The organism is Exiguobacterium sp. TDN 0502 (genome assembly GCF_050846835.1).
Taxonomy (GTDB): Bacteria; Bacillota; Bacilli; order Exiguobacteriales; family Exiguobacteriaceae; genus Exiguobacterium_A.
The window spans coordinates 230,053-343,670 of the sequence record NZ_JBOZGJ010000001.1; the positions used below are offsets into that span (position 1 = coordinate 230,053).

At 49.1% G+C, this 113,618-nt stretch carries 120 protein-coding genes, 1 pseudogene, 3 riboswitches and 1 other annotated feature (2 of these 125 only partly in view); of the genes and pseudogenes, 27 read left to right on the forward strand and 94 right to left on the reverse strand.

Annotated features, from left to right (window positions below; translation table 11 throughout):
• The 3 genes in view from ytpR to ACRPK8_RS01105 are tightly spaced (at most 53 nt apart) and all read right to left on the reverse strand, a layout consistent with a single transcriptional unit that may run on beyond the window.
• Nucleotides 1-43, reverse strand: the 5' portion of a protein-coding gene (gene ytpR, locus ACRPK8_RS01095) for a YtpR family tRNA-binding protein (protein ID WP_432236539.1). The gene continues 566 nt to the left of window position 1, outside the view; only the first 43 of its 609 coding nucleotides appear in the window; the start codon lies at nt 41-43; its stop codon lies beyond the left edge, outside the window.
• Between the two features lie 53 nt (nt 44-96).
• Nucleotides 97-894: a DUF1444 domain-containing protein gene (locus ACRPK8_RS01100; RefSeq protein ID WP_432236540.1), complete on the reverse strand. Its 798-nt coding sequence runs from the start codon at nt 892-894 to the stop codon at nt 97-99.
• 53 nt (nt 895-947) lie between these two features.
• Nucleotides 948-1,256, reverse strand: coding sequence for a thioredoxin family protein (locus ACRPK8_RS01105; protein WP_432236541.1), 309 nt, complete (start codon nt 1,254-1,256; stop codon nt 948-950).
• 126 nt (nt 1,257-1,382) lie between these two features.
• On the opposite strand from ACRPK8_RS01105, the gene ACRPK8_RS01110 reads away from it, so the two are divergent.
• Nucleotides 1,383-1,673, forward strand: coding sequence for a hypothetical protein (locus ACRPK8_RS01110; protein ID WP_432236542.1), 291 nt, complete (start codon nt 1,383-1,385; stop codon nt 1,671-1,673).
• Nucleotides 1,674-1,746: 73 nt separating this feature from the next.
• On the opposite strand, the gene ACRPK8_RS01115 is transcribed toward ACRPK8_RS01110, so the two are convergent.
• Complete coding sequence (locus ACRPK8_RS01115) at nt 1,747-2,760, reverse strand: PTS transporter subunit IIC (protein WP_432236543.1); 1,014 nt, start codon at nt 2,758-2,760, stop codon at nt 1,747-1,749.
• Between the two features lie 179 nt (nt 2,761-2,939).
• Nucleotides 2,940-4,010, reverse strand: coding sequence for a M42 family metallopeptidase (locus ACRPK8_RS01120; RefSeq protein ID WP_432236544.1), 1,071 nt, complete (start codon nt 4,008-4,010; stop codon nt 2,940-2,942).
• A 119-nt stretch (nt 4,011-4,129) separates the two neighbouring features.
• Between ACRPK8_RS01120 and ACRPK8_RS01125 the strand changes: the two genes are divergently transcribed.
• Together ACRPK8_RS01125 and ACRPK8_RS01130 are read left to right on the forward strand one after the other, a co-directional pair.
• Complete coding sequence (locus ACRPK8_RS01125; RefSeq protein WP_012371126.1) at nt 4,130-4,432, forward strand: PepSY domain-containing protein; 303 nt, start codon at nt 4,130-4,132, stop codon at nt 4,430-4,432.
• A 69-nt stretch (nt 4,433-4,501) separates the two neighbouring features.
• Nucleotides 4,502-4,858 carry a DUF1304 domain-containing protein gene (locus ACRPK8_RS01130; RefSeq protein ID WP_432236545.1) on the forward strand — a complete coding sequence of 119 codons (357 nt, stop codon included), beginning with the start codon at nt 4,502-4,504 and terminating at the stop codon, nt 4,856-4,858.
• 254 nt (nt 4,859-5,112) lie between these two features.
• Here ACRPK8_RS01130 and ACRPK8_RS01135 read toward each other — a convergent pair whose 3' ends face one another.
• Both ACRPK8_RS01135 and trmB read right to left on the reverse strand, forming a co-directional pair.
• The gene (locus tag ACRPK8_RS01135; protein ID WP_432236546.1) at nt 5,113-5,628 is read right to left on the reverse strand and encodes a hypothetical protein; all 516 of its coding nucleotides are present in this window, start codon (nt 5,626-5,628) and stop codon (nt 5,113-5,115) included.
• A gap of 116 nt (nt 5,629-5,744) precedes the next feature.
• The gene (trmB, locus tag ACRPK8_RS01140; protein WP_432236547.1) at nt 5,745-6,386 is read right to left on the reverse strand and encodes a tRNA (guanosine(46)-N7)-methyltransferase TrmB; all 642 of its coding nucleotides are present in this window, start codon (nt 6,384-6,386) and stop codon (nt 5,745-5,747) included.
• 176 nt (nt 6,387-6,562) lie between these two features.
• Here trmB and ACRPK8_RS01145 point away from each other — a divergent pair, with 176 nt between their 5' ends.
• The 3 genes from ACRPK8_RS01145 to budA all read left to right on the forward strand — a co-directional run bounded on the left by ACRPK8_RS01145 (nt 6,563) and on the right by budA (nt 9,243).
• Nucleotides 6,563-6,664, forward strand: a complete 102-nt coding sequence (locus ACRPK8_RS01145; protein ID WP_432236548.1) for a cytochrome bd oxidase small subunit CydS — start codon at nt 6,563-6,565, stop codon at nt 6,662-6,664.
• A gap of 162 nt (nt 6,665-6,826) precedes the next feature.
• On the forward strand, nt 6,827-8,518 hold the full coding sequence (alsS, locus tag ACRPK8_RS01150; protein ID WP_432236549.1) for an acetolactate synthase AlsS: 1,692 nt from the start codon (nt 6,827-6,829) through the stop codon (nt 8,516-8,518).
• Nucleotides 8,519-8,529: 11 nt separating this feature from the next.
• A complete protein-coding gene (gene budA, locus ACRPK8_RS01155) occupies nt 8,530-9,243 on the forward strand; it encodes an acetolactate decarboxylase (RefSeq protein ID WP_432236550.1) in 714 nt (237 codons plus the stop codon).
• A gap of 40 nt (nt 9,244-9,283) precedes the next feature.
• On the opposite strand, the gene ACRPK8_RS01160 is transcribed toward budA, so the two are convergent.
• The 6 genes from ACRPK8_RS01160 to pepV are packed head-to-tail and all read right to left on the reverse strand — an operon-like array spanning nt 9,284 to nt 16,320.
• Nucleotides 9,284-10,084 carry a phosphotransferase family protein gene (locus tag ACRPK8_RS01160; RefSeq protein ID WP_432236551.1) on the reverse strand — a complete coding sequence of 267 codons (801 nt, stop codon included), beginning with the start codon at nt 10,082-10,084 and terminating at the stop codon, nt 9,284-9,286.
• A gap of 50 nt (nt 10,085-10,134) precedes the next feature.
• Nucleotides 10,135-12,276: a type I pullulanase gene (pulA, locus tag ACRPK8_RS01165; RefSeq protein WP_432236552.1), complete on the reverse strand. Its 2,142-nt coding sequence runs from the start codon at nt 12,274-12,276 to the stop codon at nt 10,135-10,137.
• A 34-nt stretch (nt 12,277-12,310) separates the two neighbouring features.
• Nucleotides 12,311-13,186, reverse strand: coding sequence for a hypothetical protein (locus ACRPK8_RS01170; protein WP_432236553.1), 876 nt, complete (start codon nt 13,184-13,186; stop codon nt 12,311-12,313).
• Nucleotide 13,187: 1 nt separating this feature from the next.
• Nucleotides 13,188-13,706 (reverse strand): RNA 2',3'-cyclic phosphodiesterase, encoded by a 519-nt coding sequence (gene thpR / locus ACRPK8_RS01175; protein ID WP_432236554.1) that lies wholly within the window; start codon nt 13,704-13,706, stop codon nt 13,188-13,190.
• A gap of 8 nt (nt 13,707-13,714) precedes the next feature.
• Nucleotides 13,715-14,863, reverse strand: coding sequence for an MFS transporter (locus tag ACRPK8_RS01180; protein WP_432236555.1), 1,149 nt, complete (start codon nt 14,861-14,863; stop codon nt 13,715-13,717).
• 59 nt (nt 14,864-14,922) lie between these two features.
• Nucleotides 14,923-16,320 (reverse strand): dipeptidase PepV, encoded by a 1,398-nt coding sequence (gene pepV, locus ACRPK8_RS01185; protein WP_432236556.1) that lies wholly within the window; start codon nt 16,318-16,320, stop codon nt 14,923-14,925.
• Nucleotides 16,321-16,639: 319 nt separating this feature from the next.
• Here pepV and ACRPK8_RS01190 point away from each other — a divergent pair, with 319 nt between their 5' ends.
• Both ACRPK8_RS01190 and ACRPK8_RS01195 read left to right on the forward strand, forming a co-directional pair.
• Complete coding sequence (locus ACRPK8_RS01190; protein ID WP_023469095.1) at nt 16,640-16,858, forward strand: DeoR family transcriptional regulator; 219 nt, start codon at nt 16,640-16,642, stop codon at nt 16,856-16,858.
• Nucleotides 16,859-16,966: 108 nt separating this feature from the next.
• Complete coding sequence (locus tag ACRPK8_RS01195) at nt 16,967-17,599, forward strand: SDR family oxidoreductase (RefSeq protein WP_432236557.1); 633 nt, start codon at nt 16,967-16,969, stop codon at nt 17,597-17,599.
• A 59-nt stretch (nt 17,600-17,658) separates the two neighbouring features.
• Here the strand turns inward: ACRPK8_RS01195 and ACRPK8_RS01200 are convergent, their stop codons facing one another.
• Nucleotides 17,659-18,378 carry a pseudouridine synthase gene (locus tag ACRPK8_RS01200; RefSeq protein ID WP_432236558.1) on the reverse strand — a complete coding sequence of 240 codons (720 nt, stop codon included), beginning with the start codon at nt 18,376-18,378 and terminating at the stop codon, nt 17,659-17,661.
• Nucleotides 18,365-20,029, reverse strand: a complete 1,665-nt coding sequence (locus ACRPK8_RS01205) for a putative polysaccharide biosynthesis protein (protein ID WP_432236559.1) — start codon at nt 20,027-20,029, stop codon at nt 18,365-18,367. Before ACRPK8_RS01205 ends, ACRPK8_RS01200 begins: the two co-directional genes overlap by 14 nt.
• A 192-nt stretch (nt 20,030-20,221) precedes the next feature.
• Here ACRPK8_RS01205 and ACRPK8_RS01210 point away from each other — a divergent pair, with 192 nt between their 5' ends.
• The gene (locus ACRPK8_RS01210) at nt 20,222-21,493 is read left to right on the forward strand and encodes an NAD(P)/FAD-dependent oxidoreductase (protein WP_432236560.1); all 1,272 of its coding nucleotides are present in this window, start codon (nt 20,222-20,224) and stop codon (nt 21,491-21,493) included.
• A 58-nt stretch (nt 21,494-21,551) separates the two neighbouring features.
• Here the strand turns inward: ACRPK8_RS01210 and ACRPK8_RS01215 are convergent, their stop codons facing one another.
• The 5 genes from ACRPK8_RS01215 to ACRPK8_RS01235 form a co-directional block, all read right to left on the reverse strand.
• Nucleotides 21,552-22,529 (reverse strand): hypothetical protein, encoded by a 978-nt coding sequence (locus ACRPK8_RS01215; RefSeq protein WP_432236561.1) that lies wholly within the window; start codon nt 22,527-22,529, stop codon nt 21,552-21,554.
• Between the two features lie 131 nt (nt 22,530-22,660).
• Complete coding sequence (gene leuS, locus ACRPK8_RS01220) at nt 22,661-25,066, reverse strand: leucine--tRNA ligase (RefSeq protein WP_432236562.1); 2,406 nt, start codon at nt 25,064-25,066, stop codon at nt 22,661-22,663.
• Nucleotides 25,067-25,112: 46 nt separating this feature from the next.
• Nucleotides 25,113-25,333, reverse strand: a binding site (T-box leader).
• Between the two features lie 38 nt (nt 25,334-25,371).
• Nucleotides 25,372-26,016 carry an HAD family hydrolase gene (locus tag ACRPK8_RS01225; RefSeq protein ID WP_432236563.1) on the reverse strand — a complete coding sequence of 215 codons (645 nt, stop codon included), beginning with the start codon at nt 26,014-26,016 and terminating at the stop codon, nt 25,372-25,374.
• 82 nt (nt 26,017-26,098) lie between these two features.
• Complete coding sequence (locus tag ACRPK8_RS01230) at nt 26,099-27,133, reverse strand: peptidoglycan bridge formation glycyltransferase FemA/FemB family protein (RefSeq protein ID WP_432236564.1); 1,035 nt, start codon at nt 27,131-27,133, stop codon at nt 26,099-26,101.
• 180 nt (nt 27,134-27,313) lie between these two features.
• Nucleotides 27,314-28,492, reverse strand: coding sequence for an MDR family MFS transporter (locus tag ACRPK8_RS01235; protein ID WP_432236565.1), 1,179 nt, complete (start codon nt 28,490-28,492; stop codon nt 27,314-27,316).
• Between the two features lie 156 nt (nt 28,493-28,648).
• Between ACRPK8_RS01235 and ACRPK8_RS01240 the strand changes: the two genes are divergently transcribed.
• Entirely contained in the window at nt 28,649-29,245 is a 597-nt protein-coding gene (locus tag ACRPK8_RS01240) for a class I SAM-dependent methyltransferase (protein WP_432236891.1), read from the forward strand.
• A 454-nt stretch (nt 29,246-29,699) separates the two neighbouring features.
• Here ACRPK8_RS01240 and ACRPK8_RS01245 read toward each other — a convergent pair whose 3' ends face one another.
• From ACRPK8_RS01245 to metK, 3 genes are all read right to left on the reverse strand, one after another.
• Nucleotides 29,700-30,404, reverse strand: coding sequence for an alpha/beta hydrolase (locus tag ACRPK8_RS01245; RefSeq protein WP_432236566.1), 705 nt, complete (start codon nt 30,402-30,404; stop codon nt 29,700-29,702).
• A gap of 77 nt (nt 30,405-30,481) precedes the next feature.
• Nucleotides 30,482-30,970 (reverse strand): N-acetyltransferase family protein, encoded by a 489-nt coding sequence (locus ACRPK8_RS01250; protein WP_432236567.1) that lies wholly within the window; start codon nt 30,968-30,970, stop codon nt 30,482-30,484.
• Between the two features lie 138 nt (nt 30,971-31,108).
• The gene (gene metK / locus ACRPK8_RS01255) at nt 31,109-32,317 is read right to left on the reverse strand and encodes a methionine adenosyltransferase (protein WP_432236568.1); all 1,209 of its coding nucleotides are present in this window, start codon (nt 32,315-32,317) and stop codon (nt 31,109-31,111) included.
• 128 nt (nt 32,318-32,445) lie between these two features.
• Nucleotides 32,446-32,572: riboswitch (SAM riboswitch) on the reverse strand.
• 234 nt (nt 32,573-32,806) lie between these two features.
• Here metK and pckA point away from each other — a divergent pair.
• A complete protein-coding gene (gene pckA / locus ACRPK8_RS01260) occupies nt 32,807-34,375 on the forward strand; it encodes a phosphoenolpyruvate carboxykinase (ATP) (RefSeq protein WP_432236569.1) in 1,569 nt (522 codons plus the stop codon).
• A 29-nt stretch (nt 34,376-34,404) separates the two neighbouring features.
• Here pckA and ACRPK8_RS01265 read toward each other — a convergent pair whose 3' ends face one another.
• From ACRPK8_RS01265 to ACRPK8_RS01305, 9 genes are all read right to left on the reverse strand, one after another.
• Nucleotides 34,405-35,658: an EAL and HDOD domain-containing protein gene (locus ACRPK8_RS01265; RefSeq protein ID WP_432236570.1), complete on the reverse strand. Its 1,254-nt coding sequence runs from the start codon at nt 35,656-35,658 to the stop codon at nt 34,405-34,407.
• A 150-nt stretch (nt 35,659-35,808) separates the two neighbouring features.
• Nucleotides 35,809-36,564, reverse strand: coding sequence for an alpha/beta hydrolase family protein (locus ACRPK8_RS01270; RefSeq protein ID WP_432236571.1), 756 nt, complete (start codon nt 36,562-36,564; stop codon nt 35,809-35,811).
• Nucleotides 36,536-37,009, reverse strand: a complete 474-nt coding sequence (ytkD, locus tag ACRPK8_RS01275) for an RNA deprotection pyrophosphohydrolase (protein ID WP_432236572.1) — start codon at nt 37,007-37,009, stop codon at nt 36,536-36,538. The genes ACRPK8_RS01270 and ytkD overlap by 29 nt, the downstream gene beginning before the upstream one ends.
• Nucleotides 37,010-37,181: 172 nt before the next feature.
• Complete coding sequence (locus ACRPK8_RS01280; RefSeq protein WP_432236573.1) at nt 37,182-38,531, reverse strand: glucose-6-phosphate isomerase; 1,350 nt, start codon at nt 38,529-38,531, stop codon at nt 37,182-37,184.
• Nucleotides 38,532-38,644: 113 nt separating this feature from the next.
• Nucleotides 38,645-39,811, reverse strand: a complete 1,167-nt coding sequence (locus ACRPK8_RS01285) for an iron-containing alcohol dehydrogenase (protein WP_432236574.1) — start codon at nt 39,809-39,811, stop codon at nt 38,645-38,647.
• Between the two features lie 136 nt (nt 39,812-39,947).
• On the reverse strand, nt 39,948-40,340 hold the full coding sequence (gene yugI, locus ACRPK8_RS01290; RefSeq protein WP_012371159.1) for a S1 domain-containing post-transcriptional regulator GSP13: 393 nt from the start codon (nt 40,338-40,340) through the stop codon (nt 39,948-39,950).
• A 432-nt stretch (nt 40,341-40,772) separates the two neighbouring features.
• Nucleotides 40,773-41,816: a ribonucleotide-diphosphate reductase subunit beta gene (locus ACRPK8_RS01295; RefSeq protein ID WP_023469115.1), complete on the reverse strand. Its 1,044-nt coding sequence runs from the start codon at nt 41,814-41,816 to the stop codon at nt 40,773-40,775.
• The gene (locus ACRPK8_RS01300; RefSeq protein ID WP_432236575.1) at nt 41,785-42,273 is read right to left on the reverse strand and encodes a flavodoxin domain-containing protein; all 489 of its coding nucleotides are present in this window, start codon (nt 42,271-42,273) and stop codon (nt 41,785-41,787) included. The genes ACRPK8_RS01295 and ACRPK8_RS01300 overlap by 32 nt, the downstream gene beginning before the upstream one ends.
• A gap of 18 nt (nt 42,274-42,291) precedes the next feature.
• The gene (locus ACRPK8_RS01305; protein ID WP_432236576.1) at nt 42,292-44,559 is read right to left on the reverse strand and encodes a ribonucleoside-diphosphate reductase subunit alpha; all 2,268 of its coding nucleotides are present in this window, start codon (nt 44,557-44,559) and stop codon (nt 42,292-42,294) included.
• A 461-nt stretch (nt 44,560-45,020) separates the two neighbouring features.
• Between ACRPK8_RS01305 and ACRPK8_RS01310 the strand changes: the two genes are divergently transcribed.
• The 4 genes from ACRPK8_RS01310 to ACRPK8_RS01325 are packed head-to-tail and all read left to right on the forward strand — an operon-like array spanning nt 45,021 to nt 47,802.
• The gene (locus ACRPK8_RS01310) at nt 45,021-45,260 is read left to right on the forward strand and encodes a NifU N-terminal domain-containing protein (protein ID WP_432236577.1); all 240 of its coding nucleotides are present in this window, start codon (nt 45,021-45,023) and stop codon (nt 45,258-45,260) included.
• A 57-nt stretch (nt 45,261-45,317) separates the two neighbouring features.
• Nucleotides 45,318-46,112 (forward strand): glycosyltransferase family 2 protein, encoded by a 795-nt coding sequence (locus tag ACRPK8_RS01315; protein ID WP_432236578.1) that lies wholly within the window; start codon nt 45,318-45,320, stop codon nt 46,110-46,112.
• Between the two features lie 5 nt (nt 46,113-46,117).
• Nucleotides 46,118-46,615, forward strand: coding sequence for an Lrp/AsnC family transcriptional regulator (locus ACRPK8_RS01320; RefSeq protein WP_432236579.1), 498 nt, complete (start codon nt 46,118-46,120; stop codon nt 46,613-46,615).
• Nucleotides 46,612-47,802 (forward strand): aminotransferase, encoded by a 1,191-nt coding sequence (locus ACRPK8_RS01325; protein WP_432236580.1) that lies wholly within the window; start codon nt 46,612-46,614, stop codon nt 47,800-47,802. The genes ACRPK8_RS01320 and ACRPK8_RS01325 overlap by 4 nt, the downstream gene beginning before the upstream one ends.
• A gap of 49 nt (nt 47,803-47,851) precedes the next feature.
• On the opposite strand, the gene ACRPK8_RS01330 is transcribed toward ACRPK8_RS01325, so the two are convergent.
• Complete coding sequence (locus ACRPK8_RS01330; protein ID WP_432236581.1) at nt 47,852-48,730, reverse strand: MazG nucleotide pyrophosphohydrolase domain-containing protein; 879 nt, start codon at nt 48,728-48,730, stop codon at nt 47,852-47,854.
• The gene (locus tag ACRPK8_RS01335; RefSeq protein ID WP_432236582.1) at nt 48,705-48,890 is read right to left on the reverse strand and encodes a hypothetical protein; all 186 of its coding nucleotides are present in this window, start codon (nt 48,888-48,890) and stop codon (nt 48,705-48,707) included. Before ACRPK8_RS01335 ends, ACRPK8_RS01330 begins: the two co-directional genes overlap by 26 nt.
• Before the next feature lie 89 nt (nt 48,891-48,979).
• Here ACRPK8_RS01335 and ytvI point away from each other — a divergent pair, with 89 nt between their 5' ends.
• Entirely contained in the window at nt 48,980-50,104 is a 1,125-nt protein-coding gene (gene ytvI, locus ACRPK8_RS01340; protein ID WP_432236583.1) for a sporulation integral membrane protein YtvI, read from the forward strand.
• Here ytvI and ACRPK8_RS01345 read toward each other — a convergent pair.
• The 3 genes from ACRPK8_RS01345 to ACRPK8_RS01355 are packed head-to-tail and all read right to left on the reverse strand — an operon-like array spanning nt 50,084 to nt 52,312.
• Nucleotides 50,084-50,752, reverse strand: coding sequence for a DUF429 domain-containing protein (locus ACRPK8_RS01345; protein WP_432236584.1), 669 nt, complete (start codon nt 50,750-50,752; stop codon nt 50,084-50,086). The genes ytvI and ACRPK8_RS01345 overlap by 21 nt on opposite strands.
• Nucleotides 50,733-50,903: a hypothetical protein gene (locus ACRPK8_RS01350; RefSeq protein ID WP_432236585.1), complete on the reverse strand. Its 171-nt coding sequence runs from the start codon at nt 50,901-50,903 to the stop codon at nt 50,733-50,735. The genes ACRPK8_RS01345 and ACRPK8_RS01350 overlap by 20 nt, the downstream gene beginning before the upstream one ends.
• Nucleotides 50,900-52,312: a leucyl aminopeptidase gene (locus tag ACRPK8_RS01355; RefSeq protein WP_432236586.1), complete on the reverse strand. Its 1,413-nt coding sequence runs from the start codon at nt 52,310-52,312 to the stop codon at nt 50,900-50,902. Before ACRPK8_RS01355 ends, ACRPK8_RS01350 begins: the two co-directional genes overlap by 4 nt.
• Nucleotides 52,313-52,665: 353 nt before the next feature.
• On the opposite strand from ACRPK8_RS01355, the gene ptsP reads away from it, so the two are divergent.
• The gene (gene ptsP / locus ACRPK8_RS01360; RefSeq protein WP_432236587.1) at nt 52,666-54,390 is read left to right on the forward strand and encodes a phosphoenolpyruvate--protein phosphotransferase; all 1,725 of its coding nucleotides are present in this window, start codon (nt 52,666-52,668) and stop codon (nt 54,388-54,390) included.
• A gap of 107 nt (nt 54,391-54,497) precedes the next feature.
• Here ptsP and ACRPK8_RS01365 read toward each other — a convergent pair whose 3' ends face one another.
• The 6 genes from ACRPK8_RS01365 to ACRPK8_RS01390 all read right to left on the reverse strand — a co-directional run bounded on the left by ACRPK8_RS01365 (nt 54,498) and on the right by ACRPK8_RS01390 (nt 62,723).
• Nucleotides 54,498-56,015 carry an MDR family MFS transporter gene (locus ACRPK8_RS01365; protein WP_432236588.1) on the reverse strand — a complete coding sequence of 506 codons (1,518 nt, stop codon included), beginning with the start codon at nt 56,013-56,015 and terminating at the stop codon, nt 54,498-54,500.
• Nucleotides 56,016-56,174: 159 nt separating this feature from the next.
• Nucleotides 56,175-58,283 (reverse strand): glucose-specific PTS transporter subunit IIBC, encoded by a 2,109-nt coding sequence (gene ptsG / locus ACRPK8_RS01370; protein ID WP_432236589.1) that lies wholly within the window; start codon nt 58,281-58,283, stop codon nt 56,175-56,177.
• Between the two features lie 129 nt (nt 58,284-58,412).
• On the reverse strand, nt 58,413-59,936 hold the full coding sequence (gene ptsG, locus ACRPK8_RS01375; protein ID WP_432236590.1) for a glucose-specific PTS transporter subunit IIBC: 1,524 nt from the start codon (nt 59,934-59,936) through the stop codon (nt 58,413-58,415).
• Nucleotides 59,937-60,153: 217 nt separating this feature from the next.
• Entirely contained in the window at nt 60,154-61,011 is an 858-nt protein-coding gene (gene glcT / locus ACRPK8_RS01380) for a glucose PTS transporter transcription antiterminator GlcT (protein ID WP_023469132.1), read from the reverse strand.
• Nucleotides 61,012-61,112: 101 nt separating this feature from the next.
• The gene (locus tag ACRPK8_RS01385) at nt 61,113-61,430 is read right to left on the reverse strand and encodes a YuiB family protein (protein WP_432236591.1); all 318 of its coding nucleotides are present in this window, start codon (nt 61,428-61,430) and stop codon (nt 61,113-61,115) included.
• A gap of 81 nt (nt 61,431-61,511) precedes the next feature.
• Nucleotides 61,512-62,723: an NAD(P)/FAD-dependent oxidoreductase gene (locus ACRPK8_RS01390; protein ID WP_432236592.1), complete on the reverse strand. Its 1,212-nt coding sequence runs from the start codon at nt 62,721-62,723 to the stop codon at nt 61,512-61,514.
• Nucleotides 62,724-62,966: 243 nt separating this feature from the next.
• On the opposite strand from ACRPK8_RS01390, the gene ACRPK8_RS01395 reads away from it, so the two are divergent.
• The gene (locus tag ACRPK8_RS01395) at nt 62,967-63,965 is read left to right on the forward strand and encodes an NAD(P)/FAD-dependent oxidoreductase (protein ID WP_432236593.1); all 999 of its coding nucleotides are present in this window, start codon (nt 62,967-62,969) and stop codon (nt 63,963-63,965) included.
• 243 nt (nt 63,966-64,208) lie between these two features.
• Here ACRPK8_RS01395 and ACRPK8_RS01400 read toward each other — a convergent pair whose 3' ends face one another.
• The 4 genes from ACRPK8_RS01400 to ACRPK8_RS01415 form a co-directional block, all read right to left on the reverse strand.
• The gene (locus ACRPK8_RS01400; RefSeq protein ID WP_432236594.1) at nt 64,209-64,700 is read right to left on the reverse strand and encodes an N-acetyltransferase family protein; all 492 of its coding nucleotides are present in this window, start codon (nt 64,698-64,700) and stop codon (nt 64,209-64,211) included.
• Entirely contained in the window at nt 64,697-65,200 is a 504-nt protein-coding gene (locus ACRPK8_RS01405) for a GNAT family N-acetyltransferase (RefSeq protein WP_432236595.1), read from the reverse strand. Before ACRPK8_RS01405 ends, ACRPK8_RS01400 begins: the two co-directional genes overlap by 4 nt.
• A complete protein-coding gene (locus ACRPK8_RS01410; RefSeq protein ID WP_432236596.1) occupies nt 65,197-66,063 on the reverse strand; it encodes an NAD-dependent epimerase/dehydratase family protein in 867 nt (288 codons plus the stop codon). Before ACRPK8_RS01410 ends, ACRPK8_RS01405 begins: the two co-directional genes overlap by 4 nt.
• Nucleotides 66,064-66,181: 118 nt before the next feature.
• Nucleotides 66,182-66,532, reverse strand: a complete 351-nt coding sequence (locus tag ACRPK8_RS01415; RefSeq protein WP_029342414.1) for a HesB/IscA family protein — start codon at nt 66,530-66,532, stop codon at nt 66,182-66,184.
• A 111-nt stretch (nt 66,533-66,643) separates the two neighbouring features.
• A riboswitch (FMN riboswitch) is annotated at nt 66,644-66,786 on the forward strand.
• A gap of 154 nt (nt 66,787-66,940) precedes the next feature.
• Between ACRPK8_RS01415 and ACRPK8_RS01420 the strand changes: the two genes are divergently transcribed.
• A complete protein-coding gene (locus tag ACRPK8_RS01420; protein WP_214858202.1) occupies nt 66,941-67,507 on the forward strand; it encodes an ECF transporter S component in 567 nt (188 codons plus the stop codon).
• Between the two features lie 76 nt (nt 67,508-67,583).
• Here ACRPK8_RS01420 and ACRPK8_RS01425 read toward each other — a convergent pair whose 3' ends face one another.
• Entirely contained in the window at nt 67,584-67,817 is a 234-nt protein-coding gene (locus tag ACRPK8_RS01425; protein ID WP_023469141.1) for a YuzB family protein, read from the reverse strand.
• A 93-nt stretch (nt 67,818-67,910) separates the two neighbouring features.
• Between ACRPK8_RS01425 and ACRPK8_RS01430 the strand changes: the two genes are divergently transcribed.
• Nucleotides 67,911-68,963 carry an NAD(P)/FAD-dependent oxidoreductase gene (locus ACRPK8_RS01430; RefSeq protein WP_432236597.1) on the forward strand — a complete coding sequence of 351 codons (1,053 nt, stop codon included), beginning with the start codon at nt 67,911-67,913 and terminating at the stop codon, nt 68,961-68,963.
• Nucleotides 68,964-69,219: 256 nt separating this feature from the next.
• Here the strand turns inward: ACRPK8_RS01430 and ACRPK8_RS01435 are convergent, their stop codons facing one another.
• Complete coding sequence (locus ACRPK8_RS01435) at nt 69,220-69,516, reverse strand: DUF1462 family protein (RefSeq protein ID WP_432236598.1); 297 nt, start codon at nt 69,514-69,516, stop codon at nt 69,220-69,222.
• Between the two features lie 109 nt (nt 69,517-69,625).
• Between ACRPK8_RS01435 and ACRPK8_RS01440 the strand changes: the two genes are divergently transcribed.
• Complete coding sequence (locus ACRPK8_RS01440; RefSeq protein WP_012371190.1) at nt 69,626-69,853, forward strand: NifU family protein; 228 nt, start codon at nt 69,626-69,628, stop codon at nt 69,851-69,853.
• A 42-nt stretch (nt 69,854-69,895) separates the two neighbouring features.
• Here the strand turns inward: ACRPK8_RS01440 and ACRPK8_RS01445 are convergent, their stop codons facing one another.
• Nucleotides 69,896-70,660, reverse strand: coding sequence for a TIGR01457 family HAD-type hydrolase (locus ACRPK8_RS01445; RefSeq protein ID WP_432236599.1), 765 nt, complete (start codon nt 70,658-70,660; stop codon nt 69,896-69,898).
• A gap of 6 nt (nt 70,661-70,666) precedes the next feature.
• Nucleotides 70,667-71,110: a DUF86 domain-containing protein gene (locus ACRPK8_RS01450; RefSeq protein ID WP_432236600.1), complete on the reverse strand. Its 444-nt coding sequence runs from the start codon at nt 71,108-71,110 to the stop codon at nt 70,667-70,669.
• A gap of 151 nt (nt 71,111-71,261) precedes the next feature.
• Here ACRPK8_RS01450 and glpX point away from each other — a divergent pair, with 151 nt between their 5' ends.
• The gene (glpX, locus tag ACRPK8_RS01455) at nt 71,262-72,242 is read left to right on the forward strand and encodes a class II fructose-bisphosphatase (RefSeq protein ID WP_432236601.1); all 981 of its coding nucleotides are present in this window, start codon (nt 71,262-71,264) and stop codon (nt 72,240-72,242) included.
• A 35-nt stretch (nt 72,243-72,277) separates the two neighbouring features.
• A complete protein-coding gene (locus tag ACRPK8_RS01460; protein WP_432236602.1) occupies nt 72,278-72,553 on the forward strand; it encodes a DUF3055 domain-containing protein in 276 nt (91 codons plus the stop codon).
• A gap of 39 nt (nt 72,554-72,592) precedes the next feature.
• Here ACRPK8_RS01460 and ACRPK8_RS01465 read toward each other — a convergent pair whose 3' ends face one another.
• The 26 genes from ACRPK8_RS01465 to ACRPK8_RS01590 all read right to left on the reverse strand — a co-directional run bounded on the left by ACRPK8_RS01465 (nt 72,593) and on the right by ACRPK8_RS01590 (nt 97,741).
• Nucleotides 72,593-73,039, reverse strand: coding sequence for a general stress protein (locus tag ACRPK8_RS01465; RefSeq protein WP_432236603.1), 447 nt, complete (start codon nt 73,037-73,039; stop codon nt 72,593-72,595).
• Between the two features lie 85 nt (nt 73,040-73,124).
• Nucleotides 73,125-73,502 carry a YutD family protein gene (locus tag ACRPK8_RS01470; protein ID WP_432236604.1) on the reverse strand — a complete coding sequence of 126 codons (378 nt, stop codon included), beginning with the start codon at nt 73,500-73,502 and terminating at the stop codon, nt 73,125-73,127.
• A gap of 94 nt (nt 73,503-73,596) precedes the next feature.
• Nucleotides 73,597-74,496, reverse strand: coding sequence for a lipoyl synthase (gene lipA / locus ACRPK8_RS01475; protein WP_035406024.1), 900 nt, complete (start codon nt 74,494-74,496; stop codon nt 73,597-73,599).
• Between the two features lie 62 nt (nt 74,497-74,558).
• Complete coding sequence (locus tag ACRPK8_RS01480; protein ID WP_432236605.1) at nt 74,559-75,860, reverse strand: bifunctional metallophosphatase/5'-nucleotidase; 1,302 nt, start codon at nt 75,858-75,860, stop codon at nt 74,559-74,561.
• Nucleotides 75,861-75,881: 21 nt separating this feature from the next.
• The gene (locus tag ACRPK8_RS01485) at nt 75,882-76,724 is read right to left on the reverse strand and encodes a DUF72 domain-containing protein (RefSeq protein ID WP_432236606.1); all 843 of its coding nucleotides are present in this window, start codon (nt 76,722-76,724) and stop codon (nt 75,882-75,884) included.
• A gap of 69 nt (nt 76,725-76,793) precedes the next feature.
• Nucleotides 76,794-77,357, reverse strand: coding sequence for a dihydrofolate reductase family protein (locus ACRPK8_RS01490; RefSeq protein ID WP_432236607.1), 564 nt, complete (start codon nt 77,355-77,357; stop codon nt 76,794-76,796).
• 85 nt (nt 77,358-77,442) lie between these two features.
• Complete coding sequence (sufB, locus tag ACRPK8_RS01495; protein WP_087681298.1) at nt 77,443-78,840, reverse strand: Fe-S cluster assembly protein SufB; 1,398 nt, start codon at nt 78,838-78,840, stop codon at nt 77,443-77,445.
• Nucleotides 78,841-78,876: 36 nt separating this feature from the next.
• Nucleotides 78,877-79,311, reverse strand: coding sequence for a Fe-S cluster assembly sulfur transfer protein SufU (sufU, locus tag ACRPK8_RS01500; protein WP_023469155.1), 435 nt, complete (start codon nt 79,309-79,311; stop codon nt 78,877-78,879).
• Nucleotides 79,301-80,524, reverse strand: coding sequence for a cysteine desulfurase (locus ACRPK8_RS01505; RefSeq protein ID WP_432236608.1), 1,224 nt, complete (start codon nt 80,522-80,524; stop codon nt 79,301-79,303). The genes sufU and ACRPK8_RS01505 overlap by 11 nt, the downstream gene beginning before the upstream one ends.
• A 1-nt stretch (nt 80,525) precedes the next feature.
• A complete protein-coding gene (gene sufD, locus ACRPK8_RS01510; protein WP_432236609.1) occupies nt 80,526-81,803 on the reverse strand; it encodes a Fe-S cluster assembly protein SufD in 1,278 nt (425 codons plus the stop codon).
• An 18-nt stretch (nt 81,804-81,821) separates the two neighbouring features.
• Nucleotides 81,822-82,607, reverse strand: a complete 786-nt coding sequence (gene sufC, locus ACRPK8_RS01515) for a Fe-S cluster assembly ATPase SufC (RefSeq protein WP_023469158.1) — start codon at nt 82,605-82,607, stop codon at nt 81,822-81,824.
• A 133-nt stretch (nt 82,608-82,740) separates the two neighbouring features.
• The gene (locus tag ACRPK8_RS01520; RefSeq protein WP_432236610.1) at nt 82,741-83,991 is read right to left on the reverse strand and encodes an MDR family MFS transporter; all 1,251 of its coding nucleotides are present in this window, start codon (nt 83,989-83,991) and stop codon (nt 82,741-82,743) included.
• An 80-nt stretch (nt 83,992-84,071) separates the two neighbouring features.
• Complete coding sequence (locus ACRPK8_RS01525; protein WP_432236611.1) at nt 84,072-84,899, reverse strand: MetQ/NlpA family ABC transporter substrate-binding protein; 828 nt, start codon at nt 84,897-84,899, stop codon at nt 84,072-84,074.
• A 32-nt stretch (nt 84,900-84,931) separates the two neighbouring features.
• Nucleotides 84,932-85,597, reverse strand: coding sequence for a methionine ABC transporter permease (locus ACRPK8_RS01530; protein WP_023469161.1), 666 nt, complete (start codon nt 85,595-85,597; stop codon nt 84,932-84,934).
• A complete protein-coding gene (locus ACRPK8_RS01535) occupies nt 85,594-86,616 on the reverse strand; it encodes a methionine ABC transporter ATP-binding protein (protein ID WP_023469162.1) in 1,023 nt (340 codons plus the stop codon). The genes ACRPK8_RS01530 and ACRPK8_RS01535 overlap by 4 nt, the downstream gene beginning before the upstream one ends.
• Before the next feature lie 78 nt (nt 86,617-86,694).
• Nucleotides 86,695-86,799, reverse strand: a riboswitch (SAM riboswitch).
• Between the two features lie 57 nt (nt 86,800-86,856).
• Nucleotides 86,857-88,023, reverse strand: coding sequence for a bifunctional cystathionine gamma-lyase/homocysteine desulfhydrase (locus tag ACRPK8_RS01540; protein WP_432236612.1), 1,167 nt, complete (start codon nt 88,021-88,023; stop codon nt 86,857-86,859).
• Nucleotides 88,016-88,939: a PLP-dependent cysteine synthase family protein gene (locus ACRPK8_RS01545; protein ID WP_432236892.1), complete on the reverse strand. Its 924-nt coding sequence runs from the start codon at nt 88,937-88,939 to the stop codon at nt 88,016-88,018. The genes ACRPK8_RS01540 and ACRPK8_RS01545 overlap by 8 nt, the downstream gene beginning before the upstream one ends.
• Nucleotides 88,936-89,400, reverse strand: a complete 465-nt coding sequence (locus ACRPK8_RS01550; protein WP_029342435.1) for an S-ribosylhomocysteine lyase — start codon at nt 89,398-89,400, stop codon at nt 88,936-88,938. Before ACRPK8_RS01550 ends, ACRPK8_RS01545 begins: the two co-directional genes overlap by 4 nt.
• Nucleotides 89,401-89,403: 3 nt before the next feature.
• Nucleotides 89,404-90,042: a class I SAM-dependent methyltransferase gene (locus tag ACRPK8_RS01555; protein WP_432236613.1), complete on the reverse strand. Its 639-nt coding sequence runs from the start codon at nt 90,040-90,042 to the stop codon at nt 89,404-89,406.
• A gap of 539 nt (nt 90,043-90,581) precedes the next feature.
• Nucleotides 90,582-90,863 carry a thioredoxin family protein gene (locus ACRPK8_RS01560; protein ID WP_023469167.1) on the reverse strand — a complete coding sequence of 94 codons (282 nt, stop codon included), beginning with the start codon at nt 90,861-90,863 and terminating at the stop codon, nt 90,582-90,584.
• Between the two features lie 98 nt (nt 90,864-90,961).
• Nucleotides 90,962-91,345, reverse strand: a complete 384-nt coding sequence (gcvH, locus tag ACRPK8_RS01565; RefSeq protein ID WP_029342437.1) for a glycine cleavage system protein GcvH — start codon at nt 91,343-91,345, stop codon at nt 90,962-90,964.
• A 64-nt stretch (nt 91,346-91,409) separates the two neighbouring features.
• The gene (locus ACRPK8_RS01570) at nt 91,410-91,772 is read right to left on the reverse strand and encodes an arsenate reductase family protein (RefSeq protein WP_023469169.1); all 363 of its coding nucleotides are present in this window, start codon (nt 91,770-91,772) and stop codon (nt 91,410-91,412) included.
• A gap of 34 nt (nt 91,773-91,806) precedes the next feature.
• Nucleotides 91,807-92,259, reverse strand: coding sequence for a DinB family protein (locus tag ACRPK8_RS01575; protein WP_432236614.1), 453 nt, complete (start codon nt 92,257-92,259; stop codon nt 91,807-91,809).
• Nucleotides 92,260-92,334: 75 nt separating this feature from the next.
• The gene (locus tag ACRPK8_RS01580) at nt 92,335-94,119 is read right to left on the reverse strand and encodes an acyl-CoA dehydrogenase family protein (protein ID WP_410501724.1); all 1,785 of its coding nucleotides are present in this window, start codon (nt 94,117-94,119) and stop codon (nt 92,335-92,337) included.
• On the reverse strand, nt 94,116-95,306 hold the full coding sequence (locus ACRPK8_RS01585; protein WP_432236615.1) for an acetyl-CoA C-acetyltransferase: 1,191 nt from the start codon (nt 95,304-95,306) through the stop codon (nt 94,116-94,118). Before ACRPK8_RS01585 ends, ACRPK8_RS01580 begins: the two co-directional genes overlap by 4 nt.
• A gap of 17 nt (nt 95,307-95,323) precedes the next feature.
• Complete coding sequence (locus ACRPK8_RS01590) at nt 95,324-97,741, reverse strand: 3-hydroxyacyl-CoA dehydrogenase NAD-binding domain-containing protein (protein WP_432236616.1); 2,418 nt, start codon at nt 97,739-97,741, stop codon at nt 95,324-95,326.
• Between the two features lie 183 nt (nt 97,742-97,924).
• On the opposite strand from ACRPK8_RS01590, the gene ACRPK8_RS01595 reads away from it, so the two are divergent.
• Both ACRPK8_RS01595 and ACRPK8_RS01600 read left to right on the forward strand, forming a co-directional pair.
• Nucleotides 97,925-98,572 (forward strand): class I SAM-dependent methyltransferase, encoded by a 648-nt coding sequence (locus ACRPK8_RS01595; protein WP_432236617.1) that lies wholly within the window; start codon nt 97,925-97,927, stop codon nt 98,570-98,572.
• 1 nt (nt 98,573) lies between these two features.
• The gene (locus ACRPK8_RS01600) at nt 98,574-98,834 is read left to right on the forward strand and encodes a hypothetical protein (protein ID WP_432236618.1); all 261 of its coding nucleotides are present in this window, start codon (nt 98,574-98,576) and stop codon (nt 98,832-98,834) included.
• Between the two features lie 418 nt (nt 98,835-99,252).
• Here the strand turns inward: ACRPK8_RS01600 and ACRPK8_RS01605 are convergent, their stop codons facing one another.
• The 13 genes and pseudogenes from ACRPK8_RS01605 to ACRPK8_RS01665 all read right to left on the reverse strand — a co-directional run bounded on the left by ACRPK8_RS01605 (nt 99,253) and on the right by ACRPK8_RS01665 (nt 109,470).
• Nucleotides 99,253-100,071, reverse strand: coding sequence for a DUF2785 domain-containing protein (locus tag ACRPK8_RS01605; RefSeq protein ID WP_432236619.1), 819 nt, complete (start codon nt 100,069-100,071; stop codon nt 99,253-99,255).
• A 59-nt stretch (nt 100,072-100,130) separates the two neighbouring features.
• On the reverse strand, nt 100,131-101,048 hold the full coding sequence (locus ACRPK8_RS01610) for a proline dehydrogenase family protein (RefSeq protein WP_432236893.1): 918 nt from the start codon (nt 101,046-101,048) through the stop codon (nt 100,131-100,133).
• 84 nt (nt 101,049-101,132) lie between these two features.
• A complete protein-coding gene (locus ACRPK8_RS01615; RefSeq protein WP_432236620.1) occupies nt 101,133-101,807 on the reverse strand; it encodes a TVP38/TMEM64 family protein in 675 nt (224 codons plus the stop codon).
• Entirely contained in the window at nt 101,804-102,463 is a 660-nt protein-coding gene (trhA, locus tag ACRPK8_RS01620; RefSeq protein WP_290783425.1) for a PAQR family membrane homeostasis protein TrhA, read from the reverse strand. The genes ACRPK8_RS01615 and trhA overlap by 4 nt, the downstream gene beginning before the upstream one ends.
• Nucleotides 102,464-102,681: 218 nt before the next feature.
• Nucleotides 102,682-103,297, reverse strand: a pseudogene (gene hisIE, locus ACRPK8_RS01625) (bifunctional phosphoribosyl-AMP cyclohydrolase/phosphoribosyl-ATP diphosphatase HisIE).
• Nucleotides 103,294-104,043: an imidazole glycerol phosphate synthase subunit HisF gene (gene hisF, locus ACRPK8_RS01630; protein ID WP_023469183.1), complete on the reverse strand. Its 750-nt coding sequence runs from the start codon at nt 104,041-104,043 to the stop codon at nt 103,294-103,296. The pseudogene hisIE and the gene hisF overlap by 4 nt, the downstream one beginning before the upstream one ends.
• Nucleotides 104,037-104,741: a 1-(5-phosphoribosyl)-5-[(5-phosphoribosylamino)methylideneamino]imidazole-4-carboxamide isomerase gene (hisA, locus tag ACRPK8_RS01635; protein ID WP_029342450.1), complete on the reverse strand. Its 705-nt coding sequence runs from the start codon at nt 104,739-104,741 to the stop codon at nt 104,037-104,039. The genes hisF and hisA overlap by 7 nt, the downstream gene beginning before the upstream one ends.
• Entirely contained in the window at nt 104,714-105,301 is a 588-nt protein-coding gene (gene hisH, locus ACRPK8_RS01640; RefSeq protein WP_255997628.1) for an imidazole glycerol phosphate synthase subunit HisH, read from the reverse strand. The genes hisA and hisH overlap by 28 nt, the downstream gene beginning before the upstream one ends.
• A complete protein-coding gene (gene hisB / locus ACRPK8_RS01645; protein WP_432236621.1) occupies nt 105,298-105,879 on the reverse strand; it encodes an imidazoleglycerol-phosphate dehydratase HisB in 582 nt (193 codons plus the stop codon). Before hisB ends, hisH begins: the two co-directional genes overlap by 4 nt.
• Entirely contained in the window at nt 105,852-106,823 is a 972-nt protein-coding gene (locus ACRPK8_RS01650) for a pyridoxal phosphate-dependent aminotransferase (RefSeq protein WP_432236622.1), read from the reverse strand. Before ACRPK8_RS01650 ends, hisB begins: the two co-directional genes overlap by 28 nt.
• Nucleotides 106,823-108,040: a histidinol dehydrogenase gene (gene hisD, locus ACRPK8_RS01655; protein WP_432236623.1), complete on the reverse strand. Its 1,218-nt coding sequence runs from the start codon at nt 108,038-108,040 to the stop codon at nt 106,823-106,825. The genes ACRPK8_RS01650 and hisD overlap by 1 nt, the downstream gene beginning before the upstream one ends.
• Nucleotides 108,037-108,648, reverse strand: coding sequence for an ATP phosphoribosyltransferase (gene hisG, locus ACRPK8_RS01660; protein ID WP_023469189.1), 612 nt, complete (start codon nt 108,646-108,648; stop codon nt 108,037-108,039). The genes hisD and hisG overlap by 4 nt, the downstream gene beginning before the upstream one ends.
• Complete coding sequence (locus tag ACRPK8_RS01665; protein WP_432236624.1) at nt 108,649-109,470, reverse strand: ATP phosphoribosyltransferase regulatory subunit; 822 nt, start codon at nt 109,468-109,470, stop codon at nt 108,649-108,651.
• 122 nt (nt 109,471-109,592) lie between these two features.
• Between ACRPK8_RS01665 and hisJ the strand changes: the two genes are divergently transcribed.
• The gene (gene hisJ, locus ACRPK8_RS01670) at nt 109,593-110,387 is read left to right on the forward strand and encodes a histidinol-phosphatase HisJ (protein WP_432236625.1); all 795 of its coding nucleotides are present in this window, start codon (nt 109,593-109,595) and stop codon (nt 110,385-110,387) included.
• 39 nt (nt 110,388-110,426) lie between these two features.
• Here the strand turns inward: hisJ and ACRPK8_RS01675 are convergent, their stop codons facing one another.
• From ACRPK8_RS01675 to hxlA, 3 genes are all read right to left on the reverse strand, one after another.
• Nucleotides 110,427-111,197, reverse strand: coding sequence for a hypothetical protein (locus ACRPK8_RS01675; RefSeq protein WP_432236626.1), 771 nt, complete (start codon nt 111,195-111,197; stop codon nt 110,427-110,429).
• A 180-nt stretch (nt 111,198-111,377) separates the two neighbouring features.
• Nucleotides 111,378-111,926, reverse strand: coding sequence for a 6-phospho-3-hexuloisomerase (gene hxlB, locus ACRPK8_RS01680; protein WP_432236627.1), 549 nt, complete (start codon nt 111,924-111,926; stop codon nt 111,378-111,380).
• Nucleotides 111,927-112,562 (reverse strand): 3-hexulose-6-phosphate synthase, encoded by a 636-nt coding sequence (hxlA, locus tag ACRPK8_RS01685; protein WP_214805356.1) that lies wholly within the window; start codon nt 112,560-112,562, stop codon nt 111,927-111,929. It lies immediately after the preceding gene.
• 204 nt (nt 112,563-112,766) lie between these two features.
• Between hxlA and ACRPK8_RS01690 the strand changes: the two genes are divergently transcribed.
• Entirely contained in the window at nt 112,767-113,132 is a 366-nt protein-coding gene (locus ACRPK8_RS01690; protein WP_432236628.1) for a winged helix-turn-helix transcriptional regulator, read from the forward strand.
• A 56-nt stretch (nt 113,133-113,188) separates the two neighbouring features.
• Here the strand turns inward: ACRPK8_RS01690 and ACRPK8_RS01695 are convergent, their stop codons facing one another.
• Nucleotides 113,189-113,618, reverse strand: partial view of an N-acetyltransferase family protein gene (locus ACRPK8_RS01695; RefSeq protein WP_432236629.1) — the 3' portion only. 80 nt of this gene lie beyond the right edge of the window; 430 of the gene's 510 nt are visible here — the last part of the coding sequence; the start codon falls outside the window, past its right edge; the stop codon is at nt 113,189-113,191.

Consider the following 113,618-nt stretch of genomic DNA (forward strand, 5'->3'; position numbering starts at 1 on the left):
TCAAGACGTCACCGACGCCCTCTTTATTATAAAACACATTCATTCAATCCATGACTCCCTTCCGTCTTTCTCACAATGCTTATTGTATCAGATTCTTCACTCTTTCGGCTGCTTGTTTTTCGCGAGGACGAAGACCGGCTCCAGATTGCCGTCTTCATACAAGAATGGCAGTGCCGTCACCGGAACACGTCCGTTTGAGAAGAAGTCGAACATCAGTTGTTGCAAAACATCATAGCCTGCATCGTTTCTTATATCAGCAAAAATCAGGACATCCTGATGCGGAATCCCGACAGCAAATTCTCCCTCGATTTGAGCCGCATAATCCGCTAGCAATGTTTTATTCAACACACGACTCGCCTCGTATCCGTCACCGAGACTTAAGAAATAAAAGATATTTCCTGCCACTTCATCCTGTTTGAATGGTGCAGCAAGCGATTTTACATTGAAGCGTGCCGCTTCTGACAACTGTTCGACGGTCCACTGGGCAGAGGCAAGCAATTCTTCATCGATCAAGCGATACGTAGCACCGAGATCGATTGCGTACATGATTTTCGTCTCACCCGTATGCGGTGTACTGACAAGCGTCTTCCCTTCTTTGGTCGTATCGGCAAACGATTTAGCACGAATGACCGGGAAGATTTTTTGTTCCTGCCCGACGAGTGAAATCTGATCCGTTTGTCCAAGTACAGCACGGATATACTCAATCGTCTCTTCGACGGCGATGACGCCTCTTCGTTTTGCTTTAGCGACAAGCGGATTCAATCCGACATCGACGCCTGATTTATCCTCTTTACGTTCAATCCGTAATACGGACTTTTCGCGATCGAAGTATGTCGTATAACCTTCTTCTTCAAACGTTTGTGTCATCATTCTTCGGATTTGTTGTAGTTCCATCTGGTTTCATCCTTTCTATCATGAAAAAAAGCGAGTCAGCGCTCGCTTTTTTCTTAAACCGTTTCTAAAAATGCTGTTACCTGCTCAGGAGTTTTCCGCTCTTTACCTACATAACGTCCTGTCTCTTCACCGTCCCGGAACGCAACAAAACTCGGGATTCCGAAAATGTCCATTTCCTGGGCAATTTCAATATGATCATCGCGATCGACATAATAAAATTCAAATCCATCAAACGTTTGCTCGATTTCCGGGATGAATGGATCTAAGAAACGGCAATCCGGGCACCAGTTCGCCGAGAATAAAAAGACGGCATTTCCTTGTTTAGCTGTATCGAATTCTTGTTTAGATTGTAATGTTTTCATGATGATTTCCTCCTTTGATTTCCCTAGAAGTCATTGCCCTCATCATAGCATATTCAATTGTGGCTGTGCGTTTTCGTGCTTGGTTTGCTATACTGCAACTAGAAAACACGCGGAAAGGACTTCACTATGACAGATCAACCCATTAAACATCCGTTCGAGCGCTTCGTCGGCTTCGTCGGCATGACAAGTTGTTTGCGGTACGGCTATTCCTTCATCGATTCCGAACGTAGCTTACCCGAGATTTTCCTTTATCTCGTCGTCGGCTTTGCTATCATCATCTTACTTGAAGCGACTTTAAAACGGTTAGCCCGCAAACTACCGGTCGTTCGCATGCGGTACCTCACTCCCTTGTACCTGATTTATTTATACGTTTTCTTCACGAGTTTTTATTCCAGCTCGTTTGGATTCTCTTTATAAAACGAATAGCTGATCCGAAAGCATACTTGGCTTCCAGTCAATCGAAAACAAGTGCTTTTGAATCAGCTATTTTTTAGTATTCAATCTTTAAATCACCGTCTTGAATACGACCGAATCGCCGCAAGAGCCGATATACCAGATAACTGATGATACCTGGTGCAATAAAACAAAGCACCGCAACGGCTAAGTAGTATTCCGTCTCGAATCCCATTGTTTTTAAAAGCATCAACGGACCGACAAAACCACTTGTCCCCATCCCTGAACCCTCAGGATTACTTTCAAGCGTCAGTAGAACCGTTGCGAATGGTGCTAATATAGCCCCTGCAAGAGTAGGCGGAAGAATGATCCACGGATTGCGGATGATGTTCCCGACTTGCAGCATCGACGTACCGATGCCCTGTGCAATCACTCCTCCGATTCCATTATCACGATAGCTGATGACTCCAAAACCGATCATCTGTGCCGCACAGCCAATCGTTGCCGCTCCTGCAGCGAGTCCATCCAACCCCAGCATGATGCCCAGTGCCGCACTTGAAATCGGTGCCGTGAGCGCAAGTCCCATCACTGTGGCAACGAAAATCCCCATGAATAAAGGCTCACGCTCCGTTCCCCAGCGAATCAACTCCCCAAGGTCTGTCATGCCTCTACCAATCCATTTACCGGCATACCGTCCGGCAAAAAAACCGGCAAACAATGTGACGAACGGCGTGAGCAAAATATCTAGACGCGTCGTTTTCGAGACCAGTTTCCCGATTTCAGTCGCAAGCAATGTCGCGACATAACTACCGGCAGGTCCTCCTGCTTCATATCCGAACGCCCCAACGGCTACTGCAGCGAACAAAATCAACGGTGGTGCCTCCAGAGCAAATGCTACCGCCACACCGATCGCCGGTCCAGTCAAGGCGATTGCCTGCTCTCCCAATTGAATGAGAAACCCGGCTTCCATCCCACGATCGACGAGCCCTTCCCCGATAGTCCGGAGAATGAGTCCCATGATCAAGGAACTAAATAACCCGAGAGCCATATAACTCAACACAGTGATGAAATACACTTTAGGGCTCAATGAAATCCCTTTTTGCTTGAACATCTTGTCACGTCCTTTACTCAACATCGCGTCTCATTATATCAAATTCGCATCCAGTACGACTAGACTGTTTTTTCAACTGACAAGACAGATCAGATCTTCCTGGAAATGATGATACAAAAAGGACGACGGATGCGCATCCGTCGTCTCTTTTACTGAAGACCCTCTTCCTCTATCACGGGTTACTTGACTTGTAATGTCGCGAGTGTCGTCGTATCGAGGTTCGTGACGAGTTTTCGAAGTAATTCCTTCGCCGCATCGTAATCATCCGTATGCATGATTGACGCATGCGTGTGGATATAACGTGCCGGTAACCCAACGACCGTCGTCGGAATCCCGTTATTCGAACGATGGATGACACCACCGTCCGTTCCGCCTGCACCGACATAGTACTGGTACGGAATCTTGTTTGATTCTGCCGTATCAAGCACGTAATCCGTCATCTCTTTCGAGAGAATCATGACACTGTCTTTAATACGAAGCAGTGGTCCTTGTCCGAGTTGACCGAATTCCGTTTTGTCTCCTGACGCATCGTTAGCAGGAGAGGCGTCGACAACGAATGCCACGTCGGGATCGATGAGCGCTGTCGCTGTTTGCGCACCGCGCAATCCGACTTCTTCTTGAACCGTTGCACCTGAATAAAGGATGTTCGGATGATCCGCTGCTGTCGTTTCTTCTAATAATTCGATTGCCATACCGACACCATAGCGGTTGTCCCACGCTTTCGCCATGATCTTCTTCGGATTCGCCATCGGTGTGAACGGGAAGAAAGGCACGGCAGGAATACCTGGACGTACACCAAACGATTCCGCTTCTTCTTTTGAGTCCGCACCGATATCGATGAACATATCTTTGATTGCCATCGGCTTATTGCGTACTTCTTCTGTTAATAAGTGGGGCGGAATCGACGCGATGACACCCGGAATGATGCCGTTATCCGTACAGATCGAGAAGCGTTGCGCAAGCAACACCTGGCTCCACCAGCCACCAAGCGGTTGAATCCGTAACATACCATTCTTCGTAATTTGCGTCACCATGAAGGCAACCTCGTCCATGTGTCCGGCGACCATGACTTTCGGTCCTGTCGCATCCCCCGTTCGCTTACCGAAAATCGATCCTAATCCATCTGTAATGATTTCATCCGTGACAGGCGTGATGCGCTCGCGAACGAACTGACGAACGTCGTGTTCAAATCCCGGTGCCCCATTCAATTCCGTCAATGTCCGGAATAACTCTCTCGTTTTTTCATTCATATGTATCGCCTCCTGCTTCCCATTATACAAAAAATTGCTTCAATCACTTAACCTTTTGTTTCTCTCTCGACGAATTATTTGGTACAGTAGGAATAGAACCTGTAAGGAGGGGAATTTTAATGAAAAAACGCTATTGGATTATCGGATTGGCAGCAGCTGTCGTCGCCGCTTTCGCAGTGAAGAAGGCAGTCGACAACAAACAACTTTCTGCCGAGGAAGCGCTCGAAATCACGAAACGCACATTTTCAGCAAAAGGACGTGTCCAAGGTGCATGGATCTCTGCAACACCAGAGGCTTACGCATATGAGTCACGTGACTACCAAAGCTACAAAGGTGGCATCTCGGTCCTTGAAGGTGATGACGAAAAAACGTATCAATTCACAGTCGATGCCGAAACTGGCGCATTACTCGAATACGCTTAAACAAAAGACCGTGCTTCGATCGACGAAGTACGGTCTTTTTCCTATGTTCAACTGAAGGAGGTATGATTCATGTCGATTCTTGCAACGGTGTTCGTTTTACTCGTCTCCTTGGAACACTTCTATATTTTAGCTCTTGAAATGTTCTTCTTATCCTCCAAGGCGGCCCGCCGGACATTCGGTCTGACGGACGAAGCGATTGCATCACAGCAAATCCGGACACTTTTTGCCAACCAAGGTCTCTATAACGGCTTTTTAGCAGCCGGTCTCCTCTTTGGACTGATCCGTGAAGACGTTGCTGTCCAACTGTTCTTTTTGGCTTGCGTGATTATCGCTGCGCTTTACGGTGCCCTGACGGCTAACCGTTCGATTTTACTGAAACAAGGCGTACCTGCGATACTTGCTTTCATCTTCGTGCTCCTGGCATGAGAAAAGAGGCTGACTCAAAAAAAGAATGACGCGTCTTTTCACGCCCTTTCCTCAGGCGAGACACAAGCCCGTTTTCCTGCTTTATTTAGGCAGGAAAACGGGTCTTGTTTGTCTCTGACAGCGCAAAAATGCGCTTATTCCTGTAGGAGTGGCGTGTGACGCGTCATTCTTTTTTACGAGATAAGGGTGGCAGATCATGAATCTGCCACCCTTATCTTTGGAGAGACTGACTTTTGAGTCAGCCCTTTTTTTAATTAACGCGGGTTATCGTTGCGTTCGTAGATCGGGTTCATGTATTCCGTCGTCGAATAGAGACGCGGAACAACGACGTACAAGACGATCGCTGGTACTGCAATGATCAACAACATCAAGAGTACCGGTAACCAGTACACGACTTTTTGATGAAGATTATCCGAGTTGCTGTCGATGTATTCTTTTACGCCATCAACTTTTGCAGCGTCGGCACTCGTCAACAATTTACCGCTATCGGCATTGAAGAAGTGGATTTCACGTTTGATCGTGACAAAGATTCCATCACGGACTGTCTTGATGACAGCGATTCCGCCAATGACTTCTTCTCCTTTTTCGTTCGTGAACGTCTTCGGATCCTCGATTTCGACCGAACCTTTTTTATAATCGTAATGCGTCGTTGGTAATTCCTCATCTAATGCTTTTGTCATTTCTGAGGTATCAACCGCAGCAAGTACCGATTGACCGATACTTAATGCGAGAAAGAGCGCCGTTACGAAGGCTAAGCTTTTCTGCCACATCCCCAAATTCCCCCTTTACCTATAAGTACAAGTTCTTCAGTCAACAACATTGTACCAATTAATAAGAAAAAAGTGTGAAAGAAATACCAGGAAAATAAGAAAACTTTTTGTCCAAATTAATTCTGGTATGTCGCTTCCATCCGATAAATCGGTTGACCCATCGAAGAAAAACGCTCTTCATACTCTGTCCGGACGTTATCTTCCGGCTCATTCGCATGTAAATCAAGCGACATCCAGTCAAAACGCATCCCATAAGCCGACATCGTCATCAAGCTCGATTCAAACAGCTTCCGGTTATCGGTCTTGAAGTGAATTTGTCCTTTCGCCGGTAAAATGTCCTCGTATGTCGACAAGAATGTCTTGTACGTCAAGCGACGTTTTGCATGACGTGTCTTCGGCCATGGATCGGAGAAGTTCAGATAAACACGTGCTACTTCTCCTTTTTCGAAGTAATCCCGCAAGTCTTTTGCATCGACTGTCAAGACACGAACATTTGCTTGTGGTGTTTCCACTAATTTTTGAACGATCGTCACCGCGACACTTTCGAACAGTTCGATGGCGATGAAGTTGATTTCCGGATGCTGGTTCGCCATTCCTGTAATGAAGGCGCCTTTTCCTGATCCCACTTCGATGTAAATCGGGTTATCGTTTTGAAACTCGGTCGCCCATTTTCCTTTCAGGGTTGCCGGTTCTGCTATATAGATCGAGGATTGTTCCTTCATATAATCCTGCGCCCATGGTTTATGTCGTAAACGCACTATCGTTCATCCTTTCCAAACTTAAATTATCCGCAGATAAGTTTATCATGATTCGGGTAATTATATAAGAACTTCTTCAATTCGGAATGAAGAATGTTCAGCAGTTCGTCACTTGAGAAACAGTGAGCAATCTACTACACTAAAGATACGTAAGAACTAAAAAGGAGGGCTGGACCATGGAAGACTTTTTAATTGCTTGGGGCTCCCCCATCGTTCTCGTCATGGGCATCGGTGCTTTATTCGTCTGGGCGAATTTTGGAAAAGTTGACGTCGAATAAGCGTAATCGCTGTACCTTGTGTGATGATACACAAGGTACTTTTTTTATTCTCTGAACGAATTTGGGTTGGTTTTACCATGAAACAGATGTATAATTTCTCTGAAACAGATTATTTATTACAGCTATCGAACACCAAAAACGTTGGTAAAAAGGAGAATTGTAATGAACGAAGATAAAAACAGAGAACAAGGAAAATTAGTACAGAAGAAAATAAGTGCAGATTTGGTCGTTGATTCACTCATCGAGCAGGGCGTGGATTACATTTTTGGTATTCCGGGAGCGAAAATCGACTCCGTCTTCAATGTGTTACAGGACCGGGGGCCTGAACTCATCGTTGCACGCCACGAACAAAACGCTGCCTTCATGGCACAAGCCATCGGACGCTTGACCGACAAACCGGGTGTTGTGCTTGTGACGTCGGGTCCAGGAGCATCGAATTTAGCGACAGGTCTCGTGACGGCCAACTCGGAAGGTGACCCTGTCGTCGCAATCGCCGGAGCCGTCACACGGGCAGATCGTCTAAAACGGACGCATCAGTCGATGGACAATCAGGCTCTCTTTACTCCGATTACGAACTTCAGTGCCGAAGTACAAGACGCCGACAACATTCCAGAAGTATTATCCAATGCGTTCCGGACTGCTGAAACGACATCCGGAGCTGCTTTCGTCAGTATCCCGCAAGACGTTGGCTTAAACGAAGCAAACGTCACGGCATTCCGCGCGGTCGAAACACCTAAACTCGGTGTCGCACCAGAAGCTTGGGTTGAAGAGACAGCACGCCTGATTCAGGATGCCAAACTGCCTGTCTTGCTACTCGGTATGCGCGCGAGTCAGCCGGACGTCGTACACGCGATTCGTTCGCTACTCAAAAATGTCTCGATTCCTGTCGTTCAGACGTTCCAAGCAGCTGGTACGTTATCACGCGAACTCGAATCGAACTTCTATGGACGTGTCGGATTGTTCCGCAACCAGCCGGGGGATGCGTTACTTGCCGAAGCGGACCTCGTCCTCTCGATCGGTTACGATCCAATCGGTTATGATCCGAAGTTCTGGAACCAACCGTCGCACGACCGGACGCTTGTTCACATCGATCAAATGCGTGCTGAAATCGATCATTTCTATCGTCCCGATCGGGAACTCGTCGGTGACATGGCGAAAACGGTCGACGCAATCGCCGGGCGCTTGAAACCACTGACGTTACCGGAAAGTTCGGTTCAGTTCCTTGAAGGATTACATCAACGTCTTGTCGATCGTGATGTTCCGCCTGTCGCCGATTCTCCGTTGACGCACCCGCTCTATTTCATGAAGACGTTACGTGAAAAAATTGCGGATGATGTTACGGTCACGGTTGACGTCGGCTCCCACTACATTTGGATGGCACGTCACTTCCGTTCGTATGAACCGCGCCACCTCCTCTTTAGTAATGGGATGCAAACGCTCGGTGTCGCACTTCCTTGGGCAATCGCCGCAACACTCGTACGCCCCGGCAAAAAAGCCGTCTCGATTTCGGGTGACGGTGGATTCCTCTTCTCTGCAATGGAACTTGAGACAGCTGTTCGTTTGAACTCACCACTCGTCCATTTCGTATGGCGGGATAGCGGATTCGACATGGTCGCGTTCCAACAGGAGATGAAATACAAACGGAAATCCGGTACGTCTTTTGGTGATGTCGATCTCGTCAAATATGCGGAGAGCTTCGGAGCAAAAGGATTACGCGTCAATCATCCATCCGAACTAGCGGCGATCATGGATGAAGCACTTGCAACAGAAGGTCCTGTCATCGTCGATGTTCCGATTGATTATCGCGATAACATTGCCCTCGGCGAACAAGTACACCTCGATCAATTGAACTAAGGAGGATTCTCATGACCCATGATAAAACGCTCGTTCAAATCTCAACGATGATGGCGTTGCTCGACGGCGTATTCGAAAGTGAAGTCTCGTACGCTTCCGTTCTTGATCAGCGAGACTTCGGTATCGGCACGTTCGACCATTTGGATGGTGAGATGATCGGTTTCGATGGTCAGTTCTACCAGCTGCGTTCAGACGGAAGCGCCCGACCACTTCAACCTGAGACGACGACACCTTTCGCGACATTGACTCGCTTTAAGCCGGAGCAGACGTTTACCGTAACGGAAGAGATGTCGAAAGCGGCGTTTGAGCACTGGCTAAACGAACAACTCCCGACGATCAACAGCTTCTACGCTGTCCGGATCGAAGGAACATTCACAAATGTACAGACACGTACTGTCGCGCGTCAGGAGAAACCGTTCGTTCCCATCACGGAAGCTGTCGCGTCCCAAAGCGCGCGCACCTTTGACCATACTGAAGGAACGCTTGCCGGTTACTACACACCACGGTTCGGTCACGGCATTGCTGTCGCGGGATATCATCTGCATTTCATCGATGCTGCCCGCGCGGGAGGTGGTCACGTCTTTGACTATACGGTCAAGGACGTCACCGTCACCTTTGAAGAAAAACCACAGCTTGATTTACGCTTACCGACGACAGAGGCATATCGGTCGGCAGACCTCGAAAGTCACGATATCGAAAAAGAGATTCAGATTGCAGAAGGCTAAACTAAAAAGCGTGTCGTTCCCTTTTGGAATGACACGCTTTTTAGTCGTTTGCATATTCAAGTAGCTGTTCAAGAAAATGATAACTATCCTCGACGTCCGGGTGACCCATATCTTCATACCAGTACAAGGAAAGTACGGCTTGCGCAACAACATACCAGTGCATCCGGTTTTTTAAATCACTCGTCAGAGGGTGACCATAATGCTCGAACCATTCCGGCCAAGCCGCCTCGTCAACGTAGCTGTATAACATCATCCCCAAATCATAGGCACGATCCGCGATGATCGCATCATCCCAGTCATTGAGATACAGTTGACCATCTGTTCCCGTCAACCAGTTATTATGATTTAAATCCGAGTGACAAACGACTTGTTCATCCGTTCGGACACGTTCAAGATTTCGTTCCAAGTACACCATTGCGTGCTCTACCATTTCTGGATTCTCTAAATCTTCCGGCTGAAAATAGAGCTGACACTGCCGGAGCAACTCGTCCGGTTCAATCGGACGCTGGTCCAGCTGTTGCAACATGAACAACAGTTCCTTGGAGTCATGAATCTTACCGAGCAAGCGGGCTACTTCAGGACGCTCCATCATTTCCGGCTCCAGTTCATCACCTTCGATGAATTGTTGCGCACTGATGACATCTCCGCTATAAATCCGTTTCGTCCATAGTAGTTTCGGAACGATTCCGTCCGCGGATAATATCGCTAAAAACGGCGAGGAATTTCGTTTTAAGAACAATTTCGATTGTCCGGTCGAAGCGATGTATGCTTCTCCTGTAATTCCACCTGCTGGCGTAAGGGTCCAGCCTTCGCCAAGCGCATCTAAAATATCTAATTCCATTATAATCCGCTCAACTTTTTAGTAGATTTGCCTAAGGCACAATGACTATCTTAACACGTCGCAATCGTCGTTGACAACGGAAGGACTTGAATCCTGTCGACCCCTTTCAAAAGCGGATCAATCGATGCTTCATCCCCTTGCACATGCACGTTCCACTTCGAATGATCAAGCCCAATTTCAATGATTTCTTGTGTCGTGTTGTAGACGACGAACGTTCGTTGCCACGCATCATACGAGTGAACTGCTTCGACCTCATAGGCAATGACACCCGGACGTAAGTCAACGAAGTGGAGCAGCTCTCGAATCTGATTCGCCCGATGTAGACGGAATCCACCGTGCATTCTGCGAATTTGTAAAACCGTCTTGATGTACGATACGAGAGAAAGATGGTCATCCCGGCGCTCCCAGTCCATCCGGTTGATTTCGTCCGGTGCGTTATAGCTGTTCTCGACACCTTGTTTCGTCCGCAAAAACTCTTGGCCGGCATGTAAGAATGGAATCCCTTGCGCAAGAAGTGCAATCGTCTGAGCGAGACGGCTCATCCGTAATAACTGTTGTTCATCCGCTTCCGGACAGGATACTTTCAGCTTATCGTAGAGCGTATGATTATCGTGGGCCTCGACATAATTGATCGAGTACGTCGGTTCCGGGAAGCGTCCGTATGTTTGACCGTCTATCTGCACACTTCCTGCCGTCCCATTTCGCACCTCCCCTTCCTTCCACCCGTCTCCCGCAACGAATCCTCGGTCGTGTTCGCTAAACGTCGACCCTTTCAGTGCATCGCGGAAGACGTCATTGAAGTGTCCAATCCGGGGCATTTGCGCCGCTGAAGCACTCATCGCCTTCAATCGTTCTGGCAAGGCCGTCGCAAGATCCCATCCTTCACCGTAGACTAAAATCGAAGGATCGACTGCATCAAGTGCCGCGCGAACCTCGTTCATCGTCTCGATGTCGTGAATGCCCATCAAGTCAAAGCGAAACGCATCAATCCGGTAGACACGCGCGAAATACGTCAGACAATCGACAATCAACCGACGCATCATGAATCGTTCGGAGGCGGTATCATTTCCGACCCCGGTCCCATTCGAGAGACTTCCATCGATTTCATAGCGGAAATAGTATCCCGGAACGAGGTGTTCAAGCGATGATCGTTCGCGAATGAAGACATGGTTCATGACGACATCGAACGTCACCCGAATCCCTGCCGCGTGGAGTGTTTCAACCATTTCCGCATACTCCTGGATACGCACGAGCGGATCCGGCGAACTGGCATAACTCCCCGCTAATCCGAACCAAAGCATCGGGTCGTATCCCCAATTGTAAGGCGTCCGTGTTCGTTCATCGGTCGTCTCAAAGAAATGAACCGGTAATAGCTGCAGGTGGGTGATTCCGAGGTCAAGCAAATAATCAATGCCCGTAGCATGCCCGCGTGGCGTAATCGTTCCATGCTCTACCATTCCTTTATATTGCCCGGGATGATGCGATCCTGACGACGGATCAAGCGTGAAGTCCCGGATGTGTGCTTCATAAATGACGGCATCGGTCGGTTTGACGAATGGCGGGCGTTTGATGCGCTGTGGAAACCATGTTGCGACTTCCCGCTCGACGTCCATGATGACGCCGTACCGTCCGTTCTCCGATATCGCACCGGCATATGGATCTACGACCTCGTGTGTTCCGAGATACGTCGTCACCTCATAGCGGTAAAAGTACCCGAGCATGTTTTGCTCCAGCTGAAGATGATACGTTCCTTGATCACGTCGTTGCATGTCGTGTCGTGAGACGAAACGCTCGTCTTGATCGTAGACCAAACACATCATCCGTTCTGCGACCGGCGACCAGACGACAAATTGAAGCGTCCCTTCTTCTTCCCACACGCCTAATCGTTCTTCGTAACGATACTTCCGTTCGAATGCTTCCGTCCGCACCAATCGGTCAGGAACGACGCGTATGGTTGTTCCTGCCCCTCGGACTTCATAGCGGCATTCGAGATCGAACGGTTGGGTCGCAGTCAACTCATGAACGACACGTCGCTCTTCACGATGTATCTCCACTTGCCGAATCGCAATCGGCTCTCCATCACATTCAAGTGACCAGTGAATCGACAGATGACTTTCGACCTCGACCCGGATGCTTTGAAAGGAGATGAATTCCGCCCGCGCCACCGGTATTACGACTTCCTGATTCGTCATCTTTTACGCAACGACAGCGCCGTCGCTCCCTCCCTCACTTTTGAATTCGTGATTGGTCTTCGCTTTGAATCGCCAATTGAAATGGAATCGAGACGGTTTCCTTGAGAATTTTTTCGCATACACGCATCTGAAATGCTTTCGTATGCGTGGCGTTCGTATTCATACGATGCGCCCAGTTCGGAAAGTCGACTTTGTTGATGTAAGTCGTCGTTGTTTCTTTCGGAATCTGATCAAAATATCCATTCGTCGCTAAAACGACACGTTCGATCGGTAATTCAAAGTCGCGTCCTAGCACGGTCCGCAAAATATCCTCCGTCCGTTTCAGGCTGATGTTCGGATTTAAAATCTGTTTGGCAGATGCCTTGAAGGGCTGCTCTCGCCATAACTTGTCTCGCCGGATATGATAAATACTCTCGTCACCGTCAAGCCATTCTAGTATATAAATCCGGGTTGGACCGACAAGAAACGGACTTAATTCGACTTCGCCGACTTGGTACTGAATGACGGCCCGATAAAACATCGCATACTGATCGTTCAACAGATGAAGCATTTGATAGAAGTCTAAATGCCGTTTTAATGGAATACGCCAAATGTCTTCTTCTCCCGCTCCTCCGGCGACGTTCAACAACTTTTGCAGTTCAAGCCGTTTTTTATACCATTTATCAAATGCTCTTCGTGACAATTGCTTGCCCGGAAGCTGGATTACTTCCTGTTTCTTCATGACTTGCCACCATTTTTTAGGTCGAACGAGCGTCTCCCCCGGAAATAGTTCTCCCGCTTCCCATCTTCGGTAGACGTGGGCATAGTCGAGCGCCTGATGTTCACTGAAGCGCTTTGTCATCTCCAGCGGATTCTTCTCGAACCGGCTATCTAAATCATATAATTTCATTAAGATCGCGATTGGGACCACCTCATTCCTCTTTACCTAATCGAATTCGGTATACCGGTTCGTATCGTGGCGAAACGAACGGTCGGACTTCGTACAAAATCAATTCACGGACGGACCATTCAATCGCCTCTAACGAAGGTGCCGTCCACTCTTGCGCCTCCGTTCGCCATTTTTTAGCAATCGTTACATGAGGAACGAACGGTTTAGTCGAAGCTGGATTCACCTCATCTACCAGTCGGTGCAGGATTTCAGCTTCCGTCCCAAAACTGACGACACGAGGACGATCCGGTCGTCCGAAGGTGATTAGCCGGTCAAACGTTAGCGTAAACGGCTCTGTCACTCGTGCGATTTCTTGTAGACGTTCTTTCCAGACTTGTTGGCTCGACGTATCAAGCGGACCGAAAAAGCGAAGCGTCAGGTGATATTCTTCCGTCGTGTAGACATTGTGGAAATGCTCGGCTAGAGGTAAACGGTGCGCATAGCTCGCCAACTGCTCCGAAGGAACAGGCAGGGCGATGAAATAATGTCGGTCCTGTTTCATGATAGACCTCACTCCTTGATTCGACCACTGATGCCGTACAGGATGGCACCAAGGATACTACTACTTGTATATACCCAAAAGACGACATAGATTGTGCTTTGTTCCAGTACAAAACCACTCATCAGGTTAAACAATGCCGTCGCAAGTCCTGTTGTCGTTGCCATGTATGTACTGACTGCTGTCGCGACCATCGTTTCCGGAACAAGTGACCGGACATAATCCAAAGCAACAGGAATCAGTAATCCGACAATCATCCCTTGCATCGCTGACAGAACCCAAAGCATGACGATTGGAAGTTCTAACGCAATCATCGCCGTCCGAGCAGCTGATACGAAAGAGACGAGGACAAGAACAGGAATCGCTCCGTACCGAATTAACAGGCGTGAGGCAATCCGCATGAACGGAATTTCGCATAATACGGCGACAAAGAATAAAGTCCCGACAAGTGCCGTCGTCTCTCCACGAATCGTGACGTAACTGCCAAAGTAATAGTTATTGGCAAAAATCGGTCCGAAGATCAAACTCCCACCTGCTAAGAACAACAGGAAACGGCGATTGGAAAAGAGTTGTTTTATCGGAACTTGTTGCTGGTGCGATACATGAACGCTCCCCGTCTCCTCAATGCCGATCAGTACAAGAAAACCAAGAACCCATGCTGCACCCGTTGCGTAGAAAATCAGGTTGAGCCCACCCTCTTCCGTGATTTGCCCGAGAATGAAGACGGCCAGGGCGAACCCGGCCGATCCGAACAGGCGCAACGCACCGTAATCCACTTTACGTTTTCGTGTGTATTCAATCGCTAACGTGTCGACGAGCGGAATATGCGCGCACTGGAACAATGCCCAGACACAAGAAATCAATAGCAATAGCAAATATGCAGACGTCAGTAAGTAACTTAATGTAAAGACTCCAGCTGAAAGCATGGCGACGAGCAGGAGACGTTTCGGTTTCCCGAGTCGATCTGCCGCGATGCCCCAGACAGGTTGCAGGAAAATCGACAGAATCGGACCAATCGCAACGATCGTACCGATCTCTGACGCCGAGAGCCCGAAGGCATCATTCGAAAAGTAAAGCGCGAGATAGGGAATCAGAGCACCTTGCCCAAAAAAGATGAAAAAATAGAGTGCTTGGAAATGATAGGTTTGACGATGTTTCACACGGAACTTCCTTTCAAGAAGCAATCCCCCCATCTTCACGATGCGGGGATCATCAGTCGTTATTTTGCAAGCTCATAAATGGCTTCTGCGTAGATGGCGACAGCAAGCAAGAGTTCATCGAAATCAACATACTCATCGACTTGGTGCGCAACTTCCGGTCCGCCAGGGAAAACTGGACCAAACGCGACTCCCGCCGTCAATGAACGCGCATAAGTGCCTCCACCGATTGCAATCAGATCCGCCGTCTGGTTCGTATGACGTTCGTACACGGCACTCAATGTCTTGATCAATTCATGTTCTGGGTCAACATGATGTGGCGTCATATGCGTTCGCGTCTGTAATTCGAAACCGTATCCCGCTGCCGCTTCCTTAATGATTTGTAAGCGCTCCGTGAAGTCAGCTGAATACGGATAACGGATGTTGATCGATGCCGTTCCCTGTTCTTCCGCATAACGGAATACACCACCGTTGATCGTCAAATCACCTGTTTCATCTGAAGCCGCAACACCAATCGCCACCCCCCGCGAATCGCGGAACATATGCGTCACGAGCTGGATATACCGACGACCGTTATAATCCAAATGGAGCGTATTGAGGAAACGTGCTAAATGTAATGCCGCATTTTTACCGTTGTCCGGCTCCATTGCATGGGCTGCGACACCATTGACATCAAGCACGAGACCTTCTGCTTCTTGTTTGACGGTTCCCGTCAATCCCTGCTCTTCTAAGTAAGCATGGAAGTCTGACTCGAGCGTACCCGTCTCGGCGACACGCAGGATCGCTTGCGCATGCCCCGGCACCATGTTCGGTCGTTCGCCACCTTCAAACCGGACGAGATGATGGTCTGTATCAGAAGCCTGTGCCGGTTTCCCCTGAATCAAGAGACCGTCATATAGTCCTTTTTCCGCATTGATGATCGGGAAGTCGGCATCTGGTGCGAAGCCGAGCGTCGGCATCTCTTCATGTTTGAAGTAGTGATTGACACAACGCCACTCGCTCTCTTCATCCCCTCCTGCAATCAAACGGATGCGTTTTGAAAGCGGCAACCCAAGTTCCTTGACGATCTTCAAGGCATAATACGCTGCCATCGTCGGTCCTTTATCATCGATTGCGCCACGGGCATATAACTTCCCGTCTACAAGCGTTGGGTTGAACGGACCATACGTCCAGTGATCGCCACCGGCTGGCACGACATCTAAGTGGCATAGAATACCGAGCAACTCTTCTCCCTGCCCATATTCCAAATGCCCTGCATATCCATCAACGTTTTTCGCTTTGAAGCCGTCACGCTCCCCTGTCGCAAGCATCCAATCGAGCGCCCGTTTGACTTCGCGTCCGAAGGGTGCCCCTTCTTCAATCGTTGATTCGTCGAGGATACTCGGAATCCGTAACAGTTCCTTTAAATCTTCCAATAAATCCTCGCGTCGCGCGAGTACTTCTTCTTTCCAATTCACCATCTGTTTTCGCTCCTTTACTTTAGGTTGGATTCGTTTCCGATACACCTTTCTAGTATAGCGAATATTCGTTCAGATACGAACATCCAAATTTTGTTTTCTTCTCTTTTCTTCCGAATGGCGAACAATCCAATAAAAAAAAGATGTAATTGTCGACTTTACAAACCAATCGTTTATGTTTTTTATGCAAACGTTCGGTTAAACCACTTGCAATTTAACATCAAAACGTTATACTAAAGGCGAAACAACTGGATATTGCATTGTCTTTTGTCACCCGAAGCTTTAGAACACTATTCTATCCATTGGGGGAGTGGTTATACCAATGAAAGATTCTACAGACCGTATGTTGACCCGGATTAAATCGATTTATCTCTACATCCAAGAGAACGGAGCTACTACGACAGCAGAGTTGGTTGAAGAGTTTGGCATCACTTCAAGGACCGTCCAGCGGGATTTGAACGTGCTTGAATACAACAATCTCATTGTGAGCCCTCGACGCGGTACATGGACGTCGAGCAAGAAACAAAAGCAAGCGGGTTGATCCACTGTTTCACTCTATTTATCTTTCGATGACGCGATTCTTCGCGTCTTTTTTTGTTATCTTTTTTAAAACGTGGGGTATAGCTATTGGGAGAAGGAGTTGAGGAGAATGGATATTTTAATCATTGGAGCAAACGGAACAACTGGACGCAAAATGGTCGAATTGATCGCTAAACAAGGCGATCACCAAGCCATCGCGGTCGTACGGGAGGAAAATCAAATCAACGATTTGATTGCACTCGGTGCATCGGAAGTCAGACTTGGCGATTTGACGAAGGATGTCAGCGGTGTCGTCAGTAATGCGGACGTCGTCATCTTTGCAGCAGGTGCCGGTGGTGCATCAGATGAATTGACGCGCGCTGTCGACAAAGAAGGTGCAATCAAAGTCATCGATGCTGCAAAAGCAAACGGGATCAACCGCTTCCTGATGCTCAGTTCGGTCGGCACAGAAGAACCAAAGGGCGAACTGAAAGTATACCTTGAATCAAAAGCAGCAGCTGACGCACACTTACAAGAAAGTGGGCTCGACTATACGATCGTCCGTCCCGGTCCACTCAGCTATGATGACCCGGCAGGTACCGTCGAAACGAAGGAACACTTTGAATCGTACGAAGATCGCAAAGTGTCTCGCGACGATATCGCAGCGTTGTTCGTACACCTGATTGACCAACCGACCCAATCCCGTGTATTTGAAGTACTCAGTGGTCCTTATCCAATCGCAGAAGCACTGCGCAATCAATAAATCATCCCTAACAAAAAGACGATGGAATGTATGCTCATTCCATCGTCTTTTTGTTTTGCTTATTCAGGTTGCCAATCAAACAGGGCTAACTCGTCTTTCGTCAACTCGCGGTAATCCCCGAGTGCAAGTGACGGATCCAGTTCCAAACGACCGATCGAGCGCCGCTTCAAGAATGTGACCTCTTTCCCGAGCGCAAGCATCATCCGTTTGACTTGGTGGAACTTCCCTTCCGTAATCGTCAATTCAAGCGTTGAGTCCGTTTCTGTCGTCGATAAGATGACCAGTTTACCCGGTTTAGCCTGGTACCCGTCTTCTAAGGTGACGCCTGCCGCAATCGCCTCGACGTCCTCTTGCGTCAACACGCCCGTCACTTCCGCGTAGTACGTTTTTTCGACGTGTTTCTTCGGTGACATCAAAGCATGATTAAACGATCCATCGTTCGTGAGTAACAACAATCCCTCTGTGTCTTTATCGAGTCTTCCGACCGGAAACGGTTTGAAATAGGTCACGTCTTCAAACAGAAGATCGATGACCGTTTCATCTCGCTTGTCCTCTGTCGCACTGATGACACCCGGTGGTTTATTCATCATCAAGTAGATGTATTTTTGATACGTGACCGGTTCGCCGTACATCAAGACATGTTGCGTCTCGACATCGACATGTTGTTTCGGATCGCGCACGATCTCACCATCAACCTGAATTGCTCCTGCCTTCAGCAGCAGCTTCACTTCTTTTCGGGAACCTGCTCCCATATTGGATAATAATTTATCTAGACGCATGACCTCGTCCTCGTTTCAATGAAATTTTCCGTCCTAATACGACTTCTGCTAAGCCACTCCAAATCGATAGTCCCGCAAAAATGACGATCCCGATGCCTGCACCGACGATCAGAATCAATAAGGACGCCCATGTCGTCGCTGGTAGGACCGATACCAGTCCCCACTTGACGAGCGCAACGCCTGCTCCCATCAAGGCACTGATGATCAAAATCAATGACGTCCGGCGTAAGACGGTACTGAATGGGAACTTTACCGTTTGGGTGATCCGGAAGAACATCAAGCCCGTTGCGACCAGGTAGCCAATGATCGTCGCGTAACCGGCACCTGTTCCATCACCCGTCAAGTGAATCAACGGGGCGTTCAAGAGATACTTCGCGAGTAGCCCGGCAAGTGTTGCAATGATCGTGAAGTACTGACGGTTAATCCCTTGCAGGACTGCTGCCGTGACCGAATAAAGAGCAAGGAATAAGGCACTCGGTGCATAACTTAACAGATAGACCCATGCTGCTTGATCTTTCGGGAACAGAACGTGGAACGTCTCTTCGCTGAGAAGAATCATTCCGACGACTGCCGGAATCGTCACGAAGAAGACGAGTTGATAAATCTGCGAAATTTGAGCCCGTACCTTCCGCATATCCCCTTGCGTAAAGGAAGCGGTCAACAACGGAGTCGCCGACAACGACAATCCTGTTGCGACCGACACCGGAATCAAGACGATTTTATGACTATCCGCAATCAGATAAGCCGTCGCGTTTCCGGCCGCTTCGAGCGTATAGCCGATACTTTGTAACGCGGCATTCATCGTGTTCTGGTCGATGACTTGATAAAGCGGCGTCGAAAGACCGACCATGACGATCGGAATCGCGTACGTCAGCAATTCCTTATACAGGTCCGTTAACGGGCGATCCGGCGAACGGACGGTTTGAGTGGCACGGAGTTCCTGCAAGCCACTGGCACGTTTGCGGAAATAATAGACGAGAACCGCCACACTACCGATTGCGCCAATGAAGGCACTGAACGTTGCAATCGTCGCGGCAAAGGCGACACCTGAATCAAATACATAAATCGCAATACTGACTCCTACGAGTAAGAAGATGATGCGGACGATTTGTTCCAGGATTTGCGAAATCGCGGTCGGTCCCATCGATTGATACCCTTGGAAATACCCTCGTGTCATACTCATCGGTGGAATCAAGAGTAACGCAAAACTGACTCCTCGAATCGTCATCGTGACGGCATCGACGTATGCTGCTGAATCGACATCCCCACCTGGAATCGCCCGGTGCGCTAAATACGGCGCGAGGAAGAATAAGGCGAGGAAGGAAACGACCCCGGTCAACGACATGATTTTCAGACCAGACCGATACAAACGTTCACTCGTATCATATTCCCCTAATGCATTATATTTGGCGACGAATTTTGAGACAGCGACGGGAATCCCCGCTGTCGCAAGACCAATCATGATGGCGTAATAATTATAGGCATAGGTATAAAACATGATGCCTGTCGCACCGACCATGAACTGAAACGGAAACAGATAAATCAAACCCAGTGCGCGGGAAATCAGTGACGCACCGGACAGGAGCATCGTTCCGCGAACGAATCCTGCATTGCCGGAAGAAGAAGACTGCTTATTACTGACTGTGGACATGGTAACATCCCTCACGCTTTCTAATTTTTATACTCGACCCTCTGATCGTGACTGTCTCATTATACAAGTTCTCTCGTACACAATTGCAAATCATTATACCGCTGTCTATCTTGAATTGAAAGAGACGGTTTGTTTACAGTCGCAACTTCTGCTAAAGTGAAACAAGCAGAATTCTTTGAATGAGGTGACCATATGTACGATGTAATCGTAATCGGAGGCGGACCGAGCGGCTTGATGGCGACGCTCGCCTCTTTACAGGCCGGAGCCCGAACACTCCTGCTTGATAAAGGAAATAAATTAGGTCGCAAGCTTGCGATCTCTGGCGGCGGACGCTGTAACGTCACGAACCGAAAACCGCTCGACGAGCTCGTTCAGTCGATTCCAGGGAACGGTCGTTTCCTTTACAGCGCCTTCTCCCAGTTCAATAATGAATCGATCATTGAGTTGTTCGAAGGATTTGGCGTTGCTTTAAAAGAAGAGGACAACGGTCGGATGTTCCCTGTCTCGGATAAGGCAGCTGACGTCGTCCGTGTCTTGATTGACCAAATCCGCGAGCATGGCGCCGAGATTCAAACGGATGCACAAGTCGCAACACTCGATTTTCATCCAGATGGTTCTTTTGCAGCCGTCATCCTCGAGAACGGCATGCGTCTTGAAGCGAAAAGCTGTATCGTCGCCGTTGGCGGACAATCCGTTCCGCACACGGGTTCGACGGGTGACGGCTATCCGTGGGCAGAAAAAGCGGGTCATACGATCACGGAGCTTTTTCCGACGGAAGTTCCGATCCTCTTAGGTGATACGTTCATCCATGAAAAAGCACTCCAAGGATTATCTTTACGGGACGTTGCTTTAACGGTCCACGGTAAAAAAGATAAAGCCATCAAGACACATACGGGTGATCTCCTCTTCACCCATTTCGGTTTAAGCGGTCCGATCGCTTTACGCTGTAGCCAGTACACGATCAAGGAGCGGAAACGTTCGAAGGAAACGATCGTCCACCTCTCGATCGACCTCTTCCCGGATGAGTCGCTCGGAGCGTTGACAGAACGTTTCCAAGCTGCGCTTGCAGCCAATCCGAAGAAGACGGTACGAAACGCCCTTCGCGGCTTCGTACCGGAACGTCTGCTCGAACTCCTGTTTGCGCAAATCGGTTTTGGCGACGAAGTCTGTACACAAGTCAAAAAACAGGACTGGGCGGACTTCCTTCAGAAATTAAAACGATTCCCGCTGAAAGCAACGGGGACGCTCGATTTCGATAAAGCCTTCGTCACGGGTGGCGGTGTCTCGATTAAAGAGATTGATCCCAAAACGATGATGTCGAAAAAAGCGGAGCGCTTATTCTTTGCAGGTGAAATTCTCGATATCCACGGCTATACAGGTGGCTACAACATCACGGCAGCATTCGTGACCGGACATTGTGCCGGTAGTCATGCTGCCAAAAAGGCGCACGAAACTGCCATCTAACCAAAATAAGACCCGATTCTTCTGATCATCAGAGCGAATCGGGTCTTTTCTGCGTATGTTAATCAATCGGGGTAAACGACCGGCTTGAGAATTTATCCGTGACGACTAACGCAAACAGCTCGTTATCCTGGACGAAAATACCTGTTGCGCCATACACCTTCGGGCTAGCTGTCTCACCTGTGATGGACTGATCTTTCGGATCAATCGAGTAGAGGTAGAGTGCTTCCGAATCTAGCGTGTAAATACGTCCTTGCCGTTCCGCAAGACCAATCGGACGGAATGATGACTCGAATGATTTTTTCGCATCACTCCGCATACCGTTTGCCGCTTCAATCTTACTTCGTTTCACAATCGAGAGATACGGCGGTTTTTGTTTTTTCTTCAAGGCACGCTTCTTTTTCTCGGAAGCGTCCGGATCAATTTTAATTTTATCCTCTTTCATTGCGAAATACGTCAATTCGACACGTCCGATGGAACGAATCTGATTGATCGTATAGAATTCTTTTTTCTTCGCGTCATACCCGAGACCATGGAAACTATCCCGAATCGTCGTCCCTTGAATCTTTTCGCGCTTCTCCTCACTCCAGACACCGTCTTTTCGTGTAATCGTGACGAGAATCTGATTTGATGTCAATAAGGCGACCGTTTCTCCGTCGACGAGAGCCATCCCGTCAAGCCCGGCGAGCAACAACTTTCCTTCCTCTAACTGAAACGAAGCGTTGATCCGTTCTCCCGTTCCGCTGATTTCAAAGAAACGATAATCGTCTGTCACGACGAGGTATGACCCGATGGAATCATCATATAACATGTGTTGGACATTTTTGATTAACGGCTCTTCCGGATTCGGAATCGCTGAAGGCGTTTTCGTCGGCACCTGCTTCACGGCTGCCTGATGTTTCGATTGTGTCTCGATTTTCGCAAACGTCTCTTCGATACTTGATAACGTCTCCGGTTTTGAGAAGACGAGCAGTATGCAGAGGATCAACCCCGAAACGACGGCAAAAATCGTGGTATAGACTATATAAGATCGTTTCATTGATGGTAATCGCCTTTCTTTCTCGGTTTCTGATTCAGTGTAGCAGAAGGACGTTCAAAAAAAAAGCGGACTTGCGACGGAAATGAAGAAACCCCCTTCGTTCGCCTGACGCGAATGAAGGGGGGTATGGCTTAGTTCGCCACGATATTGATTAATTTTTTCGGTACGACGATGACTTTCCGAACCGTCTTATCGCCGATCCACTCCTGTGTTTTTTCATCAGCAAAGGCAAGTGCTTCGATTTCTTCTTTTGTCGCGTCGATGTTGATTTCGATTTTCGAGCGGACTTTTCCGTTCACTTGAATGACGAATTCCATCGTATCGCTGACGAGTTTTGCTTCATCGAATGTCGGCCATGCCGCATACGTCAATGTCTCTTCAAATCCAAGTTGTTCCCAGAGTTCCTCACCAAGGTGCGGTGCGACCGGTGTTAACAACTGAATGAATCCACGAAGGAAGTGACGCGGAAGAACCGGCTGTTTGTTTGCTTCGTTGACGAAGACCATGAGTTGCGAAATTCCGGTGTTGAACTGGATGTTCGCGAAGTCTTCCGTGACCTTCTTGACCGTCTGGTGGTACGTCCGTTCGAAGTCAGCATCGACTTCCGTGACCTCTTGTATGTCTGCTGTCCGTTCGAACAAGCGCCAGACACGGTCGAGGAAACGACGGGCGCCGTCAAGACCGTTTTCAGACCAGGCAACCGATGCATCGAGTGGTCCCATGAACATTTCATAAAGACGCAAGGTATCGGCACCATGTGATTTGACGATTTCATCCGGATTGATGACGTTACCGCGTGATTTCGACATCTTCTCGTTGTTTTCGCCAAGAATCATCCCTTGGTTGTATAACTTCTGGAATGGTTCTTTTGTTGGTACGACGCCTGCATCATACAAGACTTTATGCCAGAAGCGCGCATACAACAAGTGAAGCACGGCGTGTTCCGCCCCACCGATATAAATATCGACCGGGAGCCAGTATTTTAATTTTTCTGGATCCGCGATCGCTTCTTCATTGTGCGGATCGATGAAACGAAGATAGTACCAGCAGCTTCCGCCCCATTGTGGCATCGTGTTCGTCTCGCGACGCCCTTTCATTCCTGTTTCAGGATCCGTATAATCCAACCAGTCTTCCGCAAGGGCGAGTGGTGATTCGCCAGTACCAGACGGTTTGATTTCCGGAATGATTGGAAGTTCAAGCGGTAATTCCTCTTGGCTGAGTGTTTTCATCGAACCATCTTCCATATGAACGACTGGAATCGGCTCGCCCCAATACCGTTGACGACTGAACAACCAGTCGCGGAGACGATACGTGATTTTTTTACGACCGACTTGGTTCGTTTCGAGTTCAGCGATCATCGTTTCGATCGCTTCTTGTTTTCCAAGACCATCGAGCATATGCGAGTTGACGTGTTCGCCCTCTCCTGTGTAGGCCGCTTCCTCAACGTTCCCACCTGCGACGACTTCAATGATCGGTAAGTCGAACTGCTTCGCGAATTCGTGATCGCGCTCATCATGTCCTGGGACCGCCATGATTGCACCCGTTCCGTACGAAGCAAGGACATAATCAGCAATCCAGATCGGCAGACGATCGCCCGAAATCGGGTTGACGGCGAAAGCACCCGTGAAGACGCCCGTTTTTTCCTTCGCTAAATCCGTCCGCTCAAGATCCGACTTCGTTTGGACTTGCGCGATATACGCATCGACCGCTTCCTTGTGATCAGCTGTCGTGATGTCAGCTACGAAAGGATGCTCCGGTGCAAGAACAAGATATGTCGCACCGAAAATCGTATCCGGACGTGTCGTAAAGACCGTGACTTGTTTTTTATGTCCGTCAATCGTGAAATCGATTTCAGCACCTTCTGATTTCCCGATCCAGTTCCGTTGCATCTCTTTGACAGAATCCGGCCAATCGAGATCATCGAGATCTTCAAGAAGACGATCTGCATATTCCGTGATTTTTAGGACCCATTGACGCATCGGGACACGCACGACCGGATGATTTCCGCGTTCAGATAATCCGTCGATGACTTCTTCATTCGCAAGGACCGTTCCAAGTGCTGGGCACCAGTTGACCGCGACTTCGTCTACGAACGCAAGTCCTTTTTCATACAACTTCGTAAAGATCCACTGCGTCCATTTGTAATACTTCGGATCCGTCGTGTTGATTTCACGATCCCAGTCATAGGAGAATCCGAGTTCTTTTAACTGACGTTTGAACGTCTCGATGTTTTGCGCTGTGAATTCGCGTGGGTCATTCCCTGTATCGAGCGCGTATTGTTCTGCCGGTAACCCGAACGCATCCCATCCCATCGGGTGAAGGACGTTGTAGCCTTGCATCCGTTTCATCCGTGCGAGGATATCCGTAGCCGTGTAGCCTTCCGGGTGACCGACGTGTAATCCGGCACCTGACGGATACGGGAACATATCAAGGGCATAAAACCCTTCTTTTTCTGGATCTTCTGTCGTGACGAAGGCGTTGTCTTGATCCCAACGCGCCTGCCACTTTGGTTCGATTTCGCGATGATTGTACGGCATGTCTTTTCCTCCTCTAATCTAAAAAAACCGGTCCTCCGCCCCTAGGAATAGGGACGAAAGACCGGTTTGGCTTCCGCGGTACCACCCACGTTGTCTGTCTATGACAGACCGCTTGATTCACAAATAACGGTGTGATACCGGCTTCGCTACTACGATTTCACGAAACGTGCTCCCTGACGAGTTCACGGCTGTTACCGACTGGTTCGCACCTTCCACCAGCTCTCTTGACGGCACCTTACCCCTACTGCTTCAGTTCGTTGCATTTGACTATCTTTTCCTAGTGTAATCTGTTTCTTCCTCAAGCGTCAACGCTTCCGTAAAATTTCCTCGATTTCTGCATGCGATCGCGCAATATGATCTGCTTGTTCCAAGCGTTGCGCTGGCATCCGGTCATCAAGAAGGGCAATCACTTCCATGCCTGCCGCTTTTGCTCCGATCATCCCGTTTGCAGCATCCTCGATGACGAGACAATTCTCAGGTGTATGCCCGAGACGTTCTGCTGCCAGTCGAAAAATCGCAGGATCCGGCTTCGAACGGACGACTTCTTCCCCACTGACATAGTGCGTGATCGGCAGTTCATAATGACGGATGACCCGTTCGATTTTTTGAAGCGAACTCGAGGAGGCAATCCCGATGTCATATCCGAGAGCTTTCGCTTGTTGCATCACGTGTTTAACTCCTATCTTCAGTCCGCATTCCTCCGGTATCGCATGGACTTGAAACCGTCGATGTTCCTCTTCGAGCAAACTAACAGCCGATTCCTTCAATTGATGCTGATCGACCAGTTCCTCCCACATTTCATCCCCCGTCTTGCCCATGAATGTTGCATACTGAACAGGATCAAGCGGAATCGATAATTCCTCGAACATTTGCTGGTGAACTTCAAAATAGCGAATTTCACTATCTAAGATGACACCGTCCATGTCGAAGATCAGTCCTCGTTTTTTCATGATACATCCCCTCCATTCATCTAGATGATGTCAGCATATCAAAAAAACGACTACCCGATGTAGTCGTTTTTACGTGCGTCATTTAAAGAGTTGCTACTTCAACGGCAGGTTGCCGATAGGCAGGGAAATAATCCGAATCGGCATCTGACCCGTATCGTACACATAACTGATCGTATATGGCTGGCTGAAAGATGGATTTTCCTTGATGGTACTCAAATAAACGATACCCGGTGTAACGGCATTTACTCTCAAAGAGACTATCCCGTTCTTGATATCCACCGCCGAGATGTTGCTCGACGAGCCCCCTTGCTTTCGCTTGAAGGACCGCTTCATACTCGAGTCGCTGATTCGGAAATAGTTTCGCTTCGTCCCGTTTACAGCCAATCAAATGACCATGGGCATATTCTTTTCCGAGCAATACGAAATATCCGCCGACCGGTTCGCCGTTGAATTCAGCAATCAGTAATAACGGTTCGCAAAGCGGATTGCGCTCGAACAATTGTTCAAAATATGTCGCGGTAAAATAATAATGCGCTGAAGCATTCTTCCGGTCCATCGTTTCGTGATACAACGCTAAAAAAATAGGTAAGTCTTCTTTTGTTCCTGTTCTGACGGTTAACGACGTGGCCAGTGATTTCCGAATCATACCTCTCGTTTTCTTGTGAAACGTCTGCATGATTTCTTCTAATGAGGGGCGTAAATCAATGCTCGTCGTATGACGGATGAAGGACACTTTCGTCCAGTCCTGCATGAATCGTTCATTTCCTGTCAACGGATTAAAGCGAATCATTTCCGAAACGACCGCCTCTTTTTCCGCCCACTTCTCAAATAACCGACGTGCCTGCTGCATCTCAGGCGTAGTCAAGTGGCCCACGATTTCAGGTCCACCGTAACCGTAAGGCGTAATGAGATCCGAATAGGATGTATCAAAAATGCGACGTTTTAAAAAGGGATAGTACAGGGTGCCGGCGTCGCCTTTATAGACGAACAGCATGGCTTGTTCAGACGGTCTAGCGTTGAGCATGACGTACTCGTAACTGTAGAAGATATCCAGCGGCTGTTGCTGTACGTGTGTCGTCCAAGTTGCAGCATCTGTGATGAATTGACACCTTTCCATTCGTGCACCTCCAGTCAAAAAGAAGCAACGTTCACATGACCCTTTCTCAAGTTCTTGATTAGAAAATACCCGTTTCCTTTCCGAAATATTCCAAATTGATAAATGTTTATTTTATGATTTTTGATTGAATGGCGTAACAAAAAGACAGCGAAGCACTGTCCGCTGTCTTTTGAATAACGCTTATGGTGTAATTTTAGGAATGGCACGAAGAAAGACCACACCTGCTAAGAGAATCAATCCAATCAACGTCAGGAAGACCGCAGACATACCGGATAAATCATAGATCAATCCTCCAACAGTCGGACTGATCATCCGCCCTGCTGAAGCAGCAATATTGACGTACCCTTGGAACTCGCCTTCTTTTCCGATTGGTGCGAGCCTTGCCGCCATGGCGGGCACTGCTGGCCAAATGAACATCTCACCGATCGTCAAGATGATCATCGCTACGAGGAACATTTTGAATCCGCCTGCGAACGGAACAATCAGATAAGAAAGAAGGAAGATTCCTGTACCCGTCATCAATTGCCGCTTCAAATCGTCTCCAAACCAACGCAAGATCGGGGTGAGTAGCGGCTGGGCAAAGACGATGAGTGCTCCATTGATCGTCCAAAGAATCGAGTACTCGGAAATCGTGACACCGAGTGATTTCGTATGGACGGCAAAGGTACCTTGCCACTGCACATACACGAACCAAAGTAAGGCATACCCGATCGAGACGAGCAACATCGTCCGTGCCGCACCGCGTGCAAGGGGTGTACGTGTCGTTTCAGTCTCGTCATGAGTCGCATGCATCCGAGCCGGCGCCTGGATCCAGGACAATCCGATAAATAAAATGATGGCAAACGCGATATACAATACGAGATTAGCAATGAAGATGTACTGAATCGAGAAGGCGGCGATTTGACCGCTGACAGCTGTCCCAAGGGCTACACCGACGTTTTGTGCGACATAGATTGCATTAAAGGCACGACGCCCACCTTCCGGCCAAATGACACCCGTCATCGCATAAATCGTCGGGAAGACCATCCCGCCGACGAACCCGATCAAACCAAGCATTGCGACATATCCGAGATACGTCTGGTGAAACAACAACAGACCGACGGAAGACAGGACAAGTCCGATGACACTGATGACGAGCGTTTTCTTCCCACCGAGCCGGTCAAAGGCTTTCCCACCTAAATAGTTGCCGACGATGGCGAGGCCCGAGTTGACGAACAACGCCATTCCCGCCTTCGTCATCGATTCTCCTAGATATTCATGAATATATAATGTATTAAACGGCCATAAAAAAGAGGATCCCGTCGTATTGATAGCCATCGCAAGGACGAGGATCCAGACCGCTTTTGGTAATTTTGGCATACCCGTGGTCCTCCTATTTCATTCTCAACCTTGCCACTTTACGCAATCCCTCCCCCACCTGTCAAGCCACTTCACTTTTCGTCAATGATTCAAAAGATGGTATAATGCAGGAGGAATCATACACACGATGATCATGTATAAAGAGAAAAACAGCCCATAGGAACAGGAGTCTATGCCATGTCACTTGCCCGTGTACTACCTTATACGAAACAATTACTCGAGTCCGTCATCGAATCCGGCGATTGCGTCGTCGACATGACTGCCGGAAATGGTCATGATACACAGTTTTTAGCAGAATGCGTCGGTCCAGAAGGAAGGGTTCTCGCGTTCGACGTCCAGGCACAAGCGATCGAAGAATCGACGCGACGTCTCGACGAAGCGGGAATGTTAGCACGCGTCGACCTTTATCATGAGAGCCACATCCATGTCGGTGCCCGTCTATCGGACGAACAACGTCCTGTTCGTGCCGGCGTCTTCAATCTTGGCTATCTTCCCGGAAGTGATAAATCGATCACGACGACAGGGGAAGAGACGCTTGAAGCACTCGACGCCCTCCTTCCTGTCCTCGCCCCTGGCGGTCTTGTCGTCCTTGTCGTCTATCACGGTCACCTCGAAGGAAAACGAGAGCGCGACGCCGTGCTTGATTACGTGACGGCTCTTGATCAGCAGGATTACGCCGTCCTTCAGTATCGCTTCTTGAATCAACAAAACCATCCACCGTTCATCATCGCGATCGAGAAAAAAGTACGCTGACGATATGACACAAAAAAGTGATGCCTTTTTTTAGAGGCGTCACTTTTCAGATTGTAGACAAAAGGGCTGACTCCCCCAAAAATGACGCGTCCTTTCACGCCCTTTCCTCAGGCGAGACACAAGCCCGTTTTCCCGCTCCATTCGAGCAAGAAAACGGGTCTCGTTCGTCTCTGACAGCACAAAATTGCGCTTTTTCCTGTAGGAGTTGCGTGTAACGCGTCATTCTTCTTTATACCTGGAAGGGGGATCAGAGAAGCGTTTTGTTCACTCGACATCGCTTCCTAGGGAAAAACAAACAAGAGCGACCCTGCAGCGAAGCGAAGCGGCGCGATGCTCGTCCCAGGAAAACGATTCGAGACGAACAAAAAAGCACAATCCTTCTCGTTAGAGAAAAATTGCACTTTATCTTCAGTCTCAAGTGATGCCCTTTAGACGGGGCATCACTTTTGTTATCTCACTCTTCCACAAGCTTAAAGAACAACATTAATTTTTCCGCGAATCGTGTATTCAAGCGTTCGAAGCTGAAATGCGGAAAACCATGCAACCGTTGTAAGTAAATCTGATCGCCACCCATCTTTCGGCATACTTCGAGTGTCAATTTGACGTCTGCGAATTGATCGTCCGGCGCATAAAAACAGGCCAAGTTGACACGAGGTAGTTTTTTCCGCTCCTCGTCATGCATGACGATCTCTTCTTCGATTTCCCGGTACTGTGCATACGTCAATTCACCGATGCGAACAGTATCTTCCGTACTTTGACCAAACGGTAACGTACCGAGTGGTGCATCCGGACGGAAACGATCGAACGCACTCGCGAAGACTTGTTTGACACCTCCGAGTTGTTTCGACGGATGCCAATCAAACAACGGTGAAATGAATGCCAGGCTTGCGACCGGTAGTTCATATTCCTGCAGGAGACGATTGACGACAAGTGCGCCCATGCTACAGGCGACGATATGAATCGGTAGCTTTCGTTTCCCCGCTTCCCGCAAGGCTTCTTTCAATAATTGACCATGCTCTTCAAACGAAATGCGACGCGGCGCGTCAACGAGTAACACCTCGTACTCTCGTTCAAGTACCCGAATCAAAGCCTCACTCGGACGGGCACGCAGTTGTAACGGATAGACTAATACGATGATTCCTGTTGGTTGCTCAACCACAAACTCACCTCTTCACTTCATACTTCCCTTATAGTAACGTAAGCGGATGATGTTCACTACCGTCCCAGGACGGATTTTCATGACGCGGCAAGACGCAAACGAATCACTGATTCCACTTGTCCAAAGACTTCTTCCGTCATCTCACTCAGTTCCTCAAAACCGAATGAAGTCAAGAACTGACGCGCTTTATAGTTACGTGCCTCCACGTAGACTTCAAGTGGAACAGCCCCTTTGCGTTCGAGTTCGCGAATCAGACGTCGTCCGATACCATTTTGTTGATACTTCGGAAGGACATACAGACGAATGATTTCCCACGTTCCTTCGACATCAACGGCATGAATGAAACCGACGATCTCACCCTCGATGATTCCGACATAAAAATACTCTCCCCGCGCTTCTTCCGCAGTTCGGATTGCACGAACAACCTCCTCCTGCGGATATGCTTCCTGAACGAAATGGGCTTTTGAGCGTTCGGAATAAATTTCTTCGTACGTATCCAACCAAGATGTGATGGCGATGTCATGAATGCGTCCTGCATCCGCCGGTACGGCTTCGCGTATCTCCATAATCGGAACCCCCCTTTATATTCAAACGAATCGACACATCTTCTTTTACCCTCTTCTAGAAAAAACATTCGTTTCCTGCAAAGTTGCCCGGAAACAAAAAAAGTCCGAAAACCCGTGTAGGGCTTTCGGACATCATGCTTATGCGAAACGTTTTGCTTGTTCTTCAAGAGCTGCCGCTTTATCTGTTTGCTCCCATGGAAGCTCAACATCTGTACGACCGAAGTGACCGTATGCAGCTGTTTGGCGATAGATCGGACGACGGAGATCAAGCATGTTGATGATTCCAGCCGGACGAAGATCGAAGTTTTCAGCGACCAATTCGACGAGTTGTGCTTCAGGAAGTTTTCCTGTGCCGAATGTATCAACCGCGATTGATACAGGGTGCGCTACACCGATTGCGTACGCGAGTTGAACTTCTGCTTTGTCTGCAAGACCTGCAGCAACGAGGTTCTTCGCGACGTAACGTGCTGCGTATGCAGCTGAACGGTCGACTTTTGTTGGATCTTTACCTGAGAATGCGCCACCGCCATGGCGTGCATATCCACCGTACGTATCAACGATGATCTTACGACCTGTTAATCCAGCATCTCCTTGTGGTCCGCCGATGACGAAACGACCAGTCGGGTTGATGAAGAATTTCGTTGCTGCATCGATGTATTCCGCCGGGATGACCGGTGTGATGACGTGTTCTTTCAAGTCCGCTTGGATTTGCTCAAGCGTGACTTCTTCCGCGTGTTGTGTCGAGATGACGATCGTATCGACACGAACCGGCTCGTTGTTCTCGTTGTATTCGACCGTGACTTGTGTTTTTCCGTCCGGACGAAGGTAGTCGAGTTGACCGTTTTTACGCACTTCTGCCAAACGGCGTGCGAGACGGTGCGAAAGTGAGATTGGAAGTGGCATGAGTTCTGGTGTTTCTTTCGTTGCATAACCGAACATGAGACCTTGGTCTCCTGCTCCAATTGCATCGATTTCTGCATCAGACATGCTACCTTCACGTGCTTCAAGCGCTTGGTCGACACCAAGAGCGATATCCGCTGATTGCTCATCAATTGATGTCAAGACAGCACACGTATCTGCGTCGAAACCGTATTTCGCGCGTGTGTAGCCGATTTCACGAATCGTTTCACGGACGACTTTCGGAATGTCGACGTAAGTGGATGTCGTGATCTCACCTGCAACGAGAACGAGACCTGTTGTAACAGAAGTTTCTGCTGCAACACGTGCGTTCGGATCCGCTGCGAGGATGGCATCAAGAATTGAATCTGAAATTTGGTCACAGATTTTATCTGGATGACCTTCAGTGACTGACTCCGACGTGAATAGTCGGCGATTAAGGTTTGTCATGTATGACCCTCCCAAAAAAGAATTTGACGGTGTACTCATTTCCCCTAGTTGAGTGGGACGGTAAAATGAAAAAAACCCTTCCAAGTCCAAAAAATGGTCAGGGAAAGGTTGTGCGTTCTTCCTTTACCCTCTTATCGTTCGAAGTGTTTACTTCGCTTCAGGAGAGCACCTTTTCCCTCATTAATATATTGATTAATGTAGGACGGTTGCCGGGTTTCTTCGGGCCTTGTTCCCTCCACCTGCTCAGAATAAGAGTATCCGTTACGAATTACATGATATAAAGTTGTACCTACTCTGTCAAGCAAGGTTTCAAATTCTAGTCGAAACTTTTTGAAAGAGATGTTAAACTGTTAATGCTGAAAGCGTTTCCAGATAAATAGAAATCAGCATCAGAAAATGATTGCTCTCTCTTTAGTATGTCATATATAATAATTGTGTCATACTAAATACGATGAGCCAAAACCAACGTAGGGGAAAGGTGGGGTCAGGATGCCGATGACGGTCCTGAATATCGAAGAACTACTCAAGAAAGAGCATGTGTTCAAACAACTCTCTGTTGCTGAACTTGTCGAACATGCGATTCGAAATGAAGAAGGTGTCCTTGCCGAGAACGGCGCATTATCTGTAGAAACGGGGAAATTTACAGGTCGTTCACCAAAAGATAAGTTCATCGTCCGTGATTCTTCCTGCGAGTCTCACATCGATTGGGGTCACGTCAACCAACCGATGGATGGAGACAAATTTGAACAATTGCTGCAAAAGGTTCTTCGTTACATGAACGAAGCTGACCGGCTCTACTACACAGAAGCCGCAGCAGGGGCAGATACGCACTTTACCCTTCCGGTTCGTGTGCTCACACAATATGCCTGGCATAATCTCTTTGCCAAACAGCTCTTCTTACGCGAGTATCCCGAAGTGGCTGCTTTTGAACCGTTCACAGTCGTCTACGCGCCGGAATTCAAAGCCGATCCTGCCGTTGACGGAACCAACTCCGAAACATTCATCGCGATGTCGTTCGAACACCGGATTGTTTTGATCGGCGGAACGGAGTATGCCGGTGAGATTAAAAAATCAATCTTCTCTGTCATGAACTACCTCTTGCCACAGGAAAACGTTCTTTCCATGCACTGCTCGGCAAACGTCGGACACGAAGGGGACGTCGCCCTGTTCTTCGGTCTATCCGGCACTGGTAAGACCACCCTTTCTGCTGATGATAGCCGTCAATTGATCGGGGACGATGAGCACGGGTGGTCGCACGATGGTGTCTTCAACATCGAAGGTGGCTGTTATGCGAAGACGGTCAACCTGTCTCGTGAAAAAGAACCGCAGATTTTTGATGCGATCCGTTTCGGAACCGTTCTTGAAAACGTCATGCTCGACGAAGCACGTCATCCTGATTACGACGATACATCGTTGACGGAAAACACACGTGCCGCTTATCCGATCACAGCGATCGATAACATCGCTGTTCCATCGCGGGCCGGTCACCCGAAGACGATCGTCTTCCTGACGGCTGATGCGTACGGCGTCTTGCCTCCGATCAGTAAGTTGACGAAAGAACAAGCGATGTATCATTTCCTCTCGGGTTATACTTCAAAACTCGCCGGGACAGAACGTGGCGTCACGGAGCCGGAAGCAACCTTCTCGACGTGCTTCGGTTCACCGTTCCTTCCACTGATGCCTGAAAAGTATGCAACGATGCTCGGAGAATTAATTGATCGCCACGGTGTGACCGTCTACCTCGTCAACACAGGCTGGACAGGCGGTGCTTACGGGACAGGTAGCCGGATGAAGCTTTCGTATACCCGGACGATGGTCAACGCTGCCGTCAACGGCACACTCGCGACAATTCCAACAGAAGAGCACCCGATCTTCGGACTGCATATGCCACTTGAAGTTCCTGGTGTACCAAGTGAATTACTCAACCCAGTACGCGTCTGGTCGAATCCTGACGAATACGACACGCAAGCGCGTTCGCTTGCCGAGAAATTCCAACACAACTTCCTTCGTTTCGAAAGTGCGACGGATGCGATCAAGTCAGCCGGTCCACGTCTATAAAAAAAAGAGCCCTCGGGCTCTTTTTTTGTTTACACGATAGAATCAGATTCTTCCTGAAGATGTGCTTCTTTTTGCAAGAGCCATTCCTGACTTTCCGCAAGCAGTTCGTAAGCCCGTGACGTCGTGACACCTAAACGTTGACTCAGAAGTTCAAACTGATCAAAATCACCGCGGTCGGCACTGATCGCTAGTACTAAACAATCACGGAACGGATGATCTTTCCCTTGCAAGACGACCTTCAGAGAATCCTCAATCGGCAGTTGATCGATGATGTCGTCGATATCAACGGATAACAACGCGTCAATATGCGACAACAATCCGATCATGTAGGCACTTTCTGGCTTGAGCGTCCGAGTTTCTGTTGCGAACAACTCGCAGAGCTTCGCGCAATGTAAAGAAGACCGTAGCAATTCATTTGACCATTCAAACGGACTTGCTAGTTTCATCTCACGTAGGACAATCAATGAAATCCAGCTTTTGAGTTGTGAGAAGCCGAGGAGTGAGATTGCTTGCCGGACGGAACTGACTGTATTGCGTAAGCCCATCCCCGGAGAATTGATCAGTTGTAGTACTTGAATGCTGATATAAGGATTGGCTTCAATCTCATCCACGACCTCATCATATTTTTCATCCGTATCGAGCCATTTCAGCATTTTCAATAATGCCGGTAATTGGGGAGGGACGGCTTTTCCCTTCATTAGCATCGGCTTTGCATAAAAGTATCCCTGGAACCAGTCGTACCCCATTTCAAGACACCGCGTATGATCCTCGTGTGTTTCGACCCGTTCGGCAAGCATCTTGATATGAGGATAATTCCGCCGGACGATATGAAGGATGGCACTTTGTTCACGAGGGGATATCGCTTCGATGTCGATTTTAATTAAATCGATCAAGGCGAACAATTCCGCTCCATGTTGACGAAGCAAATCCGTTACAAAATCATCCAGTGCCAACGTAAAACCGGCTTCTTTCCAATTGTGCAGAATCGATAACATCTCTCCATCGATTTCGACGGTTTCTAAAACCTCGATGACGAATCGTTCCGGATCCAAGTAGTGAATCAGGTCACTTCGCAATAATTCTGCCGTAAAATTAACGAACAGTTTTTTTCCTTCAGCCACATGATCCACACCCATATGTACAAGCGTATTCGTCAATACATCCATCGTTGCGAGATCCCCGTCAAATACACTCATCTGTTTGACCGATCGATACAATAACTCGAATGCATCAACCGCTCCAATTCGGTCAACGATGGGTTGCCGTGCCATCAAAATATCCATCGTCCTCTTGCCCCCTCCATAGTCTTCAGATGGTATCTATTATATCAAAGTTTACTTTTTAGGAAGATTATTGTTTTTTACAACGTATCAATATTCCGTCTGATTTGGCGAATGGTAAAAGCCGGTACGATATTCATCGGACCGGCAATTTCATCGATTATAGTAGCCACTCTCAAACCAGTTCAATACATTTTGCGTCACACGTAACTTTTCGTGAATCGGAAATTGATGCGCATAGGCATAGGTCTGAAGTGTCGTCTGCACGGGGTGACGCGCAGCGTAAGCCGTTGCATGCCGTAAGCGGACGTTTTCATCATACGCACCGTGAATCAACAACACCTCACCTTGCGGGGCAACATGAAGCGGTGAACGCACCTTGTATGCTTCAGGAACAGTATCTGGTGTACCTCCCGTATAGCGCCGCAGCATCTTTTGCATCGTCTTCTGCTCCTCATACGTCCATGTCAACTCGGTCACTCCTGCCCACGACACTGTTCGGGCAACCGGACGGTGATGCGCCAGCAGCAACGCCATCTGTCCACCACGAGAAAATCCGAATGCGTGAACGCGCGAGACACGTTGCTGCAACCAGTCGAAAGCACTGCATGCGTCATCCACGTCGTGATGTCCGAAGTCTTCTTTTCCCGTTCCTCCTAAATTCCCCCGATAGAAAGGTGCCATGACGAAAAATCCGGCTTGTGCGAAAGCCATTAATCGTGTCGTTCGGACCATGCCGATCGAACGTGTTCCACCACGCAAGTAGAGAACTCCCTGTCCATTCGCAACTTGCGGCAACACGATATACGCACCGACGCGCTCTCCGTCCGCTGTCGTATAGAACATCCGAAATGTTCGAAACGGACCTTGGCGCGGAAGTTCAAACCAATCGGCGTTCGCTAAGTACACGAAGTGTCTCCGGAAGGACACGGTCCTTCATCATGAAGCTGTATTGCCGATTCGTATCGAGCCGATCAGGGAGTTCTTCGAATAAAAAGGCACCGTCTGTTTCATCCACGGCTAGATGGGAGGATAACGATGCTATCTCGGCAAAGTAGATATTCTTGATGATCGTGTCCCCTTTTCCGGCAACACGGTATTGTCCGATATAGGATAAGGAACCGATTTGCCCTCCGGTTTCCTCCATCACTTCGCGTCGTGCAGCCTCTTCTGCTGTCTCGCCGGGTTCGACCTTCCCACCCGGAAATTCATACCCGCGCTGCTTATGATGGGTCAGCAACCATTTCCCTTCGTACACGGCAATGACCCAGACATGCAGGGGACGATCCGAGAACGGATGGTCCTCAAAACTTAGTTCCACCTGATTTTGATAATAATCCAAGAATGTAATCACGTACGTGCACCTCATTTCTTCTTCTAATTTCACTTTACCTGTTTCACAGGTTTTCTAAAAGTGAAAACGCCAGGAAAGGCTCTAAAACTGGAAAATGATAGCTGTTTGTCATCAAGCGAACACAAAAAAACAGCCGATGTTCCAAAAAGGAACGATCGACTGTCATTTCGCCTTACTTCAAACGTGCTTCAAGTTCTGCTTTTTCAGCTTCGAATCCTGGTTTCCCAAGAAGAGCGAACATGTTTTTCTTGTACGCTTCGACGCCCGGCTGATCGAATGGATTCACGCCGAGGAGGTAACCACTCATCGCACACGCTTTTTCGAAGAAGTAGAACAGGAATCCGAGGTGATACGGTGTCATCTCTGGAAGTTCGACCGTCAAGTTCGGTACTTGTCCGTCCGTGTGTGCGAGCAACGTACCTTCTGCTGCCTTATCGTTGACGAATTGAATCGACTTGCCGGCAAGGAAGTTCAATCCATCGAGATCCTGAGCATCTTCTTCAACCATCAATGCATGACGCGCTTGACCGACTTTGATGACTGTCTCGAACAGATCACGACGGCCTTCTTGGACGTATTGACCCATCGAGTGGAGATCCGTCGAGAAGTCGACTGCTGCCGGGAAGATCCCTTTGAAGTCTTTTCCTTCTGACTCGCCGTACAATTGTTTCCACCACTCCGATACGTAATGGAGTGCTGGTTCGTAGTTGACGAGAAGCTCGATTGTCTTCCCTTTCGCATAGAGGGCATTTCGGACGACTGCGTATTGATACGCTTCGTTGTCCGCTAGGTTTTCGCTTGCGTAGCGCTCTTGTGCGTCACGTGCCCCTTGCATCAACTCTTCGATCGAAATACCAGCTGCTGCGATCGGCAACAAACCAACCGGTGTCAGAACAGAGAAACGACCACCGACATCATCCGGAATGACGAATGTTTCGTACCCTTCAGAGTCTGCGAGTGTTTTTAATGCACCGCGTGCTTTATCCGTCGTTGCATAAATCCGGTGTTTCGCTTCTGCTTTACCGTATTTCTCTTCCATGAATGCTTTCAAGAGACGGAACGAGATTGCTGGTTCTGTCGTTGTACCCGATTTTGAGATGATGTTGACCGATACATCTTTTCCTTCGAGAACTTCGAATAGATCATGCAGATACGTTGAAGAGATATTATGACCGGCATAGATGATTTGTGGTGCTTTGCGCTCTTCTTTTGATAACAAGTTATGGAACGAGTGTCCGAGCATCTCGATCGCAGCACGCGCTCCGAGATATGAACCGCCGATTCCGACGACTAACAACACATCAGAATCCGACTTGATTTTTTCTGCAGACGCTTGGATGCGTGCGAATTCCGCTTGATCGTAGTTCGTCGGAAGATCTACCCACCCTAAGAAATCACTTCCTGCGCCAGTTCCTGCATGAATCGCATGGTGAAGCGTCTTTACCGTCTCCGCCATATGATCTACTTCATGTTGACCTACGAATTGTAGGGCTTTCGAATAATCAAAACGTACTGTTGACATGCCATCGTCCTCCTTATTCATTCGCAACGAAATGCGACCTTCCTTTTCATTAAAACGCAAGAAGGAAGGTCGTTCAAGTCTTTTGTGAAATGATTAGCAAATGTTACAGGGTCTTATAGGGCAGCTGTCACGATTTGACGCACATCGTCGTTTCCAAGCGATTTGAAGTTACCGAAGTCGCCGCGTGTCATCGCTGACTTGACGATTGAATCAACTGTATCTTCTTTGATGTCGTAATCGGCAAGACGGTTAGGTGCACCGAGTGATGTCCAGAAAGCGCTGATTGCGTCGATTGTCGCATGTGCTGCTTCCATCTCTGATTTTCCTTCCGTATCAACGTTAAAGACGTTTTCACCGAGTGTCACGAAACGGTGTGCATTTGATTCGTCAAGCACGTGGCGCATCCAGTTCGGGAAAAGGATCGCGAGTCCACCTGCGTGCGGGATATCGTGAACAGCTGAGACAGCGTGCTCGATGTTGTGTGATGCCCAGTCGCCGCGCGCGCCCATTTGAAGAACACCGTTGAGTGCCATCGTACCAGCGAAGAGAATCGTGCCACGAAGTTCCACGTTCTCGAGATCGTTGACGAGTTTTGGTGCTGCTTCAACAACTGCTTTCATGACACCTTCTGTCATCCGTTCTTGGACCGGTGCATGTGCAGGGTGGAAGTATTGCTCGAGGCAGTGACTCATCATATCGACGATACCGTAGATTGTTTGATCTTTCGGTACGCTGACTGTGTATTTCGGATCAAGGATTGAGAATGTCGGGAACGTAAGCGGGCTACCCCAACCGTATTTCTCTTGTGTTTTCCAGTTCGTGATGACCGATCCCGAGTTCATCTCAGAACCTGTTGCGGCAAGCGTCAAGACTGTTCCAAATGGAATGACCGTTTCCGGTGTTGCCTTACCGATGACGAGATCCCATGCTTCACCTTCATACGGGATACCAGCAGCGATCAATTTCGTGCAGTCGATGACGGAACCGCCACCGAGTGCAAGTAGTGCATCCACGCCTGCTTCACGGGCGATTTTGATACCGCGCTCCGCTGTCTCGATACGTGGGTTCGGTTCGACACCGTCGCATTCGACGTACTCGATTCCTGCCGCGTTGAGTTCACGTGTGACATCATCATAAACGCCGTTCCGTTTGATACTGCCGCCACCAAAGACGAGCATGACTTTCTTTGCATCGAGTGCTTCGAGTTGTGGTTTCAGTTGGCTGACTTGACCGTCACCAAAAATAAGTCTCGTTGGATTGCGATATTCAAAGTTTTCCATCTGTGTTGCCTCCTCAATAAGTAATGAACACCTTACATTATCCACACATTCCCCTTTTGCATCTAATTTAATGCTTGTCGTATGTAAAATTTGCGCAAAAAAAGAGAACCGACCGATGCCGATTCTCTCATGTGGCTTATTTTTGGAAGTTTGATTTTTCAATCCATTCTTCCAATTTACCTTTAAGAACGTTGAATCCAGGTGCTTCTTCTTGTTTGAAAGCAGGACCTGCATCGCGACGTCCAGCGTTTTTGCGTGGACCTTTCGCACGTGCTTCACGTTTTGGAGCTTCCTGAGTTGCTTTGATCGAAAGCTTCATTTTTTTGTTAGCTTCGTCGATGTCGAGAACTTTAACAGTTACTTCATCGCCAACTTTTACGTAATCGTTGATGTCTTTTACGTAATCGTGTGAGATTTCTGAGATGTGGACGAGACCTTGTGTTTGCTCGTCAAGTGCTACGAAAGCACCGAAGTTTTGAATACCAGTTACTTTACCAGTAACGACTTGGTCTTTTTCAAAGTTTGCCATAATGTATACACTCCCTAACTAAATTCATCAACTTATAATAACACACTTTTCTTGTATCGTAAAAAATATTTTTGGAATTTGTTTATTTTTTATTTCACAAGGGAACATTTTAATAGCAAGACTTCAAGTATTCCCCCTGATTCTGCCGAACTTTCCGAGTTCGGCCCTTTTTTTGTTCTTTTGCTCAATTGACCTGAAGAAATCAAGAAAAGTAATATGTGAGATCTTTAAAAGCTGATCAGACAATTCATTAAAAACGGACAGTCTCGGTCTGCTCGCTTTCCGCGGACAAGCCCTCATGCCGCTTCAGATGCGTCGCATCTTCCAGGGTCATAATGACTTGTTTTTCCGCAGGAGTCGAGCAAGACCTCACCTGTCCTAGACTAAAGGAAATATAGAGTAGAAGCAATCATCAATTGCTCTATTTATCATTTATAGATCATCGAATCCATTCGCATCCGTTACTTTCGCATACGAACGTGATTTTTGTTCGAAGAAGTCCGATTTCGTCGCGTTCATCGAATCATCCGAATACGCACGAATCCATGGCATGACGTCTTCGTCGTGCCCTTCATAGAGATCCGACAAACCGATGACGCGAAGACGTTTGTTTGCGAGATATTTAACGTAGTCACGCATTTCACTGACATCAAGACCGTCTAGATCACGCAAGACATATTCGCTCCACTCGATTTCAAGATCAACGGCACGCTTGAACGTGTCGTAGACGAATTGTGTGAAGGAACCATCGGCATCGATTTCTGGATGCTCCGACAGGACAGCACGTAACAATTGGCTGATGAAGTACGAGTGTTGCAGTTCATCCCGTTGAATATAGCTGATCATCGTCGACGTCCCGACCATCTTTTGGTGACGCGCCAAGTTATAGAAGAAGGCAAAGCCTGAATAGAAGTTGATGCCTTCGAGGACGATTGAAGCAACGAGCGATTTCGCGAAGTTTTCTGGCGTCCGGTCATTTTGGAAATCTTCGTATAAATCAAGAATGAATGCATTACGCTTCATGACCATGTCGTCGTCTTTTGCAATATCGAAAATCCGGTTTTGTTCAGCCAATGGAACCAAGCTGGATAAGACGTAGCTGTATGATTGATTATGAACGACTTCCTGTTGCGCGACGATTGCGAGAATCGCGTGAACGGATGAATCTGACGTGAACATCGCTGATTCCAAGATATAGCGTGTCTGAACCGAGTCAAGGATCGAGAGTAGACCGATGATCCGTTTGAAGGCATCCTGTTCCCGTTCGCTTAATTGATTCCACTGCTGCATGTCTTTTGACATCGAAATCTCATCTGGAATCCAGAAGTTTGATAACAATTGTTTATAGATCGAATAAAACTGTGGATACGCAATATCGTTCCAGTTGACGATGGCACTCGTTTCGCCACCGATGATCGCTGTCGCGCGATTCGGATGACGTGCATCAAGCAGTTTGATTTTTTGTAGCTGTTCCATGTGCTTCGACTCCCTCTTGCTGTAATTGAAGAATGGTCCGTTTCGTCCATTCCTTGACGAGATGTGGGCGATTGCGCGGTGACTGCTCGATTTTCAACAGTTCTCCGGCAAGCGGCACCCCGAATTTCGAGAGGTGATACGCCATCTCATCGACGGCGCGACAATATTTGACGAACATCTTATCCCCCGTTCCAAACACGGCCGCCTGCGGAATCGCATGCGAACTCTCCTTTAGAACGGTTCTAAGGCAGTCGCGCATATCGTCGGGCAATTGTCCATCTCCCCACGTATACGAACCAAAATAGACGATATCATAAGGCGTTAACTGATACGTCGTCACTTCGTCCGCAAACAACATCGTCGGCTCGATTCCCATCTCAGAACACGTCTTTGCGACGAGTTCTGCCACCTCCTCCGTGTTTCCACTCAATGACGCGTATACGATTGCTGCCTTCATGATATCGTCCTCCTTCTCTTATGATGAACACGATTCACATTCGTCGATCTCAACCGTCGTCGAACGCGTGTAGTAGATCGTCTTCATCCCGAGTTGCCATGCTTCCATATGCATCTCGAGTAACTCTTTTGCTTTGACGTTATTTTTCACGTACAGATTGAAGCTGATCGCTTGGTCGATGTGACGCTGACGCGACGCATTTTGACGAATGCTCCATAGCTGGTCAATCTCAAACGCCGATTTATAGAACCAGTTCGTTTCCGGTGTTAAATCTGGAACCGTGACTGGAATCTTATAGTTTTTCTTCTCTTCCGAGTAGACTTTTTTGTAGATTGGATCAATCGATGCCGTACTACCAGCAATGATCGCTGTCGATGAGTTCGGTGCGACTGCCATCAAGTATGCGTTACGCATTCCGTACGCCGTGATGTCCGCTTGGAGACGATCCCAATCGAGCTCATCCGTCGTTTTATAGTGACGACGTTTGATGTACTCACCTGTTTGCCATTCCGATCCTTCGAAGAGACGGTATGCCCCTTTTTCTTTTGCGAGCTGCATCGACGCATCGATCGTCAAGTAAGCAATCTTCTCGTAGAGGCGGTCAGCGTATTGCACCGCTTCGACCGATTCCCAACGGATGCCTTCGAGTGCGAGCAGATGGTGCCAGCCGAACGTTCCAAGACCAACGGCACGGTATTTTTGGTTCGTTAGTTGTGCTTGCGGGACGTCGATCGTATTCAGATCGATGACGTTATCAAGCATCCGCATTTGAATTGGAATCAAGCGCTCTAAGACGTCAGAACGAACAGCTCGTGCCAGCGCGATCGATGACAAGTTACAGACGACGAAGTCCCCTGGTGTCTTCGTGACGATGATCTTACCATCTTCCGTGTACTCTTCCGTCACGGTCGTCGGGCTCATGTTCTGCATGATTTCCGAGCAAAGGTTTGATGAGTAAATCATACCTGCATGTTTATTCGGATTCGCACGGTTAACGGCGTCACGGAAGAACATGTATGGTGTCCCTGTCTCAAGTTGCGAACGCATGTAGCGTTTGACGAGGTCAATCGCCGGAACTGTTTTTTTGCTGAGACGCGGTTCGTTGACACACGCTTCGTATCGTTCTGTGAAGCTGCCCCCTTGTTCCGTCTCATCGAAGTAATCTTCGAGACTGAAGCCCATGACGGTCCTGATTTCGTGTGGGTCAAATAAATGCCAGTCTTCCCGTGCTTCAACAGCACGCATGAAACGGTCCGGTAAGTTGACGCCTGTGAACAAGTCATGTGTCCGAAGGCGCTCGTCTCCGTTGTTGAGCTTCGCGTCCAGGAATTCGAGAATATCTTTGTGCCAGATGTCGAGATACACCGCAATCGATCCTTGACGCATACCGAGCTGATCGACGCTGACTGCCGTGTTGTTCAGTTGCTTCATCCATGGGATGACACCGCTTGAAACACCTTTGAATCCTTTGATGTCTGAACCGCGTGAGCGAATTTTCCCCATGTAGACGCCGATGCCGCCGCCACCTTTAGAGAGCGTCGCCACGTCCGTGTTCGAGTCGTAGATACCGCGTAGCGAATCATCGACTGTATCGATGAAACATGAAGAAAGTTGACCGTAAGACTTACCAGCATTCGAAAGCGTCGGAGTCGCAACTGTCATGTAGAGGTTCGACAATGCCCAGTAAGCTTCTTTGACGAGTTCTAAACGGCGTTCCTGCGGTTCGTTTTGCATCAGTGTCATCGCGATGACCATGAATCGTTCTTGCGGTAGCTCGTACAAGTTTTTGACGTGATCACGTGCGAGGTACCGGTCTGCCAGTGTTCGAAGACCGATGTATGTGAACAAGTGATCGCGGGAAGGATCGATCGATGCCGACAGTTCGTTGATGTCTTCTTTCGAATACGCATCTAGTAAATGTTTCGTGAAGATGCCGATTTCTGTCAGTTTTTCAATCAGCGTATACAGCGAGCCATATCGTTCTTCCGCTGCATATCCGCGATTTTCACCTGCTTCCAGGTATAACCGGTTTAAGTAAGTCGCTGTCGCTACGAATGTCCAGTTCGGCTCTTCTGCCTTCAACATATCGAGTGCGTGCATCGTTAACAGTTCATAGACTTGATCTGCTTGTAAGGACTTCCCTTCAAGCGCTCGGATGGCACGTTCTGTATAGCGGTCGATATCGAGCTCCGGATACGTTTCCGTTGCCTGCCGAATTACGACATATACGTCTTCTATTGTCATTGCACCTTTGAAGATGCGTGCTGTATTCAGTGGAGATGCCACTATGAACCACTCCCATTCTCTATCGTTAAACAGGTTCGCATTACACAATGAAATACGATAAACTAAAAAAAGACGCCCTACATATAGAAAGGACTCTACAAGTATCACTCTATATATAGACGTTTTAGACGTTTTTAAACCTGTTTATGTACAAGATATAGGTTATCACTGAAATTCAAAAAAATAACCCCTTGCTTTGAAATTCAGGTCAAACAATTTGAAAAAGGCACCGTGACGCCTTTTGAGATATATTGAGATAGTGAGCAAAACAAATTATAAGTTCATAAGAACCTTTAAAAAAAGATGATGCTTTTATCCTATTTCTGATGAAAATTTTCTCTTCGAATTTTCTGATATACTGGATATATCGATCTTCTGTTTAAAAGAAGAGGGATTGAATGTATCCAACACGAAAAGATGACATATGAACCGTTCGTATGTACATTGAAAGGAGCTTATCTATGCAAGTCGATTACACACCAAATCCGAATTCCGTCAAAATCACGCTCGAGGAACAACGCTTCGGCGCTAAAAGTACGAGTGTCAAAAAAGAAGATACACCTGAAGATGCGTTGCTCGCATCATTGATTACGATTGATGGAATCGACAATTTATTCGCTTACGGTGATTTCGTCACCGTGACGAAAGAGCCTTCAGCTGAGTGGAACGAACTGCTTCCACGTATCGAAGCACACATGTAAAAAAACAAGCAGACACCTGTTCCTGAACAGGTGTCTTTGTTCAAGGAGCGATTACTGATGCCAACCGTATCCATCATCATCCCGACCTACAATCGTCCGCGTGAGCTAGCAGAAGCGCTAGAGGCGTTGACGCGACAACACTATCAGGACTTCGAAGTCATCATCTTGAATAATAACGGAGACGATGTCTCGGCAGTGACGGCTGCGTATCAGGATTGTCTGCAACTGACATACGTCGAATTGCCAGAAAATCATCATGTCCGCGCTCGCAACCACGGCGTCACACTCGCTTCCGGTCGCTACATTTTACTTCATGATGACGATGATCTTCTATTACCGAGCCATATCGAAGAAGCGGTCGGTGATCTTGAAGCCGGTGCCGATCTGACCTATACGGATGCGGAACTCTTTACGTATCACTGGGAAGGCGATCGCCGCGTAGCACTTGATTGCGAGCCGTTTGCGTATCCGTATGATTCGGAGACGATCCGGGAAGACTCGACGTATATTCCGTCCGGATCGCTCTACCGTAAATCGCTTCACGATCAGCTCGGTCCGTTTGACGAAGACGTCTTCAATTACTGGGACTGGGACTGGATTTTACGCGTCGGTAAAGATCATTTAATCCTGCATCCGGCTCGCGCAACCGTTCTGTACGCCTTCAATCCGTCCGGCAATCATGAGTCGGCGCGACAGGACGCAGCGCGACGCGTCTATTTTGACCGTCTGGTCGAAAAACACCAACTCCCGACACGCGAAATGAAGAACTTCCATATCGTCCAAGAAGAAAGACGCGCACGATTGCGACAGACACGTCGGACATTCAATGGTCAATTGACAGAAAGTGAGTGAATTTTATGTATACGGAAAAACAACTTGAACTGCTGACACTACTCTCACAAAACGGACCCATGGATGTGACCTTGCTTGCTCAGATGCTCGACTGGGAAGCAGCAGAAGTAGCCGCTTCGATCGAAACATTTAAACGCGACGGTGTCCTCCTCGGCTACACTGCCGTCATCGATTGGCAAAAGATCCATGCCCATCATGGTGTGACAGCGTTCATCGATGTCAAAGTCACACCGAAACGGGGTCGCGGGTTCGATGAGGTTGCCGATCGCATCCATCGCTTCCCGGAAGTGACATCTCTTTATCTGATGTCCGGAGCATATGACCTGCAAGTCGTTTTAGACGGTAAATCGTTACAGGAAGTGTCTCAATTCGTCTCCGAAAAATTATCGACGCTCGACTCTGTCATCTCGACGACGACCCATTTCCGCTTGAAGACATACAAGCATGACGGGGTTCTTTTCAGTCAGGATGATGAAGATAAACGATTGAAGGTGTCTCCATGAAATCATTATCCGAACGCGTCGAACAGCTAGCCCCATCCGGCATCCGTCGTTTCTTTGATTTAGCCGGATCGATGGAGGACGTCATCTCCCTCGGTGTCGGTGAACCCGATTTCGTCACGCCATGGAATGTCCGGGAAGCGAGTTTTGCCGCACTCGAGCAAGGCTACACGGCATACAGTGCCAATGCCGGTTTACTCGAGTTACGTCAGGAAATCGCACACTACATGCAAGAGAAATTCGCCATCTCCTATTCGACGACGGAAGAAATCATCGTTACGACAGGTGCCTCGGAAGGTCTTGATCTGGCGTTTCGCAGTCTGATCAATCCGGGGGATGAAGTCATCGTCGTCGAACCGGCATTCGTCTCATATGCTCCGTTGATTGAACTTGCCGGAGGAATTCCAGTCGCCGCTGCCTGTCATGCAGAAGATGGTTTTGCGATTCAACCGGAAACGATTGAACAGCTCTTATCAGATAAGACGAAAGCAATCATTTTCTGTTTCCCTTCGAATCCGACAGGTTCAACGATGACGCGAGATCAACTCGCTGATCTCGCCCTGCTCGTAAAGAAACATGACTTATACGTCATCAGTGATGAGATCTATGCGGAGTTGTCTTACGAAACCGAAGCCGTCTGTTTTGCGACCCTCCCCGACATGCGGGAGCGGACGATCGTCATCAATGGTTTCTCGAAAGCATTCGCGATGACAGGGTGGCGACTTGGCTTCACTTGCGCACCGCCTGCCATCACACAATCGATGCTGAAAGTTCATCAATACGGGATGATGTGTGCTCCGACACTCGTCCAATTCGCAGGCATTGAAGCGTTGCGTTCACGCCATAAGACGGTTCCTGACATGGTGACGAGTTATCGTCAACGCCGAAACTACTTCGTCAAAGCGCTAAACGATGCGGGTCTACCGACACATCTACCGGGTGGTGCCTTCTATGCCTTCCCGTATATCGGTCATACCGGACTGACGAGTGAGCAGTTTGCAGAACAGCTATTACTCGCTGAACGCGTCGCCGTTGTTCCGGGATCCGTCTTCGGCGCAAGCGGCGAAGGATACGTCCGGGCGAGTTATGCGAGTTCGATTGAACAACTGCAGGAGGCGATCGCTCGCATCCAGCGTTTCATGAAAAAATGGCAGACGCAAGATGAGGTTACGTCGTCTCATTCACGGTAAGTCCATGACAAATAAGCCGCTTGCTCACAAGAGCAGGCGGCTTTTGAATTCAATCCACATACAAAACAAGGAACATCCGATGGTCATCTTCCGCATGATACGGAGAGACAGGACCAAGTTGTGGCGCGAAGACCTCCAGCCGATACGGTGAATCCTTGAAATCAAGCGGTGTGCGTTCTTTGATCAGGCGTCCTATTTGATCCGCTAGTTCTTTCACCTCGACCAAACTACGCGACCGTTCCATCGGCGCCTCAAAGACGAATGCTTCGATTCCCTCGACCTTCGCACAGCGAAGGAAACGTCGGAGCGATGGAAGCGCCGTCTCTATATTCGCTTCTAGTGTACAGTCATCCTCGTAAACTGGTGCTCCCCAGAGGCGTGCCTCGCTTCCTGTCGCACTCCGGAAATGATCGATTGTCTTTTCCGTAATCGGATCACGCGTCAAGGCAAACCGTGTTTTGTCCCGCTTCAGATTTTTTTCATTCGTCCGGTCGATTTCCGTCAGTAAATCCAGGTCTAACGGACGTGCTAAACGGAACAGCTCCCGTTGCAGACGTGCCAAGGAATGACCAATCGGAATGATGGCATCTTTCGCTTTCGGTGGTTTATCCCCTTCATACCCATTCATGACACGTGCGATTTGTCCGGCTTCATGCACGAGTCGATAAAACGAACCACCTTGATCATCGCTTGCCGTACCGAGTGTCTTGTGCTGGGCTGCTAGATCCGTTGCGTATTGATTGGCAAGACAGGTCGAAATCATCAAGACATCAACGAGTTCCGCACGAAGTGCCGCTTCATCTTGTTGCTCCAGCGCTTCTCCGACCTCACCGATTTCCTCCGTCAAACGCGCGAGTCCCGACAACGGTCGAAAATACCCACCGAGTGAGCGGATCGTCGCATCAACCTTTTGTTGTAGTATCTTCATCTGTTCCATTTGTCTGCTCCTCCACGATTGCCTGACGTACGCGTTGTTCCGTCTCTTGCTTGACCCGTTGCGCGAACATCTGATTTTTCTTCCATTCCCGGATTCCAACGGTCGTCGCAGCAATCAACGCTGCAAATAATCCAACTTCTCTTTTCTGCACTCAGTTCTCCTCCTTTTGAATGACTCGCAATGTACCCAAACATGATATGATGATATCAATTCTACATAATCCAGTAAGAGGTGTTGCTTGTGTCGACTGAACGTCTTTGGCAAATGGCCCGGTTTCTGACGGTGATTTTTGCCTTCGTGGCCGTCGGATGGTTACTCATCCGTCTCTCGTCCATCTTGTATCCATTCGTCTTTGCGTTTTTGCTTGCACTATTCAGCCGACCGCTCGTTGATTTCTTTCAAAAGCGGTTACGGATGAACCGGGGATGGGGTGCGTTATTATCCATCATTTTAATCAGTGGTCTATTGGTCGGTTCGCTCGCTTTGATCATCATGCAACTGATTCGCGGACTCGTCTTCGTCGCTAATCAACTTCCGGAGCAAATCCAGGAGCTCAGCCTGTATTTTCAAAAGCTGTACAACGACAAACTGGCGCCGATTTGGAACGATGCTTCGGAAGCCTTGCGATCACTTGAACCCTCTCAACAAAATACGGTTCAGAACAGTATCCAGTCGCTCGGTAGTTCACTCGCGAGCGCAATTGGCGAAGGCTCAAAGAGCATTGCCATGATGCTCCAATCCGTTCTTGCGACCTTGCCGTCGATTGCGTTGATTTTCGTCATCGTCCTGCTCGCCTGGTTTTTTATCGCAAAAGATTGGCACCAGTACGAACTACGATTGAAACGCTACGAGATGCTGCCATGGTTCGCCCGTCTCGAATCGGTCTTCCTCAGTCTTCGGTCGGCTTTGTTCGGTTATGTCAAGGCTCAGCTCACCCTGATTACGATTACCTTCTTCATCGTTTTGATCGGTCTTTTTGTCATCGGTGTTGATCATCCGTTCGCAGTTGCTTTCATCGCTGCTTTCTTCGACATCTTGCCTTATCTCGGAACAGGTTCTGTCTTCTTACCCTGGATTGCGTATTCCATCATCACGGGAGATACATCACTTGCGATCGCCCTTGGTGTTTTATACGCCTTAGTCATCCTTCAGCGCAATGTCATGGAGCCGAAAATCGTCGGTGACAATATCGGCATCCAGCCGATTACGGCATTGATTGCATTGTTCGTCGGCATTCAGTTCTTCGGTGTCTTCGGATTGATCCTCGGACCGTTGATTGCCGTCATCTTAAAAGCGCTCTACAATGCTCAGATTTTCCATTATATCTATGCCTTTGTGAAAGGATCACCCACACCATTCCGGTGAGGGTGATTTTTTAGGTAGTGCTGCGTATAAGGGATAGCCATCCTGATCAACCGGTCGATCAGCCGGTAGAAATTCACATGGAAAACGTGCTGCTGTCGCCAGAAGACAGGCATCGAGCCAGTCATCGATTGCAACATGCGACTGATGCCGTTTCCAGAATGGCGGACAATCAAAGTGTTCCAGCAAGTCAATCCGCTCCGCGATACCTTCATTCGTTTTCTTCGAAAACCGCGCCGGATGACCGGCGAGTCGCGCAAAACAGACTTCCGGATGCGCTTCATTCATTTCGCTACGGTATCGCTGACGGACTTCCCTGATTTTCGGTAACAGATACCACGCTTGTTTGGAGAGACCGATGCCAGCATGTTGTTTTGCTAAATCATTTGCTTCCATATAGTTTGATGCTGTCAGTGCACTGAGGAAAGGTGCATTAAAGACACTGCTCGTTCGACCGGGGCGTAGTTCCCGTCGCAGCAGCTGATCCGTTTCGCGCCGTCCTTCCACCAAGCCGATCGGCATATCAATCCAAATCCGGTCCGCTCGCGGTAGCTCATCGAGCGTCGCGACCACAGACGCACTATAATGACCATGCCGATACTGAACGAGGACCCATCCCGCCTTCGCAGCATCAATCCCGATGACGTACATGTGTCTTCTCCCGGAGCGAACGTAGTAGCGACAGCACCGTGAAAATGCCGATGAATGTCGCGAAGCCGAGCGATAGACGATCGCGCGTATCCAAATACCAGACGACGGAAAGGATCGTCAGTAAGACACCGAGTAGATTCCAACGTCTCATTTTTCTTGTTCGACGAACCGGTACAGACTACGAACCATGACGCCTGTTGCTCCTTTTGGACCAATCTCTGAGGCTTGGTTTTGTTCCGATGTTCCGGCGATGTCAAGGTGAAGCCACGGTGTGTCCCCGACGAATTCACCGACGAACGCACCACCGAAGATCATGTGACCCATGCGCCCTGGTGAGTTGTTCAAGTCAGCGACGTCCGAACGACGGACTTGTTTGATGAACGCATCGACATACGGCATTTGCCAGACCATCTCATTTGTCTCTTTCGTCACCTGTTCAAAACGTTCGTAGAGTGACGCATCATTCGTCAACGCACCCGTGATTTCTGTTCCAAGGGCAACAAGGACGCCACCTGTCAATGTAGCGAGATCAATGATCGCTTTCGGTTGATATTCTTTGACGTACGTGACTGCGTCAGCGAGAACAAGCCGACCTTCCGCATCCGTGTTCAAGACCTCGATCGTTTTCCCCGCCATCGACGTGATGACATCATCCGGTTTGAAGGCATCGCCGGAAATCATGTTGTCCGTTGCCGGAATGACACCGATGACGTGAACATCAGGTTTGAGCTGACCAAGTGCTTCGAATAGCCCGAGAACCGCTGCCGCGCCCCCCATGTCGCCTTTCATCCCGACGATGCCGTCTTTCGGTTTGATCGAATAACCACCTGTATCGAACGTGACACCTTTACCGACGACGGCGATCGGTGCGTCTGCTGATCCTTTATATTCAAGGACGATCAATTTCGGTGGAATGACGGATCCTTGGTTGACGGCAAGCAAGGCGCCCATACCGAGGGCTTCCATCTCTTCCTTATCGATGATCCGAAGGTCATGACCATGACGTTCCGCAATGAAACGGGCTTCGTCTGCAAGTGCTGGCGCCGTCAAGAGATTCCCTGGCATCGTTACGAGACGACGCGCCAAGTTCGTCGCTTCAGCCAAAGCCGTTCCACGGCGTGTTGCTTCTTCCTCTTCAGGTAAGACCGTCAGATGTAGCGTATATGCTTTAGAAGGCGACGTCTTGTAATGCTTGACCTCATATGTAGCGAGGGTGAATGTCTCAGCAATCAGTTCGACCGGTTGCCCTGGGAATGTCGTCGCGTCAACTGTGACCTGCTCTAAACGGCGGGCTTTGACGTGTTGAGCGGCTTTTCCGAGTAAGCGACGCAAATCATCTTGCGTGAGTTGATCGACTTTCCCGAGTCCGACGAACAAGACACGTGCGACGTCTCCCGCTAATGTTGGCAACAGACGAAGTTCTCCCCGTTTCGTTGAAATATCACCTTGACGGACCCACTCTTCTAATTTGTCACCATACAATGTTTGTAACCGTTCATCGAGTGGTTGATTTCCTGAAATCCCGACAACGAGTACGTCTACGGATTGATTCGTTTGCATATAAAACTCCCCCTTTGACTAGTATCTCTTAGTATGAAGTGTTTTCAGCCATTTTCCAACTGATAGCCTCTCGGCTCACGGCAAACGCTTTCACTGCCTCCGTTCGACAATTTGTCGAAATGCTTGGTTTCAAACAATTGTTGCCCGTTTCACAATATGATAGGATTAAACGGGTGAAATGTTGAGGCACTTCAAGAAACGATGCGTTTGCTGTTCCGGGAAATGTCTACGTTTTCATTCAAGGGAGAGTGCGCAGAAGGCTTGTTAAGAGAGAGGCGTTTATGGGTATCTATAGATAGCTAAGAAACGAAGTCGTCGCGTTAAAAAAACTTACTGAAAAGAGGGTAATGCACATGGCACAACATATCAAAGGAATTGGCGCTTCTGCAGGGATCGCGATTGCAAAAGCATTCGTGATGGAAACACCGGTCTTTGAGATTCCATCGCACAAAATCGAGGATGCGGCTGCGGAAAAAGAACGTTTCCAAGCAGCGATTGCAAAATCGAAGACGGAACTCGAAGTCATCCGTGAAAATACCTTACAAGAATTAGGTCCAGATAAAGCGGAGATTTTCTCAGCTCACCTTCTCATCTTAGAAGATCCGGAAATCGTCAGTCAGGTGAACGCAAAAATCGAGGACGAGCAAGCAAATGCTGCAAAAGCACTCGATGAAGTCGCGAACATGATGGTCATGATTTTCGAATCAATGGATAACGAATACATGCGCGAACGGGCAGCCGACGTCCGTGACGTCACAAAACGGACGATGGCTCACCTTCTCGGAATCACGTTCGTCACTCCAGCTCAAATCAACGAAGAAGTCATCATCATCGCAGAAGACTTGACGCCTTCAGATACAGCTCAATTGAACCGTAAATATGCAAAAGGTTTCGCAACGAACATTGGTGGCCGGACATCGCACTCTGCCATCATGTCACGTTCACTCGAAATCCCAGCAGTCGTCGGTACAAAAGTCGTCTTGACGGATGTAAAACACGGCGATCTTCTGATTCTTGATGGTGCAGAAGGTGACGTCATCGTCAACCCGAGCGAAGAGCAAGTGGCGGAGTACGAAGCAAAACGTGCAGCGTACATCGCACAAAAAGAAGAGTGGAAAAAACTCAAGAACGAAAAAACAGTGACAGCTGACGGTCATCACGTCGAGCTCGCTGCAAACATCGGTACACCAAACGATGTCAAAGGCGTTTTGGATAACGGTGCGGAAGCAGTAGGTCTTTACCGGACGGAATTCCTCTACATGGATGCAGAGACATTCCCAACGGAAGACGAGCAGTTCACAGCTTACAAAACGGTTCTCGAATCAATGGGCGACAAAAAAGTCGTCATCCGGACACTCGACATCGGTGGCGACAAAGAATTGTCGTACCTTGATCTCCCACACGAGATGAACCCGTTCCTCGGTTACCGTGCGATCCGCCTTTGTCTCGATCAGACAGACTTGTTCCGAACACAATTGCGCGCACTTCTTCGTGCAAGTGCATACGGTAAACTTGCTGTCATGTTCCCGATGATCGCAACGATCGAAGAGTTCCGTGCTGCAAAAGCCCTTCTCCTGGAAGAGAAAGCAAACCTCCAAGGTGAAGGCGTTACCGTATCAGAAGACATCGAAGTCGGTATGATGGTCGAGATCCCAGCAACGGCGGTCATGGCTCGTCAGTTCGCAAAAGAAGTCGACTTCTTCTCTGTCGGAACGAACGATTTGATTCAATACACGATGGCAGCAGACCGGATGAACGAGAAAGTATCGTACCTGTACCAACCGTTCAACCCAGCGATCTTGAACCTCTTGAACAACGTCATCACAGAAGCACACAAAGCAGGCAAATGGGTCGGCATGTGTGGTGAGATGGCAGGAGAAGAATTGGCACTTCCAATCCTTCTTGGTCTTGGTCTCGATGAGTTCTCGATGTCAGCATCATCTGTCCTTCGTGCACGTAGCTTGATGACACGCCTCAACAAGTCAGAGTGTGAAGCAATCGTTGAACAAGTGCTTGATATGGATACAGCAGAAGAAGTCGTTGACTTCCTCAGCACGACATTCGATATCAAAAAATAAGTTCTGCTAGACGAATCTGGAACAATCCAGGTTCGTCTTTTTTTATCTAATTCAACAAAAAAACAACGCCCCTTTCTAATAAGAAAGAAGACGTTGTCGAAACGTGATTATTGAGCTTGTTTCTTTTTCGCCGGAGCCGATTGTTCCGACAGAATCGGACGCTCGTTCCCCATCAAGAAGATGAAGATGACACCGAGCACTGCTGGAATCAATGCCCAGAAATAGACGGTTGAGATCGATTCTGCAAGCGACGTCTTGATTGCTGTCGCAACTTCTGGAGGCATCTTCGCAAAGGCAGCAGCCGTCGGGAATTGTCCACCGGACGGCGCTCCGCCTTGCGGTAACCGATCCGCTATAGCTGACGTGAACGTCCGTGATTGAATGATTCCGAGAACCGTGACACCAAGCGTCATCCCGATTGTCCGGAATGTCGAGCCCATCGAGGTCGCAGCTCCACGACGTTGCATCTCGATCCCATTGATACTCGCGAGATTCAACAGAGAGAAGCTGAAGCCAACCCCGAAGCCGAGAATGATCATATAGATCGTGACCGCTGTCCGCGACGTCTCAAGCGTCATCGTACTGAGCAGATAGACACCGAGTAAGAAAAAGACCGCCGAGACCATCATGACGTTTCGGAATCCAAACTTATTCGGTAATTGCCCACCGAGTTGTGCCGAGACGACCGAGGCAATCAACATCGGCATCAGAATCAGACCGGAGTTCGTTGCACTGCCACCAAAGACTCCTTGAACGAAGATCGGAATGAAGACACTCGCCGAAATGAAGACGAATCCATAAAAGAAGGCAACGCCTTGTGTTGCCGCAAATAAACGACGACGGAACAAACTAAACGTAATGACGGGGTCCGCAGCACGTCGTTCCGCAAATGCAAAGGCAATGAACGCGACAAGAGCAGCTCCGAACAACCCGAGAATTTGCGGAGAAGACCATGCATATTCCTTCCCACCCATTTCGAGCGCGAGCAGGAAGACAATCAATCCGGCGACGAGGGTCAAGGCACCGACATAGTCGATTTTCTGTGTCCGGTGAACCGGTGATTCCTGATAAAAGACCGTCACGAGACCGAGCGCAATCAAGCCGAGCGGGATGTTGATGTAGAACACCCAGCGCCAGTCGAGCGAATCCGTCAATACAGCACCAAGTAAGGGACCGAAGATACTGGAGATCCCGAAGACGGCTCCAAATAAACCACTGACCTTCCCGCGTTTTTCAGGCGGGAAAATATCAAAGATGATCGTAAAGGCGATTGGCATCAATGCCCCACCACCAAGCCCTTGTAACGCACGATAGGCAGACAGCTCAATGATCGAGTCCGCCATCCCGCACAAGATACTTCCGATCATGAAAAGAAGCATTCCAAAGAGAAAGAATCGCTTTCTTCCATACATGTCACTCAGCTTACCGAAAATCGGCATCCCGGCAACGGTTGCGATCATGTAAGCCGACGTGACCCACGCGTACTGATCAAACCCGTTTAGTTCGCTGACGATTGTCGGCATCGCCGTCGCAACGATCGTGTTGTCCATTGCTGCGACTAAAATCCCGATTAATAATCCGATGACGACAGGTGTCGTATTCGTTTTTGTTGTAGTCGAAGACATCGACGCACCTCATTTCTTAATAAATTAGCTAACTCTTATAATAGCTAACTCATTGTATCATCATATGTGCAAAATCTCATTAATAAATGTGTTGATCTGATTGAAAGACGCAAAAAAGACGAGTCGAATGCGTCGACTCGTCTTTCTTACAATCTGATTTTATTCCACACGATATGAGATTGCTTCACCTGCTTCGACCGTCTTACCGATTTCAACATCGACTTTTCGATCGCCGCTGTTCGTGACGATGATTGGTGTCAGCAACGATGGGACAAGTGGGCGAACTTGTTCCAGATCGACATTAAGAAGCGGTGTGCCCGGTTCGACACGATCGCCCGCTTTCGCCAATGCTTCGAATCCTTTTCCTTCAAGCGAAACCGTATCGATACCGATATGAATCAAGATTTCGTCCCCGTTATCCGCAAGAATACCAATTGCATGTTTTGTCGGGAAGAAGGTCGTAATTTCACCGGAAACCGGAGAGACGACATATCCTTCTGTCGGATCGATTGCATATCCATCTCCCATCATCCGTCCGGAGAAAACTTGATCCGGTACATCATCAAGCGAACGAATCGTACCGCTGAGTGGGGAGACATACCCTTCTTGCGGTACGTATTCTCCACCGCTGTCACCAGCTAATGGCCCCGTCTCCGTTTTTGTTCCAGTTGTCCGTGCCTCATCCCCTGTTGGTACTTGTGGAATTGGATCAGCTTCCGGTGTTTCTTTTGGTTTATAGTTTGGATCTTTCATGATGTCTGCCATCTCTGTCTTGATCCCGTCGGATTTCGGTCCAAAGATCGCCTGGACGTTATCTCCGACTTCAAGAACACCGGCTGCACCGAGCTCTTTCAAACGATCTTTATTGACACCGGATTTATCATTGACTGTAATCCGAAGACGTGTGATACAAGCATCTAAGTGTTTAATGTTTGATGGACCGCCGAACGCCTGCAGAATTTCGTACGGTAAATCGCCTGCTTGTGCCGTTGATGTAGCGGCACCCTCTTTAATCGCTTCGCGTCCTGGAATTTTCAGATCAAACTTCGTGATGACGAAGCGGAATCCGAAGTAATAGATGACGGCGAAGACAAGACCGACAGGAATGACAAGCCACCATGACGTTCGATTCGGTAGAATCCCGAATAACGTGTAGTCAATCAATCCACCGGAGAACGTCATCCCGATCTTGACGTTCAGTAGGTCCATGATCATGAATGAAAGACCAGCAAAAACAGCGTGTACGGCAAACAAGAGTGGTGCGACGAATACGAAGGAGAACTCGACCGGCTCCGTGATACCAGTCAGGAAAGAAGTCAAGGCAGCCGAGAAATAGAGACCTTCGACCGCTTTTCGACGATCTTTTGCGACCGTATGATACATCGCAAGACAGGCTGCCGGAAGACCGAACATCATGAATGGATATTTCCCGGTCATATATGTCCCTGCCGTGAACGGAACGCCATCTTTTAATTGTGCAAAGAAGATCCGCTGATCCCCGTTGATGATCGTTCCGGCTTTATCCGTATATTCCCCGAACTGGAACCAGAAGCTTGAGTACCAGATATGGTGAAGACCAAACGGAATCAGTGAACGCTCAACCAAACCGAAGATGAAGGCAGACAGTGGTTCATTTGCTTCGATGATCGTTTTTGAGAACGTGTTGATTCCTGTCCCGATCGGTGGCCAGATATACGACAACGCAAAACCGGCAATGAGGCTGAACAGCGCTGTGGCAATCGGAACAAAACGTTTACCTGCGAAGAATCCGAGGAAATCAGGCAGTTTGATCTTAAAGAATTTATTATAACTGTACGCTGCTATCAAACCGGCAATGATCCCTCCGAATACCCCCATCTGCAAGGTCGGTATCCCAAGAACTGTTGCATACGATAAGTCACTCGCTTGTTGCGCTTCCGTAATTTTTTCTGGTGTAATCTGCAAAAACGAACTGATGACCTTGTTCATGATCAGGAAACCGACGATTGCGGCTAAGCCGGCGACCCCTTCCCCATTCGCAAGACCAATCGCGACCCCGACGGCAAACAATAGTCCGAGGTTCGCAAAGATGATATCACCTGCATCCTGCATGACTCGCCAAATGACGACAAGCGAATCATTTTCGAGGAACGGTAAATATTGCGTCAAGTTCGGGTTTTGAAATGCTGTCCCGAACGCAAGCAATAACCCCGCTGCCGGCAAAATCGCGACCGGTAACATCAGGGCCTTACCGATCCGCTGTAAGACACCAAACACGTTTTTCCACATGCGTATGTTCCCTCCTTTTTTAAACAAACTACTTAATTCATACCCTAAAATATTCTAGCGCAAAACGATTCCGAAAGATTTTACCAAAAAAAATGAGCCCTTCCGCAGAAGGACTCACTTCTTAAAACATTAGACTGTTTTTTCTTGTTTACGTGATGCGATGACGGCTTGGATCTCAGACTTGATGTTGTCTGATTTCGGTCCGTAGATCGCTTGAACGTTGTTACCAACTTCAAGGACACCCGCAGCACCTAATTTTTTCAACTCATCTTTGTTGACTTTCGATTTGTCGAGAACTTCAACACGAAGACGTGTGATACAAGCATCCAAGTGTTTGATGTTCGATTCTGTACCGAGTGCATCGAGGATACCTTCAGCAAGTTCAGAACCTTGTGCAGAAGAAGTTTCTTGTACTGCATCTTCACGACCTGGTGTTTTCAGGTTAAACTTGCGGATTGCGAAACGGAATCCGAAGTAGTAGATGACAGAGAGTGCAAGACCGACGACGATGACGAGCCACCACTGCGTGCGTCCTGGAAGAACACCAAAGAGAAGGAAGTCGATCAAACCACCAGAGAATGTCATACCGATCTTAACGTTCAACAATTGCATCGTCATGAACGAAAGACCAGCGAAAACTGCGTGAACGGCGAACAAGATTGGCGCTACGAATAAGAATGCGAATTCGATTGGCTCTGTGATACCTGTCAAGAATGCTGTAAGTGCTGCTGATCCGAGAAGACCACCAACGACCGCACGGCGCTCAGGACGAGCTTCGTGGTACATTGCGAGTGCTGCTGCCGGAAGACCGAACATCATGAACGGGAATTTACCAGTCATGAACGTACCAGCTGTTAATGTTGCGTTATCTTTCAATTGTGCGAAGAAGATCGCTTGGTCACCATGAACGACTGTTCCAGCTGCATTCTTGTACGAACCGAATTCGAACCAGAATGGTGCATAGAAGATATGGTGAAGACCGAATGGAATCAACGAACGTTCGATGAGACCGAAGACGAATGCTGCGAGTGTTGGGTTTTTCTCCATCATGAAGTGCGAGAACGAGTTCAAGCCATCTTGCGCGAACGGCCAGACGAAGACGAGAACAAGACCTGCAATCAATGAAACGACTGCTGTGACGATCGGAACGAAACGTTTACCAGCAAAGAATCCAAGGAACTGTGGCAATTCGAGATTATGATACTTCCCGTACGCCCAAGCTGCGATCAGACCGATGATGATACCACCGAATACCCCAGTTTGAAGTGTCGGGATACCGAGTACGTTTGCATATCCTTGACCGTTAGCCACCATTTCAGGTGTAACGCCGAGCCATACGCTCATTGTTTTGTTCATGATCAGGAATCCGACGATTGCCGCAAGTCCGGCTGCGCCGTCCCCTGCAAGACCAATCGCGACACCGACCGCGAATAAGAGTGCTAAGTTACCGAAGATGATATCCCCGGCTGCTTCCATTAATTTTGCAACCTTGATGATTGCATCATTTTTTAAGAACTCGAGTTTTGACGTCAAGTTCGGATTTTGCATCGCGTTACCGAATCCGAGTAGGATACCGGCAGCTGGCAAAATCGCTACAGGAAGCATCAACGCTTTACCGACACGTTGAAGAACAGCAAAAATCTGTTTGAACATGTGTGTTTCCTCCTTTTCCTGTTAAGAGCGAAGTATGATGAATAATGCCAATGATTGAGACGAAAAAAGTCAGACATCTGACCGTTTTTTTACAGAAAAAAATCAGGCACGAGCGGATTGTAGACAATAGACTTATCCCGTTGCGTAACGGAAATAAAGCTTCTTGCCCGACATCCCACTCATGCCTGATCGTATCAGTAACACGTAGTCCGTGCGGTCATTTACCTGAATCGTACTGCACTAAGCGTTGCAGATGCATCGTAAGATACGTCGCCTCGCCGCGCGGTACCGCTTTCTTCAACTGACGTTCCATGATGGACATCAGCTCCCAAGCAGTATCATAGCATAGCGGATATTCTTCACGCAATAGCTTTTCTACTTTTTCTGGAGCCTCTAGATACTCCCCATTGGAAACCCTTTCAATCGCTGAACGAAGATGCCGAATCAGACGCTTGTAATCAAGCGATTTTCGATCGATTTTAATCTCCAGTCGCTGTTCGATATGACTGGCAATTAAACCGACGAGCTGATGATGACGGTTGACTTCGAGTACGTCTTTGAAGTTCGTCGCCGAATGAATATGAAGTGCGATGAATCCCGTCTCGGCTGGAGGCAGGTAAAAATTCATTTCAGCACTGATGAATTCGACGATCTCTTCTGCAAGGGCGTACTCTTCCGGATACAAGGCTTCCGTTTCAGCAAGAAACGGATTCGTAACTTCCATCCCCTGCTCCAATCGCTTAAACGTAAACGTCAAGTGATCCGTTAATCCGATATGGATATGTTCATCAACCTTTTTGCCGAAGCGCGTCTCGATCATCGAGACGATTTCGTTCATCAGCGCGATGAAGTTCTCATCGAGATGACCGACGAGCGCCTTATATTGATCCTGTTCTTCTTTATCCTTCAACGTGTAGACTTTTTCCAACTTATCGAGATCTGTCAGTTGATCGCCTGGCTTCCGACCGAAGCCAATCCCTTTCGCGAGGATAATGACTTCCTGATTCGCACCAGTCGAACAAATGACGACATTATTATTCAATACCTTGATAACGTGGTACATTTGTTTATCCATTCGCTCTCAACCCAATCTGCTCTTACACATTTATTTAAAGACATTGTTTTTATTATAACGGTTTTTCAGACACGAAAAAAGCCTACTTACTCAAGTAGACTTTAAAACATTTGGTAACCGCTCTTACGCAGGAAACGAATCGATAGACCGGCGATGATGATTCCGGCAAGACCCGCCGCAAACATCGTGATATCCGCTGCCTGTAGACCAGCAATCCGGTCTCCGAGATTCGGAATCGCTTCACGAGCGTTCGTGAAGTACTCGAGCGTCGACTGGTTGTCGATCATCATGATGATGATGACCGGATAGAGTACGAGCATCACCCATGTACTCCGCAACAACATGTTTAAGATGAATCCGATACTAAAGAACATGACGAGATAAAGGACACTCCCGATCACGGCTTGAATGATATGCATACTGTTCCCCCTTTGAATCTCTTCTAGTATAACCGACAAAAAAGGCAAATGCACGAGTGTACATTTGCCTAAAACGTGAACTTAGAACTTCCCTTTTTTGATTGCAAGACCAAGCTTTTTCAATTCGAAGAAGTGTTTGTTGTCGATGACTTTTTTCATGAACGATGCGTTACGACCGTAGATCTTCTTACCGAAGACCATGCCGATGCCGTCTTTATGACCAAGTGAAGCGACCGTTCCTTTGTTCTCATACGTGAACGACGATGTTTGACGACCCGCGATGAGTGCTGCGATGTTCTCAGCGACTTTGTGTGCTTGTTGTGTCGCAATCTGTGCAGTTGGTGGGTACGGACGGTTCGAACTTGGATCCATGACTGCTGAACAGTCACCGATCATGAAGACGTTGTCGTGTCCTGGAACACGGAGATCTTCTTCGACGACGACACGGTTACGCATCGCTTCGAAACCAGATGCCGCAACGACTGGGTTACCACTGACGCCACCTGTCCAGATGATCGTGCTTGCTTCGATTGTTTCAGTCGTGTCGCCTTGAAGCGGACCGAACGTAACGCTTCCTGGGCCACATTCCTTGATGCCGTTACCGAGTTTGAACTCGACGCCTTGGCGCTCAAGCCATTTGTGTGCGTAGTTGACGAGATCAGCGTCGAATCCTGGAAGGACTGTTGGTGCTGCCTCGATGTTGACGACACGAACGAGTTCGCGTGGGATATCATATTGTTTGCACAGTTCTGGAATCCGGTTAACGAGCTCACCCATGAACTCGATTCCTGTGAATCCAGCACCACCAACGACGATCGTCAAGAGTGAACGATCTTGTGATCCTGTTGTTTTGTACTGTGCGAATGAGTAGTCGATATGTTCCTTGATTTTACGGACGCTGTTCAACGAGCTGATCGTCAGCGCGTGTTCCTTCAATCCTTTGATGCCGAATGTTTCAGGAACGCCACCGAGAGCAACGACGACGTAATCGTAAGGAACCGTTCCACCATCTTGTAAAAGAACCGTTTTAGCAGCCGTGTCGACTTTCTCAACGATCCCTTTGACAAGTTTAACGCGGGACGGGTTGATGACATCATTGATGTAGATGCGCGCTTGCTCCGCGGACATCGTACCTGCAGCTGGTTCATGTAACCAAGTCGTTTGGTAATGATAGTCGTGTTTGTTAATCAACGTGATGTTCGCTTGATCGACGCCGAGTTTCTTTTGAAGGTTGACTGCTGTGATCAATCCACCGTAGCCTGCTCCAAGAATAACAATGTTAGGTGTGTTCATGTTCTGATACTCCTTACGAATCGTAGTTTTGTTGTGATTTTCTTCACATTCAATGACAGACGAATGCTCAAAAATTTTGTTCAAATAATGTTCACATGTCTATAAGCCTATTGAAACACTTTTTAGAAATGATTGCAAAAGAAAAATGTAATTTCCTCTAAAAAAATGTGAGATATCCCGTACTTGCACCTGGACCCCCTTCTTCCTATATAATGGACCTATCCAACGCTAGGAGGGAATCAGATGTACCAACCATATGATGTCACGATCATCGGCGGCGGTCCGGTCGGACTGTTCACCGCGTTTTATTCAGGAATGCGCCAGATGAAGACGAAGGTCATCGAGAGTCTACCTCAATTAGGTGGGCAACTCGCTACGCTTTATCCTGAAAAATATATATACGATATTGCCGGTTTTCCGAAAGTAAAAGCGCAGGAACTGGTCGATCGGCTGCTTGAACAAGCGAATGAATTTGATCCGACGTACGTGCTCGGCGAGACAGTCATCGCTTACGAACGGATGGATGACGGGATCATCCGTCTCGTCACGAATAAAGGCGAGCATTATACGAAGACCGTCATCTTGACGGCAGGAAACGGATCGTTCGCTGCGCGTCCACTCGGAGTGGCGGATGCAGAACGCTTCGAAGAAACAAATTTACACTATTTCGTCAACGACATGGAACGTTTCAAGGATCGTCAAGTCGTCCTGCTCGGCGGTGGTGACTCCGCAGTCGACTGGTCACTGATGCTTGAACCGATCGCAAAATCCGTCACGCTCGTTCACCGTCGCGACAAGTTCCGTGCCCATGAACACTCGGTTGAACTGTTGCACGATTCGTCCGTCAACGTCATGACACCGTACACGCTCGAATCGGTCACAGGTGAGACGCACATCGAGACGCTGACGTTCAAACATGCTGAAAGTGTGGAAGTCGTCGTCGTCGCTGCGGACGATGTCGTCTGTAACTTCGGTTTCGTTTCTTCACTCGGACCATTGAAAGAATGGGAAGTCGAATTCGAACGGAATTCGATTCGTGTCAACTCGAAGATGGAGACAGCCATTCCAGGCGTCTTCGCTTGCGGTGATATCGCAACCTATGAAGGGCGCGTCAAACTGATCGCAACAGGATTCGGTGAAGCACCGATTGCTGTCAATCAGGCGAAGCTTCTCGTTGATCCATCTGCTCGTCACCCGCAACACTCGACAAGCTTGTTCGAAAAAGTAACGAATCACTCTTAAGATACATGTGAGTGACTGTAAATGATAAGAGGTCGGATTCCGGATGACATATCGGAGTCCGACCTCTTATTTTCATAGAATGACACGTAGTATGCGACCAAACATCTTCGACTCCTACAGGAAAAGGAAGCACGATGTGTGCTTCCGTCAGGGATAGGTAAGACCCGACAGATCACATGGAATGGGAACTGGCGCGGCTTACATCCCGCCTGAGGAAAGCGAAGATGTTGAGAACGTCCGATTTCATATAGATAATCTTTCAACAGGTATCCGGTAAACCCGTTGCACGAGTTCCACCCCACCTCGCTCAATCATCGATTCCTCAATGACCTGACCACCGAATCGCTCGTAAAACCGACATGCCGGATTATCTCGCAAGACAGCAACCTGCATCGTCCCATATTCCGCTAAGTCGGAAGCGATGCGTTGAAACAACGCTTTGCCGAGTCCCTGCCCTTGAGACGCTTGCAAGACATAAATCGCGTAGAGTTCCCCTTCACGCGCATCACTTCGACTCGGTCCACCTTGCGCAAAGCCAACGACTTCGCCTTCCGCCTCCACGACATATACGCGCTGGTCAACTACCGTCTGCTCCCATTGTTTCGTCCGTTTCGCATGCGACAACTGGGCTAAATAAGAATCGGGGATGATCCCTTGATACGTTTCATGCCAAGCATCGATATGAACGCGGGCGATGGCTGACGCATCTTCTAGACGTGCTTCACGGATCTTCATAACGCAATGATGAAGCGACGTGTCTCGCGTCCATTACGAACAGTCGGCTCAATTTCTTGTCCGCCGTTCGCTAGGATGACACGACGTGATGCGAGATTATCAACGCCACACGTCAACAGTACTTGATCGAGTCCACGTTGCCGTGCTTCTTCAAGCGCCAATCGAAGTCCGGTCGTCGCATATCCTTTCTGACGCTCTGATGGTCGGATGCCGTATCCGATGTGTCCACCGTACAACTTCAAGTTCTCCGTCAAATCATGCCGGAAGTTCAACGCGCCGACGATTCGTTGTCCGTCGACCATCCAGTACGTCGAATGGGTGACGAGCCCCGGGCTGACCGTTGTCTCCATTTCCTTAAGTTCCGCGAAATAAGCGCCGAGCGGTTCATATGTGTCTCCGACTGCTTCTGGCACGATCGTTTCGCCCGACTCTCGCCAGTCTTCTAAAAAAGCGCGATACTCAGTTTCCCATGCGAGGGTTGGTTTCATCAACTGCATCATTGGTGATTGCGCACCTCCTCTTCAATCAAACGATCGAGCCAGTCATCGACATGTTGGAATAGATAGCCCGCTTGTTTCGCGGCTGTCGTATCCATATAAAAATCACGTTCCGGCGCAAGCGGTGATTCATCTTCCCCTTTTGCGACGAGTTGGCTCGTCGTTCCCGCGACGCGGTCGATTTTATCCATCAGGTCTTCAATCGATAAGACACCGTCACTCGCAGCATTGATCGGACCTGTCAATTCAGAACGGCCACACCATTCAAGGAAGGCAGCGGCTTCATAACTTGAGATATAGCCCATCTTCGCATAACTGTTTTCAGCAACGACCGGACGCCCGTCAAGCGCCCGCTTGATATGAAAAACAAGCCGTTCCGTATAATCATCTGGTCCGAGAACAACCGGAAAACGAACGGCAACGACCGGGAACGTCGCCCGTTGGAAGAAATAACTCTCTGCTTGTCGCTTCCCTTCGCCATAACCATGTTCTTTCTCAAGATCATATTTCCCGGGAAACGGATTATAGGAACGCTCTGTGATGTTCGCACCACCGTCTTCATAAACAGACATCGTCGACGTTAACACGTAGCGTCCGACTTTTCCTTCAAATGCGTCAATCGCGAGTTTTGCTTGATACGGCGTGAAGCAGATGTTGTCATAGATGACATCCCAGTGCTGTTGGCTTAAGTCCTTCATCGTACTACTCGACGTACGGTCCCCTTTGAAAAATGTCAAGCCCTTCGCGACCGGTGGTGTATGCTCACCGCGTGTGACGATCGTCACATCATCGCCCGAATCGGCTAACCGAATCGCTAAGCGCCGTCCGAAATAACGGGTTCCCCCGAAGATCAATACTTTTCTCATCCTGAAGCCCTCCCTGTTCGTAGTAGCATTCACTCTCTGTAATATTTCGAGTCAACGGAACAGGTCTCCTGTATGAAGACAATAAAAAAATCGTGGACGATGTCCACGATTGCATCAATCAACAACCACCTGGTGTACCGGCATTCGTTGCCGTACGGAATGAAGTTCCGCAACCACATGTTGCGATGGCATTCGGATTCGTGATCGTGAATCCACCGCCAAGCATCGACTGTTTATAATCGATCTCCAGTCCTTTGACGACCGGGTAATCCTTTTCGTCCACGATGACGGTCACGCCGTGCTGTTCGAAAACGAGATCCGTTTCTTTTTGTTGATCGAATCCCATCCCATACGACAGACCACTACATCCACCACCTTGGACGAGCATCCGAAGATTTCGTTCATCTGCTGGTGCCTGCGCCATCATGTCCTGGACTTGTAACGCTGCTGCCTCCGTTAAATGGATCATGTCATCACCTTCCTTTTCTTTAGTATACGCAACTTTTAAGCGAATCGAAACCTAGTTGCTTGAAACCATCTTGAATTCGTTGTATAAATGGTATGTACAATAAAATAATCGTTCCATCTTCAGGGCAGGGTGAAATTCCCGACCGGCGGTAAACAACTCTTCTTGAGTTGAAGCCCGCGAGCGAATAGGGCGCTATTTGCTGATTCTGTGTAATTCAGGAGCCGACAGTATAGTCTGGATGGGAGAAGATGGCGGCATGAGTTTGAATTTGGTCGATTGTGCAATAATCGATTAGGTTTATTTAATGCGGACTTCTCCCCTGTTGATCTCATCAATAGGGGTTTCTTTATGGTCGCAGTCATGCCAATACTTCATCGAGAGGAACGAGCAAAAGGAGACAATACTCGTATGAAACGCACACAAAAAATGGTCACTCTGTCAATGTTAGGTTCAATCTCATTTGTTCTTATGCTTATCAATTTTCCACTACCGTTCTTACCGAACTATCTGAAGATCGACTTCAGTGATGTTCCTGCTCTCGTCGCAGCGATCATGTTCTCACCGGTCGCAGGTGTCATCGTCGAAGCATTGAAGAACGTGTTGTACTATATCTTCCGCGGAAGTGGTGTTCCGGTCGGAGAATTCGCGAACTTCGCTGCCGGTATCGCCTTCGTACTACCTGTCAGCTGGTTCTACCACAAAAAGAAATCAACACAAGGTCTCGCAACTGGTCTCGTCGCCGGTACAATTACGATGGCACTCGGTCTTGCGATCCTCAACTATATTTTGATTCTTCCAGCCTATGCATGGTTCCTCGGTATGGACTATATGGCGGATCCCGCTGTCAAATGGACAGCAATCACAGCCGGTATCTTACCGTTTAACGTCATCAAGGCGTTGTTCATCTCGGCACTCTTCATTCCGTTGTTCTTGAAACTACGACCATGGATGATGCGCCGTCAACAATCGGCCTGATCCGAAAAGCTGCGCCCGCTGACGGATACGAATCCCCTCGTTCAGACGAACGAGGGGATTTTTTGGCTGTCCGAGCTCACAGCTCGTTCTCTTCGATTTTCAAATAAATCTTCTCGAGCAACTCTTCCGGTGTTTCGCCGACGACCGTCTCCCCATCGACGAGACAAAAATGATCGAGCGAACAAATGCCACAATAGCCGAGGCAACCGTATTCGACGACGTCGACGTTCGGATCACGTTCAAGTTGCTCCATGACGACCTGTGTTCCGGCCGCTAAGTTACTGATACAAAATTCAATAATCGGATTCACTTTTTTTCCTCCTTCAAGCAGGAAACGACCTGCCTCATGTCGTATTATACAAGGTCAGACTGATTTAGGGGAACTAAGGGGGATTTTTACGTTATGAAGCAATTGGTCGTACTCGGCGGAGGATATGGTGGAATGCGGATTTGTGAGCGATTCAAGGACGAGGAAGTTGCCGTCACGCTCGTCGACCGTCTACCGTACCACGCACTCAAAACGGAATATTACGCACTCGCAGCAGGTACATTATCAGATCGGGATGTCCGGATTGAATTTCCGGAGGGGAAACATCTTACTTATAAGTATGGACATGTCATCAAAATCTCACCCGAGACGAATACGGTCCACCTGCAGGATGGATCAGAACTCTTCTATGACGACTTGATCATCGCCCTCGGTTGCGAGGATAAATACCACAACATTCCGGGTGCCCAGGAGTTTACATACAGCATCCAGACACTTGAAGAGTCGCGCAAGACACAACAAGCGATTTGTGGTCTGTCACCGGGATCCGTCGTCTCAATCGTCGGTGCCGGTCTATCCGGTGTCGAACTTGCCAGTGAACTGCATGAGAGCCGGAAAGATTTAACGATCCGTCTGTTCGACCGCGGACCATCCGTCTTGTCGTTCTTATCCGACAAAGTCTCGTCTTACGTCCAAGAATGGTTCGAGGAGCATGACGTCGAGGTCATCAACAATTCGAACGTCACGCTCGTCACGGCGGACGACGTGCGAAATGGCGACGACACGTATCCGTCGGACTTAACGATTTGGACGGCAGGTACACAACCGGTCAAAGTCGTACGCGATCTCGGCTTTGCTGCGGACAGTGGTGGTCGTATCAAATTGACGGAACATCATCACGTACCGGAATATGAAAATCTATTCGTTATCGGGGATTGCGCCAGCTTACCGTACGCACCAAGCGGTCAACTTGCAGAACATCAGGCAGAACAAGTCGTCGATGTCCTGCAAGCCAAGTGGCAAGGGAAGAAATTACCGAAACTGCCAGAAATCAAACTGCGCGGGATGCTCGGATCACTCGGAAAATCAGACGGTTTCGGAATCGTCATGGGGAAACAGGCGCTGACAGGAAAGGTTCCGCGTCTCTTAAAGTCCGGTGTCTTATGGAAACACAAAAAGATTAAATAATCAAAAGAGGTTGACTCAAAAAAGAATGACTCGTCTTTTCACGCCCTTTCCTCAGGCGAGACACAAGCCAGTTTTCCTGCTTCGTTCAAGCAGGAAAGCGGGTCTTGTTTGTCTCTGACAGCGCAAAAATGCGCTTTTTTCCTGTAGGAGTGGCGTGTAATGCGTCATTCTTTTTTACGAGATAAGGGTGGCAGATCATCATTCTGCCACCCTTATCTTTGTAGAAACTGACTTTTGAGTCAGCCTCTTTTTTCGTTCACCCCGCCTGATTCAGCTTTGCATCGATCGCCGCCGTGATCGTCTTCAGTTTAACGTACCCTTCGTCAATCATCTCATCATCAAGCACGATCAACGGGTAAAAATAGACATCGTCTTTCAAGGCTTCCGTCCATTGATCCGCTACTGCTGTCTCAAAATCAACGTAGCGTAACGTCATCGCTTGCTCATATTTCCGTCCGAGGACGGCTTGCAACCAGCTGAACGTCTCTTCCGAACTAGGTGCCCCGACACAACTCGGACAGGTGACCGCTGTTCCGTACACCGTGATTTCCATCTTGAAGTCCCCCTTTTCAATTCACTCCTCTTTAGTATACAAGTTTTCCAGATTGAGAACATTTTTCAACCCTGTTACAATGAAACTATACGAAAGGATGTGTTTACGCATGGAAATGTTTGATCAAGTGAATGAAGTTCTTGAAAAATTGCGTCCGTTCCTTCTTCGTGATGGAGGAGACGTTGAACTCGTAGATGTAGAAGACGGAATCGTAAAACTCCGTTTGATGGGAGCTTGCGGTAGCTGCCCAAGTTCAACGATCACATTGAAGGCCGGTATCGAACGTGCCCTTCTTGAAGAAGTCGCTGGCGTCGTTGAAGTCGAACAAGTCTTCTAATACATGAAATCCCGAACGAATTCTCGTTCGGGATTTTTTGATTCACAGAATCCATTCGGCTAACGTATCGACCATGTATGTCGGTTGACGATCCTGCCCTTGAATGAAGACTGGCGTATGAACGCCGGAATTGACGTGCATCGTCCGGATGCCTCCATTGATTCCGAACAGAATATCCGTATGGTAGTTATCTCCGACCATGATGACGTCTTCTTTTGACAGACCGATCATCTCCGTTGCGATATCGACCATGACCGGTTCCGGTTTACCGATAAAGAACGGTTCCTTCTCGGTCGTCACGCGTAGGACCGCTGTCAAGGCACCGTTCCCTGGTAAGAAACCACGCTCTGTCGGAATCGCGATATCACCATTCGTCGAGATGAACCGGGCGCCGGCACGAATCGCAAGCGCACCGACAGCGAGTTTTTCATAGGTGATCTGACGGTCGAGACCGATGACGACGTAATCCGCCGCTTCGGTTGCGACGACATCTAACTCTTCCCGCTCAAGCGCATCGATCAGTCCTGTCTCACCGATCGCATAGACACGCGCTTTCGGTGACAAGTTAGCAATATAACGACCGGTCGCCATCGCACTCGTCAAGACATGCTTCGCATCGGCATGAACACCCATCCCGCGTAATTTCTCTGCCACGGCTTCTGCCGTCATCGATGCATTATTCGTCACGAATAAGTACGGAACTCCTTCTGCTTGCAGGCGGTTGACGAAATCGACCGCTTCTTTTACCGGTTCCGTCCCGTTATACATCGTTCCATCTAAATCAAATAAATAGCCTTTTGCCTTCATCCTGACTCACTCCTCGTTTGGTAAAAATGCAGACACCGGTCCGAGTTCTGTCTCGATATACCGGCGAATCGCTTCCGGGAAACGACGTAGTTCTGCTTCCTCCGTCTCAAGTACCGCCCGAATCTCCGCCATACTCGACTCTGTGAATGACCGGACGATCAACGTACGTAATGCAACGAGCTTCTTCAGACTCGTCGCAAGCGGTCCATCGATCACCTGCTCATCTTCTAAGATGAGGATGATATCTTCATAACTTCCCGGATCCCGCATGATGAATCCATCAATCATACTGTTTCCGATGTCGATGACACTCTCGATGACTAAAAAACCGATTCGCTCCATAGCCAGTGCCGTCGTCACCGGATCCCCCGTAACTTCCTTACTTTGTCGAAGTGCCGTCTCATAACAAGTGACTGTCTCTTCGATTTTTTGACGATTGACGAAATACATCTTCATTCCCCCTCACATCCTCCATTTTATCGCTTACCGGCAGTCCTGAAAAGCAGAAAGGTCATTTGCATCACATTCCTCAATGTGTTATCCTCAATTTAGATTTTTGCTGAAAATAGTATGTCACATTGGTGACGTGGAGGTTATATACATGGAACGGGAACTCGCACTGGAAATCGTACGCGCTACGGAAGCAGCAGCACTCGCTTCTGCTCAATGGATTGGTCGCGGTAAGAAAAATGAAGCGGATGATGCAGCAACGACTGCGATGCGCGAAGTCTTGAACACGGTCAACATGAACGGAACGGTCGTCATCGGTGAAGGCGAACTCGACGAAGCACCGATGCTCTTCATCGGCGAACGTGTCGGAACAGCAAACGGTCCAATCGTGGATATCGCCGTCGATCCGCTTGAAGGAACGAACATCGTTGCGAAAGGGCTTGGTAATGCGATGGTCGTCATCGCCGTCGCCGATCAAGGTGCCCTGCTCCACGCACCCGATATGTATATGGATAAATTGACAGTCGGTCCGAACTTGAAAGGGCACGTCTCGCTCGACGATCCGCTTGAAGTCATCATTGAAAAGGCAGCACAATATAACAATAAACGGATTGAAGACGTTACGGTCATCATGCAGGACCGCCCGCGTCATGATCACTTCCGCGAAGCCGCGATGCGGATGGGCGCACGCGTCCGTCTGTTTGAAGACGGTGATGTCTCAGCTGGAATCGCGCCACTCTCTCCTGCGACAGGAATCGATATCTTTATCGGCACAGGCGGCGCTCCTGAAGGTGTCATCACGGCTGCTGCGGTTAAAGCAATGGGGGGCGACATGCAAGCACGCTTACATCCGATGAACGAAGAAGAAACGGCCCGCGTCATCCGGATGGGTCTAGCGGATCCACTTCAACTCTTGACGCTTGATGACCTCATTAAAAGTGACGACTGCATCTTTGCTGCGACAGGCGTCACGACCGGCGAAATGCTCGATGGTGTTAAGTTCTTGACGGATGATATCGTCGAAACGACATCGCTCGTCATGCGTTCGAAGACACGGACAATCCGCAAAGTCATCGCCGAGCATAGCTTGTCGCGTAAACCATACTTGCAAAACGTGCCCCAAACCCTTTAATCTGAAACAGATGTTAGGGAAATGAGGGAAGCTTAATGATGGAAGAACGTGATTTTTTATATGATGATGTCGAACAAACGAAGACACGCTTCGTCAGTTGGATTGGAGAAGCCAGTCGGTTTGATCTCGCCATCACCCACTCGGAGCATTTTTACGGTAAGATTCTTGTCTTGAATCTCTTATCGAATCGCTATGCGATCATCGGTGCGGACGATTTTGATGAACCGGGCTACATCGCGACGGCGTTTGACGTCGAAGAGGACGCAGCAACGGAACTCGAGATGTACCTGCGCGCTTATATTGGTCTATGAAAAAGCCTTCGTCATGCGACGAAGGCTTTTTCATATTTCTTATAAGAGACGGTCGTTCCGCTCATTTTGTGTGTTCGGTCCGCTGAAGATATTCGTATTATCCGATTCGTCATGCGCCCGCCGCTCCGAATGCTGATCTGCTTCATCACCGACGAGTAATACGAACTGGTGACTATCGACTGCATGATTCGCACGATCGACATCTTCCTTCGTCAACCCGTTACCGTGGATGGCATCTTTATGAGAGACTGACTCATCCTTTTTGAAGATACTCTTGATTTCCTGCCACAGATTACGATGGTCTTCTTGGGACAGATGAGTAGATGTTTGATGATTGTTCAGGTCAGCCATTTCCTCGATTTGTTCCAGATCATATTTATCATGTGCAAGAACTTTTAAATCAGTCGAGACGACACCGGCAACACGAAGATCATGTACGGCACTGACGACTTCTGGTACGGATGAGTAAATTCCAACGATTCGCATGGATGGTTCCCCCTATAGGTACGTGATACTTATAGTAATAGCCGAATTCCGTCCACTAGAAACGCTTTTCTGTATGACAGTTTGATTACTCGTTTTCCGCTTTCTCTGGTGCCGGGGCGAACTTCCGTTTCAACTTCAACGTATTGGTTGAAGAACCGTCGAAGCGAGGTGGTGCTTCTTCTCCTTCTACCAATCCGATTTTCTTGACGATGAAGTAGGCACATCCGAAATTACAGTACTCGTAGAGATAATCCGCCACATGCGAAATCTTCGTATCGAATGTCGCTTTCTCATGTTGATCTTCATAGAAGCCACGTAGCCGTAATTGACCGTGCCCCCAGTCCCCTACGATATAATCATATTTCTCAAGGACATCACTGAAGCGACCGATGAAGGCTTCCTCATTAAACCCTTCCCGCTTCTCTTCGACGACCTCATAACGTTCCCGATTGACTTGTATCATTATTCCCACCTCCTGCTGTTCTTATCATAGCATATTCCATTTCTCCTGACAGACGAAAACCGTCCAAGCCAGTTGCTCGAACGGTTGTTGATCGTTAGTCGATCGGGAGTGCCGTTTTATTCTTTTTCGCTGCATTGACCTGTTCATCCGCATGGTACGACGAACGAACGAGTGGACCGGCTTCACAGTGGGAGAACCCTTTGCCGAGCGCGATCTGCTTCAGTTCAGCGAACTCTTGTGGTGTATAGTATTTGATGACGTCGAGGTGCTTTTTCGTCGGTTGGAGATACTGACCGATTGTCATGATGTCAACATTGTTTGCGCGAAGGTCATCCATCGTTTCAAGAATCTCTTCCCATGTCTCACCAAGACCGAGCATCAAGCTCGACTTCGTTGGAATTTCAGGTGCGAGTTCCTTCGAACGACGAAGGAATTCAAGCGTCCGGTCATATGTGGCTTTTGCACGAACCGTTGGCGTCAGACGGCGGACCGTCTCGATGTTATGATTCATGATGTCTGGTTGTGCGTCAATCAGCGTTTTCAGTGCTTCGAAATTCCCACCCATGTCTGAAGGCAAGACTTCGATTGATGTCTCCGGATTCATCCGACGAACTTCACGAACCGTCTCAGCATACACGCCAGCTCCGAAATCATTTAAATCGTCACGCGCGACTGCCGTGATGACCGCGTGCTTCAAGTTCATCAAACGGACGGATTCCGCGACCCGTTTTGGTTCTTCGAGATCGAGTTCGTTCGGGCGTCCCGTTGTCACGGCGCAAAAACGGCATGCACGTGTACAGATACTTCCGAGAATCATGAACGTCGCCGTCCGGCGTACTGCCCAACACTCGTGGATATTCGGACACTTTGCTTCCTCACAGACAGTATGTAGCTTTTTCTCGCGCATCATACTCTTTAATTCTGTGTAGGTCTCATTCGTATTCAGCTTGATTTTCAACCATTCCGGTTTACGTTGGATTTCTCCGCGTCCCATGGTTTCGCTTCCCCCTTCATCCCCAAAAAGTCAATTCATGTCTGCTTTAGTATAACAAACAATCAAGGTTTGCGAACATGCAATTCATTATATTCCGACTTCTCCGATAAGCGGTTAAACAATAAATCACGCAATAATTCAGGCATGAAATATTCTTTTGGCATCTCTTTGATTGCCGGGAATAATGGACCGAACGTGAACATATCCGGCAAGACGACAGTATAACTTTGCGTTGACTCAAGCGGTTGATGATCCGTCAAACCCGCATAATGCATCCGCCCCATCAACTTCCCGCGGAATCCGAGACCCCGCACCTTCAGTTGTTCGAACTGCTCTGTCTTGACTTCATCAAGGAAGGTCTGTAATTCCTCTCCTGTCATCGTGACTTTACAAGGATTGATTGGATGCGGACAGAGTCGATGTAAATCAAAGGCAGAGACAGGACCTGGTGGAAGTGAACCGAGCAGAATCCCTGCCGGCACACAGGCGAGATCGGCATCACACCAGTCGCGCATCGTCTCGGCGAGCAACTGCGAAAACGGTGACTCACTGAACCAGTCATTGGCTAGACCCGCTGTCTCGCCAATCGGCTCCTTCATCTGTTGTTCCGCCAGATACTGCTCCCGGTCGAGGAGTTTTGCTGTCGCTTCGTCCTCGGCGTAATCGTGTAAGGAATGAAGCACTGCTTCCTTCTCACCGGTATCCGTATTCAAATAAATCTCGCCCGCATATTGTCCGTGTTTACCGGCTTGGGTAATCAAGACACCGTTCTTGACGACACCGTCATCAAGGACGTGATGCGTATGAGCACCGATGATTAAATCAAGTTCCGGAAAACGCATCGCCAGTTCTTCGTCTTGATAAAAACCAAGGTGACTTAAACAAATCAAGACGTCGACCTCTTGACGCAAACGCTCGATTTCGCGCGCCGCGACGTCAAATGGTTCTTCAATCGTCCAGCCAAGTAAGCCGTATAGCTCGATGTAAGGCGCCGTCAACCCGAAGACACCGACTTTCCCGGTCGGTAATTCGTGAACGACACCTTGCATTGCGAACGGTGCTTCTAAATTCGAGACGAGGACCGGAAAGTCTGCTTCTGTATAAAGATCGGCTAACCAATCATGCGGAAACGTAATGCCTTCATTGTTCCCAATCGTCACGGCAGTCGGCATCAACGCATTCAATAGATGCGTATTGATTTTTCCTTTTGTTGCTTCCGTCGCTGGATCGACACGGTCAGCATGATCACCGAGATCAAAAACGAGTGAATCATACGTCCGGTGTTCCTTGACGAAGGACATGTAGCGAGGCCACATGTCGAAGTGTGAGTGCAAATCATTATAGTGAATGATGTGTAACTTCATGCAGAAGCCCCCCTTGATGATTTAGAACAAAGAGATTTGTCGCGGCGCGAGTTCATAGTCGAGATCGAGAATCTCGATTAATCGTTTCGCATTCGGGGCAGCATCTCCTGCTGAGTTGTTGTTGAAGAAAACATAGACATCCTTTGCTTCCGCTGCCACGTTTCGGACGTGACTTGCAAGTTCCTGTAGCTCGTCTTCCGAGTAACGATAGAGACAACGGACTTTACGCCAATCGTCACTGCTTTGACCCGGTTTCTTTAACCAGCCGGCCTTGTTTCGTCCGTGAAGACGAATGAAGGCCGTCTCCTGCGTCACGACCGGTACGAATGGCACCGATCCGTCTTCCGTCTGCGGTTCGTCACAGATCGTATGAATGAACTGATGCTCCTTCAGAAAACGAAGTGTCCGTTCACGATACGCTTCCGAATACCACGATGGATTCCGAAACTCGATCGCGACCGGCAGTCCGGCGAGTGATTTTCGGATCGTTTGCAAATACTCCAAGTGCATTTTGCTGACATCGAACCATGGTGGAAGTTGGACAAGGATTGCCGCAATCTTCCCGCTCTTTCGCATTGGTTCGATCGACGCGATATATTGTTCAAAAATCGGTCCGAGCGGATCTTTGTTCTCCCGATCGTGTCCACTCATCGCCCGGTGGACCTTGACGATGAAACGGAACCCGTCCGGTGTCTCGGATACCCATTTTTCGTAGTTTCGTTCCGGTTGAATCGCATAGAATGTCGAGTCGACCTCGACTGCCGGAAAATGCCCGGCATAGACCGCCAGTTTCTCTTTTCGATCTTGCGGGGTCAAGTAGAGGCTATCATGATCTCCCCAGCCTGTGACACCGATATATATCATGCGCTCTTCCCCCTCGCGTGTACTATTCTACCTATTCATCATAGCATAGCAGAATCCGGGATTTCTTCTTCAATGCTTCTCTATTATACGTTCATATTCAAGAGCAATACAGCCTGAATCAAAGATACGCTTTTGAACTAATCGTAACGCTTGCGGATGCTCAAACACCGGAAACATTCGTTTTCCACCGCCGAGCAGGACGGGGTAGATCACGACATGGTAGCGGTCGATGAGTCCGAGCTTAACCGCTTCAGCAGCAAGTGTCGCCCCACCGATTGCAATCTGTTTTCCAGGCATGGCCTTTAGTGCTTCAAGTTCCTCGACAAGGGACTTGGTCGCTAGACGCGCCTTTCCTTCGACAGCGTCGAGCGTTCGCGAGAAGACGACCTTCTCAAGCGCCTGCCACGTTTTTGCATACTCAACGATGATGGGTTCGTCTTCCTGATCCGCCGTTTCCCAGTACTGCATCATTTCGTACAAACGACGTCCGTAGACATGGGTATCAAACGATTTCTCAAAATCGTTGAAGTACTGATGCAGTTCCGCGTCCGGCGAGGCGAAATCGATCCTACCTGAAGCATCTTCGATATAACCGTCGAGTGAAACTTGAAAGGAATAGACGATGTCACGCATAGTAACTCCTCCTTTTTTCACCCTTTACCCGAATAACCATTTCATGAAAAAACTCTCTCATCCGTAGATGAGAGAGCAAGACGAATTATCCGATTGAACCTTCCATCTCGAACTTGATGAGACGGTTCATTTCGACCGCATATTCCATTGGAAGTTCTTTCGTGAACGGCTCGATGAAGCCCATGACGATCATTTCCGTTGCTTCCTCTTCTGAGATCCCGCGGCTCATGAGGTAGAACAATTGCTCTTCCGAGACCTTCGAGACTTTCGCTTCGTGCTCGAGCGAAATGTTATCGTTGAGGATTTCGTTGTACGGAATCGTATCCGACGTCGATTGGTTATCCATGATGAGCGTATCACATTCGATGTTCGAACGTGCGCCTGTCGCTTTCCGTCCGAAGTGAACGATACCGCGGTACGTGACTTTACCACCGTGTTTTGAGATCGACTTCGAGACGATCGTCGACGACGTGTTCGGTGCTAAGTGAATCATTTTCGCACCCGCATCTTGGTGTTGGCCTTTACCAGCGATGGCGATCGACAATGTCATACCACGTGAACCTTCACCTTTGAGGATGACGGCTGGGTATTTCATCGTCAGTTTCGAACCAATGTTACCATCGACCCATTCCATCGTTGCGCCAGCTTCACAGATCGCACGCTTCGTAACGAGGTTGTAGACGTTGTTCGCCCAGTTTTGGATCGTCGTATAACGGCAGTACGCGTTTTTGTTGATGAAGATCTCAACGACCGCTGAGTGAAGCGAGTTCGTCGTGTAGACCGGTGCTGTACATCCTTCGACGTAGTGAACCGATGCTTCGTCATCAACGATGATCAACGTCCGCTCGAATTGACCCATGTTTTCCGAGTTGATCCGGAAGTAGGCTTGAAGCGGCGTGTCGACTTTAACACCTTTTGGTACGTAGATGAACGATCCACCTGACCAGACCGCTGTGTTCAAAGCTGCGAACTTGTTGTCTGTTGGCGGGATCAATTTCCCGAAGTACTCACGGAAGATATCTTCGTTCTCTTTTAACGCTGTATCTGTATCTTTGAAGACGACACCGATTTCTTCGAGGTCTTCTTTCATGTTGTGGTAGACGACCTCTGACTCGTACTGAGCCGAGACACCTGCCAAGTATTTTTGCTCTGCTTCAGGAATACCGAGCTTATCAAACGTACGTTTGATTTCTTCCGGTACTTCATCCCACGATTTCTCTGCCCGTTCCGACGGCTTGACGTAGTACGTGATGTCGTCGAAGTTCAATTCTGAGAGATCGCCCCCCCACGCTGGCATTGCTTGTTCGTTGAAGATCTTGAGTGATTTCAAACGGAAATCAAGCATCCATTGTGGTTCTTCCTTCATTTTCGAGATCGTTTCGACGACTTCAGTCGTCAAGCCACGTCCAGAACGGAAGATCGAGATATCGCGATCGTGGAAACCATATTTATAATCGCCAATTTCCGGCATGTTCTTTGCCATGTTCATTTCCTCCTCTTACTTGCTTGTGACCGAAGTTTACTTCCCTTCTTCTACGCCGCGTTCGAGCGCCTTCCAGGCAAGTGTCGCACATTTGATCCGTGCCGGGAATTTCGTGACACCCGAGAGTGCCTCGACGTCCCCGAGGTCGAACGATTCGTCGTCATAGTCTTTTCCTTGGACCATGTCCGAAAAGATATCCGCGAGTCGTAAGGCTTCTTCGATAGTCTTACCTTTGACGAGTTGCGTCATCATTGAAGCAGACGCCATGCTGATCGAGCAGCCCTCCCCGTCAAATTTCGCATCACGGACGACATCGTCTTCAATCGCGAGCTGGAGACGAATCGTATCGCCGCACGTCGGATTGTTCATGTCGATCGTGACGCCCCCCTCGATCGCACCGCGATTTCGGGGAGTTTTATAGTGATCCATGATCACTTGACGATACAAGTGATCGAGATTGTTAAAATCCATGACTGAAATACTCCTTCGTTTGGCAAAGTCCTGTCACGAGTGCGTCAACCTCTTCTTTCGTGTTGTAGAGATAGAAGCTAGCGCGAGCCGTCGAGCTCGCCCCGAGCCAACGCATCAGGGGCTGTGCACAGTGATGACCGGCGCGAACCGCGATTCCCTGCATATCAAGGACGGTTGCGACGTCATGTGCATGGACATCACCGAGATTGAACGTGACGAGTCCAACGCGTTCTTCCGGACCGTAAATCGTTAGTCCGTCGATGTCACGCATTTGTGCCATCGCGTACTGCGCGAGTTCACGTTCGTGTGCTTCGACGTTCTCTAAACCAATCTCTTCTAAGAAATCAATCGCTGCCGATAAACCAACAGCGCCTGCGATAATCGGTGTACCAGCTTCGAAACGATATGGAGACGGTTTGAACGTCGACTCTTCAAGGCCAACGTAATCAATCATCTCACCACCGAATTCAACCGGTTCCATCGCATTGAGTAATGCCTTTTTCCCGTAAAGAACACCAACGCCTGTCGGACCACACATCTTGTGTGCGGAGAAAGCGAGGAAGTCACAGTCGAGATCCGTGACATTAATCCGTTGGTGCGGCGCACTTTGCGCAGCATCGACGACCATGACGGCACCACGAGCGTGCGCAAGACGCGCGACTTCTTTGATCGGATTGATTGTACCGAGAACGTTCGAGACGTGTGCCATCGCGACGATCTTCGTCCGGTCAGACAGTTGTGCTTCGACCGCTTCGACCGTCACGCGACCATCCGCTGTCAAATCAACGTATTTCAACTTCGCTTTTTTGCGTTTAGCGACTTGTTGCCACGGAATGAGATTCGCATGGTGTTCGAGGTACGTGACGACGATCTCGTCGCCTTCTTCGACATGCTCCATCCCGTAGCTTGACGCGACGATGTTGATCGCCGTCGTCGTGCCGCGGGTAAAGATAATTTCTTCATGGTGTTGCGCCTGGATGAAACGACGAACGTTCTCACGCGCACCTTCGTACGCATCCGTCGCTCGTGTTCCGAGCGTATGGACGCCACGGTGCACATTCGAATGAATCGTCTTATAGTAGTCGTCAATCGCATTGATGACGACGAGCGGCTTCTGCGAAGAGGCCGCACTATCGAGATAGACGAGTTTCCGGTCGTTGACCTGTTGGTCGAGGATCGGAAACTGATTGCGGATGGATGCATCGATTCCCATATTAGTTTACTTTCCCTTCGATGACTTGAACGAGACGTTCTTTCACCGAGTCAATCGCAAGTTCCGAGACGACTGGCTGGAGGAAACCGTGAACGACGAGGCGTTCTGCTTCCTTCCGTGAAAGGCCACGGCTCATCAAGTAGTAGAGTTGTAATTCATCGACACGACCGACAGATGCCGCGTGTCCTGCCATGACGTCATCCTCATCGATCAAGAGGATCGGGTTCGCATCACCACGTGCCTTTTCAGACAACATGAGGACACGTTCCGTTTGAACGCCATTTGATTTTGAAGCGCCGTGATGGATCATCGACGTTCCGTTGAAAATCGATGTTGCTGCGTCTTTTTGGACACCGTGGATCAAGATGAAACCTTCTGATCCTTTACCGAAGTGGTCCGTCCGGACGTTGAAGTTTTGTTTTTGCTCTCCACGACCGACCGTAACGGCTTTCGTATCTGAGAACGAATCGTTTCCGACGAGGTGGGTTTTTGTTTCTGTGACCGTGTGACCGTCATTCATGTGACCGAGTGCCCATTCGAGCTTCGCGCCTTGTTTGACGACACCACGACGGTTCATATACGTGACGGCACCCTTAGATAGTGTATCGACACCACCGAAGAGGACTTTTGCGTTGTCTTCGACGAAGACTTCCGTGACGACGTTGACGTTATGTGCTTCGTCACCGTAAGAGACGAAGTTCTCGATATACGTCAATTCGCTGTCCGCATCTGCGACGATGATCGCGTGGTGGTAAAGCGCTGCGCCTGATTGCTCAAGCGTGTAGATCGCTTGCATCGGTACAGAAAGCTTAACGCCTTTTGGTACATAAAGGAACGTACCGCCGTTACGAAGTGCTGCGTTTAATGCCGCAAGACGATCTTCGTTGACTTGAACACCTTCCGTCATGAAGTACTTCTCGACGAGTTCCGGGTGTTGTTTTAATGCGTCTTCGAGCGTCGTGAAGATGACACCGTTCGCCGCTTCACTGTTTTGCGCATGGACGAGTTGTCCGTTACGCGTGACGAGCATGTGATCACGGTTTTCGCCGATCAATGCTTCGATATCTGAAGAAAGACCAGTGACGGTTTCAAGTTCCGTCGTACCTTCTGTGAAGTTCCAGCCTTCGATCTTGATTTTTTCTACTTTTGGCAATGCGAGCGTTGGGGCAAGATCAAGCGCGTCTTGACGCTTTGCGACCATCCAAGATGGTTCCCCTAAGCGAGTCGCACGTTCTGCCACTGCCTCGCGATTTACTGCAAGATTCAGTTCTACAGTCATCATGCTTCCTCCCTCGTCTTACGCTTTTGTTTCGATTTCGACGTCTTCGATGCCGAGTTCTTTTTTAACCCAGTCATAACCTTCTGCTTCGAGACGGTGTGCGAGTTCTTTCCCACCAGACATGACGATTTTTCCGCCCATCATGATGTGGATGAAGTCTGGCTCGATATAGTTCAAGAGACGTTGGTAGTGCGTGATGATCAAGCAGCCGAATTCCGGTGAACGCATTTCGTTGACACCTTTTGCAACAACTTTAAGTGCATCGATATCAAGACCTGAATCGATTTCATCAAGAATTGCGATCGCTGGTTTGAGCATCATCATCTGAAGAATTTCGTTCCGTTTCTTTTCTCCACCAGAGAAACCTTCGTTGAGGTAACGGTGTGCCATTTCTGAAGGCATCTCGAGAAGACCCATTTGTGAATCGAGCTCACGGATGAACTTCATGAGTGAGATTTCATCGCCTTCTTCACGACGCGAGTTGATCGCTGAACGGAGGAAGTCTGAGTTCGTAACACCGCTGATTTCGCTTGGGTACTGCATTGCGAGGAACATACCTGCTTGTGCGCGCTCATCGACTTCCATGTCGAGGACGTCTTCGCCGTCGAGTGTGACTGAACCAGATGTCACTTCGTACGATGGGTGACCCATCAATGCTGATGCGAGTGTTGATTTACCTGTCCCGTTTGGTCCCATGACCGCGTGGATTTCCCCGCCTTTGATTTCCAAGTTGACGCCTTTCAAGATTTCCTTGCCGTCGATCGCGACGTGTAGATCTTCAATCTTCAAGTGTGAAGCCTTCATGTTAGAATCCCTCCATCTATTCATTTCGTGACTGACGATTCAGAACACGAGCGTTACTAATTTAGTATCATTCTAATCTTAAAGAAACATCGCGTATTATTCAAGCGTCATCGCTCGTTGTTTTTTCTCAAAATCACGCGTTTTGTTGAGAATCATTCGAAAGTTTCACCGGTTCCTCCAGTTCCTCGATCGTCGAAGCCCGATGAATCCGTTGTGACAGTAAGAGCAGTGGTATTCCGAATAATGTCAAGCCCGCTAATATCCCGAAAATCGGTAACGGACGGTCCGCTCCATATAAACTTAACAAATGTCCTCCGGCGATCGGACCGATCGATTGTCCGATCGACGTCAAGCCCATCGCCCCGAAGTAACTGCCCCGTAATTCTGGCTTCGCGAACCGATCGGTCAAGATGTCGGTCATCGTGAACATCATGACTTCCCCGCACGTGAAGATAACCATCGCGACGACCATCAGCCAAATTGAACTCACATTACCGATGATGAACAATCCGACAGCGACGGTCGCAATCCCGGTCGTGATTGAGACGAGCGGTGACGTCTTGACACCGAACTTCATGATCGGATACTGCACGACCAGAACGGTGATCGCATTGATCGTGATCAAGATCGCATAGAGTGTCTTCCCGCCTTCAAGGAGTGACGTCTCCGTCAAGAACTGTGGCAAGGTCGAGTTGAACTGGCTGTAGCCGAAGACACCGAAAATGATGCCGGCGAGCGCGAGCGTGAAGGCGATGTCCGTCCGCAACAGACGAATCGTCGCTCCGAACGACACTTTCTTACCACCGTGTGTCTCGGTGATCGGATGGCGTTTGAATAAAATTCCGATCATCACGCCGTACACGATATAGACGAACGCCGTGATGTAAAACGTCGCTGACGTGTTCCCCGCACTCAGCAGTAAAGCGATTCCCGGACCGATCGCTGCTGCGATGTTGATCATCGCGTAACGGATGTTGAAGACGAACAACCGGTTCGCTTCGTCCGTCGTATCACTGATCAAGGCACGGGCGGATGGTTCGAAAATCGAGCGACAGACTCCGTTCAAGGCACTCAGGATGAAGAACGCCCAAAACGTCTCGACTTGTGCGAGTGCGATGAAGACGATCGCAAACCCAATCGTTCCAGCGAGCATCATCGCCCGCCGACCGTACCGGTCTGACAGTGTACCGCCGACGAAACTCATGACGAGACTGGCGATCGCCGAAATACTGAGGACCCAGCCGACGTCGACCGGATCGAACTTCAGGACGGTCGTCATGTAGATGGCGAAGAACGGCATCGTGATGAACGTTCCGAGACGCGAGAAAAACGTCCCGAACAGGACCCCGAGTGTCAACGGATGCAGTTGACGAATGCGTTGCATATGATTCCCCCCTAACCCCTATTTCAGACAAATGAAAAGCATCCTTCCATTATATAGGAAGGATGCCGGTTTCGGTGAACTTATTTGCTGACTGGAACGACTGCACCTTTGTACTTGTCGAGGATCCAATCTTGGTTTTTCTTCTCGTGTAAGATGTCGAGAAGGGTCGTGACACGCTTGTCTTTTTCATCGCCGTCACGTGTAACGATGATGTTGACGTATGGTGACGACTCATCTTCTGAAGCAATCGCATCTTTCAATGGGTTCAGACCGTTATCGATCGCATAGTTCGTGTTGATGAGGACTGCGTCGCCTTCATTGTTTTTATAAGCTTGCGGAAGCAGTGATGCTTCGATGTTCGTCTTGAACTTGAGTTTCTTCGGGTTCTCCGCGATATCACCGAGTTGCGCATCTGTCGTTTTACCGTCTTTGAGTTTGATCAACCCTTCGTTTTGAAGGAACGTCAAGACACGACCGCGTTCCGCAACGTTTGAGCTCGTCAGAATCGTTGCACCGTTTGGCAACTTATCGAGTGACTTGTATTTCTTCGAGTAGATTCCGAGTGGTTCAACGTGGACGCCACCTGCGTTCGCGAACTTATACGATTTGTTTTCTTTCTCTTGTTGCTCGAGGTACGGTACGTGCTGGAAGTAGTTCGCATCGATTTCTTTTGATGCAAGTGCTTTGTTCGGAAGTACGTAATCCTGGAACTTCTTGATTTCAAGCTTGTAACCTTTTGCTTCATATTCCTTTTTGACGTGCTCAAGGATCTCAGCGTGCGGTACGTTGGATGCCCCGATGACGAGTGTCTTGTCGTCGCTTCCTGATGATTTTTCACCACATGCAGCAAGGCTGATTGCTAAAACGGATACAGCGGCAGTACCTACGAATTTTTTCCAAACTTTCATGAATGATTCCTCCAATATGTTTAAAATTTGAATTAACGTTTATCGATCGCTCGGATCAGCAAATCACCAATGATTTGGATGACGAAGACGATCGCTAAGATTAAGAGCGTCGCAATGACGATGACATCGTTTTGAGAACGCTGGAATCCTTCGATGAAGGCCATGTCCCCAAGTCCACCTCCGCCGACTACTCCGGCCATTGCCGTATAACCGACAAGTGAGACGAGTGTGACCGTGATACCAGAAACGATGGCAGGCAACGCTTCCGGGATTAAGACTTTATAGATGATCTGGAACTTCGTCGCGCCCATCGATTCCGCTGCCTCGATGACACCTTTATCGACTTCGCGTAACGCGAGTTCAACCATCCGACCGTAAAATGGTGCAGCACCGAAGATCAGTGCCGGTAATGCTGCCGTTGGTCCGAGGAACGAACCGACGATTGCTGTCGTGAACGGAATCAATAAAATCAGTAAGATGATGAACGGAATCGAACGGAAGACGTTGACGACCAAGCTCAACACTGAATAAAACGCCCGATTCTTGAACAATAACTCTTCGTTTGTCGCATATAATAGTAAACCAATGATCAAACCGAGAACGAATGTCGAAACACCAGCGATTGCCGTCATATAAACGGTACTGCCTGTCGCTTCCCACACCATGTCCCAATCTAGGTTGTCAAAGAATGAAATCATCGGTGATCCACCTCCACTTCAACATCACTGGCTTGAAGCTTCGTGATGACCGCTTGTGTTGCTTCTGTTTCCCCGATCAACTGAATGAACAGTGTACCGAGTGCCCCTTCCTGTGATTGACCGACGTTTCCGCCGATGATATTGAACAGGACCGGCGAATCCTTCATGACTTCCGCGAGGATCGGGCTTTCCGCTGTCGATCCGACGAACGTCAACTGAACGATTTTTCCGGTTGGGTACCGTTCGCGAAGTTTCGCGAACGTTAACTCGTTTTCCGATGGCGACGTCAATTGTTTGACGAATTCCTTCGTCATCGCCTGCTTCGGATGACGGAAGACTTCTGCGACCGGTCCTTGCTCGACGATTTTACCAGCTTCCATGACGGCGACCCGGTGACAGATTTTTTGAATGACGTGCATCTCGTGTGTGATCAAGACGATCGTCAGTTTCAGTTTTTCATTGATGTCGACGAGTAACTCAAGGATTGAGTCCGTCGTCTTCGGATCGAGTGCACTTGTTGCCTCGTCACATAAGAGAACGTCTGGATTCGATGCCAGTGCCCGAGCTATACCGACACGTTGTTTTTGACCACCGGATAATTGTGACGGATAGGCTTTTTCGCGTCCGTCCAAACCAACGAGTTGGATCAGTTCCGCGACCCGTTCCTTGCGGTGTGCTTTCGGGAAGCCACCGAGTTCGAGCGGGAACATGATGTTCTCTTCGACCGTCCGTGACCAGAGTAAGTTGAAGTGCTGAAAGACCATCGAGACATTCTTACGGACGCCTCGTAATTCTTTTGGTTTCAGTGATGTCATTTCGACACCATCGATTTGGATCGAACCACTCGTTGGTGCCTCGAGCATATTCAGCAATCGGATCAAGGTCGATTTCCCTGCTCCGGAATAACCGATTATTCCAAAAATTTCACCGCGCTCGATTGTCAGATCGACATTCGCAACGGCTTCGACCGCTCCGCGCTTTGAGCGATAAATCTTTCCTACGTCTTGTAAACGAATCACAACTGTCCCTCCTAAAATAAAAAAGTGCGCGCGTTTTAGAGCAAACGCGCGCACTTTTTCAGTACACAAAACCATTTGCTCTCATCTCCCAGACTGTTGTCTGCTGGAATTAGCACCACTTCGGATTAGATCCGCGGTTGCCGGGTTTCATCGGGCCAGTCCCTCCACCACTCTCGATAAGAGTTTCGGTATTAAGTTTGTAGAATATATTCTGAATATTAGCAGGGGTTATTTTTGTTGTCAAACAGTTTTTTCAGAAACTTTTTCGAGGAACGTGAAAGCACGTGTTAAGTCTTCTTTCAAATCTTCCGAATCCTCAAGTCCAACTGAAATCCGGACGAGACCGTCCGTGATGCCGAGTTCTGCCCGACGTTCTGCTGGGATCGACGCGTGCGTCATCCGTGCCGGAACGGAAATCAGACTCTCGACGGCACCAAGACTCTCAGCGAGTGTGAAGAAGTGTGTTGCCTCGACGAGTTTTTCTGCGTTCGCTGCTGAACCGACATCAAAGCTGATCATCCCACCAAATCCAGTCGCTTGTTTTGCTTGGATGTCGTGACCAGGATGCGATGCAAGTCCTGGGTAGAAGATGTTCGAGACGATATCTTGCGCTTGTAAGAACGCAACAAGGTCATGGGCTGTTTCTTCGATCGCATCCATCCGGATACCGAGTGTACGCAGACCACGGACGAGCAGGAAGCTGTCTTGCGGTCCAAGCACGCCGCCTGTCGAGTTTTGGATGAAGTGCAGCTCTTCGCCGAGCGCATCATCTTTGACGACGACAAGTCCAGCGACGACGTCCGAATGTCCGCCGATGTATTTTGTTGCACTGTGCAAGACGATGTCTGCACCGAGTGCGAGTGGTTGTTGATGGTATGGTGTCGCGAACGTGTTGTCGACGACGAGTTTGAGATCGTGACGTTTGGCGATTGTTGCGATCGCTTGAATATCCGTTACTTTTAATAACGGGTTCGTCGGTGTTTCGACATAAACGATCTTCGTGTTGTCTTGGATTGCTGCTTCCGTTGCCACAAGGTCCGTCGTATCAACGAATGTCACTTGGATGTTGAACTTCGGTAAGACGCGTTGCATCAAACGGAACGTTCCACCGTAGACGTCATCTGTCATGACGATGTGGTCACCAGACTCAAGCAAATGGAAGACGGCATGGATTGCTGCCATCCCAGAACCGAATGCAAAACCGCGGGCGCCACCCTCGAGATCCGCAATCAACCGTTCGATGCTCGTCCGTGTCGGGTTCGCTGTCCGTGAGTATTCGTATCCGTCCTTCAGTTGACCGATTTTATCCTGCTTGTATGTGCTTGTTTGATAGATCGGTGGTGTGACGGCACCTGTTGCCCGGTCGACACCTGTTCCTCCATGAATCAATGCTGTCTTCTTACGCATGAGTTTCGTCCACCTTTTCAAAAATTTGTTGGCTTAAGTAGCGTTCGGCACTGTCTGCGAAGACCGTGACGATCGTACTGCCGGGGTGACGCTTCGCGATATCAAGGGCAGCAACGAGCGCTGCACCTGCTGAACTACCGACGAGTAATCCTTCGCGAGCGGCAAGTGTATGGACCGCATCAAACGCATCGCGGTCAGAAATCGTATGAATCTCGTCAACGAGCTCACGTGGCACGAGACTTGGCCATTTGGCTGTTCCAATGCCTTCCGTCTTGTGCGGACCGGCTGGACCACCGTTTAAGACGGAGCCCTCCGGTTCGACGATCGCTGCTTTTGTACCGAGACGTTGTTTTAAGAAGTCCGCTGTTCCGGCGAACGTACCGCCTGAACCACAACCGGCAACGAACCAGTCGATGTGCGACAAGTCCGCCATCAGCTCAGGACCGAGTGTCCGCTGATACGTGACTGGGTTCTCTTCGTTTTCGAATTGTAACGGGACGTAACTGTTCGGAATTTCCTGACCGAGTTCTTTTGCCCGGTCGATCGCCCCTTGCATATCGAGTTCAGTCGGCGTGTTGACGACGGTTGCGCCGAGTGCCCGCATCAACGTCTGCTTTTCCTGACTGAATTTTTCCGGAACGACACAGATGACTTGCAGATCGTATTTCTTAGCGGCGAGCGCCAAGCCGATGCCGGTGTTCCCGGCTGTCGGCTCGATGATCGTACCGCCTGGTGTCACATGTCCGTTTTCGATTGCTGCATCAACGAGTTGAATACCAAGGCGGTCTTTGACGCTGCCCCCAGGGTTCATCCATTCGAGCTTCGCCAAAATGCGCGTACCAGCAAGCAAATCGAATGAAGTGATCTCGTAGAGTGGTGTGTTTCCGACGAGGTCGCGGACGTTGTTCGCGATCATCCGAAGACGATGTCCCATTCATCACGACCGGCAAGCATTTTCTCGGCATAGTGCTTCGCTCCTTTGAGGTCATGTGCGCTTGCAAATCCACATTGGACTTCGTTTTGCGCTGGAATCTCTTCTGCTGCGAGGACGTCATTCAATGTCTTTTCAACGAGCTCGCTCATTTTTTCGACCGAGTCGAAGTTCATCATCGCCATGTAGAAACCTGTTTGGCATCCCATTGGCGAGACATCGATGACATCATCCGAGTAGTTGCGGATATTTTCAGCAAGTAAGTGCTCGAGTGTGTGCATCGCACGCATCGGCATTTGCTCAACGTTTGGTTGCGTGAAACGGATATCGTATTTGACGACTTGGTCGACTTTCCCTTCTTTATAACCCGCGACGCGGATATAAGGTGCTTTGACTTTCGTGTGATCCAGGTTAAAGCTTTCGACGTTCATTTTTTGAAGTGCCATGATTTATTCCCCCATTTTCTCGGCTTCTACGAGCCAGACGAAGTGATTGTATTGTGTGAAGTTAACAGTGAATCCCCGTGCTGTAAACAATTCTTCCATAACTGGAATCAACGGATAAAACTCGCGTTCGAGATCGTCGGCTAATGCATCAAACCTTTGCGCACGTGCTTCGCGGATCGTTTGCAGACGTGCCTCTTCTGAGACGAACATCGTATCCGCATAGACGATTTTTCCGTCTTTCGGTAAATGTGACGCCATCAGCTCGATTGCTTCTCCCTTTTCCTCATCCGTTAGATGATGAAACGCATACGTGGAGACGAAACTGTTTGCTTGCTCCGCTTCAAACGAGAGGAAGTGACCGTCCTGCACAGCAAGCGACGGAATCTTCTCCGTCAGGATCGCCCGCATCTCCGGACTTGGTTCGACGGCGAGTACGGCGTCGTGACGTGCCAGAAGACGTTGTGTCAGGTTCCCTGTGCCTGCTCCGAATTCAATGACCGGCGACTGCGCTTTATCCGCGACGGTATCCAAAATCTCATCGTATCGACGAAAGACCTCTTTATATTCCGGATCGTGTCCAGTTACTGTCTCGTCATACGTCGATGCCCATTCTGTGAAAACATCCATAAAACGTACTGTCATGCCTTGTCGTCCTCCATCTCACCAGTTAATTCCGAGTAATCGGATATGAATTAAAGTAATTTTCCTTATTCGCATTGTAGCAAGGAGATTCTATCCTGGCAAGCGACCGGCTCGAAAAAACTTCCGGAAAACAAAAAAAGGCGTTGCCGGCGAACCGACAACACGAATAATGTGGTTAGAAATGCTACGAAGGAAAACCCAGCTCCATTCGGAATTGTTCGCTCTTCCGCGTGGAGGACGGCGCCTGTTCGACATGATCGCCAGCTTACGTTCACTTCCTGATCGGTCCTTTCGATCCACCACCCGTTCATTGCACCGCTTCGTCTTTGGGGGACGACTTAAGGGGAAACAATACACCGGCTTAGGATGGGAGAAAGGGTTCAGGACTTGAATCGTATTGAACAATCATCTCTGCTAGACTTCCTATAATGCATTTCTAGAAGTTGTTATGAATATACCATTCATATTTCTGCGTTGTCAACGGATTATTGTAAATATTCCGACAATTTAACAAAAAGAAAAATCCAATCGGACTTTTCTTACCGTTCTTGACAGAAAGCAAAGACGTTTTGAACGGACTGGAAGGCATAAAGTCGCTCTACGACTTGGTTTTCTTCAATTCGTAATAACGCAGGAACACTCATGACACGGGCTTCTTCTAAGAAATCCGGAATGAAATTCCCGTTCGCCTTCTGAATCGATTGACCTGATTCCGTCGCTTCGACGATATCCAGCATCCGTTCTGCGATGGCGCATGTCCCGCACATCGGTGCATAGACATACAATAGCCCGTTTTCCGGGACCGTTGTGACCTCTTGCATAGCGGTCGCTCCTTTCTTCGTGGTATCTGTCGTCAGTATACAAAAAAAAGAGAGCGGACGAAACGCAAGCGCCTCGTTCACTCTCTTTTCGTTAAGTATTACTCGTTGATCATCGATTTGTACGCTGCAGCGTCCATCAATGCCTCGACTTGTGAAGCATCTTCGATTTCGATGTCGACCATCCAAGCGCCTTCAAATGGTGACTCGTTGACGAGTTCTGGGGAATCCGAAAGGTTTTCGTTGATGGCAACGACTTTACCAGAGATCGGTGCGTATAATTCCGAGACCGTCTTGACCGACTCGACTGAACCGAATGGCTCGTTTGCTGAGATCGTATCCCCGACTTCAGGCAATTCGACGAAGACGATATCCCCGAGTTCGTGTTGCGCGAAATCCGTGATTCCGATGCGCGCCTTGTTTCCTGATACTTCGACCCATTCATGTTCTTCCGAATAGCGTAAGTTGTCTTTTACTTGACTCATTTCCGATTCCCCCTGTGGACTAGTTTGGACTAACGTGTTCAGTATACCAAAATCGACTCTGAACTTAATACCATTTTCCTTGATACATTTCTTCCTTGAAGCCAATCGTGACGTCTTTTCCGTCTGTAACGATCGGACGCTTCAGCAACATACCGTCACTTGCGAGCAACTTGTATTGCTCGTCTTCCGATAACTCTGGAAGTTTGTCCTTGATCCCTTGCGAACGGTACGATTGACCGCTCGTATTGAAGAATTTCTTCAACGGCTCTCCGCTCTTTTGATGGAGTTCCTGAATCGTCGTTGCAGATGGCGTTTCCTCGACGATATGTTTGTAGTCCACTTCGACACCGTGCTGTTCGAGTGCTTTTTTTGCTTTGACACACGTACTACATTTCGGATAGCCGTACATCGTGACTGTTTTTGTCATATTCCTCACCTCACCTTCAAGAGTAGCAGATGGATCACTTCTGCTTCAAGTGTGCGAGCGCCCCGTCAATCTGATCTTGGTGATGGGCGTCATGGGCAACGAACGACTCGACGAATGTAAGTGGTCGGAAGTCCTCATAAGTTGCTTCAAACTGCTCGTCAGACAGACGATCAAGGTGATTGACGATGTCACGCCGGACGCTGATCGCTTTTTTCAACAAAGCCAGCGGATCGATATGATGCGCATATTCGACCGCCAGTCGATTGAACTGATCAAAATCTGTCTCAACAAGCGTTAACGGTTCGTCCGGTAACTTCGAGATGGCATGATCGTAATAAAACCGGTCCCATAAATAGAGGTGGCTGACACATTCAAGGACGGTCCACTTGTTAAGCGCAAGCGGCAGATCCCATTCTTCCGGCGACAAACGTTCAAGGGATTGATAGTAGGCAATCGCAAATTGCAGTTCAACCAATTCTTGGCGCATCTCGTTTTCCCTCCTCAACCAAAAACTTCGCCTTTACAGAGATTTTCCCTGCAAAGGCGAAGCGGTAAACCTGACTTAGACCGTATATTTGTTTGACTCGATGAGGCGTTTTGCGATGTCGCGTTTTGTACCGATGACGTTGATCGGCTGGTAACGGCTGAATTTTTTGAGCGCTGAGAGCAACATCCGGAGTTCGTCGCCGCTTGCTGCCGCGTAGAGCGTCTCTTTCGCGTCACGCTCGACAGCTTCGAATGCTTGTTGCGCGAAGACTTCCGTGTAACGGACTTTCAGTTCGCTCTTCTCGACACCTTTATCGGCAATCGCTTTGTCCGTCCGGACGATTGCTGACTCAAGCGCATAAATCGCACTCATGATGTCGGCTGTGTTCGCTAAGATTTCTTGCTCACCTTGGAGTTTGTCCTGGTATTTCTGGACCGCTGTTCCGGCAGTCAACAAGAAGATTTTTTTCATCATCGCCAGTAAGTGACGTTCGCGATCAAGTGGTGCTGTTCCGATTTCTGTCGGCATGAAGCTCATCACTTCTTGTTGCAGACGCTGTGCTTCCGCAAGCAACGGCAACTCGCCTTTCATCGCTTTCTTCAGCAACGTTCCTGGAACGAGAAGACGGTTGATCTCGTTCGTTCCTTCGAAGATCCGGTTGATCCGTGAATCACGGTACATGTTCTCGACTTCATATTCTGCCATGAAGCCATAGCCACCGTGAATTTGAACCGCTTCATCGATGACATAATCAAATGTTTCCGAAGCAAAGACTTTGTTCATCGAGCACTCGATCGCGTACTCCGCGATTGCATCGGCGATTTTCTTACCGTCTTTGCTCTCTTCTTCTGATAACTGATCGAGGCTGTCTTGGAACAGACCACCTGTCCGGTAAACCGAACTTTCCATCGCATACGTCTGTGCTGCCATCGTCGCGAGTTTTTCTTGAATCAATGGGAACGAGCTGATCGGTGTCTTGAACTGTTTCCGTTCGTTCGAGTACTGGACCGCGAGATCAATCGCCCGTTTTGACGAACCGACAGCACCAACAGCTAATTTATAACGACCGACGTTCAAGATGTTGAAGGCGATGACGTGACCGCGTCCGATCTCACCGAGAACGTTATCGACCGGTACTTCTGCATCTTGTAAGATCAACGTCCGTGTCGATGATCCTTTGATTCCCATCTTCTGTTCCTCGACGCCTGTCGAAACGCCTGGATACGATCCTTCGACGAGGAAGGCTGTGAACTTGTCACCGTCAATCTTTGCGTAGACGACGAACAAGCTTGCGAAACCAGCGTTCGTGATCCATTGTTTTTCACCGTTTAAGATGTAGTGCGTACCAGCTTCATTCAAGACAGCCGTCGTTTTAGCACCGAGAGCATCCGAACCAGAGCCTGGCTCCGTCAACGCGTACGAAGCGATCCATTCTCCTGAAGCGAGTTTCGGCAAGTATTTATGCTTTTGCTCTTCGTTACCGAAGAAGACGATCGGCAACGAACCGATTCCGACGTGTGCGCCGTAGCTGAGGGCGAATGAACGGCCGCGCGCGAACTTCTCCGTGATGATTGAAGACGAAATCTTATCCATCTGATAGCCGCCGTATGCTTCCGGAACGTCTGCGCCGAGTAGACCAAGCTCCCCTGCTTCACGGAGGAGACCGACCGACAATTCGAACTCATGTTTTTCAATCCGGTCAAGGACTGGAACGACACGATCTTCGACGAACTTCGCTGTCATGTCACCGACCATTTTATGTTCTTCCGAGAAATCCTCCGGTGTGAAGAGACGTTCTGGTGCTAACTCATCTAATACGAAACTGCCACCTTTGATTAATTCGTTTGTCGTTTGGCTCATTGTCCTGTTCCTCCTTCAACTAGTTCGAATACACCTGCTGCGCCCATTCCGCCACCGATACACATCGAGACGACACCATACTGGACATTCCGGCGTTTCATTTCATGCAAGAGCGTCAATGTGAGTTTTGTTCCCGTACAACCGAGTGGGTGACCGAGAGCAATCGCTCCACCGTTGACGTTAACGATGTCTTCGTTTAATCCGAGTTCGCGGATGACACCGAGCGACTGCGAAGCGAACGCTTCGTTCAACTCGATCAACCCGACGTCCTCCAGCGTGATGCCTGCGAGTTCGAGTGCCTTTGGAATCGCGACGACTGGTCCGATCCCCATCACTTCCGGACGGACACCACCGACAGCAAACGATTTGAACTTCCCGAGAATCGGTAACCCTTGGCGTTCTGCCTCTTCTCGTTCCATGACGAGAACAGCAGCGGCACCGTCTGACGTCTGCGAAGAGTTCCCTGCCGTGACGCTTCCGCCGAGACGGAACGCTGGGCGAAGTTTCGCGAGACCTTCCGGTGACGAATCCGGACGAACGCCTTCATCGTGCTCGACGACGAATGTCTTCTCTTCGATTTTCAGTTCATCGTTGACGAATTGTTCCGTCACCGTCACCGGGACGATTTCGTCAGCAAACTTACCAGCCTCGATTGCTGCCGCTGCCTTTTGGTGACTCTTTAGTGCAAAGGCATCTTGATCTTCTCGTGAGACATTATAGGTTGCAGCGACTTGCTCCGCTGTATGCCCCATGCTCATGTAGTACTCTGGTGCCGTGTCGACGATCGACGGATTAGGTCGAACGACGTGACCCGGCATCGGGACTTGACTCATCGATTCGAGTCCACCAGCGACGACGGCTGTTGCTTGCCCCGTCATGATTTTCATCGCCGCATCAGCGATCGATTGTAAACCACTTGAGCAATACCGGTTGATTGTGATCGCCGGTACCTCATGTGATAATCCACCGAGGACGGAAGCGTAACGGGCGATGTTCATCCCCTGCTCTGCTTCCGGTAAGGCACATCCAAGGATGACGTCATCGACCGCTCCCGTGTAACCGGACCGTTTCAACGTTTCCTGGATGGCGATGCCTGCTAATTCATCCGAGCGCATCGATTTGAATGCGCCCTTTTTTGCTTTTCCGACCGGTGTCCGTGCACCGGCGACGATTACTGCTTCCTTCATCCGAATCCCCCCAGTCCTCAGTTACGAAGCGGCTTGCCTTTGACGAGCATGTGCTGCATCCGTTGTTGTGTCTTCATCTCACCGATCAGGCTTAAGAATGCTTCCCGTTCGATGTCGAGCATATATTGTTCATCGACGTGGCTACCGAAGGCGACGTTTCCACCGGCGATGACGTGTGCGAGTTTACTAGCGATCTTCAAGTCATGTTCCGAGATATAGCCGCCGTAGAACATTTCGCGTGTCGCGAGTTCAAGCGTTGCTTTACCAGCACGACCGACGACTGGAATCTTCGCTTTCGCTGGTGCCGTGTAGCCGGTCCGGTCGAGTTCAAGGACGAGTTGTTTCGCATCATACGTCAAGTGATCCCGGTTCATCGAGATTTGATCAACGGAGCGGACATATCCGAGTTCGCGTGCTTCAAAGGCTGATTTTGAGACTTTTGCCATTGCGACGTTTTCGAACGTCTTTTGTGCTGCTTTTTCGATATTAACGAGTCCGTCCGGTGTGTTTTCTAACAGTCGACGATACGTGTTGACGTTTCCGCCGCCTCCCGGAATCAGACCGACACCGACTTCGACAAGACCCATATACGTTTCAAGCCCGGCTTGCAGACGAGCTGCCGGAAGCGAGATCTCCGTACCGCCACCAAGCGTCATCCCTTGTGGTGCAGCGACGATCGGACGCGATGCATAGCGAATCTTTTGAATCGATTGTTGGAATTTGTTGATGATCCAGTCGAGTTCGAACCAGTTCTCATCTTCCGCTTCCATCAGCATCATCGCTAAGTTCGCACCAACACAGAAGTTTTTGCCATCGTTTGCGATGACGAGACCACGGTGGTTTTTCTCAACTAAATCGACTGACTGTTCGATCATCTGCATGATGTCGACGCCGATTGCATTGCTCTTCGATGTGAACTCAAGGACCGCGACATCGTCGCCGATATCAAGCAGGCGTGCCCCATTGTTCTCTAGTAAGACACCGTTTGACTTCCGAACATCGCGGAGACGGATTTCCTTCGGATTGACCGTTGCTCCGACGTAGTCTTTCGTTGCAACGTCATAATGACGACCGGACGCATCATAGAAACTCGTTTTTCCTGCTGCGAGCATCTCATCGATCCATGCCGGTACTGCGTAACCGTCTTGTTTCATCTTCGCAACCGTCTTCTCGACACCGAGTGCGTCCCATGTCTCGAACGGTCCCATCTTCCAACCGAAGCCCCATTTCATTGCTTCGTCAATCGCTTTGATATCGTCTGCGATCTCTCCAGTCAGCTGAGCCGAGTAGAGCAATGTTTTCGCGTGGATCGGCCAGAGTAAGGCGCCGACACGATCTTGCGCGAAGACGACGGCCTTCAGTTTGTTTTTTGCGCCCGGAAGTGCTTTTGCTTGTCCGATCGACGGTTCAGTAAGCGCTTTCTTTTCGACGTACTCAAATGTCTCGAGATCAAGTTCAAGAATCTGTTTTCCGACTTTCTTGTAGAAACCTTGACCCGTCTTCGCACCGAGTGACCCTTGTTCGACAAGGCGACGCATCTCAGCCGGAACCGCGAACGTTTCCTTCTCTTCGCCTTCTGGCAACAAGTCATAGACGTTGTTCGCGACGTGAACGAACGTGTCGATGCCGACGACGTCGAGTGTCCGGAACGTCGCTGACCCTGGGCGACCAAGGAGTGGACCTGTGACCGAATCGACCTCCCCGATCGAATAGCCACCTTTTTTCATCTCATCCATCGTCACGAGGAGACCGTATGTCCCGATTCGGTTGCCGATGAAGTTCGGTGTGTCCTTCGCAATGACGACACCTTTCCCGAGTCGTTCCTCTGCGAATTGTTTCATGAAGTCGACAACACTTGGATCCGTATCTGACGTCGGAATCAACTCAAGCAACTTCAGATAACGTGGTGGGTTAAAGAAGTGTGTCCCGAGGAAACGACGATTGAACGACTCCGAACGCCCTTCGCGCATCGCTTCGATCGAAATGCCTGATGTGTTCGAGCTGACGATCGCGTCTTCCCGAATGAATGGTTCGATCGTTTTAAACAATTGCTGTTTGACGTCGAGTCGTTCGACGACGACTTCAACGATCCAGTCTGCTTCTTTCAGACGCTCTAAATCGTCTTCTAAGTTTCCGACCTCGATGAAGTCAATCAATTTCTTCGACGCGAGTGGTGCTGGATTTTGTTTCAAGAGTTTTTCGCGGTTATCGCGCGCGATGCGGGAACGGACGCGCGGATCACTCAGCGTCAAGCCCTGCTTCTCTTCTTGTGCCGTAAGTTCTTTTGGTACGATATCAAGCATCAATGTCCGTATGCCAGCATTCGCAAGATGTGCCGCGATGCCCGCACCCATCACCCCTGAACCGATGATGACGGCGAATTGGATGTGTTTCGTCAACTGGATTGTGGTCGGCTGACCGATTTGACTCGCCATGATATACCCCCTGAGTTTAAATTGAATGAACAACCATTCATTATACTGACAAAAAAAGAAGCCAATCGGTTTTCGTTTGCTTCTTCTACATCTTCATCATAAATGAATAATGATTCAGTAGCAATAAAAAATCAGTCAATGGACAAATTTTCCTGTTAGACTGATAAAAAGGAGTGGATACAAATGAGTCAAACCGAGCATGTATGGAATCAAAAAGCCGCTGACTGGGCGGATCGCGCTGACGATATGTGGACGAACGGCAGTCGGAAAACCGTTTTGCCGTTCTTACGAAAAACGATCACCGGTGGTCGTTTGCTTGATCTCGGTTGCGGTGATGGTGCAGCCTGTCGCTTACTGACACCGGACTTTCAGACAGTTGGACTTGATGTCTCAGACGAAATGATCCGGATTGCCCGTGAGAAGTCACCCGAGCAGACATTCATTGTTGGAACGGGCGAAGCGTTACCGTTTGCTGATCACGCGTTCGACGTCGTTCTTGCCGTTAACTCACTTGAATGGTCGACACGTCCTGTTCAAGTGCTGCAAGAAATCGAACGCGTCGCCCCGCTTGTCGTCATCAGTCTACTTGGTCCGACAGCCGCACCACGGCAACTTGCTTACCGTCGTCTCTACGGTGAGGAAGTCGCGATGGGGAATACGATGATGCCGTGGGAACTGCTGCAACTAGCGAAAGAACGTGGCTGGACGTTACTCGATGAAGCAATCATCCAAAAAGAAGGAGCCGTTATGACGGGACATCGGTTACTGGATCAAGCCCATGCCTTCTCGTGTTTGCTTGCTTTTCAGACGACAGCTGTGAGGGAGAGATAAGATGTCATATACAACCTTTTATACATTTATCTTGATTGCATTAGGTGTTGTTTTTATCTATTACATCGAAGCACTTGATGTATTAGAACGGTGGCAATTTTTCTTATTGTATATGGTTTTCTTTATGGGTGTACCTGAACTCGGAAAGCGACTTTTTGGACGGTATCAAGAAAAACGATTTCATCCGCAGACCGCTATCTTCCTCATCATTCTTATATTCGCGGGGATGCTGTTGTTAGGAAATATTGTGGAACCTAATTAATTGATTTCAAAAATAAAAGGAGTTTCCTCACTGTCTTCTCACCCGCTTTCCTCAGGCGAGACACGAGCCAGTCTTCCTCATCCTTCGGATGACGAATCCGGGTCTTGTTTGTCTCTGACAGCGCGATAAACCATCGCGCTTTTTCCTGTAGGAGTCGGGTGAAGACATGTGAGGAGGACGCACTCATTTGTTATCCAAAGAACTCAAAAGCGATCGATTTCCGTCAATGGAATCGATCGCTTTTGATGAGTTCATGTAGGACGAACCAGGCATCTTCGACTCCTACAGGAAAAGGAAGCATGAACCATGCTTCCGTCAGGGAATAGGAAGACCCGGCAAATCACATGGAATGTGAGATGCCGCGGCTTACTTCCCGCCTGAGGAAAGCGAAGATACTGGGAACGTCCGGTATACTGCTTCATCCTCCATGCGTTCGCTGATGTACCTGTCGCAACCACTCTTCAATCAAAATGTGATCCGATCGTTCTTCCCATTTCAGTCGGAAATAGAGTGTCTGTAGCATCTGTTTGACGTTACGATACGTCGTCCACTCCGCATCTCCCCATGTCACGTCACTCTCAAGCCACTCCTTAATATTATGTTCGATTCGTTGTAATAGGACATCTTCCGACAGTCCATGGCGACAAGCTTGCAACCATGCTGTTACCATCCGATCAGCTTCTTCATCAATGTAGAGATACTCAGACCGCGTCAACTGACGAACCATCGCATCGATTGCTCCGACTTCTTCTTGCGGAAGACTGGCCGGATGCGTAAACCAGACCGCATAAACATCGGCGATATGTGCCATACTATGTGCCCATCCAAACCCGTCAATGAATCCGCGGACATCTCTTTCTTGCTCCAGATAAGTTTGTAAGTACGTCGACAGTCGATCCAACTGTTCTTGCTTCAGCATGCGCCGGGTTTTGTCCATCACTAACAATTCAGCGAGTGCTAATGCTGAAAATGATCGCGTCAGAACAGCTGTTGTGTCCGCTGTTCCAATTCTATACATCAATCCATGCCCACTTAAAATGAAATCGAAAATCTGCTTTGCCTCATCTACCGTCAATGCGTCTGAGCTGATATAGGTCGCTAATTGCGAATAGATCAATCCATCCCGTAACTCAGAATCCGTCGAACCAATATGCAAAAGCAACTCATCGAGTAATGCAGGCATTGTATTCGCGTTTTGTTGCAACAGTTCCTTTAACTCTTGTTCTGTGCGTGCCATTCTGTCCTCTCCTCTCTGAATCAAAAAAAGACGATGCAACGTTGCATCGCCTTCCCCACTTATCCTTTGACCATTCCTTTGAGAACGAAGGCAACGTTTGCCGGTCGTTCTGCTAAGCGGCGCATGAAGTAACCGTACCAGTCACGTCCATAAGGAACGTAGACACGGACTTTATAGCCTTGTTTGACGAGTTCGAGTTGGCGCTCGACCCGGATGCCGAATAACATCTGGAATTCGAACTGGTCTTTTTCGATCCCGTTTTCTTTAGCGTGACGGATGACTTGCTCGATCATCGCATCGTCATGCGTTGCGACGGCAGCATAGTTTCCGAGTGATAATTGTAACTTCACGAGCTTGATGTAGTTATGATCGACATCTTCCTTCTCTGGGAATGCGACCGTTGCCGGCTCCTTGTATGCCCCTTTGACGATCCGGAGATTCGTCTCGAAGCGTCCGACACGTTTGATATCATCTTCCGACCGATAGAGGTAGGACTGAATGACCGTTCCAATGTTATCGAAAGATTGGCGCAATTCTTCAAACAATTGAATCGTCTTTTCACAACGTGGCTCATCTTCCATGTCGATCGTGACGAAGACACCGAGTTCTTTCGCCCGCGTTAAGATCCGTTCCATGTTCGAGCGAATCAATTCGTCCGAGATATCGAGTCCGAGTGATGTCAGTTTCAACGAGAGTTGCGAGTCTAATTTTTCTTCCGCAATCATCTCAACCGCACGAATACATTCTTGTGTCATCATCTCTGCTTCCGCAACCGTCGAGATGAACTCCCCTAAATGGTCCATCGTGACGCATAACCCTTTTGCGTTCAATTCCTGGATCGCCCGTTTCGATGCTTCCAATGAATCCCCTGCCACGAAGCGACTTGCTCCGAATTTAAGACCGTATCGCTTGGCGAGACCATTCAATGTCTTGTTTTGCGATAAGAAGATAAAACCATCCCGTAATACTCTTTCCATCACTCATTATTCCCCCTAAATACATGCTAGGCTGTTTTACCGTATTGGTTCACATCACTGCACTCATATTATGACATAAAGCGCTTACATTTGCTCTTTCTTTTGTTTATTTTTGAGAATCCGTTGAGCAACAAGTCCAACAGCAAAAAATAAGACATACAGACCGATGGCAACGAAAAATTGCCAGGAGAACGGATCACGCAGACTCGAGCCGATATTGTTGTATACGAACGCACCGGGGATGATTCCGAGATAGTTGGCGATGGCGAACTGTTTAAAGCGGATTTTTGATAGACCGGACGCGTAGCTGATCGCGTCAAACGGAAATAGCGGAATCAATCGGACGACTAAGACGACGAGAAATCCGTTCTTCGCAATCCGTTCGTCGAGTACGTTCAGCTTCCCTTTGCCGATCAACTTCTCGACCCCACGGCGACCGAGCAATCGAGCGATCCAGAAGCTGAGCAGACCGCCGGTACCGGCACCAATGACGTCGAGTAACGTCCCGAGCCATGGTCCATACGTATAACCGCCGAATAACGTCAGTAAGCTTGCCGGGAAAAAGACGAGCGGACGGATCGTATAGGCAAGGACGTAGAGTAACATCCCGGTCAGACCTTGATCCCTTATCCAGTCGGATAACGCCTGAATATCGAATTGCTCCAGCATCCCGGACATCCGGAAGTACAGGAGCAACCCAAGGCCAAACATAAAATACAGCGTAAGCGGGAGCCAGTCCCGCAATCGTAGTTTTTTCATGACATCGTCGCCGGAGCAACGTAGTAGAAAATCGAGAGAAAGATCAGGACACTGCCGGCAAGGACGAACAGATGCCAAATCGCGTGGTTATACGGTAAGCGTGCCCAGACGTAGAAGATGACGCCAAGTGAGTACGCGAGTCCACCACCGAGGAGCAGTAAGAACCCTTGGAACCCGAGTGCCTCATAAATCGGCTTGATTGCAAACAGACAACACCAGCCGAGGATCAGATAAGACGCATTCGAGATCCAGACGTATTTACCGGTCGAATAGAGTTTCCAGATGATGCCGAGCGTTCCGACACCCCAGACGATGCCGAGCAACGTCCAGCCGAGCGGCCCCCGGAGTGTGATCAAGGCGAACGGTGTATAACTACCAGCAATCAACAGATAGATGCCGGCGTGATCTAAAATTTGCAAGACCTTATTCGCTTTCGTGTGCATCAGTGAATGCATCAAGGTCGAGAACAAATAGAGCAGAATCATCGTCGCCCCGAAGATACTGACGGCGGTGACGTTCCAAGCGCTCCCGGATTTCGTCGCCTGCAGGATCAACAGCACGAGCGCAACGATGCTGAAGATGACACCGAGACCATGTGTGATGGCACTCGCGATCTCCTCTTTCAAGGAATCGCCTTTTGCGAGCAGCTCTTCGATCGTTTCCTTCGATTGTTGCTTGATCGTTTGCTTGATTTCTTTTTTCGTAACCAATCGAACACCTACTTTCTAAAAACAAAGGACTATGCTTTTGATTATACGCCCTCATGCGACAGCGTGCCTATCGAAAGATTCTGTCGATTTGATGACAACCGTCATCTGTTTGTCTTTTCCCGCTCATACAAAAATCCACACCGCCTAAGCGATGTGGATATACCTTACCACTGTTCAATATCTGGGCGATCCTTGAACGTCGATTTTGTTCCGTGACGTTCGTTCAGGACCGCTTCGACTTCTTTGAAGGAGACACCACGGTCAGCAAGCAAGACCGTTAAGTGGTACAACAAGTCTGCTGTCTCTTCGGCTAACGTATCGTTACCGGCGAGGACGACTTCAAATGCCTCTTCACCGAACTTCTTCGCAATCTTCTCGTATCCGGAAGCAATCAAATAGTTCGTATAGGATTCAGCTTCCTTTGCCTCAATCTTCGCTTTGACGGTCTGTTCCAGTTCGTATAACATCGGGCACCTCCACTTCTGTATAGAAACAACTGCGATTTCCGGTATGGCATGTCGGACCGTTCGCTTTGACTGCGATCAAGAGACTATCCTGATCACAGTCGATCCACATCCGTTTGAGTTCAAGTGTGTTCCCGCTCGTCTCTCCTTTCGTCCAAAGACGATTCTTCGTTCGTGAGAAGAAGGTGACAAGACCGGTCGCAAGCGTCTTATCATAGGCGGCTTGATCCATAAAGCCGACCATCAAGACATCGTTCGTCTGCTCGTCGACGACGACGGCAGCGACGAGTCCTTTTGAAAAATTCAATGTCGTCATCGGACTTCGACTCCTCGTTCTTTGAGGTAGGCTTTTGTTTCCGGCATCGTGTACGTCGCTTCATGGAAGATCGAAGCAGCAAGGGCCGCGTCAGCGCCTGCCTCTAGTCCTTCCGCTAAGTGATCGAGTGTTCCGACTCCACCGGAAGCAATGATCGGCACGTTAACGACTTCACGCAGACGACGGATCAAGGCGAGATCATAGCCGTCTTTTGTGCCGTCAGCGTCCATCGACGTGACGAGTAACTCACCGGCACCAAGCGCGACCGCTTCCTGTGCCCACTCGATCGCGTCACGTCCGACGGGTTGTGTGCCACCATGTGAGAAGACACCCCATGAGTCGCCCGTCTGCTTCGCATCGATCGCGACGACCGTCGCTTGGACACCGAACAGGCGGCTGACTTCTTGAATCAGTTGTGGGTTTTGGAGTGCCGACGAGTTGAGCGAAACTTTATCGGCACCGGCACGAATCAACCGTTTTGCGTCTTCGATTGTCTTGATTCCGCCACCAACCGTAAACGGCATGTAGATGACTTCCGCAACGCGTTCGACGATATCAAGCATCGTCTCACGCCCTTCTTGTGTTGCTGAGATATCGAGCAGGACGAGTTCGTCCGCCCCTTGCTCGTAATAGTATTTCGCAACGGCGACCGGGTCACCAAGATCACGCAAGTTCTGGAATTTAACCCCTTTGACGACACGGCCTTCTTTGACGTCAAGACAGGGAATGATCCGTTTCATCAACATACGCGTAACACCTCTTTTAAGGCGAGTGATCCGTCGAGCAACGCCCGACCGACGACGGCTCCGTCCATCCCAATTTCTTTGAGACGCGCGACGTCATCGACTGTCGTCACACCACCGGAAGCGATCAATTCGACCCCTTCCCGTTTCAAGCGATCGAGTCCATCAACGTCCGGTCCCATCATCATTCCGTCACGCGAAATGTCTGTGTAAAGGAACGTCTTGATGCCTTTACCGATCAAGTGTGTCATCGCCTCTTCGAGCGTCCAACCGCTCGCTTCGAGCCAACCGCGTGTCTGAACGATGCCTTCTTTGGCATCCAACGCAACCGCCAGTTTATCACCAGCGAGGGCAATCATCTGCTCGAGTAACGCTTCGTCTTCAAGGGCGACCGTGCCGACGAGAATCCGGTCGATCCCGGCACCGACGTATGCTTCGACGGTCTCGATGTTACGGACACCACCACCGGCTTCAACGAACAAACCGGTCTCCTTTTTGATGTCGGCGATCAAGTTCAAGTGCAACGGTTCGCCGGCTTTTGCGCCGTCAAGATCGATCAAGTGGATTGCTGTTGCCCCGTCTTCCTTGAAGCGCTTCGCAATCGTCAACGCATCACCGAAGAATGTCTGTTGGTCAAAATCTCCTTGCTTCAGGCGCACCGCCTGTCCGCTCATTAAATCGATTGCTGGGTAGAGTTGCATGTCGTCTCTCTCCATTCCTTCAGTAGTTTCAATCCGACTTCGCCACTCTTTTCCGGGTGGAACTGCATCCCCGTGACTTGTCCTTTTTGGACGATTGCTGGGACGAGGCGTCCGTATTCGACCGAATCGACGATCCATTCTGGATCACAGACGGCACCGTACGAGTGGACGAAATAGACGGCTTCGCCATGGTTCGTCAGCTGGTGCCAACCCATGTGCGGCAAACGGACGTCGCTCGGTAGTTTTTCGATCGTTCCCGGTAAGATGCCGAGACCTTCCGTCAGTCCATCTTCGTCACTCGATTCAAAGAGTAACTGCATTCCGAGACAAATCCCGAGGAACGGCTTCTTTTCGGCTTGTTCTTTTAAGAAGTCGACGAGTCCCGTTTCCTTCAAGCGCTCCATTGCCGGTGCATAGGCACCGACACCGGGTAAGACAAGTGCTTCTGCTTGGTCGAGCAACTCCGTGTCACTCGTGACGATGACTGCTTCGCCGAGCTCCTTTAACGCCCGCTCGACGTTCGCAATATTTCCGACGCCATAATCGACGATTGCTATCATTGATCAATCAACCCTTTCGTAGACGGTACGCCTTCGCTCGTCACGGCAACTGCCTGACGGACGGCCCGACCGAGTGCTTTGAACAACCCTTCGATCATGTGATGGGTGTTTGAACCATATAAGACTTCGGCATGAATCGTCATCCGGGCACTCCGGGATAAGCCTTGGAAGAACTCTTCTGCGAGTTCCGTATCAAAGTCACCGAGCTTCGGATTCTTGAAACTAGCACGGAAGACGGTGAACGGACGACCGCTGAAGTCGAGCACGACCGATGCGAGTGTCTCGTCCATCGGTACACGCGATTCACCGTAGCGTTCAATCCCGGCTTTATCGCCGAGCGCTTCCGTCAATGCTGCCCCGAGGACGATTGCTGTATCTTCGACCGTGTGATGGGCATCGATCCACGTATCACCTTTTGCTGTCACCTTCAGACCGATCCGGGCCTGGAAGGCGAATAACGTTAACATATGATCAAAGAACCCGACACCCGTCTTGATCTCAACCGGACCTCCTGCGAGATCGACCTCGACCTTGATGTCTGACTCTGCACTTACTCGTTCGCTTGTGCCACGCCGCATCGTAATTCCTCCTCTACACACGTTTCTAATACTTGCATCGCTTCTGGTGATCCACAGCTGACACGGAATGCTTGGTCAAACAAGCGGATCCGTAATCCGGCGTCAGCACAATGCTGCGTAAAGCGTTCGGCTTCTGGATACTCGACATAAACGAAGTTCGCTGCACTTGGATACGTCTTGCCGATCGGGGCGAGAATCCGCTCAATCGCTTCGCGACTCGCATACGTTTCTTCTAAGACTCGATCGAGTTCCGGTTCTGCCATGATGGCGATGCCGACAGCTGCTGATAAACCAGAGACGTTGTATGGTGATTTAATCTGTTCGATTTCTTCAATGATTTGTTCGCTCGCGATGACAAAACCAAGTCGGAGCGATGCGAGTCCGAACGCTTTCGAGAGCGTCCGTAAGATGATCGCTTTCGGATATTCCTCGAGTAAGTGAAGCATCGATTGTTCGAGCGCGAAGTCGATGTACGCCTCATCGATAACGACGTATTTGCCACTGTCGAGCAAGCGACGGATGTCCGCTTCCTTGCGGAGGACACCGGACGGATTGTGCGGGTGACTCAAGAAGATGATCTCACCAGGAGCTGCGATCAATCCGTCGACGTCAAGCGCCATCTCGTCAAGTAGTGGCACCCGTTCAAACGGTGCCCGTGCTCGGTCAGCATAAAACTGATACATGACGAAATCCGGTTCCGAGGCGATGACCGGCATCCCGGGTCCGCCGTAGCGGGCGCATAAGTAGCCGATCAGCTCATCCGAGCCGTTCCCGGCGACAAGTTGTGTCGGACGGACACCGGCGTATGTGGCGTACGATGCCTTAACTTGATCGATGATCTCGACAGGATATTCATTTAAAGGGAACGTTGCGATCAATTCCTGGATCGCTTCGATCCCGACTGGACTGTGGGTCGTGAATCGTTCGTTTTGGTGTAATCGCATTAGTCTTCCCTCACTTCGATGGCTTGTGCGTGTGCTTCGAGTCCTTCAACCCGGGCAACGGTCTTCGCTGCGTTCGCGAGACGTTGTACGCCTTCACGTGTGGCTTCGAGCATCGTCTGGTGACGCAGGAACGTCCGCGCTGATAATCCAGACGCAAAACGAGCTGTCCCGGATGTCGGTAAGACGTGGTTCGTCCCAGCGACGTAATCACCAAGTGTTTCCGGTGTCTCGTGACCGAGGAAAATCATGCCGGCGTGACGGATCGATTTGACGACCTCTTGCGGATTGGCAACGGCAAGTTCCAAGTGTTCTGCTGCGAGACGGTTCGCTTCTTCGATTGCTGTCTCGAGTGGAGCAACGAAGACGCCACCGTTTTCCATCGCACGACGGGCAATCTCTTGACGCGGCAATTGTTGTAAGCGCCGTTCGATTTCCGCATCCACCGCTTGTTTCATTTCTTCCTTTGGCACGAAGGCGATCGCGACAGCGTCACGGTCGTGTTCGGCTTGAGCAAGGAGGTCCGCTGCGATTCGGTCCGGATGCGCTGTTTCGTCCGCAATGACGACGACTTCCGATGGACCAGCGACCGAGTCAATCCCGACGATGCCGTAGACTTGGCGTTTGGCTTCCGCAACGAAGCGGTTCCCAGGTCCAACGATTAAATCGACGGCTTGGATACTTTCTGTTCCAAATGTCAGCGCGGCGACGGCTTGCGCTCCACCAATCGTATAGATTTCTGTTACACCAGCGATCCGTGCCGCAACGAGTACCTCGTTACTTAAGTTCGTCATCGGCGTCACCATGACGACGCGTTCAACCCCAGCGACTTTTGCTGGAATGGCGTTCATCAAGACCGTCGACGGATAACTTGCCGCACCACCTGGTACATAAATCCCGACCGAATCAACGGGAACAAACCGTTGACGTCGTGTCACGTCTGCTTCGACGAGTTCGATGTCAGACGGAAGTTCTTGTTCATGCCATTCGACGAGTCTTGTCGCCATCAACTTCAACGAGTCGATCAAGTTGGCATCTGCCTGTTTAAAGGCTTGCGTGATCCGTGTTTCACTGAGACGGAAATCTTCGAGATCGACTTGATCGAATTGGTTCGTGTAATCGCGGACAGCAGCGTCACCATCTGTTGCGACGCGTTCGAGGATTGCGCGGACCGCGAGCTCCGTGTCGCGATCGATGCTGAAAGGTTTTGTCGGTGTCATGATCGTGTCACTCCTTCTGTCAATTGCTCGAGCAAGCGGATGACTTCAACCCGCTTCCGTTTTAACGTCCACTCGCTCGTAAAGAATCGAGCGCTGATATCGATGATTTTTTCGTATTCATTTAGTCCGTTTGCCCGTAACGTCTCACCTGTCTCGACGATATCGACGATTGCGTCAGCAAGTCCGAGTAACGGTGCCAACTCGACCGAACCGTTCAACGGTACGATGTCGACGTCGACACCGAGTTCGCTGAAGTAGCGTTTTGCGATGACCGGATACTTCGTCGCAATCCGGACGCGGCGCCCACCTTCGAATTGTAACGGCTCCTTCGCACAGACGGACATCCGGCAGACACCGAACGGTAATTCTGCGAGTTCCGATAGTTCTTGATCCGATTCGAGTAAGATGTCGCTCCCCGTGATCGCAACGTCAAGGACGCCTTGAGCGACGTACGGAATCAAGTCCGATCCTTTCATGAAGACGAATTCGTGCTCGCCCCGTTTGACGATCAGTTCGCGTTCAATGGCTCCCCATGTCTCGACGCCAGCTTCTTTTAGATAACGTTCTGTCGCTTTCGACAGCCGTCCTTTTGTAATTCCGATTCGCATTTAGAGCACCTCCGCCAACCGTTCGACCGAGAATCCGATGCCGAACGCCTGTTGTTCTTGTCCGAATTGTTCATAGAGCCGGTCGTAGCGTCCACCGACGAGGACGGGTTCCGTCACACCTTCGATGAAACCGTGGATCGTGATCCCGTCGTAGTACGTCTGTAAACCCATTTGACCGAAGTCGAGATCGGCATTGACGGCTTCCGCGAGATCAAGCACGGCATTGAGTCGTGTCTCGTCGACGTACGGTAAGATCGTCTCTGCCCCTTCACGTCCGAATAATAAAGGAAGTTTCGCAAGTAGGGCATCATCGAGTTGACACGCGATCCGCTTCAGTTCGATGACGTTACGTAAACGGAGCATCTGCGTCACTTGATCGCGTAAGTGGTGATCACCGACACGCGTCTCGATCAAATGCTCGATCAGACCGGCATCACCGATCGAGAGTGTGACTTCTTTTCCTGTCAGTTCTTCGACGAGTCGGACCGCGAGTTGAATCGCTTCGACTTCTGCAATTTGTCCCCGTTCCTCAAACCCGACCTGGAACTTCTCTTCCGGTTGAAAGACCGAGCCACTGTAGAAGACACGTTTATATTGTTCGCGACCACGTTCGCTAAGTGCACGCGCGACACTAGTCGTAAAATCCATCCGAATCTGTTCCCGTCCACCGATTTCCTCAATTAAGGGGGTGATTAATCGGGTATAGTTAGATTGTTCGAGTCCATCTTCGAGCTGACGGATGACCTGCTGGAGCCGCGTTGCCGAGGCACCGACGTAGTCCGTCGCTCCATCCTTGAGTCGAATCGTAGAAAATGATTGCATACTCCCACTCCTTTATCTTATTATCACTGTACCACGCTAAATTATTTAACGATAAGATACCGCGTTTCGGGCACATTGTCAATCGCTTTGCTTGCCAATTCTAAAAAATCGGAGGGTTACTCATGCAATTATTGAAATGGGACGGTCACGTCCACAGTCCATATTGTCCACACGGTACGAAGGATCCACTCGAAGCCTACATCGAGCGTGCCTTAGAGCAAGGCTTAGAACGGATCAGCTTCACGGAACATGCCCCTTTACCTGAAGGTGTGACGGATCCTGCGCCAGATAATGATTCCGGAATGTCGTTTGCGACAGCCGATGCCTACCTGAAGGAATTAACGCAACTCCGCGAGACATACAAGAATCAGATCGACATCCGGATTGGGATGGAATTCGACTACTGGGAAGGGCATGTCGACGGCACGCGTGACATCATCGCTCGCTACGCCGATGTCTTGACCGACGGGATTCTCTCATTGCATTATTTATACATTGATGACAAGTACTACATGGTCGACTTCAGCAAGGAAAGCTTCGGTGAGATCGTCACGAAACTCGGAAGCGTCACCGCCGTCCACGAACGGTATTATGAAGGCATCCAAGCCCTCGTCATGACGGACCTCGGTGCACACCAGCCGAAGCGACTCGGTCACTTGACGTTACCGACGAAGTTCATCCAAGCCTATCCGCTCGAATCGAACCCAACGAACCTCGACGACACGTTACGGAAAATCCGTCAGGCAAACTTTGCACTCGACGTCAACACGGCAGGACTCCGAAAGCCGTTATGTGGTCTTTCCTATCCTTACCCGGAACTCTTGCAAGTCACGCAGTCGTTATCGATTCCGCTCGTCTATGGATCAGATGCCCACCTCGCAAAAGATGTCGGTGCTGATTTCGATTTCAAATGGTAAACAAAAATCCGGATGCCGCAGCGTCCGGATTTTTTTTGTTTAAGAATACGGGAAATCAGCAGCGTCGACAGGAGCAATTGATCGTGCTAATTTTTTTAATTGTTTTAGTGATACGTTACCGGACAGGAGGACGATTTGATTGTCTTCGACGTAATAGAGGTTCGTTCTCTCTTGTTTCTGCTCGAAGTAAGCTGTCTGTCCGTTTGCAAGCGTCGTTTCCTTCCAGTCCTCGCCTTGAACGTCTTGCTTCGGAACGACGGTTAGAAGAATCGTTTGTGACTTCGTGTGGAAGAACCAGATTCTATCATCCCCATTAGGACTTGAACTACTGGCAATCGCTTGGAATGTCGAGAACGGTAAATTCAAACCGCGAGCAGAACTACTCTTCTTAATGTTTTGAACGTCGTCATATGAGACGCCTCCTAACATCCAGTTCTTCTCTTGCTTGGTATACTCTAGTACAGCAAGACGATCTGCTCCTTTTGGATAATGAAGCGTCACGTAAGCATGATTCCCGAGGGAGACACTACTCCAGATATCGCGTTCAGTCGGATGCGCTTTTGTTCCATCTTTAAAGTAAAACATCACGTGACGACGGAAATCCGCTCCAAACGAATCCTGTTCTGAAAAGTCTTCTGCTTTAATACGTTGTACGATGGCATTAGGTTCAGCACCATCCTCAGCCGTGTTATCATCAATCCATCGCGTGTGAAGCTGATTCAAAGGCGGAACTTGGTCTGGTTCTGCACAACCGGTCAAGATACTTGCAGCGAATAATGCACTGATTACACCAATCCGTTGAAATCGCATAACAATCTCCTTTTCCTCTTTTTTCCTTTCTTTGAGTATCGCATGCTTCAAGATCATACTTTTAAGAAAACTGTAAAAACATAAAAACAGGGGAAGGAGAATCTTCGAATGTATAAATTTCTACAGACAAAAACAGACTAGCCCTCTTTTATTGAAGAGAACTAATCTGTTTCATATGTTTCACTCTAAGTTGGCATGTTTCCCGTACATCGTTTGTGAATCAAGCCGCTTATCTTCCATGATTTGCAGAATCAAAGCATCATAAAACAACAACATCGTCTGTTCGAACAACGAGCCCATTGGTTGAACCGTCTCATCTGCTGATGCCGTTTGTTCTTTCGGAACTCCGGGCAGTTTGACAACTAAGTCTGCTAATCGTGCTAACGTCGATGTCGGATTGATCGTGACGACAGCAACCGTTCCACCGAGTTGCTGTGCTTTCTCGACGATTGGTACCAACGTTTTCGTCTCACCCGATCCGGAACCGACGATCAACAAGTCACCCTCGCGTAAATTCGCCGTGACCGTCTCGCCGACGACATAAGCATCGAATCCCATGTGCATCAGCCGCATGACGAACGCTTTCCCCATCAAGCCGGAGCGACCGGCTCCCGCGAGAAAAATCCGGTTCGCTTGAAGGACAGCATCTGCCAATTCTTTCGTCTCGGTCGCATCGATTGCTTCAACTGTCGAAGTCAGTTCTTCGATAATCGTTTGAATGTGTGTCATTTACGCCTCTTGCAGCATCCGGTGCATCGTTGACGCTGTTTCTTGTTTATCGTCTTGTCCCGTGATCCCGCCACCGACGATGATCAAATCAGGACGTGCAGCGATGACTTCCGGTAACGTCTCCATCTTGATGCCACCCGCAACAGCTGTTTTTGCATTTGTCACAACTGACTTGATTGTCGCAAGATCCTCAAATGAGTTTTGACCGACTGCTTGCAAATCGTAACCTGTGTGGACACAGATGTAGTCGACGCCTAATGCATCAAGTTCTTTCGCACGTGTTGCGATATCTTTCACGGCAATCATGTCGACGAGAATCTGTTTGCCAGATTTTTTCGCTTCTTCGACTGCCCCTTTGATTGACATGTCTTCGGCTGCACCAAGGATCGTAACGATATCAGCGCCGTGTGCGACAGCTTGACTGACTTCGTAGCCGGCAGCGTCCATGATTTTCAAGTCAGCGAGGACCGTTAAGTTCGGGAACGCGGCTTTCATTTCTTTGACGGCGCGGAGCCCTTCGTTGATGACGACCGGTGTGCCGATCTCGACGATATCTAAATTGTTTTCCCCGATTTCTTTGACTAAAGCAATCGCACCTGCTGTATCGACTAAATCGATGGCGAGTTGTAATTTCATTTTGTACCTCTCCCGTTCTTCTCTGTATTGTCGTACCTGACACTTCCTTCCGACGTTCATGAAGGAACAGGACTAAATATAATCCGCAGGAGCATTCTTGAGAAGTACGCACTTTTAATTTACATAGTGCGGTTTTTCATACATAGTGCAGAAAAGTATACTGTCGACCGGAAGAAAGACTATACTGAAACAGGAGGTGGATCGATGCCACATTTTGAAGATCGTCAGTTTAACTGTGAGAAGGAATTGACCCTCTCGATCATCGGGGGCAAATGGAAAATGCTCATTCTTTGGCACTTAGGCAAGGAAGGAACGAAACGCTTCGGGGAACTGAAAAGTCTGATGCCTGGGATCACGCAACGGATGCTCGTCAATCAACTGCGCGAACTCGAAGACCACCACATCATTCACCGGGAAGTCTACCCGGTCGTACCACCGAAGGTCGAATATTCTTTGACGCCGCAGGGTCATAGCTTAATGCCGATTTTAGACGCGATGTATGACTGGGGTAAGGATTATGCGAAAAACGTTTTGGAGATCGACTTCGAACAACAAAAGATATCGCCATAAAAAAGATGCTCATGGTCTCGTCTCTTTTCAGAGATAAGTCCACGGAGCATCTTTTTTTAGAATTCTTCTGTCGTATAGATTTTCGACATCGCCAGTTCATCAACGTATTCCCCATCGATGAAGAGCGACGCAATCCGTGTTCCTTCGATGTTAAAGCCAAACTTATGATAGAGCTCGATTGCCCGCAAGTTATCCTTGCGAACCGTCAACTCGAGTCGGATGAGCCCTGCTTCAATGGCAAACGCATCGACTGCCTCAAGTAGACCCGCACCAAGACCACGACCCGTATAGGCATCAAGCAAGCCAATGACAAGATTCGCCCGGTGACGAATCCGACTCGGCTCACCACCAACGACGAGCACATAACCGACGAGTTGTTCGTCGACATCCACGATGAAGATGTCCGAGTTCGCAGCCTGACCGAACTTCTCGATGAACGCCTCCGCCTGTTCCGTTGACAGGACACGTTCCTCCGGCTCATACAAC

Bases quoted from the DNA above. Each gene is read 5' to 3' on its own strand.
- ACRPK8_RS01100 (WP_432236540.1), bottom strand. From the start codon at position 894: ATGGAACTACAACAAATCCGAAGAATGATGACACAAACGTTTGAAGAA.
- ACRPK8_RS01105 (WP_432236541.1), bottom strand. From the start codon at position 1,256: ATGAAAACATTACAATCTAAACAAGAATTCGATACAGCTAAACAAGGA.
- ACRPK8_RS01110 (WP_432236542.1), top strand. From the start codon at position 1,383: ATGACAGATCAACCCATTAAACATCCGTTCGAGCGCTTCGTCGGCTTC.
- ACRPK8_RS01115 (WP_432236543.1), bottom strand. From the start codon at position 2,760: ATGTTCAAGCAAAAAGGGATTTCATTGAGCCCTAAAGTGTATTTCATC.
- ACRPK8_RS01120 (WP_432236544.1), bottom strand. From the start codon at position 4,010: ATGAATGAAAAAACGAGAGAGTTATTCCGGACATTGACGGAATTGAAT.
- ACRPK8_RS01125 (WP_012371126.1), top strand. From the start codon at position 4,130: ATGAAAAAACGCTATTGGATTATCGGATTGGCAGCAGCTGTCGTCGCC.
- ACRPK8_RS01130 (WP_432236545.1), top strand. From the start codon at position 4,502: ATGTCGATTCTTGCAACGGTGTTCGTTTTACTCGTCTCCTTGGAACAC.
- ACRPK8_RS01135 (WP_432236546.1), bottom strand. From the start codon at position 5,628: ATGTGGCAGAAAAGCTTAGCCTTCGTAACGGCGCTCTTTCTCGCATTA.
- ACRPK8_RS01145 (WP_432236548.1), top strand. From the start codon at position 6,563: ATGGAAGACTTTTTAATTGCTTGGGGCTCCCCCATCGTTCTCGTCATG.
- alsS (WP_432236549.1), top strand. From the start codon at position 6,827: ATGAACGAAGATAAAAACAGAGAACAAGGAAAATTAGTACAGAAGAAA.
- budA (WP_432236550.1), top strand. From the start codon at position 8,530: ATGACCCATGATAAAACGCTCGTTCAAATCTCAACGATGATGGCGTTG.
- ACRPK8_RS01160 (WP_432236551.1), bottom strand. From the start codon at position 10,084: ATGGAATTAGATATTTTAGATGCGCTTGGCGAAGGCTGGACCCTTACG.
- pulA (WP_432236552.1), bottom strand. From the start codon at position 12,276: ATGACGAATCAGGAAGTCGTAATACCGGTGGCGCGGGCGGAATTCATC.
- thpR (WP_432236554.1), bottom strand. From the start codon at position 13,706: ATGAAACAGGACCGACATTATTTCATCGCCCTGCCTGTTCCTTCGGAG.
- pepV (WP_432236556.1), bottom strand. From the start codon at position 16,320: ATGGTGAATTGGAAAGAAGAAGTACTCGCGCGACGCGAGGATTTATTG.
- ACRPK8_RS01190 (WP_023469095.1), top strand. From the start codon at position 16,640: ATGAAAGATTCTACAGACCGTATGTTGACCCGGATTAAATCGATTTAT.
- ACRPK8_RS01195 (WP_432236557.1), top strand. From the start codon at position 16,967: ATGGATATTTTAATCATTGGAGCAAACGGAACAACTGGACGCAAAATG.
- ACRPK8_RS01200 (WP_432236558.1), bottom strand. From the start codon at position 18,378: ATGCGTCTAGATAAATTATTATCCAATATGGGAGCAGGTTCCCGAAAA.
- ACRPK8_RS01205 (WP_432236559.1), bottom strand. From the start codon at position 20,029: ATGTCCACAGTCAGTAATAAGCAGTCTTCTTCTTCCGGCAATGCAGGA.
- ACRPK8_RS01210 (WP_432236560.1), top strand. From the start codon at position 20,222: ATGTACGATGTAATCGTAATCGGAGGCGGACCGAGCGGCTTGATGGCG.
- ACRPK8_RS01215 (WP_432236561.1), bottom strand. From the start codon at position 22,529: ATGAAACGATCTTATATAGTCTATACCACGATTTTTGCCGTCGTTTCG.
- leuS (WP_432236562.1), bottom strand. From the start codon at position 25,066: ATGCCGTACAATCATCGCGAAATCGAACCAAAGTGGCAGGCGCGTTGG.
- ACRPK8_RS01225 (WP_432236563.1), bottom strand. From the start codon at position 26,016: ATGAAAAAACGAGGACTGATCTTCGACATGGACGGTGTCATCTTAGAT.
- ACRPK8_RS01230 (WP_432236564.1), bottom strand. From the start codon at position 27,133: ATGGAAAGGTGTCAATTCATCACAGATGCTGCAACTTGGACGACACAC.
- ACRPK8_RS01235 (WP_432236565.1), bottom strand. From the start codon at position 28,492: ATGCCAAAATTACCAAAAGCGGTCTGGATCCTCGTCCTTGCGATGGCT.
- ACRPK8_RS01250 (WP_432236567.1), bottom strand. From the start codon at position 30,970: ATGGAGATACGCGAAGCCGTACCGGCGGATGCAGGACGCATTCATGAC.
- metK (WP_432236568.1), bottom strand. From the start codon at position 32,317: ATGACAAACCTTAATCGCCGACTATTCACGTCGGAGTCAGTCACTGAA.
- pckA (WP_432236569.1), top strand. From the start codon at position 32,807: ATGCCGATGACGGTCCTGAATATCGAAGAACTACTCAAGAAAGAGCAT.
- ACRPK8_RS01265 (WP_432236570.1), bottom strand. From the start codon at position 35,658: ATGGATATTTTGATGGCACGGCAACCCATCGTTGACCGAATTGGAGCG.
- ACRPK8_RS01280 (WP_432236573.1), bottom strand. From the start codon at position 38,531: ATGTCAACAGTACGTTTTGATTATTCGAAAGCCCTACAATTCGTAGGT.
- ACRPK8_RS01285 (WP_432236574.1), bottom strand. From the start codon at position 39,811: ATGGAAAACTTTGAATATCGCAATCCAACGAGACTTATTTTTGGTGAC.
- yugI (WP_012371159.1), bottom strand. From the start codon at position 40,340: ATGGCAAACTTTGAAAAAGACCAAGTCGTTACTGGTAAAGTAACTGGT.
- ACRPK8_RS01295 (WP_023469115.1), bottom strand. From the start codon at position 41,816: ATGGAACAGCTACAAAAAATCAAACTGCTTGATGCACGTCATCCGAAT.
- ACRPK8_RS01300 (WP_432236575.1), bottom strand. From the start codon at position 42,273: ATGAAGGCAGCAATCGTATACGCGTCATTGAGTGGAAACACGGAGGAG.
- ACRPK8_RS01310 (WP_432236577.1), top strand. From the start codon at position 45,021: ATGCAAGTCGATTACACACCAAATCCGAATTCCGTCAAAATCACGCTC.
- ACRPK8_RS01315 (WP_432236578.1), top strand. From the start codon at position 45,318: ATGCCAACCGTATCCATCATCATCCCGACCTACAATCGTCCGCGTGAG.
- ACRPK8_RS01320 (WP_432236579.1), top strand. From the start codon at position 46,118: ATGTATACGGAAAAACAACTTGAACTGCTGACACTACTCTCACAAAAC.
- ACRPK8_RS01325 (WP_432236580.1), top strand. From the start codon at position 46,612: ATGAAATCATTATCCGAACGCGTCGAACAGCTAGCCCCATCCGGCATC.
- ACRPK8_RS01330 (WP_432236581.1), bottom strand. From the start codon at position 48,730: ATGAAGATACTACAACAAAAGGTTGATGCGACGATCCGCTCACTCGGT.
- ACRPK8_RS01345 (WP_432236584.1), bottom strand. From the start codon at position 50,752: ATGTACGTCATCGGGATTGATGCTGCGAAGGCGGGATGGGTCCTCGTT.
- ACRPK8_RS01350 (WP_432236585.1), bottom strand. From the start codon at position 50,903: ATGAGACGTTGGAATCTACTCGGTGTCTTACTGACGATCCTTTCCGTC.
- ACRPK8_RS01355 (WP_432236586.1), bottom strand. From the start codon at position 52,312: ATGCAAACGAATCAATCCGTAGACGTACTCGTTGTCGGGATTTCAGGA.
- ptsP (WP_432236587.1), top strand. From the start codon at position 52,666: ATGGCACAACATATCAAAGGAATTGGCGCTTCTGCAGGGATCGCGATT.
- ACRPK8_RS01365 (WP_432236588.1), bottom strand. From the start codon at position 56,015: ATGTCTTCGACTACAACAAAAACGAATACGACACCTGTCGTCATCGGA.
- ptsG (WP_432236589.1), bottom strand. From the start codon at position 58,283: ATGTGGAAAAACGTGTTTGGTGTCTTACAGCGGATCGGTAAGGCCCTG.
- ptsG (WP_432236590.1), bottom strand. From the start codon at position 59,936: ATGTTCAAACAGATTTTTGCTGTTCTTCAACGTGTCGGTAAAGCGTTG.
- glcT (WP_023469132.1), bottom strand. From the start codon at position 61,011: ATGGATAAACAAATGTACCACGTTATCAAGGTATTGAATAATAATGTC.
- ACRPK8_RS01385 (WP_432236591.1), bottom strand. From the start codon at position 61,430: ATGCATATCATTCAAGCCGTGATCGGGAGTGTCCTTTATCTCGTCATG.
- ACRPK8_RS01390 (WP_432236592.1), bottom strand. From the start codon at position 62,723: ATGAACACACCTAACATTGTTATTCTTGGAGCAGGCTACGGTGGATTG.
- ACRPK8_RS01395 (WP_432236593.1), top strand. From the start codon at position 62,967: ATGTACCAACCATATGATGTCACGATCATCGGCGGCGGTCCGGTCGGA.
- ACRPK8_RS01400 (WP_432236594.1), bottom strand. From the start codon at position 64,700: ATGAAGATCCGTGAAGCACGTCTAGAAGATGCGTCAGCCATCGCCCGC.
- ACRPK8_RS01405 (WP_432236595.1), bottom strand. From the start codon at position 65,200: ATGATGCAGTTGATGAAACCAACCCTCGCATGGGAAACTGAGTATCGC.
- ACRPK8_RS01410 (WP_432236596.1), bottom strand. From the start codon at position 66,063: ATGAGAAAAGTATTGATCTTCGGGGGAACCCGTTATTTCGGACGGCGC.
- ACRPK8_RS01415 (WP_029342414.1), bottom strand. From the start codon at position 66,532: ATGATCCATTTAACGGAGGCAGCAGCGTTACAAGTCCAGGACATGATG.
- ACRPK8_RS01420 (WP_214858202.1), top strand. From the start codon at position 66,941: ATGAAACGCACACAAAAAATGGTCACTCTGTCAATGTTAGGTTCAATC.
- ACRPK8_RS01430 (WP_432236597.1), top strand. From the start codon at position 67,911: ATGAAGCAATTGGTCGTACTCGGCGGAGGATATGGTGGAATGCGGATT.
- ACRPK8_RS01435 (WP_432236598.1), bottom strand. From the start codon at position 69,516: ATGGAAATCACGGTGTACGGAACAGCGGTCACCTGTCCGAGTTGTGTC.
- ACRPK8_RS01440 (WP_012371190.1), top strand. From the start codon at position 69,626: ATGGAAATGTTTGATCAAGTGAATGAAGTTCTTGAAAAATTGCGTCCG.
- ACRPK8_RS01445 (WP_432236599.1), bottom strand. From the start codon at position 70,660: ATGAAGGCAAAAGGCTATTTATTTGATTTAGATGGAACGATGTATAAC.
- ACRPK8_RS01450 (WP_432236600.1), bottom strand. From the start codon at position 71,110: ATGTATTTCGTCAATCGTCAAAAAATCGAAGAGACAGTCACTTGTTAT.
- glpX (WP_432236601.1), top strand. From the start codon at position 71,262: ATGGAACGGGAACTCGCACTGGAAATCGTACGCGCTACGGAAGCAGCA.
- ACRPK8_RS01460 (WP_432236602.1), top strand. From the start codon at position 72,278: ATGATGGAAGAACGTGATTTTTTATATGATGATGTCGAACAAACGAAG.
- ACRPK8_RS01465 (WP_432236603.1), bottom strand. From the start codon at position 73,039: ATGCGAATCGTTGGAATTTACTCATCCGTACCAGAAGTCGTCAGTGCC.
- ACRPK8_RS01470 (WP_432236604.1), bottom strand. From the start codon at position 73,502: ATGATACAAGTCAATCGGGAACGTTATGAGGTCGTCGAAGAGAAGCGG.
- lipA (WP_035406024.1), bottom strand. From the start codon at position 74,496: ATGGGACGCGGAGAAATCCAACGTAAACCGGAATGGTTGAAAATCAAG.
- ACRPK8_RS01480 (WP_432236605.1), bottom strand. From the start codon at position 75,860: ATGAAGTTACACATCATTCACTATAATGATTTGCACTCACACTTCGAC.
- ACRPK8_RS01485 (WP_432236606.1), bottom strand. From the start codon at position 76,724: ATGATATATATCGGTGTCACAGGCTGGGGAGATCATGATAGCCTCTAC.
- ACRPK8_RS01490 (WP_432236607.1), bottom strand. From the start codon at position 77,357: ATGCGTGACATCGTCTATTCCTTTCAAGTTTCACTCGACGGTTATATC.
- sufB (WP_087681298.1), bottom strand. From the start codon at position 78,840: ATGGCAAAGAACATGCCGGAAATTGGCGATTATAAATATGGTTTCCAC.
- sufU (WP_023469155.1), bottom strand. From the start codon at position 79,311: ATGGATTTTAACAATCTCGATCACTTGTATCGTCAAGTGATCATGGAT.
- ACRPK8_RS01505 (WP_432236608.1), bottom strand. From the start codon at position 80,524: ATGGGAATCGATGCATCCATCCGCAATCAGTTTCCGATCCTCGACCAA.
- sufD (WP_432236609.1), bottom strand. From the start codon at position 81,803: ATGACTGTAGAACTGAATCTTGCAGTAAATCGCGAGGCAGTGGCAGAA.
- sufC (WP_023469158.1), bottom strand. From the start codon at position 82,607: ATGAAGGCTTCACACTTGAAGATTGAAGATCTACACGTCGCGATCGAC.
- ACRPK8_RS01520 (WP_432236610.1), bottom strand. From the start codon at position 83,991: ATGCAACGCATTCGTCAACTGCATCCGTTGACACTCGGGGTCCTGTTC.
- ACRPK8_RS01525 (WP_432236611.1), bottom strand. From the start codon at position 84,899: ATGAAAGTTTGGAAAAAATTCGTAGGTACTGCCGCTGTATCCGTTTTA.
- ACRPK8_RS01530 (WP_023469161.1), bottom strand. From the start codon at position 85,597: ATGATTTCATTCTTTGACAACCTAGATTGGGACATGGTGTGGGAAGCG.
- ACRPK8_RS01540 (WP_432236612.1), bottom strand. From the start codon at position 88,023: ATGCGTAAGAAGACAGCATTGATTCATGGAGGAACAGGTGTCGACCGG.
- ACRPK8_RS01545 (WP_432236892.1), bottom strand. From the start codon at position 88,939: ATGATCGCGAACAACGTCCGCGACCTCGTCGGAAACACACCACTCTAC.
- ACRPK8_RS01550 (WP_029342435.1), bottom strand. From the start codon at position 89,400: ATGGCACTTCAAAAAATGAACGTCGAAAGCTTTAACCTGGATCACACG.
- ACRPK8_RS01555 (WP_432236613.1), bottom strand. From the start codon at position 90,042: ATGACAGTACGTTTTATGGATGTTTTCACAGAATGGGCATCGACGTAT.
- ACRPK8_RS01560 (WP_023469167.1), bottom strand. From the start codon at position 90,863: ATGCAAGAGGTCACAACGGTCCCGGAAAACGGGCTATTGTATGTCTAT.
- gcvH (WP_029342437.1), bottom strand. From the start codon at position 91,345: ATGAGTCAAGTAAAAGACAACTTACGCTATTCGGAAGAACATGAATGG.
- ACRPK8_RS01570 (WP_023469169.1), bottom strand. From the start codon at position 91,772: ATGACAAAAACAGTCACGATGTACGGCTATCCGAAATGTAGTACGTGT.
- ACRPK8_RS01575 (WP_432236614.1), bottom strand. From the start codon at position 92,259: ATGCGCCAAGAATTGGTTGAACTGCAATTTGCGATTGCCTACTATCAA.
- ACRPK8_RS01580 (WP_410501724.1), bottom strand. From the start codon at position 94,119: ATGAGCCAAACGACAAACGAATTAATCAAAGGTGGCAGTTTCGTATTA.
- ACRPK8_RS01585 (WP_432236615.1), bottom strand. From the start codon at position 95,306: ATGAAGGAAGCAGTAATCGTCGCCGGTGCACGGACACCGGTCGGAAAA.
- ACRPK8_RS01590 (WP_432236616.1), bottom strand. From the start codon at position 97,741: ATGGCGAGTCAAATCGGTCAGCCGACCACAATCCAGTTGACGAAACAC.
- ACRPK8_RS01595 (WP_432236617.1), top strand. From the start codon at position 97,925: ATGAGTCAAACCGAGCATGTATGGAATCAAAAAGCCGCTGACTGGGCG.
- ACRPK8_RS01600 (WP_432236618.1), top strand. From the start codon at position 98,574: ATGTCATATACAACCTTTTATACATTTATCTTGATTGCATTAGGTGTT.
- ACRPK8_RS01605 (WP_432236619.1), bottom strand. From the start codon at position 100,071: ATGGCACGCACAGAACAAGAGTTAAAGGAACTGTTGCAACAAAACGCG.
- ACRPK8_RS01610 (WP_432236893.1), bottom strand. From the start codon at position 101,048: ATGGAAAGAGTATTACGGGATGGTTTTATCTTCTTATCGCAAAACAAG.
- ACRPK8_RS01615 (WP_432236620.1), bottom strand. From the start codon at position 101,807: ATGAAAAAACTACGATTGCGGGACTGGCTCCCGCTTACGCTGTATTTT.
- hisF (WP_023469183.1), bottom strand. From the start codon at position 104,043: ATGTTGATGAAACGGATCATTCCCTGTCTTGACGTCAAAGAAGGCCGT.
- hisA (WP_029342450.1), bottom strand. From the start codon at position 104,741: ATGCAACTCTACCCAGCAATCGATTTAATGAGCGGACAGGCGGTGCGC.
- hisH (WP_255997628.1), bottom strand. From the start codon at position 105,301: ATGATAGCAATCGTCGATTATGGCGTCGGAAATATTGCGAACGTCGAG.
- hisB (WP_432236621.1), bottom strand. From the start codon at position 105,879: ATGCGGCGTGGCACAAGCGAACGAGTAAGTGCAGAGTCAGACATCAAG.
- ACRPK8_RS01650 (WP_432236622.1), bottom strand. From the start codon at position 106,823: ATGCGATTACACCAAAACGAACGATTCACGACCCACAGTCCAGTCGGG.
- hisD (WP_432236623.1), bottom strand. From the start codon at position 108,040: ATGACACCGACAAAACCTTTCAGCATCGATCGCGACACGGAGCTCGCG.
- hisG (WP_023469189.1), bottom strand. From the start codon at position 108,648: ATGCGAATCGGAATTACAAAAGGACGGCTGTCGAAAGCGACAGAACGT.
- ACRPK8_RS01665 (WP_432236624.1), bottom strand. From the start codon at position 109,470: ATGCAATCATTTTCTACGATTCGACTCAAGGATGGAGCGACGGACTAC.
- hisJ (WP_432236625.1), top strand. From the start codon at position 109,593: ATGCAATTATTGAAATGGGACGGTCACGTCCACAGTCCATATTGTCCA.
- ACRPK8_RS01675 (WP_432236626.1), bottom strand. From the start codon at position 111,197: ATGCGATTTCAACGGATTGGTGTAATCAGTGCATTATTCGCTGCAAGT.
- hxlB (WP_432236627.1), bottom strand. From the start codon at position 111,926: ATGACACACATTCAAACGATTATCGAAGAACTGACTTCGACAGTTGAA.
- hxlA (WP_214805356.1), bottom strand. From the start codon at position 112,562: ATGAAATTACAACTCGCCATCGATTTAGTCGATACAGCAGGTGCGATT.
- ACRPK8_RS01690 (WP_432236628.1), top strand. From the start codon at position 112,767: ATGCCACATTTTGAAGATCGTCAGTTTAACTGTGAGAAGGAATTGACC.